The sequence below is a fragment of the Caballeronia concitans genome (genome assembly GCF_001544615.1).
GTDB classification, from domain to species: Bacteria; Pseudomonadota; Gammaproteobacteria; order Burkholderiales; family Burkholderiaceae; genus Caballeronia; species Caballeronia concitans.
Genome location: NZ_FCNV02000001.1, coordinates 230,687 through 343,162 on the forward strand (window position 1 = coordinate 230,687; position 112,476 = coordinate 343,162).

General features: G+C 63.8%; 110 protein-coding genes and 3 tRNA genes (2 of these 113 only partly in view). 65 read left to right on the forward strand and 48 right to left on the reverse strand.

Features of this window, described 5'->3' with window-relative positions; translation table 11 throughout:
* Positions 1-321, forward strand: the 3' end of a protein-coding gene (locus AWB72_RS01045) for a DHA2 family efflux MFS transporter permease subunit (protein ID WP_040052791.1). 1,251 nt of this gene lie to the left of the window's left edge; only the last 321 of its 1,572 coding nucleotides appear in the window; the start codon falls outside the window, past its left edge; it ends in the stop codon at positions 319-321.
* 23 nt (positions 322-344) lie between these two features.
* Here the strand turns inward: AWB72_RS01045 and AWB72_RS01050 are convergent, their stop codons facing one another.
* The 12 genes from AWB72_RS01050 to AWB72_RS01105 form a co-directional block, all read right to left on the reverse strand.
* Positions 345-860, reverse strand: coding sequence for a hypothetical protein (locus tag AWB72_RS01050; protein WP_040052882.1), 516 nt, complete (start codon positions 858-860; stop codon positions 345-347).
* 156 nt (positions 861-1,016) lie between these two features.
* Entirely contained in the window at positions 1,017-2,636 is a 1,620-nt protein-coding gene (gene gshA / locus AWB72_RS01055; RefSeq protein WP_040052790.1) for a glutamate--cysteine ligase, read from the reverse strand.
* A gap of 210 nt (positions 2,637-2,846) precedes the next feature.
* Positions 2,847-3,932, reverse strand: a complete 1,086-nt coding sequence (gene ada / locus AWB72_RS01060; RefSeq protein WP_040052789.1) for a bifunctional DNA-binding transcriptional regulator/O6-methylguanine-DNA methyltransferase Ada — start codon at positions 3,930-3,932, stop codon at positions 2,847-2,849.
* A gap of 343 nt (positions 3,933-4,275) precedes the next feature.
* The gene (gene hslU, locus AWB72_RS01065) at positions 4,276-5,613 is read right to left on the reverse strand and encodes an ATP-dependent protease ATPase subunit HslU (RefSeq protein ID WP_040052788.1); all 1,338 of its coding nucleotides are present in this window, start codon (positions 5,611-5,613) and stop codon (positions 4,276-4,278) included.
* Between the two features lie 12 nt (positions 5,614-5,625).
* The gene (gene hslV / locus AWB72_RS01070; protein ID WP_040052787.1) at positions 5,626-6,162 is read right to left on the reverse strand and encodes an ATP-dependent protease subunit HslV; all 537 of its coding nucleotides are present in this window, start codon (positions 6,160-6,162) and stop codon (positions 5,626-5,628) included.
* 365 nt (positions 6,163-6,527) lie between these two features.
* Positions 6,528-6,944: an RNA polymerase-binding protein DksA gene (gene dksA / locus AWB72_RS01075; RefSeq protein ID WP_035962045.1), complete on the reverse strand. Its 417-nt coding sequence runs from the start codon at positions 6,942-6,944 to the stop codon at positions 6,528-6,530.
* 557 nt (positions 6,945-7,501) lie between these two features.
* On the reverse strand, positions 7,502-8,566 hold the full coding sequence (locus tag AWB72_RS01080) for a CobW family GTP-binding protein (protein ID WP_040052786.1): 1,065 nt from the start codon (positions 8,564-8,566) through the stop codon (positions 7,502-7,504).
* Positions 8,567-8,673: 107 nt separating this feature from the next.
* Positions 8,674-9,873: a class I SAM-dependent rRNA methyltransferase gene (locus AWB72_RS01085; RefSeq protein WP_040052785.1), complete on the reverse strand. Its 1,200-nt coding sequence runs from the start codon at positions 9,871-9,873 to the stop codon at positions 8,674-8,676.
* Between the two features lie 34 nt (positions 9,874-9,907).
* Entirely contained in the window at positions 9,908-10,834 is a 927-nt protein-coding gene (gene xerC / locus AWB72_RS01090) for a tyrosine recombinase XerC (protein ID WP_040052784.1), read from the reverse strand.
* Positions 10,835-10,845: 11 nt separating this feature from the next.
* A complete protein-coding gene (locus AWB72_RS01095) occupies positions 10,846-11,556 on the reverse strand; it encodes a DUF484 family protein (RefSeq protein WP_040052881.1) in 711 nt (236 codons plus the stop codon).
* A 33-nt stretch (positions 11,557-11,589) separates the two neighbouring features.
* The gene (dapF, locus tag AWB72_RS01100) at positions 11,590-12,462 is read right to left on the reverse strand and encodes a diaminopimelate epimerase (protein WP_040052783.1); all 873 of its coding nucleotides are present in this window, start codon (positions 12,460-12,462) and stop codon (positions 11,590-11,592) included.
* Positions 12,463-12,523: 61 nt separating this feature from the next.
* Positions 12,524-13,408: a lipid A biosynthesis lauroyl acyltransferase gene (locus AWB72_RS01105; protein ID WP_040052782.1), complete on the reverse strand. Its 885-nt coding sequence runs from the start codon at positions 13,406-13,408 to the stop codon at positions 12,524-12,526.
* Between the two features lie 272 nt (positions 13,409-13,680).
* Between AWB72_RS01105 and metK the strand changes: the two genes are divergently transcribed.
* Complete coding sequence (metK, locus tag AWB72_RS01110) at positions 13,681-14,868, forward strand: methionine adenosyltransferase (protein ID WP_040052781.1); 1,188 nt, start codon at positions 13,681-13,683, stop codon at positions 14,866-14,868.
* 85 nt (positions 14,869-14,953) lie between these two features.
* On the opposite strand, the gene AWB72_RS01115 is transcribed toward metK, so the two are convergent.
* Positions 14,954-15,304 (reverse strand): hypothetical protein, encoded by a 351-nt coding sequence (locus tag AWB72_RS01115; RefSeq protein WP_208863099.1) that lies wholly within the window; start codon positions 15,302-15,304, stop codon positions 14,954-14,956.
* A gap of 316 nt (positions 15,305-15,620) precedes the next feature.
* Between AWB72_RS01115 and AWB72_RS01120 the strand changes: the two genes are divergently transcribed.
* A complete protein-coding gene (locus AWB72_RS01120) occupies positions 15,621-16,397 on the forward strand; it encodes a phytanoyl-CoA dioxygenase family protein (RefSeq protein WP_040052780.1) in 777 nt (258 codons plus the stop codon).
* Positions 16,398-16,407: 10 nt separating this feature from the next.
* On the opposite strand, the gene AWB72_RS01125 is transcribed toward AWB72_RS01120, so the two are convergent.
* Both AWB72_RS01125 and AWB72_RS01130 read right to left on the reverse strand, forming a co-directional pair.
* Positions 16,408-16,611: a DUF3185 family protein gene (locus tag AWB72_RS01125; RefSeq protein ID WP_040052779.1), complete on the reverse strand. Its 204-nt coding sequence runs from the start codon at positions 16,609-16,611 to the stop codon at positions 16,408-16,410.
* A gap of 73 nt (positions 16,612-16,684) precedes the next feature.
* Positions 16,685-17,479, reverse strand: a complete 795-nt coding sequence (locus AWB72_RS01130; RefSeq protein WP_040052778.1) for a mechanosensitive ion channel family protein — start codon at positions 17,477-17,479, stop codon at positions 16,685-16,687.
* 212 nt (positions 17,480-17,691) lie between these two features.
* Between AWB72_RS01130 and mgrA the strand changes: the two genes are divergently transcribed.
* The 12 genes from mgrA to AWB72_RS01190 all read left to right on the forward strand — a co-directional run bounded on the left by mgrA (position 17,692) and on the right by AWB72_RS01190 (position 30,941).
* A complete protein-coding gene (gene mgrA, locus AWB72_RS01135; protein ID WP_040052777.1) occupies positions 17,692-18,735 on the forward strand; it encodes an L-glyceraldehyde 3-phosphate reductase in 1,044 nt (347 codons plus the stop codon).
* Between the two features lie 359 nt (positions 18,736-19,094).
* Positions 19,095-19,865, forward strand: a complete 771-nt coding sequence (locus tag AWB72_RS01140; RefSeq protein WP_040052776.1) for a ferredoxin--NADP reductase — start codon at positions 19,095-19,097, stop codon at positions 19,863-19,865.
* Between the two features lie 319 nt (positions 19,866-20,184).
* The gene (locus AWB72_RS01145; protein WP_040052775.1) at positions 20,185-21,021 is read left to right on the forward strand and encodes a sensor histidine kinase; all 837 of its coding nucleotides are present in this window, start codon (positions 20,185-20,187) and stop codon (positions 21,019-21,021) included.
* A gap of 9 nt (positions 21,022-21,030) precedes the next feature.
* A complete protein-coding gene (gene rqpR, locus AWB72_RS01150; protein ID WP_040052774.1) occupies positions 21,031-21,687 on the forward strand; it encodes a response regulator transcription factor RqpR in 657 nt (218 codons plus the stop codon).
* A gap of 149 nt (positions 21,688-21,836) precedes the next feature.
* Positions 21,837-23,270, forward strand: coding sequence for a branched-chain amino acid transporter BcaP (gene bcaP, locus AWB72_RS01155; RefSeq protein WP_040052773.1), 1,434 nt, complete (start codon positions 21,837-21,839; stop codon positions 23,268-23,270).
* Positions 23,271-23,571: 301 nt separating this feature from the next.
* Positions 23,572-24,048: a (2Fe-2S)-binding protein gene (locus tag AWB72_RS01160; protein ID WP_040052772.1), complete on the forward strand. Its 477-nt coding sequence runs from the start codon at positions 23,572-23,574 to the stop codon at positions 24,046-24,048.
* Positions 24,049-24,103: 55 nt separating this feature from the next.
* Entirely contained in the window at positions 24,104-26,485 is a 2,382-nt protein-coding gene (locus tag AWB72_RS01165; protein WP_040052771.1) for a xanthine dehydrogenase family protein molybdopterin-binding subunit, read from the forward strand.
* A gap of 11 nt (positions 26,486-26,496) precedes the next feature.
* Complete coding sequence (locus AWB72_RS01170; protein WP_040052879.1) at positions 26,497-27,303, forward strand: FAD binding domain-containing protein; 807 nt, start codon at positions 26,497-26,499, stop codon at positions 27,301-27,303.
* Positions 27,303-28,202, forward strand: coding sequence for an AAA family ATPase (locus AWB72_RS01175; protein ID WP_087127776.1), 900 nt, complete (start codon positions 27,303-27,305; stop codon positions 28,200-28,202). The genes AWB72_RS01170 and AWB72_RS01175 overlap by 1 nt, the downstream gene beginning before the upstream one ends.
* On the forward strand, positions 28,175-29,398 hold the full coding sequence (locus AWB72_RS01180; protein WP_087127778.1) for a vWA domain-containing protein: 1,224 nt from the start codon (positions 28,175-28,177) through the stop codon (positions 29,396-29,398). Before AWB72_RS01175 ends, AWB72_RS01180 begins: the two co-directional genes overlap by 28 nt.
* Positions 29,389-29,949: an SRPBCC family protein gene (locus AWB72_RS01185; protein WP_040052768.1), complete on the forward strand. Its 561-nt coding sequence runs from the start codon at positions 29,389-29,391 to the stop codon at positions 29,947-29,949. The genes AWB72_RS01180 and AWB72_RS01185 overlap by 10 nt, the downstream gene beginning before the upstream one ends.
* Entirely contained in the window at positions 29,922-30,941 is a 1,020-nt protein-coding gene (locus tag AWB72_RS01190) for an XdhC family protein (protein WP_040052767.1), read from the forward strand. The genes AWB72_RS01185 and AWB72_RS01190 overlap by 28 nt, the downstream gene beginning before the upstream one ends.
* Positions 30,942-31,000: 59 nt before the next feature.
* Here AWB72_RS01190 and AWB72_RS01195 read toward each other — a convergent pair whose 3' ends face one another.
* The 3 genes from AWB72_RS01195 to AWB72_RS01205 all read right to left on the reverse strand — a co-directional run bounded on the left by AWB72_RS01195 (position 31,001) and on the right by AWB72_RS01205 (position 33,183).
* A complete protein-coding gene (locus AWB72_RS01195) occupies positions 31,001-31,723 on the reverse strand; it encodes a PepSY-associated TM helix domain-containing protein (protein ID WP_040052766.1) in 723 nt (240 codons plus the stop codon).
* A gap of 163 nt (positions 31,724-31,886) precedes the next feature.
* The gene (locus AWB72_RS01200) at positions 31,887-32,918 is read right to left on the reverse strand and encodes a serine/threonine protein kinase (RefSeq protein WP_040052765.1); all 1,032 of its coding nucleotides are present in this window, start codon (positions 32,916-32,918) and stop codon (positions 31,887-31,889) included.
* A 52-nt stretch (positions 32,919-32,970) separates the two neighbouring features.
* Complete coding sequence (locus AWB72_RS01205; protein ID WP_008352308.1) at positions 32,971-33,183, reverse strand: hypothetical protein; 213 nt, start codon at positions 33,181-33,183, stop codon at positions 32,971-32,973.
* Between the two features lie 333 nt (positions 33,184-33,516).
* On the opposite strand from AWB72_RS01205, the gene AWB72_RS01210 reads away from it, so the two are divergent.
* Both AWB72_RS01210 and AWB72_RS01215 read left to right on the forward strand, forming a co-directional pair.
* On the forward strand, positions 33,517-34,773 hold the full coding sequence (locus AWB72_RS01210) for an MFS transporter (RefSeq protein WP_040052764.1): 1,257 nt from the start codon (positions 33,517-33,519) through the stop codon (positions 34,771-34,773).
* 208 nt (positions 34,774-34,981) lie between these two features.
* The gene (locus AWB72_RS01215; RefSeq protein WP_035968518.1) at positions 34,982-35,164 is read left to right on the forward strand and encodes a hypothetical protein; all 183 of its coding nucleotides are present in this window, start codon (positions 34,982-34,984) and stop codon (positions 35,162-35,164) included.
* Positions 35,165-35,222: 58 nt separating this feature from the next.
* On the opposite strand, the gene AWB72_RS01220 is transcribed toward AWB72_RS01215, so the two are convergent.
* Positions 35,223-35,927: a dienelactone hydrolase family protein gene (locus AWB72_RS01220; RefSeq protein WP_040052763.1), complete on the reverse strand. Its 705-nt coding sequence runs from the start codon at positions 35,925-35,927 to the stop codon at positions 35,223-35,225.
* A gap of 560 nt (positions 35,928-36,487) precedes the next feature.
* Here AWB72_RS01220 and AWB72_RS01225 point away from each other — a divergent pair.
* Positions 36,488-37,633 carry a branched-chain amino acid ABC transporter substrate-binding protein gene (locus AWB72_RS01225; RefSeq protein WP_040052762.1) on the forward strand — a complete coding sequence of 382 codons (1,146 nt, stop codon included), beginning with the start codon at positions 36,488-36,490 and terminating at the stop codon, positions 37,631-37,633.
* Between the two features lie 56 nt (positions 37,634-37,689).
* Here the strand turns inward: AWB72_RS01225 and AWB72_RS01230 are convergent, their stop codons facing one another.
* Positions 37,690-38,913, reverse strand: a complete 1,224-nt coding sequence (locus AWB72_RS01230; RefSeq protein WP_052450099.1) for an MFS transporter — start codon at positions 38,911-38,913, stop codon at positions 37,690-37,692.
* Between the two features lie 163 nt (positions 38,914-39,076).
* Between AWB72_RS01230 and AWB72_RS01235 the strand changes: the two genes are divergently transcribed.
* The 3 genes from AWB72_RS01235 (at position 39,077) to AWB72_RS01245 (ending at position 41,788) form a co-directional block, all read left to right on the forward strand.
* On the forward strand, positions 39,077-39,742 hold the full coding sequence (locus AWB72_RS01235; protein WP_040052760.1) for a HugZ family pyridoxamine 5'-phosphate oxidase: 666 nt from the start codon (positions 39,077-39,079) through the stop codon (positions 39,740-39,742).
* 349 nt (positions 39,743-40,091) lie between these two features.
* Positions 40,092-40,397, forward strand: a complete 306-nt coding sequence (locus AWB72_RS01240; protein WP_040052759.1) for an H-NS histone family protein — start codon at positions 40,092-40,094, stop codon at positions 40,395-40,397.
* A gap of 212 nt (positions 40,398-40,609) precedes the next feature.
* The gene (locus AWB72_RS01245) at positions 40,610-41,788 is read left to right on the forward strand and encodes a cation diffusion facilitator family transporter (protein WP_040052758.1); all 1,179 of its coding nucleotides are present in this window, start codon (positions 40,610-40,612) and stop codon (positions 41,786-41,788) included.
* 25 nt (positions 41,789-41,813) lie between these two features.
* Here the strand turns inward: AWB72_RS01245 and AWB72_RS01250 are convergent, their stop codons facing one another.
* From AWB72_RS01250 to AWB72_RS01260, 3 genes are all read right to left on the reverse strand, one after another.
* Entirely contained in the window at positions 41,814-42,272 is a 459-nt protein-coding gene (locus AWB72_RS01250; protein WP_040052757.1) for an Lrp/AsnC family transcriptional regulator, read from the reverse strand.
* Between the two features lie 117 nt (positions 42,273-42,389).
* Positions 42,390-43,016: a 3'-5' exonuclease family protein gene (locus AWB72_RS01255; protein WP_040052756.1), complete on the reverse strand. Its 627-nt coding sequence runs from the start codon at positions 43,014-43,016 to the stop codon at positions 42,390-42,392.
* On the reverse strand, positions 43,013-43,657 hold the full coding sequence (locus AWB72_RS01260) for an MBL fold metallo-hydrolase (protein ID WP_040052755.1): 645 nt from the start codon (positions 43,655-43,657) through the stop codon (positions 43,013-43,015). Before AWB72_RS01260 ends, AWB72_RS01255 begins: the two co-directional genes overlap by 4 nt.
* Before the next feature lie 667 nt (positions 43,658-44,324).
* Here AWB72_RS01260 and AWB72_RS01270 point away from each other — a divergent pair.
* Complete coding sequence (locus tag AWB72_RS01270) at positions 44,325-44,945, forward strand: septal ring lytic transglycosylase RlpA family protein (RefSeq protein WP_040052754.1); 621 nt, start codon at positions 44,325-44,327, stop codon at positions 44,943-44,945.
* 56 nt (positions 44,946-45,001) lie between these two features.
* On the opposite strand, the gene rsmI is transcribed toward AWB72_RS01270, so the two are convergent.
* Positions 45,002-45,886, reverse strand: a complete 885-nt coding sequence (gene rsmI / locus AWB72_RS01275; RefSeq protein ID WP_040052753.1) for a 16S rRNA (cytidine(1402)-2'-O)-methyltransferase — start codon at positions 45,884-45,886, stop codon at positions 45,002-45,004.
* Between the two features lie 69 nt (positions 45,887-45,955).
* Here rsmI and AWB72_RS01280 point away from each other — a divergent pair, with 69 nt between their 5' ends.
* The 5 genes from AWB72_RS01280 to AWB72_RS01300 all read left to right on the forward strand — a co-directional run bounded on the left by AWB72_RS01280 (position 45,956) and on the right by AWB72_RS01300 (position 48,345).
* Positions 45,956-46,309 (forward strand): YraN family protein, encoded by a 354-nt coding sequence (locus AWB72_RS01280; protein ID WP_040052752.1) that lies wholly within the window; start codon positions 45,956-45,958, stop codon positions 46,307-46,309.
* A gap of 120 nt (positions 46,310-46,429) precedes the next feature.
* Complete coding sequence (locus tag AWB72_RS01285; protein WP_040052751.1) at positions 46,430-47,017, forward strand: phosphoheptose isomerase; 588 nt, start codon at positions 46,430-46,432, stop codon at positions 47,015-47,017.
* Between the two features lie 24 nt (positions 47,018-47,041).
* Positions 47,042-47,833, forward strand: coding sequence for a BON domain-containing protein (locus AWB72_RS01290; protein ID WP_040052750.1), 792 nt, complete (start codon positions 47,042-47,044; stop codon positions 47,831-47,833).
* A gap of 9 nt (positions 47,834-47,842) precedes the next feature.
* Entirely contained in the window at positions 47,843-48,202 is a 360-nt protein-coding gene (locus AWB72_RS01295) for a c-type cytochrome (protein ID WP_167550936.1), read from the forward strand.
* Positions 48,203-48,269: 67 nt separating this feature from the next.
* Positions 48,270-48,345: transfer RNA gene (locus AWB72_RS01300), tRNA-Ala, on the forward strand.
* A gap of 92 nt (positions 48,346-48,437) precedes the next feature.
* Here AWB72_RS01300 and AWB72_RS01305 read toward each other — a convergent pair.
* Both AWB72_RS01305 and sap1 read right to left on the reverse strand, forming a co-directional pair.
* On the reverse strand, positions 48,438-48,989 hold the full coding sequence (locus AWB72_RS01305; protein WP_040053234.1) for a YaeQ family protein: 552 nt from the start codon (positions 48,987-48,989) through the stop codon (positions 48,438-48,440).
* Positions 48,990-49,206: 217 nt separating this feature from the next.
* Positions 49,207-49,551 (reverse strand): surface attachment protein Sap1, encoded by a 345-nt coding sequence (gene sap1, locus AWB72_RS01310; RefSeq protein ID WP_040053233.1) that lies wholly within the window; start codon positions 49,549-49,551, stop codon positions 49,207-49,209.
* A 420-nt stretch (positions 49,552-49,971) separates the two neighbouring features.
* Here sap1 and AWB72_RS01315 point away from each other — a divergent pair, with 420 nt between their 5' ends.
* On the forward strand, positions 49,972-50,598 hold the full coding sequence (locus AWB72_RS01315; RefSeq protein WP_040053232.1) for a LysE family translocator: 627 nt from the start codon (positions 49,972-49,974) through the stop codon (positions 50,596-50,598).
* A complete protein-coding gene (locus AWB72_RS01320) occupies positions 50,595-51,065 on the forward strand; it encodes an SgcJ/EcaC family oxidoreductase (protein ID WP_040053231.1) in 471 nt (156 codons plus the stop codon). The genes AWB72_RS01315 and AWB72_RS01320 overlap by 4 nt, the downstream gene beginning before the upstream one ends.
* Here AWB72_RS01320 and mnmE read toward each other — a convergent pair whose 3' ends face one another.
* The gene (mnmE, locus tag AWB72_RS01325) at positions 51,066-52,454 is read right to left on the reverse strand and encodes a tRNA uridine-5-carboxymethylaminomethyl(34) synthesis GTPase MnmE (RefSeq protein ID WP_087127779.1); all 1,389 of its coding nucleotides are present in this window, start codon (positions 52,452-52,454) and stop codon (positions 51,066-51,068) included.
* A 300-nt stretch (positions 52,455-52,754) separates the two neighbouring features.
* Between mnmE and AWB72_RS01330 the strand changes: the two genes are divergently transcribed.
* Positions 52,755-53,171: a transcriptional regulator gene (locus AWB72_RS01330; RefSeq protein WP_040053229.1), complete on the forward strand. Its 417-nt coding sequence runs from the start codon at positions 52,755-52,757 to the stop codon at positions 53,169-53,171.
* 81 nt (positions 53,172-53,252) lie between these two features.
* Here AWB72_RS01330 and yidC read toward each other — a convergent pair whose 3' ends face one another.
* From yidC to rpmH, 4 genes are all read right to left on the reverse strand, one after another.
* On the reverse strand, positions 53,253-54,920 hold the full coding sequence (yidC, locus tag AWB72_RS01335) for a membrane protein insertase YidC (RefSeq protein WP_040053228.1): 1,668 nt from the start codon (positions 54,918-54,920) through the stop codon (positions 53,253-53,255).
* 30 nt (positions 54,921-54,950) lie between these two features.
* Positions 54,951-55,277 carry a membrane protein insertion efficiency factor YidD gene (yidD, locus tag AWB72_RS01340; RefSeq protein ID WP_084593129.1) on the reverse strand — a complete coding sequence of 109 codons (327 nt, stop codon included), beginning with the start codon at positions 55,275-55,277 and terminating at the stop codon, positions 54,951-54,953.
* A gap of 58 nt (positions 55,278-55,335) precedes the next feature.
* On the reverse strand, positions 55,336-55,812 hold the full coding sequence (gene rnpA / locus AWB72_RS01345; protein ID WP_084593125.1) for a ribonuclease P protein component: 477 nt from the start codon (positions 55,810-55,812) through the stop codon (positions 55,336-55,338).
* Positions 55,813-55,876: 64 nt separating this feature from the next.
* Positions 55,877-56,011 (reverse strand): 50S ribosomal protein L34, encoded by a 135-nt coding sequence (rpmH, locus tag AWB72_RS01350; protein ID WP_006998755.1) that lies wholly within the window; start codon positions 56,009-56,011, stop codon positions 55,877-55,879.
* A gap of 406 nt (positions 56,012-56,417) precedes the next feature.
* Here rpmH and dnaA point away from each other — a divergent pair, with 406 nt between their 5' ends.
* The 6 genes from dnaA to dbpA all read left to right on the forward strand — a co-directional run bounded on the left by dnaA (position 56,418) and on the right by dbpA (position 64,610).
* Positions 56,418-57,995 carry a chromosomal replication initiator protein DnaA gene (dnaA, locus tag AWB72_RS01355; protein WP_040053226.1) on the forward strand — a complete coding sequence of 526 codons (1,578 nt, stop codon included), beginning with the start codon at positions 56,418-56,420 and terminating at the stop codon, positions 57,993-57,995.
* A gap of 284 nt (positions 57,996-58,279) precedes the next feature.
* The gene (dnaN, locus tag AWB72_RS01360) at positions 58,280-59,386 is read left to right on the forward strand and encodes a DNA polymerase III subunit beta (RefSeq protein ID WP_040053225.1); all 1,107 of its coding nucleotides are present in this window, start codon (positions 58,280-58,282) and stop codon (positions 59,384-59,386) included.
* A 113-nt stretch (positions 59,387-59,499) separates the two neighbouring features.
* The gene (gyrB, locus tag AWB72_RS01365) at positions 59,500-61,971 is read left to right on the forward strand and encodes a DNA topoisomerase (ATP-hydrolyzing) subunit B (protein WP_040053288.1); all 2,472 of its coding nucleotides are present in this window, start codon (positions 59,500-59,502) and stop codon (positions 61,969-61,971) included.
* A gap of 74 nt (positions 61,972-62,045) precedes the next feature.
* The gene (locus tag AWB72_RS01370; RefSeq protein WP_040053224.1) at positions 62,046-62,957 is read left to right on the forward strand and encodes a phosphorothioated DNA-binding restriction endonuclease; all 912 of its coding nucleotides are present in this window, start codon (positions 62,046-62,048) and stop codon (positions 62,955-62,957) included.
* A gap of 73 nt (positions 62,958-63,030) precedes the next feature.
* Positions 63,031-63,225: a hypothetical protein gene (locus AWB72_RS01375; RefSeq protein WP_040053223.1), complete on the forward strand. Its 195-nt coding sequence runs from the start codon at positions 63,031-63,033 to the stop codon at positions 63,223-63,225.
* A 2-nt stretch (positions 63,226-63,227) separates the two neighbouring features.
* Positions 63,228-64,610, forward strand: coding sequence for an ATP-dependent RNA helicase DbpA (gene dbpA, locus AWB72_RS01380; RefSeq protein ID WP_040053222.1), 1,383 nt, complete (start codon positions 63,228-63,230; stop codon positions 64,608-64,610).
* Between the two features lie 254 nt (positions 64,611-64,864).
* Here the strand turns inward: dbpA and AWB72_RS01385 are convergent, their stop codons facing one another.
* Positions 64,865-66,229 (reverse strand): MFS transporter, encoded by a 1,365-nt coding sequence (locus tag AWB72_RS01385; protein ID WP_040053287.1) that lies wholly within the window; start codon positions 66,227-66,229, stop codon positions 64,865-64,867.
* Between the two features lie 197 nt (positions 66,230-66,426).
* On the opposite strand from AWB72_RS01385, the gene AWB72_RS01390 reads away from it, so the two are divergent.
* Positions 66,427-66,813 carry a DUF488 domain-containing protein gene (locus tag AWB72_RS01390; protein WP_040053221.1) on the forward strand — a complete coding sequence of 129 codons (387 nt, stop codon included), beginning with the start codon at positions 66,427-66,429 and terminating at the stop codon, positions 66,811-66,813.
* Between the two features lie 74 nt (positions 66,814-66,887).
* Here the strand turns inward: AWB72_RS01390 and AWB72_RS01395 are convergent.
* A tRNA-Lys gene (locus tag AWB72_RS01395) sits at positions 66,888-66,963 on the reverse strand.
* Between the two features lie 158 nt (positions 66,964-67,121).
* On the opposite strand from AWB72_RS01395, the gene AWB72_RS01400 reads away from it, so the two are divergent.
* The 3 genes from AWB72_RS01400 to AWB72_RS01410 are packed head-to-tail and all read left to right on the forward strand — an operon-like array spanning position 67,122 to position 68,886.
* Positions 67,122-67,529 carry a PaaI family thioesterase gene (locus AWB72_RS01400; protein WP_040053220.1) on the forward strand — a complete coding sequence of 136 codons (408 nt, stop codon included), beginning with the start codon at positions 67,122-67,124 and terminating at the stop codon, positions 67,527-67,529.
* On the forward strand, positions 67,530-68,399 hold the full coding sequence (locus AWB72_RS01405) for a patatin-like phospholipase family protein (protein WP_040053219.1): 870 nt from the start codon (positions 67,530-67,532) through the stop codon (positions 68,397-68,399).
* Between the two features lie 10 nt (positions 68,400-68,409).
* A complete protein-coding gene (locus tag AWB72_RS01410; protein WP_040053218.1) occupies positions 68,410-68,886 on the forward strand; it encodes an OsmC family protein in 477 nt (158 codons plus the stop codon).
* Between the two features lie 3 nt (positions 68,887-68,889).
* Here AWB72_RS01410 and AWB72_RS01415 read toward each other — a convergent pair whose 3' ends face one another.
* A complete protein-coding gene (locus tag AWB72_RS01415) occupies positions 68,890-69,906 on the reverse strand; it encodes a D-2-hydroxyacid dehydrogenase family protein (protein WP_040053217.1) in 1,017 nt (338 codons plus the stop codon).
* 498 nt (positions 69,907-70,404) lie between these two features.
* On the opposite strand from AWB72_RS01415, the gene AWB72_RS01420 reads away from it, so the two are divergent.
* Together AWB72_RS01420 and gvmR are read left to right on the forward strand one after the other, a co-directional pair.
* A complete protein-coding gene (locus AWB72_RS01420; RefSeq protein ID WP_040053216.1) occupies positions 70,405-72,276 on the forward strand; it encodes a phosphoenolpyruvate carboxykinase (GTP) in 1,872 nt (623 codons plus the stop codon).
* Positions 72,277-72,496: 220 nt separating this feature from the next.
* A complete protein-coding gene (gvmR, locus tag AWB72_RS01425; protein WP_040053215.1) occupies positions 72,497-73,591 on the forward strand; it encodes a transcriptional regulator GvmR in 1,095 nt (364 codons plus the stop codon).
* Between the two features lie 142 nt (positions 73,592-73,733).
* On the opposite strand, the gene AWB72_RS01430 is transcribed toward gvmR, so the two are convergent.
* The 3 genes from AWB72_RS01430 to dprA all read right to left on the reverse strand — a co-directional run bounded on the left by AWB72_RS01430 (position 73,734) and on the right by dprA (position 78,260).
* On the reverse strand, positions 73,734-76,391 hold the full coding sequence (locus AWB72_RS01430) for a DNA topoisomerase III (RefSeq protein WP_040053214.1): 2,658 nt from the start codon (positions 76,389-76,391) through the stop codon (positions 73,734-73,736).
* 160 nt (positions 76,392-76,551) lie between these two features.
* A complete protein-coding gene (locus AWB72_RS01435) occupies positions 76,552-76,929 on the reverse strand; it encodes a thioredoxin family protein (protein WP_040053213.1) in 378 nt (125 codons plus the stop codon).
* Positions 76,930-77,000: 71 nt separating this feature from the next.
* Positions 77,001-78,260 (reverse strand): DNA-processing protein DprA, encoded by a 1,260-nt coding sequence (dprA, locus tag AWB72_RS01440; RefSeq protein WP_087127781.1) that lies wholly within the window; start codon positions 78,258-78,260, stop codon positions 77,001-77,003.
* Positions 78,261-78,460: 200 nt separating this feature from the next.
* On the opposite strand from dprA, the gene def reads away from it, so the two are divergent.
* The 14 genes from def (at position 78,461) to AWB72_RS01510 (ending at position 91,110) form a co-directional block, all read left to right on the forward strand.
* Complete coding sequence (gene def, locus AWB72_RS01445) at positions 78,461-78,964, forward strand: peptide deformylase (protein ID WP_040053212.1); 504 nt, start codon at positions 78,461-78,463, stop codon at positions 78,962-78,964.
* Positions 78,965-79,003: 39 nt separating this feature from the next.
* The gene (gene fmt, locus AWB72_RS01450; RefSeq protein WP_040053211.1) at positions 79,004-80,005 is read left to right on the forward strand and encodes a methionyl-tRNA formyltransferase; all 1,002 of its coding nucleotides are present in this window, start codon (positions 79,004-79,006) and stop codon (positions 80,003-80,005) included.
* 35 nt (positions 80,006-80,040) lie between these two features.
* Complete coding sequence (locus tag AWB72_RS01455; RefSeq protein ID WP_040053210.1) at positions 80,041-80,679, forward strand: LysE family translocator; 639 nt, start codon at positions 80,041-80,043, stop codon at positions 80,677-80,679.
* Between the two features lie 116 nt (positions 80,680-80,795).
* Positions 80,796-81,650 (forward strand): zinc metalloprotease HtpX, encoded by an 855-nt coding sequence (htpX, locus tag AWB72_RS01460; protein ID WP_040053209.1) that lies wholly within the window; start codon positions 80,796-80,798, stop codon positions 81,648-81,650.
* Positions 81,651-81,820: 170 nt separating this feature from the next.
* On the forward strand, positions 81,821-83,293 hold the full coding sequence (gene rsmB, locus AWB72_RS01465) for a 16S rRNA (cytosine(967)-C(5))-methyltransferase RsmB (protein ID WP_040053285.1): 1,473 nt from the start codon (positions 81,821-81,823) through the stop codon (positions 83,291-83,293).
* On the forward strand, positions 83,290-83,886 hold the full coding sequence (locus AWB72_RS01470; RefSeq protein WP_040053208.1) for a DUF4390 domain-containing protein: 597 nt from the start codon (positions 83,290-83,292) through the stop codon (positions 83,884-83,886). The genes rsmB and AWB72_RS01470 overlap by 4 nt, the downstream gene beginning before the upstream one ends.
* Before the next feature lie 22 nt (positions 83,887-83,908).
* A complete protein-coding gene (locus tag AWB72_RS01475) occupies positions 83,909-86,335 on the forward strand; it encodes a sensor histidine kinase (RefSeq protein ID WP_040053207.1) in 2,427 nt (808 codons plus the stop codon).
* Positions 86,336-87,052 carry a response regulator transcription factor EsaR gene (gene esaR / locus AWB72_RS01480; RefSeq protein WP_040053206.1) on the forward strand — a complete coding sequence of 239 codons (717 nt, stop codon included), beginning with the start codon at positions 86,336-86,338 and terminating at the stop codon, positions 87,050-87,052. It begins immediately after the preceding gene.
* A gap of 95 nt (positions 87,053-87,147) precedes the next feature.
* Positions 87,148-87,223 (forward strand) — tRNA-Phe (locus AWB72_RS01485).
* Positions 87,224-87,619: 396 nt separating this feature from the next.
* Positions 87,620-88,354, forward strand: a complete 735-nt coding sequence (gene queC, locus AWB72_RS01490; protein ID WP_040053205.1) for a 7-cyano-7-deazaguanine synthase QueC — start codon at positions 87,620-87,622, stop codon at positions 88,352-88,354.
* 31 nt (positions 88,355-88,385) lie between these two features.
* Positions 88,386-89,018: a 7-carboxy-7-deazaguanine synthase gene (queE, locus tag AWB72_RS01495; RefSeq protein ID WP_040053204.1), complete on the forward strand. Its 633-nt coding sequence runs from the start codon at positions 88,386-88,388 to the stop codon at positions 89,016-89,018.
* Positions 89,019-89,035: 17 nt separating this feature from the next.
* Complete coding sequence (queD, locus tag AWB72_RS01500; protein ID WP_040053203.1) at positions 89,036-89,482, forward strand: 6-carboxytetrahydropterin synthase QueD; 447 nt, start codon at positions 89,036-89,038, stop codon at positions 89,480-89,482.
* A gap of 162 nt (positions 89,483-89,644) precedes the next feature.
* Entirely contained in the window at positions 89,645-90,427 is a 783-nt protein-coding gene (locus AWB72_RS01505; RefSeq protein WP_040053202.1) for an HpcH/HpaI aldolase family protein, read from the forward strand.
* A complete protein-coding gene (locus AWB72_RS01510) occupies positions 90,424-91,110 on the forward strand; it encodes a tetratricopeptide repeat protein (RefSeq protein ID WP_040053201.1) in 687 nt (228 codons plus the stop codon). Before AWB72_RS01505 ends, AWB72_RS01510 begins: the two co-directional genes overlap by 4 nt.
* Positions 91,111-91,174: 64 nt before the next feature.
* On the opposite strand, the gene rodA is transcribed toward AWB72_RS01510, so the two are convergent.
* From rodA to AWB72_RS01535, 5 genes are all read right to left on the reverse strand, one after another.
* Positions 91,175-92,323 (reverse strand): rod shape-determining protein RodA, encoded by a 1,149-nt coding sequence (gene rodA / locus AWB72_RS01515; protein WP_040053284.1) that lies wholly within the window; start codon positions 92,321-92,323, stop codon positions 91,175-91,177.
* 22 nt (positions 92,324-92,345) lie between these two features.
* Positions 92,346-94,643, reverse strand: coding sequence for a penicillin-binding protein 2 (gene mrdA, locus AWB72_RS01520; RefSeq protein WP_040053200.1), 2,298 nt, complete (start codon positions 94,641-94,643; stop codon positions 92,346-92,348).
* A gap of 89 nt (positions 94,644-94,732) precedes the next feature.
* Complete coding sequence (mreD, locus tag AWB72_RS01525; protein ID WP_040053199.1) at positions 94,733-95,245, reverse strand: rod shape-determining protein MreD; 513 nt, start codon at positions 95,243-95,245, stop codon at positions 94,733-94,735.
* Positions 95,242-96,357: a rod shape-determining protein MreC gene (gene mreC / locus AWB72_RS01530; RefSeq protein ID WP_040053198.1), complete on the reverse strand. Its 1,116-nt coding sequence runs from the start codon at positions 96,355-96,357 to the stop codon at positions 95,242-95,244. The genes mreD and mreC overlap by 4 nt, the downstream gene beginning before the upstream one ends.
* 185 nt (positions 96,358-96,542) lie before the next feature.
* On the reverse strand, positions 96,543-97,586 hold the full coding sequence (locus tag AWB72_RS01535) for a rod shape-determining protein (RefSeq protein WP_004189550.1): 1,044 nt from the start codon (positions 97,584-97,586) through the stop codon (positions 96,543-96,545).
* Between the two features lie 377 nt (positions 97,587-97,963).
* On the opposite strand from AWB72_RS01535, the gene gatC reads away from it, so the two are divergent.
* The 5 genes from gatC to AWB72_RS01560 all read left to right on the forward strand — a co-directional run bounded on the left by gatC (position 97,964) and on the right by AWB72_RS01560 (position 103,076).
* Complete coding sequence (gene gatC, locus AWB72_RS01540) at positions 97,964-98,263, forward strand: Asp-tRNA(Asn)/Glu-tRNA(Gln) amidotransferase subunit GatC (protein ID WP_040053197.1); 300 nt, start codon at positions 97,964-97,966, stop codon at positions 98,261-98,263.
* Between the two features lie 74 nt (positions 98,264-98,337).
* Positions 98,338-99,837, forward strand: a complete 1,500-nt coding sequence (gatA, locus tag AWB72_RS01545) for an Asp-tRNA(Asn)/Glu-tRNA(Gln) amidotransferase subunit GatA (RefSeq protein WP_040053196.1) — start codon at positions 98,338-98,340, stop codon at positions 99,835-99,837.
* 2 nt (positions 99,838-99,839) lie between these two features.
* Complete coding sequence (gatB, locus tag AWB72_RS01550; protein ID WP_374728846.1) at positions 99,840-101,309, forward strand: Asp-tRNA(Asn)/Glu-tRNA(Gln) amidotransferase subunit GatB; 1,470 nt, start codon at positions 99,840-99,842, stop codon at positions 101,307-101,309.
* Positions 101,310-101,432: 123 nt separating this feature from the next.
* On the forward strand, positions 101,433-102,272 hold the full coding sequence (locus tag AWB72_RS01555; protein WP_040053194.1) for a PPK2 family polyphosphate kinase: 840 nt from the start codon (positions 101,433-101,435) through the stop codon (positions 102,270-102,272).
* Between the two features lie 21 nt (positions 102,273-102,293).
* Complete coding sequence (locus AWB72_RS01560; protein WP_040053193.1) at positions 102,294-103,076, forward strand: exodeoxyribonuclease III; 783 nt, start codon at positions 102,294-102,296, stop codon at positions 103,074-103,076.
* A gap of 21 nt (positions 103,077-103,097) precedes the next feature.
* On the opposite strand, the gene AWB72_RS01565 is transcribed toward AWB72_RS01560, so the two are convergent.
* The 6 genes from AWB72_RS01565 to argB all read right to left on the reverse strand — a co-directional run bounded on the left by AWB72_RS01565 (position 103,098) and on the right by argB (position 109,095).
* Complete coding sequence (locus tag AWB72_RS01565) at positions 103,098-104,024, reverse strand: M48 family metallopeptidase (RefSeq protein WP_040053192.1); 927 nt, start codon at positions 104,022-104,024, stop codon at positions 103,098-103,100.
* Positions 104,021-105,307 carry an AmpG family muropeptide MFS transporter gene (locus AWB72_RS01570; protein ID WP_040053191.1) on the reverse strand — a complete coding sequence of 429 codons (1,287 nt, stop codon included), beginning with the start codon at positions 105,305-105,307 and terminating at the stop codon, positions 104,021-104,023. The genes AWB72_RS01565 and AWB72_RS01570 overlap by 4 nt, the downstream gene beginning before the upstream one ends.
* Positions 105,308-105,352: 45 nt before the next feature.
* On the reverse strand, positions 105,353-105,961 hold the full coding sequence (gene metW, locus AWB72_RS01575) for a methionine biosynthesis protein MetW (RefSeq protein WP_040053190.1): 609 nt from the start codon (positions 105,959-105,961) through the stop codon (positions 105,353-105,355).
* Complete coding sequence (metX, locus tag AWB72_RS01580) at positions 105,958-107,103, reverse strand: homoserine O-succinyltransferase MetX (protein WP_040053189.1); 1,146 nt, start codon at positions 107,101-107,103, stop codon at positions 105,958-105,960. Before metX ends, metW begins: the two co-directional genes overlap by 4 nt.
* Positions 107,104-107,378: 275 nt before the next feature.
* Positions 107,379-108,146 (reverse strand): pyrimidine 5'-nucleotidase, encoded by a 768-nt coding sequence (locus AWB72_RS01585; protein ID WP_040053188.1) that lies wholly within the window; start codon positions 108,144-108,146, stop codon positions 107,379-107,381.
* A gap of 49 nt (positions 108,147-108,195) precedes the next feature.
* Entirely contained in the window at positions 108,196-109,095 is a 900-nt protein-coding gene (gene argB, locus AWB72_RS01590; protein WP_040053187.1) for an acetylglutamate kinase, read from the reverse strand.
* Positions 109,096-109,261: 166 nt separating this feature from the next.
* Here argB and AWB72_RS01595 point away from each other — a divergent pair, with 166 nt between their 5' ends.
* The 4 genes from AWB72_RS01595 to AWB72_RS01610 all read left to right on the forward strand — a co-directional run.
* Positions 109,262-109,480, forward strand: coding sequence for a cysteine-rich CWC family protein (locus tag AWB72_RS01595; protein ID WP_244285503.1), 219 nt, complete (start codon positions 109,262-109,264; stop codon positions 109,478-109,480).
* A gap of 134 nt (positions 109,481-109,614) precedes the next feature.
* Positions 109,615-110,913, forward strand: a complete 1,299-nt coding sequence (locus AWB72_RS01600) for an ATP-binding protein (RefSeq protein ID WP_040053185.1) — start codon at positions 109,615-109,617, stop codon at positions 110,911-110,913.
* 80 nt (positions 110,914-110,993) lie between these two features.
* Positions 110,994-111,536 (forward strand): response regulator transcription factor, encoded by a 543-nt coding sequence (locus AWB72_RS01605; protein ID WP_040053283.1) that lies wholly within the window; start codon positions 110,994-110,996, stop codon positions 111,534-111,536.
* Positions 111,537-112,088: 552 nt separating this feature from the next.
* Positions 112,089-112,476 carry the start of a solute carrier family 23 protein gene (locus AWB72_RS01610; RefSeq protein WP_040053184.1) on the forward strand. 914 nt of this gene lie beyond the right edge of the window, so 388 of the gene's 1,302 nt are visible here — the first part of the coding sequence; it begins with the start codon at positions 112,089-112,091; its stop codon lies off the right edge, out of view.

Here is a 112,476-nt window from a genome sequence, read left to right on the forward strand (position 1 = left end):
CTGCGGACGCTTTCGGGCGCAATCGGCACGGCCGTCAGCACGACGTTCTGGGAAAACGACATGATCCGCCATCACGCGGTACTGACCGAATCGGTCACGGCGTACTCGCCGGCGACGACGGATTATTCGAGCACGCTGTCCGGCATCGGCCTGTCGGGGCAGGCGCTCACGGCGCAACTGGAACGCGTGGTGACGGCGCAGGCGTACATGATGTCGACGAACGACTTCTTCCGCATTTCCTTCTATGCGTTCCTGGTGCTCGCCGCGATGGTCTGGCTGACGCGTCCGAAAAAAGGCGCGTCAGCGTCGATGGGACACTGAGACGAATCGCCGATCCGCCCGCGTCACTGCGGCGCGAGCGGCGTGACCGACTGCGCGGGCTGGCTCTCGAGATTGAGCGGCACCGGCTGCGGCGGCGGCGGAGCCTGCACCGCTTGCGGCGTCGCATTGGCGGGCCGCGGTGCGCCGTTGCGCACGAACTGCTTGAAGTCCGCGCCGGCCGCCCACGGATTCGGCTCGCAGCCGAGCGGGTTCTCGCAGTGCGCGGCGAATCCGATCGTCGCCGTGCCTTCGTTGCTCGGCGTCTTGGTGATCTGATACGCGAGCGCGCGCTTGCCGCTCGATGGTCCGGCGGTCTGGATGATCGAATCCGTGATGGCCTGCAGCTTGTACTCGGAGTGATTCGTGACCCAGACTTGCGCGCGCGCCCACCACGCGTCGCATTCGAGCTTGCTCATGCACGTGAGCGGCGCGGTGGCCTGTTCCATCGTCTGGCTGCTCACCTGTGTTTCCGCTGCGCAGCCGGCGAGCAAGGCGAGCGACGCAGCCGCGCTTATCACGCTTGTTAGTTTGTGGTTCATCGCATCCCTCATTGCTTCATCGTTGGCGTCGCCGGTTGATCAAGAGCCAATTTTCGACCCTCCATCGACGATGATGTTCGGTGCGTTTCCCTCTGTTGCAAAACGAGTAATTCTTTCCTCAGACGCAACGGGCGCGGCAAGAAAAACCTGCAGCGTTCACGCGCCGACGCGATCGAGCTTGTAGTCGCGATAAGCCATCACGAACGAATCGAACGATTCGGTTTCGCTGCGCTCGATGGCGGCCTGCTCTTCCAGCGACTTCGCCGCGAGCGCTTCCATGTCACGTTCCTCGCCGGCCGGCAGCGGATTAGCGCGATAGTGCTGCGCGTGCCGAAGGCTCAGATCGAGCGCGAACGCGGCGAAAGATTGCTGCTTGTCGCGCATGGTCTCGAGCACCCGCGCGGAGGGCGTGAGCGACGCATCCGCGATGCGCGGGCGAAGCGCGTTCAGCGCGCGCACGTGATCGTCGGTGCCGATGAGCGCATCCAGCGTGCGCGCGACCGGCTCGATGGCATCGAACAGTTCGTTCGCCCATTGCTGCATGGGTACCGGCGCGCCGTCGCGATGAAGCATGAGCCCCGGCTTGCGCCCTTGCTTGGCGATTGCGCTGAAGTTGTCGTTCGCTTCCACGCTCGCTTCGCGCGGCAAAAGCGGACTGTCTTCGAGCGCGCAATAGAGCAGATAGGCATCGAGAAAGCGCGCGGTTTCCAGCGAAATGCCGGCCGGCGCGAACGGGTCGATGTCCAGACAGCGGACTTCGATGTACTGCACGCCGCGCTCGGACAGCGCATGCAACGGCCGCTCGCCGGATCGCGCGATGCGCTTCGGACGGATCGTCGAGTAGAACTCGTTTTCAATCTGCAGCACGTTGGTGTTGATCTGCACCCACTCGCCGTCGCGCTGCGTGCCGATGGCCTCATAAGGCGCGTACGGCTGGCTCACGGCTTTGGCGAGCACGCCGAGATACGCGTCGAGGTCGTCGTAGCTCGGCAAAAGGTCCGCCTGCGCGGGGTTGTTCGTGTAGCCGAGATCGCTCATGCGCAGGCTGGTCGCGTGCGGGAGATAGAACGTGTCGGCATCGAAGGTTTCGAGCGAATGCGTCTTGCCTTCGACAAAACGCTTGTCCAGCGCCGGCGACGCGCCGAATAGATACATCAGCAGCCAGCTCGTGCGCCGGAAGTTGCGGATCAGCGCGAAATAGCGCTCGGAGCGGAAATCCTGCTCGGACAGCGTGTTCGCCGGATCGAGCGCCTGCCATGCGCGCCAGACTTGATCGTCGAGCGAATAGTTATAGTGAATGCCCGCGATGCATTGCATCGTGCGGCCATAGCGCAGCGAAAGTCCTTGCCGATACACATGCTTCAGCTTGCCGATGTTCGACGTGCCGTAACGGCCGATCGGAATCTGATCGTCGGGCGGCAGCGCGTTGGGCATGGAGTTGTTCCACAACAGCTCGTCGCCGAGATGCGCGTACGTGAAGCGATGAATCGCGTCGAGACGGTCGATGGCATGCGCCGCATCGGACTCGGCGGGCGTGATGAGTTCGACGAGCGCTTCGGAATAATCGGTCGTGATGAGCGGATGCGTCAGCGCCGAGCCGAGCGCGCGCGGATGCGGCGTCATGGCGAGCTTGCCGTCGGGCGTCACGCGCAGGCTTTCTTTTTCGATGCCGCGCAAGCCTTGGCGCAGGGCATCGGCATTCGGACCGGATGCGAGCGCGGCAAGCCTGCGCTGATAGGCGCCGGCTGCGGGGTGAGCGGGATTCTTGTTTGCCATTGAAGCGGTCTGCGAAGAGCGCGAGCGGCTCGCGCCCGGTCATATTTTCGGGTAGCGGGCACTTTAACATCTCGATGTTTCGCGTGCTTGAGGCGACGTCAGGCAAGGATTTGCGCGATTTGGCGGCCATCGCGCAGGCAAGATGACGGAGACAAAAACGCCCGCGCGTCTTTCGACGGCGGGCGCTTCCTTGCTTCGATTTCCCTTCGTTCAGGCGACCTTGCCGGCTTCGTCGTGCGCGCGCTCGGTGTCGAGCAGCTTCTCCTTGCGCGCCATTCCCCAGCGATACCCCGCGATCGCGCCGTCCTTGCCGATCACGCGATGACACGGAATGGCGAGCGCCACCGGATTCGACGCGCACGCGTTCGCCACCGCCCGCACCGCGCCCGGCGATCCGACCGACGCGGCGATCTCCGTGTAGCTGCGCGTCTGTCCGTACGGGATTTGCCGCAGCGCGTCCCACACGCGACGCTGAAACGCGGTCGCGCCGATGTCGAGCGGCAGGTCGAATCGCTCGCGCGTGCCTTGCAGATACGCGCGAACCTGTTCGACGAACGGCGCGAGATGCGCGGCATCCTCGATGCGCTCGGCCAGTGCGAAATCCGCCGCGAGCTGGTTCGCGAGCGCGTCGCGGTCGTCGCCGAAAGCGATCTTGCAGACGCCCTTTTCCGTCGCGGCGATCAGCACGATGCCGAGCGGCGTGTCCGCGATGGAATAGCGCACCGTCAGCCCCGCGCCCTTGCGCCGATACGCCGATGGCGTCATGCCCAACTCCGCCGCCGCCGATTCGTACATGCGCGACGGCGAACCGAAACCGGCGTCGTGCGTGGCGCGGGTCACGTCGCGGCCGCGCTGCAACGCGTCGCGCAGGACGTCCGCGCGTTGCGCGGCCTGATACTGCCGCGGCGAAATGCCGACGATCCGCGAAAACAGCCGCTGCAAATGGAACGGGCTGACGTGGACGGCATCGCTCAGTTGCGCGAGCGTGATGCGCTGCTGCGGATCGGCGTCGAGCACCTTGCACGCGCGCTCGACGATCGCGAGTTCGCGCGGCAGGCTCGTCGGCCGGCAGCGCTTGCACGGGCGATATCCAGCGGCGGCGGCTTCGTCCGTCGTCGCGAAGAAAGACACGTTCTCGCGACGTGGCGCCCGCGACGCGCACGATGGCCGGCAGAAGACGCCGGTCGTGCGGACGGCGAAGAAGAACGCGCCGTCGGCGCGGGCGTCGCGCTCGGCGACGGCTTGCCAGCGGCTTTCGTCGGACTGATATTGGGGATCGATGCGAACGGTATTCATGATGACCTCGCGGGCTTCAGGGTACGCGTCCACTGTAGAGCCGCGCCGACGAGGTTACGCGCCGTTTCTTGCGCTGTCATTGGCCGGTTCGTCCAGCGCTGACACAAAAAGTGACGCACAGATACCACACATCGACGCCATAGGGGTTTTTACTAAAAAAACTATTGCGTCGCATCAACCCGCTGTGTATGATTGGAACTGTCTCCTCCATGTCTCCTCCTGATATGGATTCAGCCCGCCAACTAGGCGGGCTTTTTTTCGTCCGTACGTTCCGTGCGTATTTCGTGCGATGGACGAAAAAAACCGGGCGCGCGGCCCGGTTTTTCGCTGACGACGCTGCCGCTTACAGCACGTAGCGCGACAGATCCTCGTCCTGCGCCACGTCGCCGAGCGCGCGATCCACATACGCCGCGTCGATCTTCACCGGCTGGCCGGCGTGATTCCCCGCCGCGAACGACACCTCTTCCAGCAGCTTCTCGATGACCGTATAAAGCCGCCGCGCGCCGATGTTCTCCGTTTTCTCGTTGACCGAATATGCGATCTCGGCGAGCCGGCGGATGCCGTCGTCGGCGAAATCGAGTTCGACGCCTTCGGTGGCGAGCAGCGCCTTGTATTGCTTGACGAGGCTCGCGTCGGTCGAATTCAGGATGGATTCGAAGTCTTGCACCGAGAGCGAATCCAGTTCGACGCGAATCGGAAAGCGGCCCTGCAGTTCGGGAATCAGATCGCTCGGCTTCGCGAGATGAAACGCGCCGCTCGCGATGAACAGAATGTGATCCGTCTTGATCATCCCGTACTTCGTGTTGATCGTCGTCCCTTCGACGAGCGGCAGCAGATCGCGCTGCACGCCCGCGCGCGACACTTCGGCCCCGCCGACTTCACTGCGCGACGCGATCTTGTCGATTTCGTCCAGAAACACGATGCCGTTCTGCTCGACGTTCTGCACCGCGCGGCTCTTGACCTCTTCGTCGTTGAGCATCTTGCCGGCTTCTTCGTCGGTCAGAAGCTTGAGCGCTTCCTTGACCTTCACCTTGCGGCGCGTTTTCTTGCCGCCGCCGATGTTCGCGAACATCGAACGAATCTGCTCGGTCATGTCTTCCATGCCCGGCGGCCCCATGATGTCCATGCCGACCTGCGGCATTTCGACATCCAGCTCGATTTCCTTGTCGTCGAGCGAGCCTTCGCGCAGACGCTTGCGGAAGGTCTGGCGCGTGGCGTTGTCGCCTTCGCCGCTGGTTTCGGCCGCGCCGAAACCGACCGGGCGCGCGCTCGGCAGCAGAATATCGAGGATGCGGTCTTCGGCGCGATCCTCGGCCTTCGTGCGCACCTTCTTCATCTCGGATTCGCGCGTCTGCTTGACCGAAATCTCGATCAGATCGCGCACGATGCTGTCCACATCGCGGCCCACGTAGCCGACTTCGGTGAACTTCGTCGCTTCGATCTTGATGAACGGCGCATCCGCGAGTTTGGCGAGACGCCGCGCGATTTCCGTCTTGCCGACGCCCGTCGGCCCGATCATCAGAATGTTCTTCGGCGTGATTTCCTGGCGCAGCGGCTCGGCGACCTGCTGACGACGCCAGCGGTTGCGCAGCGCGACGGCGACGGCTTTCTTCGCGCGTCCCTGACCGATGATGTGCTTATCGAGTTCGGAGACGATTTCGGAGGGAGTCATGGTGGTCATCGCTTGGGTCCTTTATTCGATCGTCTCGATGACGCGATTGTGATTGGTGTAGATGCACATGTCGCCGGCGATGGTCAGCGCCTTTTCGACGATATCGCGCGGCGAAAGCTCGGTGTTCTCCGCGAGCGCCTGCGCGGCGGCTTGCGCGTACGCGCCACCGGAGCCGATCGCGCAGATGCCGTTTTCGGGATCGAGCACGTCGCCGTTGCCGGTGATGACGAGCGTCGCGTCCTTGTCGGCGGTGATCAGCATGGCTTCGAGCCGGCGCAGCATGCGGTCGGTGCGCCAGTCCTTCGCCAGTTCGACGGCGGCGCGCGTCAGATTGCCCTGATGCTTTTCGAGCTTGGCTTCGAAACGGTCGAGGAGCGAGAACGCGTCGGCGGTGCCGCCGGCGAATCCGACCAGCACCTTGCCGCCATAAATGCGCCGCACCTTCTTGGCGCCGCCTTTCATGACGATGTTGCCGAGCGTCACCTGACCATCGCCGCCCAGTGCGACCTTGCCGCCGCGTCGCACGGAGACGATGGTCGTGCCGTGAAATTGTTCCATGTGCGTTCCTTAAGAAAACGGAAGAACGCGGGCGGCTGAGCGTTGAGTGACGAGCCGCCACGCAGTCGAGAATTCGATGGAGAGCACGGCGCGGGGTTCCGCCGGCCGGATGAGGCCCGAGGCGAACGGCGCCGCGCGCGCGCCTTCGTGTGAGCGGGCGCGTTCTGCTTATCTTAGGGCGCGGCGGGAGATATCAAGTGCGCGGTTGCAGCTCGGTCCCGGCGCGTTTTGGCGATGGAAAAAACAAAAAGGCACACGTCGAATCGTGTGCCTTTTTCATTGCGCCGCGGACGGCGAAGCCATTTCTCGCGGCGGCGTGTTCCCCGTTGCGGGCGGTCCCGCGACGTCGCCTCGCGGCTGGCGCTTCAGTCGCCGAAGAGCTTCTGACGCAGCTCGCGGCGTTCCTGCGCTTCGAGCGAGAGCGTGGCGGTCGGACGCGCGATCAGACGCGGAATGCCGATCGGCTCGCCCGTTTCTTCGCACCAGCCGTAATCGCCGGACTCGATGCGCGCGAGCGATTGCTGCACCTTCTTCAGGAGCTTGCGTTCGCGATCACGCGTGCGCAGTTCCAGTGCGTGCTCTTCCTCGATGGTCGCGCGATCCGCCGGGTCCGGCACGATCACCGTTTCCCGCAGATTTTCGGTCGTCTGCCCGGCATTCTTGAGAATGTCCGCTTGCAACTGCTCGAGCCGGTTCTTGAAGAAGGCGAGTTGTTCCTCGTTCATGTAGTCCTTCTCGCTCATCTTCAGGATTTCGGCTTCGGTCAAGAGTTTCGTTGTCATCTGCTTGCTTCTTCAATGTAGGGCGATGTCTTCGCAACGCCCGCACTTGCGTTACCCGCATGCCTGCAGCGTTTTGGCATCACGCGACACTCGATGCGGGGCCGAACTCCTCTGGAACCGATACTGGATGCTGCTCCGAAACGGCCACGCGGCTTCCGTTCCGGCCCGGGCGCGCTGCTCTGACCGTCTCTCCCCGGCCAGCCGAGACATCGTCCCGTGAGGCATCCTTTCTAGTGACATCCGCCGGGAAACGTCGATCGACGCGCGCCGTACGGGTCTGCCCTTCTCCAGTGGGGCTGTATTGTAACTGAACCGCAATTTCCGACGATAACGAGGAAAACCCTGTCAAAAACTGTCGGAATTTCAAAAATATAACGCGTGAACGTACAAAAAGCGATGTCGCTTCGTGGGCGCGATTACACATATCGAGCGAAATGCTCCACGAAAAACGCCGCACGCGAAAATCGCGGCGGCGTGGGTCGGCATCGCCCGAAGCGCCATGCAGCGCAACGGCATGCGCAAGCGAGATGCGTGCCGGATGCGCGTGGCGCGGCGTCTTACTTCACGAGACAGGCGTCGAGGCCGTCGATGATCAGATCCTTCGGCAGCTCGATCCCGATGAACACCATCTTGCTGTTCTTCTTTTCGATCGGCAGCCACTTGCCCGCGAGGTCGCTGCCCATCATCTGATGCACGCCCTGGAACACGACCTTGCGGTCCACGCCCTTCATATAGAGCACGCCCTTGTAGCGCAGCAGCCGCTCGCCGTAGATCTGCAGGATGCCGCCGAGGAAGTCTTCGAGGCGGTTCGGATCGAACGGCTTGTCGCTGCGATACACGAACGACTTGATCTTGTCGTCGTGATGCGCGTGATGATGGTGGTGGTGATGCTCGTGATCGTGGCTGTGGTCGTGACCGCACGTCGAGTGGTCATGATCGTCATCATGAGCGTGGTCGTGCGCGTGATCGTCTTCCGCGAGGAAGTCCGGATCGATCTCCAGCTTCGAATTCAGATTGAAGCCGCGCAGGTCGAAGATTTCCTTGATGTCCGCTTCGCCGAAATTGACGACCTTGATCGCCGCGCGCGGATTCATGTGCAGCAGGCGATGCTTCAGCGCTTCGAGTTCGTCGGCGGAAACGAGATCGGACTTCGTGACGAACAGGCGATCCGCGAAACCGACCTGGCGCTGCACCACTTCCTGCTGATCGAGCTGCGTGTTCGCGTGCTTCGCGTCGACGAGCGTGATGATCGCGTCGAGCAGGAATTCGTCGGCGACGGTGTTATCCATGAAGAACGTCTGCGCGACCGGACCCGGATTCGCGAGACCGGTCGTTTCGATCACCACGCGGTCGAAATCGAGCGTGCCGGCTTTCTTGCGGTTCGCCAGATCTTCGAGCGCGCGCGCCAGATCGCCGCGAATCGTGCAGCAGATGCAGCCGTTGCTCATCTGAATGATCTGCTCGTTCGTGTCCTGCACGAGAATTTCGTTGTCGATGTTCTCTTCGCCGAACTCGTTCTCGATCACGGCGATCTTCATGCCGTGCTTCTCGTTCAGGATGCGCTTGAGCAGCGTGGTTTTGCCGCTGCCCAGAAAGCCGGTCAGGATGGTTACGGGAATCATGGTGTCGCCTGTTTCCTTGTCAGTGTTCGGGGATCGCGTCGAATCGCTTATTGGAACATATTCGACAAGCCGACGCTTCGCCGGCCATCGCGCGTAAGTGAGGCCGCTCAGGCGATTTGCAACAGCAGCCCTTTCAGGTACTCGCCCTCGGGAAACGCGGTCAGAAGCGGATGATCGACGCCCGCGCCGAGCCGCTTGAGAATGCGCGCATCGACGCGCGCATCGGCGGCCGCGCCCGCGACGATCTTCTGGAACAGGTCCGAATCGATCGCGCCGGAGCACGAATACGTGAAGAGCAGCCCGCCCGGACGCAGCAGTTTGAAGCCGCTCAGGTTGATGTCCTTGTACGCGCGCGCGGCGCGATCGACGGTTTCGCGCGACGGCGCGAACTTCGGCGGATCGAGCACGATCAGGTCGAAGCGCCGGCCTTCGTCGTGGAGACGGCGCAGCGTCTTGAACGCGTCGGCGTCGAGCCATTCGGCTTTTTCCGCGTCGAAGCCGTTCGCCTTCACGTTTTCGCGCGCGAGCGCGAGCGCTTCGCCGGACGAATCGACCGACACCACGCGCGTCGCTCCGCCCTTCAGCGCCGCGAGCGAAAAGCCGCCCGTGTAGCAGAAGCAGTTCAGCACTTCGCGGCCCTGCGCGTTCTGCTGCACGAGCACGCGGTTGTCGCGCTGATCGACATAGAAGCCCGTCTTGTGACCGTTGCGCACGTCGACGTGGTACCGCACGCCGCATTCGTTCGTGATGAGCGTCTCGGGCGGCGCGTCGCCGGCCAGCACGCCGGTGATCTGTTCGAGGCCTTCCTTCTGCCGGATCGACACGTCCGAGCGTTCGTAGACGTTCGGGCAGCTGGTCGCGGCGACGAGCGCCTGCACGATCGGCTCCTTCCACGCTTCGACGCCGGTCGCCATGAACTGGCAGACGAGCTGCGAATGCGCTTCGCGGTCCGCGACGTAGTAATCGACGATCAGCCCCGGCAAGCCGTCCGCTTCGCCGAAGACGAGGCGCGTCGCGCCGGTATCGCGAACCATCGCCTGCCGATGCGCGACCGCGCGCTGCACGCGTCGTTTGAAGAAAGCGTGATCGACGGGCTCGGCTTCGTCGAACGTCCAGACGCGCGCGCGAATCTGCGAATGCGGGCTATACGATGCCCGCGCAAGGAAGCGGCCGTCGGCGGCGCGCACGGTGACGGTCGCGCCGGGCGCGGGATTGCCGTCGATGCGCGCGATGGCGTTCGCGTAAATCCACGGGTGGCGGCGGACGAGCGACTTGTCCTTCGCCGGTTTGAGCGTGATGGTGTTCATTGCGTAGATCGAGGCGCGCAAGCCGCGCGCCGGGTTAGTCGCGCTTTTTCGCGCGCGGATGCGCCGAGTCGTAGACGCGGGCCAGATGTTGAAAGTCGAGCGACGTATAAACCTGGGTCGCGGTGATGCTCGCATGGCCGAGCAGTTCCTGTACCGCGCGCAGGTCGCCGCTCGATTGCAGAACGTGCGTGGCGAAGGAATGGCGCAGCACGTGCGGATGAACGTTCGTCGGAATGCCGGCCAAAAGCGCCATGCGCTTGACGCGCTCGCGCACCACGCCCGGCGACATGCGATTGCCGCGCACCGAAAGAAAAAGCGCGTGCGGATCGAGCTTGACGAACTGATCGCGGACGTCGATCCACGCGCGCAATGCGTCGATCGCCTTGCGGCCGACCGGCACCGAGCGTCGCCGGCCGCCTTTGCCGAGCACGGTCACTTCTTCCTGCGCGAGATCGAGCCAGCTGACGGACGTTTCGACGTAGCGAACGTCGAGGCTCACTAATTCCGCGAGCCGCAGCCCCGACGAGTAGAAGAGTTCGAGCATCGCGTGATCGCGCAGCGCTTCGGGCGTGCCGGACTGCGGCGCGTCCATCAGCGTCATGGCGTCGTCGACGGAAAGCGCCTTCGGCAGCGTCTTCTCGCGCTTCGGCGCACGCACGGTCGCGACGGGATTCGCGGGCATCGGGACGCGTTCGGCGAGCCATCGATAGAACGCGCGCCACGCCGACAACCGATGCGCAATCGATCGCGCCGACAGCCCAGCCGAGTGCGCGCGCACGACCGCGCCGCGCATGTCCGCTGCCGTCAGCGTTTCGAGCGCGCGGCCCTTGGCGAGCGCGCGCAGTTCGCTCAGTTCGTGCGTATAGCCGCGCAGCGTATGTTCCGAGAGACGCCGCTCGTGTTCGAGCATCGCCAGATAAGCGGCGATGGGGTCCTTCAACGTGTCGCTGGCGGCGCTCATGCGTGATCGGCTCAGTTGGGCAGCAGACGGCTCAGCGCCGCGCTCGCCAGCACGCCGATCTGCCTGAGGAAATCGGTGGCCATGCCTTCGTGGAAGCGGCGCGGATCGGGCGATCCCATCACGAGCAGGCCGAACGCGGGCGCATCGGGACCGCCTTGCGGATCGCGCAATGCGAGCAGCGCCACCGACTCGATGCCGCGCTCAGCCGATGCGCCGGCATCGCTCGTCGCGGATGCCGAATTCGCCGCGCCCAGCCATTGCGCCGCCGCGAAGCCGCTATTTGCGCCGCAGTACGGCGCGTCGAGACTATGCGCGAAGATGCGCACTTCTTCGCCGACATGACGCGCGAAATCCGCCTGGCGATACGCTTCGTCGACATCCCACACGCGCAGCGCGGCGTGCGGCACGTCGAACACGTCGCACAGGCCGCGGCTGATGGTGGCGGGCAGCGCGTACGGATCGCGCTGGCCGGTCACGCGCACGGTCCAGCGGTTGAATTTCGTGGAGATGCTGTCGTTTTCGTGGCCGTATCGCAGCAGTTCGGCCAAGCGCCGTTCGAGCTGCTTGTTCTTGTCGCGCAGCATTTCCATCTGGCGTTCCTGCAGCGACACGGCGGCCTTGCCGTGCGGATTCGATAGCCGGATGGTGCCGAGCAGTTCGGCGTGCTCGACGAAGAAATCGGGGTTGTCGAGCAGATAGTCGGCGACTTCGCGTGGATTCATGTTTGCCTGATACATAGGAATGCGTGGTCCGGCTCAGCCGATGCCGGGAAACTCGATCTCACCTTCGAAGACCGTCGTGGCGGGGCCGGCCATGAATAGCGCGGCGGATTCGTCGCGCGCGCCGTCCCAGCGGATGGTCAGCGTGCCGCCGTGCGTTTGCACGCGGACCGGCGAATCGAGCAGGCCGCGCCGGATGCCCGCCGCCACCGCCGCGCACGCGCCCGTGCCGCACGCGAGCGTTTCGCCCGCGCCGCGCTCGTAGACGCGCAACTTAACCGAATGACGATCGACGATCTGCATGAAGCCCGCGTTCACGCGCTTCGGAAAGCGTGCGTGGCGCTCGATCAGCGGGCCTTCGGTCAGCACGGGATACGCTTCGGCGTCGTCCACGATCTGCACCGCATGCGGATTGCCCATCGACACGACGGAAATCCAGCGCGTGTGCCCATCCACGTCGAGCGGCCAGAGCGTGTCGTTGCCTTCGCGGCGGCCTTCCAGACCGTTGGCGTCGAACGGCACCTGAGGCGGATCGAAGACCGGCGTGCTCATATCGACGACGACTTCGCCGTTCTCCTGCATCGTCAGCGTGATGACGCCTTTTTGCACCTGCACGCGGATGGTCGCAGCGTCCGTCAGCCCGCGGTGGCGCACGAACTTCACGAAGCACCGCGCGCCGTTGCCGCAATGTTCGACTTCGCCGCCATCGCAATTGAAGATGCGGTATTTGAAATCGACGCCGTCGATCGTCGGCTTTTCGACGAGCAGCAACTGATCAGCGCCCACGCCGAAATGTCGATCCGCGAGCGCGCGCACTTGCGCCGGACTCGGATCGAGCGCCTGCGAGTAGCCGTCGAGCACGACGAAGTCGTTGCCCGCGCCCTGCATTTTGGTGAACTTGAGTTTCATGGCCGCTATTGTATGTGAGCGGTGCGGCGGCGTTTCGCGCCGCTTTCGGCTGACGTTTCGCTTAATAAAAACCGGGCTCGCCGGGCGGCCGCGTCTTGAAGCGCTTGTGGACCCAGTAATACTGCTCCGGAATGCGCGGAATCTGCTCTTCGAGGAACTCGTTCATGCGGCGGGCGTCGGCTTCGTCGTCGCCGGTCGGGTAGTTCTGCCACGGCTCGAAAACCTTCAGCCGATAACCTTTGTAATTCGGCAGCACTTCGCCGATGAACGGCACCACTTGCGCCTTGCCCGTCTTCGCGAGCCGGCCGACCGCCGTCAGCGTGCACGTCGGAATGCCGAAGAATGGCACGAACGTCGAATTGCGCATGCCGTAATCCATGTCCGCGCCGAGCATCACGGGCTTGCGGTCGCGCAGCCAGCGCAGCACGATGCGCGCGCTGTCCGCGCGGCTCGCCATGTCCGCGCCGAAACGGGCGCGCTGTCTTTTCGCGACTTCTTCGATCTGCGGATTCGAAAACGGCTGATAAAGCGATCCGCATTGCCGATGCAGCGAGTAATTGAGAAAGATAGATCCCGCTTCGATGCCGACGAAATGCAGCCCGAGAAACAGCGTGGGCGGCAGGTCGGGATCGGTGAGATCGACCGCGCTGTCGACTTCGATCAGCTTTTCGAGCTTCTTCGCCGAGCCGAACCATTGCACGCTGCGCTCCACGTAGCTGCGGATTGCGTGGCGAAAATGCATCTGCGCGACTTCCTCGCGGCGCTCGGGCGTCCACTCGGGAAAGCAGAGTTTCAGATTCGTATGCACGATGCGCTTGCGCCGGCTCGGAATCTGATAAAGCAGCCAGCCTAAGCCGTCGCCGAAACGGGCCGTGACGCCATAAGGGATGACAGCCAGAAACTTGAGAAAGCCAATGGCGAGCGAGACTCCGAGGCGCCCTAGCATGACGTGCCCCAGCGAACAGACGGGCCGCTGCGACGGGCGAAATATTGACGCGGGACGAATGACAACAAGCGTTCGGCTCTGTAAAAAAACGGGAAACCGGTATAATAAGACCTTCGCCGAGTTAATGGACAACTTGCGGGGCGAAGCCGGCTGAAGCCTGATGAATATCGGGTGGAGGCCGGAGAAAGGACATCCGCTAAAGCGTCGCCGCTTCAGACTCCAAACGAAGCCGGCTACGTGAATCTCAACCGTACTCAATTGGAGTCTGAAGCGTGTCACACGACTATCTCTTTACTTCCGAATCCGTTTCCGAAGGCCACCCGGACAAGGTCGCCGACCAAATCTCCGACGCCATCCTCGACGCCATCCTGTCGCAGGACAAATACTCGCGCGTCGCAGCGGAAACGCTCTGTAATACCGGTCTCGTCGTGCTCGCGGGCGAAATCACCACCACCGCGAACGTCGATTACATCCAGATCGCGCGCGACACCATCAAGCGCATCGGTTACGACAACACCGATTACGGCATCGACTATCGCGGCTGCGCGGTGCTCGTCGCGTACGACAAGCAATCGCCGGACATCGCGCAAGGCGTGAACAAGGCGCACGACGACAACCTCGATCAAGGCGCCGGCGACCAGGGCCTCATGTTCGGCTACGCGTGCGACGAAACGCCCGAACTCATGCCGCTGCCCATCCACTTGTCGCACCGTCTGGTCGAGCGTCAGGCGAACCTGCGTCGCGACGGCCGTCTGCCGTGGCTGCGTCCGGACGCGAAGTCGCAAGTCACCGTGCGCTATGTCGACGGCAAGCCGCACTCCATCGATACCGTCGTGCTGTCCACGCAGCATTCGCCGGACATCGACCTGCCGCAACTGCGCGAAGCGGTCATCGAAGAAGTCATCAAGCCGACGCTGCCGAAGGAACTCATCAAGGGCGACATCAAGTTCCTGGTGAACCCGACCGGCCGGTTCGTGATCGGCGGTCCGCAAGGCGATTGCGGTCTGACGGGCCGCAAGATCATCGTCGATACGTACGGCGGCGCGGCTCCGCACGGCGGCGGCGCGTTCTCGGGCAAGGACCCGTCGAAGGTCGACCGCTCGGCCGCTTACGCGGGCCGTTATGTCGCGAAGAACATCGTCGCGGCGGGCCTGGCATCGCGCGCGCTGATCCAGGTTTCGTATGCAATCGGCGTCGCGCGTCCGACTTCGGTGATGGTCAACACGTTCGGCACGGGCCGCGTGTCGGATGCGGAAATCACGAAGCTCGTGCTCGAGCACTTCGACCTGCGTCCGAAGGGCATCATCCAGATGCTCGACCTGCTGCGCCCGATCTACGAAAAGACGGCGGCATACGGCCACTTTGGCCGCGAAGAGCCTGAATTCTCGTGGGAATCGGCGGACAAGGCGCTCGTGCTCGCCGAAGCAGCCGGCACGGAACCGGTCGCTCGCGTGGCGTAAGCCGGCGCGGCTCGCAAAAGAAAAAACCGGCAGGCTTCACGCCTGCCGGTTTTTTTATGGCCGTTCGTTTAAGCGATTCCGGTAGTCAGCGCACCGCGAAGTCGTACCAGCCCGCGCTGCTCGCCGATACGCGACGCGGCCGGCGGCTCGTCAGCTTCGCGCTCTTCGGCTTGGATGCCGGCGCGCGCAGTTGCATCGGACGGCGCAGCAGCGTTCTCAACGACACGCTGCGCGAAGCCGCGCGCACGCGGATGTTGAAGAAGAATCCGCGAAACCAGGAGCGGATGCCGTCGACCGGATGCACGTTCCTGATTTGCTCGGCGAGCGCCTGCGTGCGTGCCGAATGATGACGCAGCGCGCGGATCACGCCGCGCCGGGCGGGCCGCGCCGCGCTCGATGCCGCGCGTCGAAGGCCTGTGGCGATTCTTTGGGTCATGTCGGCAAAAGGTCCGTTTGCGTGAAGGCAAACCTGACGATAGTCCTCTCAAAATTAGCGTTCAACGCTTCGATTCAACCTCGTGTTCGAAAGTTGCACCGAAACGATGCAGTCAATGTACAAGAGCTTTATTACTGCGTTAAGTCCGCGTTTTCCCTGCCGATCGTTGAAGCAAACGCTTCATGCAATCGCCGGAACGTCAGGCTGCACGGCCTCTCGCGGCACGTCCGACTTACAATGAACGTATTCGCCCCAATTTCGGGTATTGCGCTGGCTGCATGAGGCGATATGAACGCCGCGCCGAGGCTGAACGAACATGTCTGATCACACGTTGCTTAAATCGAAGAAAGAGCAAGTGCAGGAGTTGCGCGAGACGGGCTTCGTCATCGTAAGCGGGCTGGTGCCCGAAGTGCGATGCGACGCCATGCGCGAAATTGCGCAGCTGCAACTGGCCGAAGCCGCCGCGCCGGTGGAATACGAAGCCGATCTGCAATATCCCGGCGCGCCGCAATCGAGGCACGCGCCTGGCGGACAAACCGTGCGGCGCCTGCTCGACGCCTACGCGCGCCATCCGCTGTTCGCGGAATTCGCGACATCGCCGGAAGTGCGCGGCTGGATGGAACTGTACTTCGGCGAAACGCCGTATCTCTCGCGCGCGCATCACAACTGCGTGATGACGAAGCATCCGGCGTACGGCAGTTTGACCGGCTGGCATCGCGATGTGCGCTACTGGGCGTTCGAGCGCGACGATCTCGTGTCCGCGTGGGTCGCGCTCGGCGACGAAACCGTCGATAACGGCGCGCTGTGGTTCGTGCCGCGTTCGCATCGGCTGGCGTTCACGTCGGATCGTTTCGACGAAGCGAAGTTTTTCCGCTCGGACCTGCCGGAAAACACCGCGCTCATCCGCACGGCATTTTCACCGGCGCTCAAGAAGGGCGATGTCGTGTTCTTCCACTGCAACACGCTGCATTCCGCCGGCAAGAATCTGACCGATCACGTGAAGTTCTCGCTCGTCTACACGTATCGCGGCGCGAGCAACGCGGCGCTGCCGGGCACGCGGTCGGCGTCGAAGCCGGAAGTGGCACTAGTCTGAAGCTGCGGCCTTAGCGCTTGGAAGGCAGCGCGAGGCCGATCAACCCGGCAAGACTCGCGACGATGCCGCCCGCGATCAGCCAGATCGTCTTGTTTGTCGGCGACCCCGTGAAGAATCGCGATACGTCGTTGCTGAGCGAGTGAAACGACTGGCCGCCGAAATAAAGCAGCACGACGCCGCCGACTAGCAACGCAACAGAAATCGCCCGGGTCATGGGTGTCCTCGTTCATTTCAAGATAGGGCGCGCCAGCTTACAAGGCGCACGAATGCGCGTCCAGCGCGCCCGGTCAGGCGACGACGGGCACGCGCGTGAGCGGCTGAATCTGGCGCAGCAGATCGGCTTGCACGTCGGCGTGATCGCTCGCGCGCGTCCACACGCCGACGTTGAACTTGACGCCGGTATCGGTGTAATCGGTGACGGCGATCCACGGCGCCGACGCCCCGTCCTGAACGATCCGCGCATCCTGCGCAACCATGCGCCGCAGTTCGGCCAGCACGCGCTCGACGTCCTGTCCGTGCTGAGCGAGAAAATTGAGCACCACGCGCCGGCGCTCGTTCGCGCTGTAGTTCGTCACCGGATTCGCCCAGATGATGCTGTTCGGCACGTACATGACGATGCCATCGGCTTTCGTGAGGCGCGTCGTGAAAAGGCCGATCTCGTTGACGGTGCCCGCCGTCACGCCGATACCCTCGATGTAATCGCCGACGCGAAACGGCCGCAGCAGCAAGAGCATCAGTCCCGCCGCGATATTCTGCAGCGTGCCCTGCAGCGCCAGCCCGATGGCGAGTCCCGCCGCGCCGAGCACGGTGAGAATGCTGGCCGCCGCGATGCCGAATTTGCCGAGCGCGGCGACAATGGCAACCACGCGGATCGCCCACATCGCGACGCTGGCGAGCACGGGCGTGAGCGTCGCATCGACATTGGTGCGCGCGAGCGTGCGCCGCAGCGCGTTCGACACGAGATTCGAAATCCACCAGCCGACGGCGACGATCAGTATCGCCATCAGGATGTTGACGCCGTAGGTCAGCCCGAGCGTGAGCATGAAATCGTAGGCGGGGCGCAGTCTGTCGATTGAATCCATGTGTTTACTCCTTTGTTCGGATGGATGTTCGGCAAGGCGGCGAGGCTCCTGCATAGCGGCACGGCCCGTGCGCAACGCTCGCGCTGACGCCGATTGCCTTACCATTAACGGTTTTCGACCGGAGGCGCGAGCGTATCGCAGCTATCCGGATGATCGACCGGTCACGCTTGTCAAAGTTAGTCCAATTCCGCAACCCGCAAAGGAAATCCGTCATGGCTTACGAAGCAGCTTCCGAGCGCTACACGCAGATGCAATACCGCACGTGCGGCAAGAGCGGGCTGAAACTGCCGGCGCTGTCGCTGGGCCTGTGGCACAACTTCGGCGATACCACGCCGCTCTCCACGCAGCGCGAGATTCTGCGCACCGCATTCGATCTGGGCATCACGCATTTCGATCTGGCGAACAACTACGGCCCGCCGTACGGCAGCGCGGAAAGCAACTTCGGGCGTCTTTTCAAGGACGATTTCCGGCCGTATCGCGATGAGTTGCTCATTTCGTCGAAGGCCGGCTGGGACATGTGGCCCGGCCCGTACGGCCAGGGCGGCGGATCGCGCAAGTACGTGCTCGCGAGCCTCGATCAGAGCCTGAAGCGCATGGGCCTCGATTACGTCGATATCTTCTACTCGCATCGTTTCGACGCCGACACGCCGCTCGAAGAAACCGCGGGCGCGCTCGCCACCGCCGTGCATTCGGGCAAGGCGCTGTATGTCGGCATTTCGTCGTATTCGGCGGCCAAGACGCGCGAAATGGCGAAGCTGCTGGCCGAGCACAAGGTGCCGCTCCTGATCCATCAGCCTTCGTACAACATGCTGAACCGCTGGATCGAACACGAACTGCTCGACACGCTCGACGATATCGGCGCGGGCAGCATCGCGTTCACGCCGCTCGCGCAGGGCCTGTTGACGAGCAAGTACCTGAACGGCGTGCCGCAGGACGCGCGCGTCAACAAGCCGGGCGGCGGGTCGCTGAAGCAGGAGCATTTGAGCGATGCCAACCTCGCGCACGTGCGCAAGCTGAACGAACTGGCCGAGCGGCGCGGCCAGAGCCTCGCGCAGATGGCGCTCGCGTGGGCGCTGCGCGGCGGGCGCGTGACCTCGGTGCTGATCGGCGCGAGCCGCGCGGAGCAGGTGGCGGAGAACGTCGGCGCGTTGAAGAACCTCGAGTTCAGCCCGGAAGAACTCGCGGAAATCGACCAGCACGCGCAGGAAGGCGGCATCAATCTGTGGGAGAAGCCGTCGACGGATCAGCGCATCTAAACGACGCGCTGCGGCCTTTCGCCAGCAGGGTATTTCTGAATAGGCACGGCGGCGGTTGTTATCATGCGGGTCGCAGGCTACTCATTGCTTTTCGGCAATATATAGCCCTGCGGCCCGGCCGCCAGCGGTCCATGAGCCGAAGGAGCCACTGGCGCCGCCTCGGGACGCTTCGGTACGCCAAACGGCTATCGGGTAAAATATCCGATTGCGCTGCGGCACAGGCGCGGCCATCGAATGAAAAACGCGCGGGATACGTGGACATCGAGCTCATCGAATCGTCCTTTCGCGCAGCGTCGAGCGTAGCGCCCTTCTGACGTCCAGCCCGTGAGCGTCACCGTTTTCGCCTAGTCCAAGAAGCCATGAGCAACCTTAACTCTCAAACCGTTCTGAGCGTCCATCACTGGACCGACACGCTTTTCAGTTTCACCTGCACCCGCGACAGCTCGTTCCGCTTTGAGAACGGCCAGTTCACGATGGTGGGCCTCGAAGTCGACGGCAAGCCGCTCCTGCGCGCCTACAGCCTCGCGAGCGCGAACTATGAAGAGCATCTCGAATTCCTGAGCATCAAGGTGCCGGACGGCCCGCTGACGTCGCGTCTGCAGCATCTGAAGGTGGGCGATTCCGTGCTGATCGGCAAGAAGCCGACGGGCACGCTCGTCGCGGACAACCTGCTGCCCGGCAAGACGCTGTGGCTGCTCTCGACGGGTACGGGCCTCGCGCCGTTCATGTCGATCATCAAGGACCCGGACGTCTACGACCGCTTCGACAAGATCGTGCTGACGCATACGTGCCGCTTTGTCGACGAGCTCGCGTACAAGGATTTCATCACCGAGCACTTGCCGGCGCACGAGCATATCGGCGAAATCGTGTCGGAAAAGCTCGTGTATTACCCGACGGTGACGCGCGAAGAATTCGCGAACCGCGGCCGCATCACGGATCTGATCGAGACGAAGAAGCTGTTCGCCGATATCGGCGTGGAGCCGTTCTCGATCGAAAACGACCGCGTGATGCTCTGCGGCAGCCCGCACATGCTGCGCGACACGCGTCAATTGCTCGACTCGATGGGCTTCCAGGAAGGCAGCAACAACCATCCGGGGCATTATGTCGTGGAGAAGGCGTTCGTCGGCTGATCGGCGGGACGTCTGAACACCAGAAATCGGAGCTTCGTGCTCCGGTTTTTTTTCGCCCGCACGCGGCGTTCTGTTACAGATCACGTAGGCGTTCTTCCTACGCATTCGTCGCGCCGATGTTGCTAACCAACTTGAACTTCGTGCGCGAAACCGTTGTCGTCCAATCGATTCGTCATAATTTTGAGATATGATGCCAACGGTTGGATTGAGCGCCGAAAGCGCTTCGTCCGTCTGCGATGTTACAGAGTGTAAATTTAGTTACGCCCGCTCGTGAGTTCGCCGAGGACGTAACTCCCGTTGCGCTCAAAGCGAGGAAACAATGAACACGTCGGCTCTGGCCGCGCTCGACGAGCGCACCACGCTCCGCGCGAACCTGCGCGGCGTCTCGTCATCGACGATGGAGGCGCCGGGTTCGCCTCTTTCCGCGCTCATCGACGCCAAGCTGCGCGGCGATCGCGAGCTTCAGCGCCTGAATGCGCGCGTGCGCGAGTTGACCGCTCAACTCGCCGCCGCCGATGAGCGGGCCCGCCGCAGCATCGCCGGCGATCTGCACGACGAAACCGGCGCCCTCTTCACCGCCGCGAATCTCGCGATCGGCCGCGCGGCGTTTTTCCTTCCGCCCGATGCACCCGCCGCTTGCGTCGAAGCGCTGCGTCAGGCGCGCGAATGTCTCGTCGAAGCCGCCGACGCGAGCCATCGAATTGTCGAAGGCTTGCATGCGCCTGCTTTCAACTCCGCATTCGCCGATGTGCTCGCGGACTGGATCGACAGATTCGGCGCGCGTTCGGCCCTTCGCATAAATTTATCTTGTTCAGTTGAAATTCACGTGCCGGACGACGTGGCGCTCGCGCTCTTTCGCGTCGCACAGGAAGCGCTCGGCAACGTCGCGCGACACGCGGGCGCGGAGCACGCGACCGTCACCGTTACCGCCGATGCGCACGGCGTGTCGCTCGTCGTCGAGGACGATGGCGTCGGCATCACGCCGGCCGCGCGCCGCAAAACCGGGCGATTCGGACTCGCGGGCATGCGGGCGCGCTGCGAGGCGTTCGGCGGCAGCTTGCGCGTGGCGGCATCGAAAGCGGGCGGCACATTGGTGCGTGCGCGCCTGCCCTGGACTGCCGCGCCGCGCACGATGCTGCGTGCCGTCAACGCCTGAGGCGTGCCGATGACGCTCAAAGTCCTGCTCGCCGACGATCACGCCATCGTGCGCCGGGGCGTCGCGCAATTGCTGATGGAGCGCGGCGTTGCATCGGACGTGGAAGAAGCGGAAACCGGCGCAGATGCGCTCGCGCTGGCGGCGCGCGGCGCATACGACATCGTGCTGCTCGACATCTCGCTGCCGGACATCAACGGTCTCGACGTGCTCAAGCGTTTGAAGCGCGACACGCCTAACGTGCCAGTGCTGATGTTCTCGATGTATCGCGAAGACCAGTACGCGGTTCGCGCGCTGAAGGCCGGCGCGTCGGGCTATCTGTCCAAAACCGCCGATCCCGCGCTCATGATTCGCGCGGTCCAGCAAGTTGCCGCCGGCCGCAAATATGTGAGCCCCGAAATGGCCGAGGCGCTCGCCAACTACGTCTCGCTCGACGCCGAGCGGATGCCGCACGAAAAGCTCTCGGACCGCGAATTCCAGACGCTGTGCATGCTCGCGTCGGGCAAGCGGCTGACGGACATCGCGCATGCGCTGTCGCTGTCGGTGAAGACGGTGAGCGTCTATCGCACGCGCCTGCTCGAGAAAATGAAGCTCGCGAACAACGCCGAACTCACGTTTTATGTGATGAGCAACCGTCTCGTCGATATGAATCCGGCTATCGCGGGATAACGACGATTTATCCTGTTCAGGATAAAATGTAAAACGTCGTACCTAAAACACGCATGTTGCCCCATTCGTGGGCATTCTCCTTTACTCCGCTAAAATGTCGGGTTTTCCCGAGGGAAGGCGCACCGCGCGCTGAAAGGAGACTTACCGTAATGTCGTTGTTCCGCAAGAAAAACATCGAGCACATGCTTGCCGGCGCGCAAAGCACGTCTCTCAAGAAAACGCTTGGCGCGCTGGATCTGACTTTTCTGGGCATCGGGGCGATCATCGGCACCGGCATCTTCGTGCTGACCGGCACGGGCGCCGTGCAGGCCGGCCCGGCGCTCATGGTGTCGTTTCTCGTCGCGGCAATCGCGTGCTGCTTCGCCGCCCTTGCCTACGCCGAATTCTCATCGACGATTCCCGTCGCCGGCTCCATCTACACCTATTCCTACGCGACGCTCGGCGAACTGGCCGCGTGGATCATCGGCTGGGACTTGATGCTCGAATACGGGCTCGCGACGTCGGCCGTGTCGGTCGGATGGTCGGGCTATCTGCAATCGCTGCTTTCGGGCTTCGGCATCAGCCTGCCGACCGCGTTGTCGGCCGCGCCGGGCGCACTGCCCGGCCACGTCACCTACTTCAACCTGCCCGCCTTCCTCGTGATGATGGTCATCACGTGGCTGCTGTCGATCGGCGTGAAGGAATCGACGCGCATCAACAACATCATGGTCGCGATCAAGGTCACGGTCGTGCTGATGGTGATCGCGGTCGGCGTGTTCCATGTGACGCCCGCGAACTGGCATCCGTTCATGCCGCACGGCTGGTCCGGCGTGTTCGGCGCGGCGGCGGTGATGTTCTTCGCGTTCATCGGCTTCGATTCGGTGTCGTCGGCGGCGGAAGAAGTGAAGAATCCGAAGCGCGATCTGCCCATCGGCATCATCTCGTCGCTCGCCGTGTGCGCGGTGCTGTACGTGGCGGTCGCGGCGGTCGTGACCGGCATCGTGCCGGCGGCGCAATTCGCGAACATCTCGCATCCGGTGTCGTACGCGCTGCAAGTGGCCGGACAAAACTGGGTCGCGGGCTTCATCGATCTCGGCGCGGTGCTCGGCATGCTCACCGTGATTCTCGTGATGAGCTACGGCCAGACGCGCATCATCTACGCGATGTCGCGTGACGGCCTCTTGCCCGCGAAGCTCTCGAGCGTGCATCCGCGCTACGCGACGCCGTTCTTCACGACGTGGCTCGTCGGCATTTTCTTCGGGCTGATCGGCGCGCTCGTGCCGCTCAACGTGCTGGCCGAACTCATCAACATCGGCACGCTCGCTGCGTTCTCGATGGTCTCCATCGCCGTGCTGATCCTGCGCCGCACGCATCCGGAACTGCCGCGCGCGTTCCGTTGCCCGGGCGTGCCGGTGGTGCCGATTCTCGCGGTGGCGTCGTGCCTGTTCCTCATGGTGAACCTGGCGAAGACGACGTGGATCGCGTTCGTCGTGTGGCTCGTGATCGGCCTCGCGATTTACTTCGTGTACTCGCGTCATCACTCGAAACTCGGCCGCACGGTCAGCCGCGCGGCGAGCCCGGAGCGCGAAGCCGTGACGCGCTGAACGGCCACGCATCCAGCGAAAACGACGCCGCCCCTCGGGGCGGCGTTTTGCATTTCGGGCCATCGGCGCGCGTCGAATTCGACGACGGCACGGGCGTGCGCCTAATAGCGACGCCCGTCGATTTGTGTTTTACTCGCCGTGACACACGACACGAATTCCCCAGCCGGACGCTTAGCCCAAGCCAGGTTCAGGACGTGATGTAGTGCAGGCGCGAGCGGCGTGAGGCGGGTCCATCCCGGCAATATCGTGCAAGGACCGGAAAGGCGCATGAAAGCGCCGCTCCGGCCTCAAGGAGACAGTAATGCCGCTCAGCATCAGCCTGACGGTCAACGGGAAACCGGTGACCGCGAACGTCGAACCGCATCTTCTGCTTGTCCAGTTTCTCCGCGAACAACTCAGACTCACCGGCACGCATATCGGCTGCGACACCGCGCAGTGCGGCGCGTGCACCGTTCATCTCGATGGCCGCGCGATCAAGTCGTGCAACATCCTCGCGGCGCAAGCCGATGGCATGGAAGTGACGACCATCGAAGGCATGAGCCGCGACGGCGAGCTTCATCCGATGCAGGCGGCGTTCAGGGAATGCCACGGCCTGCAATGCGGCTTCTGCACGCCGGGCATGGTGATGGCCGCGTCCGCGCTCGCCGCCGAATCGCCCGATCTCTCCGAAGAAGAAGTGCGCGAGCAGCTCGACGGCAATCTGTGCCGCTGCACCGGCTATCACAACATCGTGAAAGCGGTTCTCCAGGGCGCCGAAAACATGAAGGCGCGCGCCTGACGCGAAGCCATCTCTGACAGATGTAATCGCGCCTAATGTCGACAGGAGAACCGCGATGAACGCACCTGAACAACAGAAACTGGTCGGCGCCGGCGTCAAGCGCAAGGAAGACTATCGCTTCCTGACGGGCGCGGGCCAATACACCGACGACGTCGTCATGCCGCAGCAAAGCTACGGCGTCTTCCTTCGATCGCCGCACGCGCACGCGCGCATCCGCTCGATCGATATCGAAGCCGCGATGGCGTCGCCGGGCGTGATCGCCATTTTCACGGGCAAGGATCTCGCGGGCGAGAACGTCGGCGGATTGCCGTGCGGATGGCTCATCCACAGCACCGATGGCTCGCCGATGCACGAGCCGCCGCATCCCGTCATCGCGCACGAGAAGGTGCTGCACGTGGGCGATCAGGTCGCGCTCGTCGTGGCCGAATCGCTGAAGGAAGCGAAGGACGCGGCCGAGCTGATCGCCGTGGACTACGAAGAACTGCCTGCGGTCGTCGATACGGCGAGCGCGTCGGATGCCGGCAAGCCGCTCGTTCACGACAGCGTGCCGAACAACGTCTGCTACAACTGGGGCCACGGCGACAAGGCGCGCACCGACGCCGCCTTCGCGCAGGCCGCGCACGTGACGACGCTCGATATCGTCAACCAGCGCCTCGTGCCGAACGCGATCGAGCCGCGCGCCGTCAACGCGAGCTACTCGAAGCACGACGACAGCTACACCGTCTACGTCTCGAACCAGAATCCGCACGTCGAGCGCTTGTTGATGGCGGCGTTCGTGCTGTCGCTGCCGGAATCGAAGCTGCGCGTGATCGCGCCGGATGTCGGCGGCGGCTTCGGCTCGAAGATCTTTCTGTATCCCGAGGATGTCGCGCTGACGTGGGCATCGAAGAAAGTGGGGCGTCCCATCAAGTGGGCCGCCGAGCGCTCCGAAGCCTTTCTGTCCGACGCCCACGGCCGCGATCACGTCACGAAAGCCGAACTCGCGCTCGACAACGACGGCAAGTTCCTCGCCATGCGCGTGCACACGACCGCGAACATGGGCGCGTACCTGTCGACGTTCGCATCGTCCATTCCGACGATTCTCTACGCGACGCTGCTCGCCGGCCAGTACGCGACGCCCGCGATCTACGCCGAAGTGAAGGCGGTCTTCACGAACACCGTTCCCGTCGATGCCTACCGTGGCGCGGGCCGCCCCGAAGCGACGTACGTGGTCGAGCGGCTCGTGGAAACGGCGGCGCGCGAGTTGAACATCGATCCGGTGGAACTGCGCCGCCGCAACTTCATCCGCGAGTTTCCATACGCGACGCCCGTCGGCCTCACGTACGACACCGGCGATTACGACGCCATTCTCGACCGCGCGATCGAACTCGCGGATGTCGCGGGTTTCGAAAGGCGCCGCGAGGAATCGAAGCAGAAGGGCAAGCTGCGCGGCATCGGTTACTCGTGCTACATCGAGGCGTGCGGGCTCGCGCCGTCGAACGTGGCGGGCGCGTTGGGCGCGCGCGCGGGTCTCTTCGAAGCGGGCGAAGTGCGCGTGCATCCGACCGGCTCCGTCACCGTGTTCACCGGCTCGCACAGCCACGGACAAGGGCACGAAACGACCTTCGCGCAAGTGGTCGCGGACCGGCTCGGCGTGGCGATCGAAAACGTCGAAATCATTCATGGCGATACGGGCCGCATTCCGTTCGGCATGGGCACGTATGGATCGCGGTCGATTTCGGTCGGCGGATCGGCCATCGTGAAGGCGCTCGACAAGATCGAAACCAAGGCGAAGAAGATCGCCGCGCATCTGCTCGAAGCATCGCCGCAGGACATCGAGTTCAGCAACGGCGTGTTCCGCGTCGCGGGCACGGACCGGACCAAGACGTTCGCGGACGTATCGCTCGCGGCGTACGTGCCGCACAACTTCCCGCTGGAGACGCTGGAGCCGGGTCTCAACGAAAACGCGTTCTACGACCCGACCAACTTCACGTATCCGTCCGGCGCGTATGTGTGCGAAGTCGAAGTGGATCGCGATACCGGCGAGACGCGCGTCGAGAAATTCACCGCCGTCGACGACTTCGGCAACGTGATCAATCCGATGATCGTCGAAGGGCAAGTGCATGGCGGGCTGGGGCAGGGCATCGGCCAGGCGATGCTCGAACGCTGCGTGTATGACAAGGACAGCGGCCAGTTGCTGTCCGGCTCGTTCATGGATTACGCGATGCCGCACGCGAGCGACCTGCCGAGCTTCAACGTGGAGACCGCGAAGGGCACGCCGTGCACGCACAATCCGCTCGGCGTGAAGGGCTGCGGCGAAGCGGGCGCGATCGGCTCGCCGCCCGCCGTCATCAACGCGATCATCGATGCGCTCAGCCCGCTCGGCGTGAAGGACCTGCAGATGCCGGCGACGCCGCATCGTGTATGGACCGCGATGCACGCCGCTCAACACGCCTGACGGAGACCGCCATGTACACATTCGACTATCAACGCCCGGACGAGGCGCAAGCGGCGGTGGCCGCGCTCTCCGCCAACGGCGACGCCAAATTTCTCGCAGGCGGACAAAGCCTGCTGCCGACCATGCGCCTGCGGCTCGCGCAGCCTTCGGCGCTCGTCGACGTGACGCGCATCGCGTCGATGAAAACGATCACGCTCGATGGCGGCAAGCTGACCATCGGCGGGGCGATGTGCCACGCGCAGGTCGCATCGAACGCGGATGTGAAGCGCGCGCTGCCCGGACTCGCGGATTTGGCGAGCCGCATCGGCGACAGACAGGTGCGCGAGCGCGGGACCATCGGCGGTTCGCTCGCCAACGACGATCCCGCCGCGTGTTATCCCGCTGCCGTGCTCGCGCTGAACGCGACCATCGTGACGGACCGGCGGCGTATCGCGGCCGATGACTTTTTCATCGGCATGTACGAGACCGCGCTCGAACCCGACGAGCTGATCACCGCCGTCGAGTTTCCGCTGACCGAGCGCGCGGGCTACGAGAAGTTTCGCAATCCCGCGTCGCACTTCGCGCTCGTCGGCGTGTTCGTCGCGAAGCTCGCGGATGGCGTGCGCGTCGGCGTGACGGGCGCGGCGCCTTCCGTTTTCCGTCCGAAGGAGCTGGAGGCGGCGTTGTCGAAGGACTTTTCGGTGGCGTCGGCGCGCAGCGTGACGATTTCCGCCGACGACCTCAACGACGACATGCACGCGAGCGCCGAATATCGCGCGCATCTGATCCCGGTGCTCGCGGGCCGCGCGATCGAGCGCGCGATGTCGTTTTCGGCGTGATGCAGAGCGAGCCCGATTCGATCGACGACACGCTCGCCCGCCTGCGCGAGCATCAGTACTTCGCGAGCCGCGAGCTGGCGACGGCGCTCTTTCTCGCGCTGAAAATGCAGCGGCCGCTTTTTCTCGAAGGCGAGCCGGGCGTCGGCAAGACGGAACTCGCGAAGGCGGCGGCGGGGCTGTGCGGCACGACGCTGCTTAGGCTGCAGTGCTACGAGGGCCTCGATACCGCGAGCGCGCTGTACGAATGGGACTATCCGCGCCAGATCATGGCGCTGCGGCTCGCGGAGGCATCGGGCGAAACGCCGTCGAACGATTCGCTGTATCGCGGGGAGTTTTTGTTGAAGCGTCCGCTGCTTCAGGCGCTCTTGCCCGATCCCGACAACGCCGCCGCGCGCCGCGTATTGCTGATCGATGAAATCGATCGCGCCGACGAGCCGTTCGAAGCGTTCCTGCTCGAACTGCTGTCGGACTTTCAGGTGTCGATTCCCGAGTACGGCACGGTGCGCGCGGCGCGGCCGCCGCTCGTCGTGATGACGTCGAACCGCACGCGCGAAGTCCACGACGCGCTCAAGCGCCGCTGTCTGTATCAGTGGATCGGGTATCCGGAACGCGATGTCGAACTCGCGATCGTCGCGGCGCGCGCGCCCGAAGCGAGTCGCGCGTTGCAGGCGCGGGCGGTCGCGTTCGTCCACGAATTGCGCACGATGGAGCTGTTCAAGGCGCCGGGCGTGGCTGAAACCATCGACTGGTGCCGGGCGCTGGCGGCGCTGTCGGTGTCGGAACTGGATCCGCAATCGGTGCAGAACACGCTAGGCGTGCTGCTCAAGTATCAGGACGATCTCGCGCGCATGGATGCCTCGACGCTCGCGCAATGTTTGTCGAAGGCGGCCAAGGCGTGACGATGGAACCGTTCGCGCGCAACGTCGTTCATTTCGTGCGCCTGTTGCGGGGTGCGGGGCTTGGCATGTCGCCGGCGCACGCGGTCGATGCGCTCGACGCGCTGCGTTTCATCGACCTTCGCCGCCGCGACGATGTCCGCGCGACGCTCGCGTGTCTGCTCGTTCACGCCGCCGACGAGCGCGATATCTTCGATTCCGCGTTCGATCTCTTCTGGCGCGATCCCGACTGGGAAGGCAAGCTGCGCGCGCTCTTGCTGCCGAAAGTCGAAAGCGGTGCGCCGCCGCCTAAGCGCAACAACCGTCTCGCCGATGCCTTGGCCTCGCGCTCCGGCCAGAAGACGGCGCCCGCGCCCGAATCGAAGCCCGAACAGACTTACGCGCGCATGAGCTTCAGCGCGCAAGAGCGCCTGAGTCATCGCGATTTCGACACGCTCACCGCCGACGAATGGCGCGCGCTGCGGCATCAGATTCGCGCGCATCGCCTGCCGCTCGCCACGGAGCCGACGCGCAGGCTCAAGGCGGCATCGCACGGCACGCACGCCGATCTGCGCGCGAGCGCGCGTCAGGCCGTGCGCGCGGGCGGCGACTGGACCGTGTGGAAGTATCGCGCGGTGGTGGAGCGCCGGCCGCCGCTCGTCTTGCTGCTCGACATTTCCGGTTCGATGAGCGCGTATTCGCGCGCCGTGCTGTACTTCTGCCATGCGCTGCTGCAATCGCGCGAGCGCCTGCAAGTGTTCCTTTTCGGTACGCGTCTGACGAACGCGACGCGGACGCTGCGCGAGCGCGATCCCGATGTCGCGATCACCGCGCTCGGCGAACAGGTGGCGGACTGGTCGGGCGGCACGCGCATCGGGGCGGCGCTCGCGGAATTCAATCGACGATGGGCGCGCCGCGTGCTTGCCGGCCGGGCGACGGTGCTGCTCGTCACCGATGGACTGGATCACGAAGCCATCGACGTGCTCGATGCCGAAATGGCGCGGCTCAAGCGCTTTGCGCATCGGCTCGTCTGGCTGAACCCGCTTTTGCGATACCCCGGCTTCACGCCCCGCGCGCGCGGCGTGCGCGCGATCCTGCCGCACGTCGATGCGATGCTCGCGGCTCACAACCTCGACAGCCTGGCCGCTGTCGGGCGGGAACTCGCGGCGCTCCCGGCGCGCGGTGCCCGCACGCATGGAGGAGATACGCGATGGAACTGACCGAAACGCATACGCTGCCCGTCCCGCAGGCGCGCGCATGGGAAGCACTCAACGACACAGCGATCCTGAAGGCGTGCATTCCCGGCTGCGACAGCATCGAGGCGGACGGTGAAAATGCCTATGCCATCGGGATGACTGCCGCCGTCGGCCCGGTCAAGGCACGCTTCAAGGGAAGGATGGAACTGACGGACATCGACGCGCCGCACACGTACACGATCGTCTTCGAAGGTCAGGGCGGCGCGGCCGGTTTCAGCAAGGGCAGCGCGAAGGTGAACCTGGAGCCGGGCGACGACGCCGACACCACGAAGCTCAGCTACAGCGCGAATGCGCAGGTGGGCGGCAAGCTCGCGCAAATCGGCTCGCGCCTCGTGGATGGCGCAGCGCGTAAGATTGCAGCTGAGTTCTTCAAGCGATTCGGCGCGCAGTTGCAGGGCGGGCAAGAGCCGAACGAAGCGCAGGAGTCGCAGGACATTCCCGCCGACGATCAATCCGGGGGCGAAAAGGAAGAGAAAGGAAAGAAATCATGGACAGCGTGGATCTCGAAGTCCTGAAACACAGCGCGCAATGGCTCGAAGAGGGCAAGCGCGTGTTGCTGGTCACGGTGGTGAAGACGTGGGGATCGTCGCCGCGGCCCGAGGGCGCGATGCTCGCGGTGCGCGGCGATGGACACGTGGTCGGTTCCGTGTCGGGCGGCTGCATCGAGGACGATCTGATCGATCGCGTGCGGCAGCGGGGCATCGAGCAGACGAAGCCCGAAGCGGTGAAGTACGGCATCAGCGCGGAAGAGGCGCACCGGTTCGGCTTGCCGTGCGGCGGCACCATCCAGCTCGTGCTGGAGCCGCTCACGCGCGAGAGCGGCATCGCTGAACTGTGCGCGGCGGTGGAAAGCGGGCGGCTCGTCGCGCGCACGCTCGACATGGCGACGGGCGCGGCGCATCTCGGACCCGCGCAAGCGACGGATGGCGTCGTCTTCGACGGCGCGACGCTGCTCACCATCCACGGTCCGCGTTATCGCATGCTCGTGATCGGCGCGGGTCAGTTGTCGCGATATCTGTGCAGCATCGCGGTGGGGCTGGATTATCACGTCACGGTTTGCGACCCGCGTGTCGAATACACGGACGAATGGAACGTGCCGGGAACGACGATCGTGCGCACCATGCCCGACGACACCGTAATGGACATGAAACTCGACGAGCGCTGCGCCGTCATCGCGCTGACGCACGATCCCAAACTCGACGATCTCGCGCTGATGGAAGCGTTGAAGACGCCCGCGTTCTATGTCGGCGCGCTGGGTTCGCGTCGAAATAATGCGGCGCGGCGGGAGCGCCTGAAGGAATTCGATTTGAGCGATGCCGAACTCGCGCGGCTGCACGGGCCGGTGGGAATTTTCATCGGCAGCAGAACGCCGCCGGAAATCGCCGTGTCGATTCTCGCGGAAGTCACCGCCGCGAAGAACGGCGTTTCGCTGCCCGAACTGTTGCGCGTGGAAGGCGCGAAGGCGGCGCGCGAAGTGGCGGGCAGCAGCGAAGCGTGCGGCGTTTGATTACACGGCATCACCCGCGCGAGGGAAAGCGGACCGCTTGAGGAAGCAGCCCGCGCGCATCACATCAGGCCGCAGACGATCATCGCGACGAGCGACACCGTCACGATGGCCGCGCCCACCGTCTTGCGCTTGTTCAGCTCGGTCCACAGCAAGACGCCCGTCAGCGAAAGCAGAATCAGGCTGCCCGCGAGCGTGTCGATGAGAAGCACCCAGCCGACGCCCAATCCGACGCCCTTGTGCAGATTCGTCATCATCGCGAGGAAGGTGTTCTCGGTGCGCTTCACCGAGACGAAGTTGTTGCCCACCCAGTATTCCGCCATCACGCTGCTGCCGGGCGTCGAGATCATCGTGGACCATTGCTCGGGCTGCATCGTGCTCTTGTCGCCCCAGCCGACGGGATGCGCCGGCTCGCGACGCGTGCGGCCCAGATTGCCGTCGATCTTCAGTTCGCGTTTGAGCCACGCGCCCATGTCGCGCGGCGACTCGAAGCCGCCCGCGGGCAGCGCAAGCTGCATCTGCGAAACCTGCGGCTCGCCGGTGGAAATGCGCATCGGCGGCGCGCGATGGTTGAGGAGAAAGCCCGTCATGCCGAACAGCAGGCCGAGAATCGCGCCCCACAGTCCGACCCAGCCGTGCACCTTGCGCAGCCACTTGAGGAACGTGGAACGACGCGAGCGGTTCTTGCGGACGATCTGCTCGGCGTCGTCGATCAGGCGTCCATGCGGGCGATATTGAGCGGAGCCGCTCGTCGGCTGAGGCTTGAAGGTGTCAGGCGCGTTCACGCGTCTCTCCGGAGTCGGGGCGTTCTTGGACAAAGCCGCGCCCCGATCGCATCAGACGTGGCAATCGAAGAGCGGCAAAATGAGAATTGTTATCATTACATGCGCGATTGCGGAATACAATCCATTGCGATTGCCTGACAGTCCGCGTGTGTGACGAAAAATTTCAGACGGGCCAGAGCGGGCCTTCCTGCATGGCCCCGACCTGCTCGCGCAACTCGAGAATGCGGTCTTCCCAGTAACGCTGCGTGTTGAACCACGGGAACGCGACGGGGAAAGCCGGATCGTTCCAGCGGCGCGCGAGCCACGCGGCGTAGTGAATGAGGCGCAGCGTCCGAAGCGCCTCGACGAGATGCAGCTCGCGTTGATCGAACTCGCGGAAGTCTTCGTAGCCGGCGAGCAGGTCGGCAAGCGCCCGCGATGCTTCCGCGCGACCGGCGGGAAGCAGCAGCCATAAATCCTGAATCGCGGGACCCATGCGGCTGTCGTCGAAATCGACGAAATGCGGGCCTGCGTCGGTCCAGAGCACGTTGCTCGGATGGCAATCGCCGTGCAGCCGAAGCCGGGCGACATCGCCCGCGCGCTCGAAACATTGCGCGACGCCTTCGAGCGCCATCTCCACGACGCGCTCGTATGCCTCGCGAACGTCGTCCGGCACGAAGCGATGCGTCAGCAGGAATTCGCGCGGCTCATAGCCGAACGTCTGGATATCGAGCGTCGGCCGCTCGCGATACGGCTCGATCGCGCCGACCGCGTGAATGCGCCCGATGAATCGCCCGAGCCATTCGAGCGTGTCGCGGCGATCGAGGTCCGGGGCGCGCCCGCCGCGCCGTTCGAAGACGGAGAAGCGAAAGCCGTCGAATTCGTGGAGCGTCGTGCCTTCGAACGCGCGCGCCGGCACGGCCGGAATCTCACGCGCGACGAGGCTCGCGACGAACGCGTGCTCTTCGAGAATCGCTTCGTTCGACCACCGTTTCGGTCGATAAAACTTCGCGATCACCGGCGGGCCGTCTTCCACGCCGACCTGATACACGCGGTTCTCGTAGCTGTTGAGCGGCAGCAGGCGACCGTCGGTGCGCGCGCCTGCTGGCATCAGGAGACCGTCGACGGCATCGAGCACGCGCTCGGGCGTGAGGCCGGCGAAGGGCGGGGCGTCGTCGTCGGACGCGCCGGTGGAATCGGGATGATGTGCGTTCATCCCGACATTGTGCCCCGCCTTCAGGCGGCCGGCACGACGGCGAAATCGCCGCTCAATGGACGACCGTGTTCGACGGACGCACGACGTCGCCCGTATCGATCAGGTCTTCGAGAAAGAACGGCTCGGTATTGAGCAGCTTGGTCACGCCGGGCTCGCCCGCGTACCAGGCGACCATGGCCATGTCGCCGAGAATGCGCATGACGATGCCGCGTGCGCCCTGAGGCACGGCAATATGCACGGAGCGGACAATCGAACCGATTTGCATGATGAATCCCCGTTTGCATGCCGGCGATCAACTGAATGATACGCCGGGCAAGTGTTGCACCCCGCACAGGCTTTTTCACGGCTCGTGCACCGACAATCGCCGCGTCTTTGTTACGCAAAGCGCGACACGCGCGGCTTTCATGAACGATTGTGCGCTTACTTTAGCGCACGGCGGCGCGCGAACGCGATGCCGAAAGCCGTGAATTGTTGCCTAGCGCAGACATCGCAAGCGCCAGACCTGTGTTGCGGCATGCAGAATGCGCGCTGCATCAGGCAAAACCCTTAGGAACGGCGTATCGTTACGGGTTTCCCGTTTTAAGCGGAGACTTCATTCGTGAACGCTTCACCGGCGCCGCAGCGTCCCTCAACCGACGATTCCACCGTCTATCTCGAACGCGGCTCGCGCGCGTACTGGCGCGCGTCGCTCGCGCTGCTGTTCGCCGGATACGCCACGTTCTCGCTGCTCTACTGCGTGCAGCCGCTGCTTCCCGAGTTCACGCGATCCTTCGGCGTGAGTCCCGCGGTGAGCGCGCTTGCGGTCTCGGTGAGCACGGCGGCGCTGGCTATCGCGATCTTCATCGCGGGATTCGTCTCGGAAAGCTGGAGCCGGCATCGGCTGATGACGCTGTCGCTGCTCGCGTCGTCCGTGCTGACGGTGATCGTGGCGCTGTTGCCGGACTGGCACGCGCTGCTCGTCGTGCGCGCGCTCGAAGGCTTCGCGCTCGGCGGCGTGCCCGCCGTCGCGATGGCGTATCTCGCGGAAGAAGTGCATCCCGAAGGGCTCGGTCTCGCGATGGGGCTTTACGTCGGCGGAACCGCGATCGGCGGCATGGCGGGGCGCGTGATCAGCGGCGTGCTCGCGGATTTTTTCGGCTGGCGCGTGGCGATCGGCGGAATCGGTCTGCTCGGTCTGCTCGCGACGTTCGCGTTCCGCTCGCTCCTGCCGCCTTCGCGACGCTTCAAGCCGCGGCGCGGCGTCGGCTTCGCGCATCATCGGAACTCGCTCGCGGGGCATCTGCGGCATCGCGGATTGCCGTTTCTGTTCCTTATCGGCTTCGTGCTGATGGGCGGCTTCGTCACGCTCTACAACTATGCGGGCTATCGGCTGCTCGGCGCGCCGTTCAGCCTGAATCAGACGGAGATCGGCGCGATTTTCACCGTCTATCTGACGGGCGTGGTCGCGTCTCCGTGGTCCGGCAAGATGGCCGATGTCTTCGGACGCGGACGCGTGCTCATGGCGAGCGTGCTGCTGATGATGATCGGCGTGGCGCTGACGCTGTCGATGTCGCTGCCGGTGATCATCGGCGGGATCGCGTGCGTGACGTTCGGCTTTTTCGCCGGGCATTCGGTGGCGAGCGGCTGGGTCGGACGGCTCGCCGCGCAAGCGAAGGGACAGGCCGCCGCGCTCTACCTGCTCGCGTATTACCTCGGGTCGAGCCTGATCGGATCGTACGGCGGGCATTTCTGGACCGCGTTCGGATGGCCGGGCGTTGCGGGGCTGATCGCGGCGTTGCTGGTGGTCGGCTTCGCGTCGGCGGCTTATCTGAACGTGCGTGAACGCGCGGCGGCACATCAGACGAAAGCCGAATGAAATACGACGAAACCTAGGGTTTACCGCGTCCGCTTAAAAAAACTCCCGCGCGCGCCTTATGCCACAAGGGCGTTCGCGGCGAGGTCGCTTTTCGGCCGTCCATTGTCCGGCAACACGCGTTTGCATGGGGCCTATACTCGAATCGTCGATGCGGCGCGTTTAATGCGTGTGCATCGAGAACGAAAAGCAGGACGATGGGAGACGCACCATGACGTATTTCACGATCGGCGACTTCATTCTTGTCATCCCGATGGCGCTCGCTGGCGCGCTGTTTCTCGGCGCCATTCCATGCGCGTCGCACTTCAAGAACAACGTACTCAGGGCATTCGGCGCGCTCGTCGGCGTGCTCGTCGCGTTTCTGCTCGTGGAAGGATTGCCTGCGCTGATATGACGCCGCCACAGCGACGTCATGAAAAGGCGCGCGACATCCACCGCGCGCCTCCTGCTTCTTACAGATGTTCGCCGAGGAACGCCAGCGTGCGTCCGTGCGCGAACGCGGATGCCTTCGCGTTGTACGACGCGCGCTCGCCGCAGTTGAAGCCGTGATCGGCGCCGGGATACACATATAGCTCGGCGTTTGCGCGGCCCGCGAAGCGCTGACGAACGGCGTCGACGGCATCGGCGGGAATGTGGGCGTCGAGTTCGCCGTAGTGGAATTGAATCGGCGCTTTCACTTGATCGGCCTTGTCGAGCTGATTCTGGATGCCGCCGCCGTAGTACGCGACGGCCACGTCCACCGTGCCTTGCGCCGCCGCCAGATACGCGAGCCGGCCGCCGAAGCAATAGCCGATCGCGGCGACCTTTCCGTTCACTTCGGGCAACGCGCGCAGCGCCTTCGCTGCCGCGCCGACATCGGCGACGGCCGTATCCAGGTCAGTTTTTTGCAGCAGTTCCATCGCCTTTTCACGATCCGCGCCTTCGTAGCTCAGTTCGACGCGCGGCTGCGTGCGCCAGAAAACGTCGGGCGCAAGCGCGATATAGCCATCGGCGGCATATTGATCCGCGACGCTGCGGATATGCGAATTCACGCCGAAGATTTCCTGCAGGATGATGACCGCAGGCCCGGTCCCCGACTTGGGCAGCGCGAGATAACCCTGGAAGCTGCCGCCGTCGGCGGGGATGTCGATCCATCGGGAAGTCACGGAAACGGTCACGTCGATACTCCTTGCTTGTTGAATATGAGATGCAGGCGAGTGAGTGTGCCAGCTTTCCCTTTCAGTCGCCTGAGCGCGGACGCGTCGTCCGCGCGGCGCGCTGGCACGCCGTTTGACGAAGCAGGCGATTTTTAGAGGTCCATGTCTAAACGCAGCGTAAAAGCGGGCTTATAAAACAGGCTAATGAAGATAGGACGGCGGATTATCGGCAGCGTCGCGAGGAAGTTGAAGAACGCGCGAAGCAGGTACCCGCCGATGCCCTCGAAACCCGCATGGGCAGTGCGTTCGCGTCGAATCGCCACCACAAAGTCGCGGGCTTCTCAACTGGCCGTTAATCGGTAGTCGCACCAGTATCTTAAAAAACTTCCCTAAATTAATTTGACAACCCTACACTTGCGCGCAGTGCGGATGGCGGCCGCCACGAACGGCCGCCGGAAGGACTTCCCAAGTGCATGACGATGCATCCGGCGTGGTCGTCCACGGGACTGAGCGATCGTGATGAAAGACGGGGCACAGGGCGATTACGTTGTCGTTGTTTTGGACCGAAACTGGAGACTTACATGAACACCAAGCTTCACAAAGTGTTGCCGATCAGCGCTGCAGCCGTGCTGTTCGCTACGTTGGCAACGTCCGCAGCAGCCGACCAGGTCGTCAAGATCGGTCACGTCGCACCGCTGACCGGCGGTATCGCTCACCTGGGCAAGGACAACGAAAACGGCGCGCGGCTCGCAGTCGAAGAGATCAACGCGAAGGGTCTCACCATCGGCGGCGAGAAGATCACCCTTCAACTGGACCCGCAAGACGATGCAGCCGACCCGCGTACCGCTACGCAAGTCGCGCAGAAGCTCGTCGATGACAAGGTCGTCGCGGTCGTCGGTCACCTGAACTCCGGCACGTCCATTCCGGCATCGAAGATTTATAGCGACGCGGGCATCGTTCAGATCTCGCCGTCGGCAACGAACCCGGCCTACACGCAGCAAGGCTTCAAGACGACGTACCGCGTCGTCGCGACCGATGCGCAGCAAGGCCCGGCGCTCGCCAACTACGCGGCGAAGAGCCTGAAGGTGAAGACCGTCGCGGTCGTCGACGACTCCACCGCTTACGGCCAGGGTCTCGCGAACGAGTTCGAGAAGACCGCCAAGTCGCTCGGCCTGAAGGTCGTTTCGCATGACGCGACCAACGACAAGGCCGTGGACTTCCGCGCGATTCTGACGAAGATCAAGGGCGAAAACCCCGACGCCGTGATGTACGGCGGCATGGACGCGACCGGCGGCCCGTTCGCGAAGCAGGCGAAGCAGCTCGGCCTGCGCGCGAAGGTGCTGGCAGGCGACGGCGTCTGCACGGAAAAGCTGGCTGACTTGGCCGGCGACGCGACCGACAACGTCGTGTGCTCGGAAGCGGGCATGGCGCTCGAGAAGATGGAAGGCGGCGCGGCGTTCGGCGCGAAGTTCCAGAAGCGCTTCGGTCAGCCGATCCAGATCTACGCACCGTTCACGTATGACGCGGTGTACATCATCGTCGACGCGATGAAGCGTGCGAACTCGGTCGATCCGGCCAAGATCCTCGCCGCGATGCCGAATACGGACTACAAGGGCGTGATCGGCCAGACGAGCTTCGACTCGAAGGGCGACCTGAAGCACGGCGTGATCTCGCTGTACGACTACAAGAAGGGCAAGAAGACGCTGCTCGACGTCGTGAAGATGTAACGTCGTCGGACATTCGTCCTGAAAGACGCGCGGACCGCGAAGGTCCGCGCGTTTTTTTATATCTTCAGCCGCTTGAGGATGCGTGGACCGATCAGCGTGATCGCCGCGCAGCATGCCGCGACGACGCATAGTCCGACCGGCAGCGAACTCACCTGCGCCACGCCGCCGATCAGCACCGGCCCGAGCAGCAAGCCGAAATACGCGAGGCCCGCGACCTGCGCGAGACCTTCGGCCGCCGTCACGCCTTCGACGCGCGCAGCCGCCGCGAAGAGCACCGGCATCATGTTCGCGAGACCGAGGCCCATCAGCGTGAAGCCGGTCATCGTGACGAGCGCGTTCGGGAAGACGAGCGCCATCAACATGCCGATGAACGCGAGCCCCGCGCTGCCGAACACGAGCTGAGGCGCGCCGAACCGCGCGCGCACCGCATCGCCGCCGAAGCGTCCAGCCGCCATGCCGCCCGAGAAGGCGGCGTACGCGGCGCTGGAGAGCGAGTGCGAGGCGAGCACGACGTCGCGCATATAGACGGTGGCCCAGTCGTACATCGCGCCTTCCGCGATCAACGCGACGAGCGCGAGGCCGCCGAGCGCCCACAGCGCGCCCGAGCGCCAGCGGTTCGACGACGACGCCTTCGCGTGCGCTTCGTGATGCGGCACGTGAGGCAGCACCGAGGGCATCGACGCGAGCAGCACGACGACGCTCGCCCCCGACGCCAGCGCCAGATGCAATGCCGGCGCGAGTCCGTGCGCGATGAGCGCCCCGCCGATCGCGGCGCCCGCCATCCCGCCGATGCTGAACATGCCGTGCAGCGACGACATGATCGGCCGCCCGAGCGCTTCTTCGACGGCGCTGGCTTCGGCGTTCATCGCGACATCGAGCGTCGCCATGCCGCAGCCGAACACCGCGAGCACGATCAGGAGCAGCCAGAAGCTCGGCACGACGAGGATCAGCGCGCCGCAGACGGTCATCGTGATGCCGCCCGCAATGCATGCGGTGCGCGTCCCGGCGCGCGCGATCCACGACGCGGTGGTGAGCATCGCGAAGATGGAGCCGCCCGCGACGGCGAAGAGCGCGAGCGACAGCATGCCGGGGCTGAGCGCGAATTTGTCGCGCACGGTCGGCACGTGCACGCCCCACGAGGCGTACATCATGCCGGCGATGAAGAAGACGGCCATCGTCGCGTAGCGGGCGCGCTGGCGGGTCGCGTGAGGGAGGCTGCGATGCAGTGCGAGCGTCGGATTGGACTCGCAGGCGGAGGAGGCGGTAGTCGAGTCGGACACGGAGAAACCGTCGAAAAGAGTGGCGCGATGCGGGCGGTGCGCCTGAGAGACGCAGGACAACCGGACAGCATGCCATCCGGCGCTTTCGATTCTATCGAACGGCCAGGAGACACGCTCGCAGGCGGTGCATTACCATTTTCAGAACACATTCTGGACTAACGGCATGAACATTCCGCCGCAGGCGCCGCTGCATCTCATTCATCGCATGTCCGTCGGCACGCTCGCCACGCATTCGCGCGAGCCCGCCGGCTTTCCTTATCCGACCGCGCTGCCTTTCGCGCCGACCGCCCGCCATGCGCCGATGCTGCTCATCAGCCGCTTGGCCGAGCACACACGCAATCTCGAGTCCGATGCGCGCGCCGGCTTTCTTGTCGCGCACGCGGCGGGCGGCCAGGTGCTCGAAGGCCAGCGGCTCACGCTGCTCGGAAGCTTCGCGCCGGCGGCGGAAAACGAGCTCGCTGAACTGGCGCGGCGCTATTTGCGGTATCACCCCGACGCGGAGCGTTATCTGCAATTAGGAGATTTCGCATTCTGGGTAATGAAGCCGGAACGGATGCGGTTTATCGGCGGATTCGGCGCGATGGGCTGGCTCGGCGGCGAAGACATCGATTCGTTGGAACCGCTCGCCGCCACGGACGAATCGTCGCTATGCGAATTCTTCGATGCTTATGCGGGCCGTCCCACAAATGTGGAGTTATTGGGGATTGATCGCTATGGCTGCGATTTGATCACTGACGGAACTCGCAATCGTTTTACATTCGATAACCCCAAGCTCACAAGGGACGCTTTGAAAGCGGCGGTTATCGACTGTTTAGAGCGGCAAGCATGAGCACGAGGCCGCGATAAGTGGATCGATTCCTAAAATTGCCCTTCGCGAATGAGCCTTGGCTAAGAAGTTCCCATCGCATGGAAGTTTTCGTAGGACTGCGCGCAGTGCTTTCATTTCATGCTATCGCAACGTGCACGACGTTTTCGCTTAATTTCGACGAACAGCGACAACTTTGAAAAGTGCCGCATTGTCGGCAAATGTTACGAGCCAATAGCGTTATTCAGTTAATGACAACGGAGCATGCCGCCATAATCGGTTTTGTGTTAATCTGCGGTCCAGTCCGAGGCTATACTCATAACCGATAGAGCGGGCATCGACTCGCAGAACAGCACACTACCAAGGAATTGCCATGCCTTCATACAAGGAACTGCTCGCGCAGCGCGAGTCTCTCGAACGTCAGATCGAAGAAGCGAAGTCGCGCGAATACGCCGAAGTGCTTAATGAGATCAAGCAGAAGATGGCCGATTATGGCATCACGCTTCAGGAATTGGCCGGTGGCCGTGGCGGCAAATCCGCGAAGGCATCGTCGCGTGGCCGTTCTGGCGTTGCGCCGAAATATCGCGACCCGGAAAGCGGCAGCACTTGGTCGGGTCGCGGCAAGCCGCCGAAGTGGATTGCGGGCCAGGACCGTGACAGCTTCCTGATCGGCAAATAAGCAGCGCCGAATCAGCAGCAAGCAGCACCGAATTAGAAGAAGCACGAAAGCCGCGCCTTTTGCGCGGCTTTTTCTTTGCCGATGCGAATCTCCTGGCGGGCCGACTGAAGCTTCATAGGCCATTGATTCATAAGCGCTTCGTCGATGACGGCGGTGCGCCGGCATTACGCCGCGCTGTTAAAATAAGTCGTTGAGAACACGAGATAAATTACATGTCACTTTCAGGGACGGACGCAGCGGAGAAACAGGCGGTCGCCGTCCGCACGACGTGGACGAGTATTGCGCTAAATAGTGGGCTGACGGTTGCGCAACTGGTCGTCGGAATAATCGCGCACTCCCAGGCTTTGATTGCGGACGGCGTTCACTCGCTGGCGGACCTCGTGTCGGATTTTGTCGTATTGATCGCGAACAAAAAGGCCGCTGCCGTTCCGGATATCGATCACAACTACGGTCACAGCCGGTATGAGACCGTCGCGTCCTTATTCCTCGGCGGATTGTTGATCGCCGTGGGCGCGGGAATGTTATGGCGCGCGGGAACGCGCATCATGCATCTTCAGGATATTCCCGCCGTGCACGCGAGCGCGCTGGCTGTCGCGATAATCGTCCTGGTTTCGAAGGAAGCGCTTTTTCGATATATGCTGCGGGCCGCCGAACGCGTGCGCTCCGCAATGCTCGTCGCGAATGCGTGGCATGCGCGGTCGGATGCGGCTTCTTCGCTCGTCGTCGCGCTCGGTATCGTGGGAAGTCTCGCGGGTTTTCGCATTCTCGATCCGATTGCCGCCGCGCTCGTCGGTTTCATGATCGGAAAAATGGGATGGAGCTTCGCGTGGGATGCGCTTCAAGATCTTTCTGATCGCGCACTGGACGAAGCGACCACCGCCGATTTACGCGACATTTTGCTGCGCACGCCGGGCGTGCGGGATGTCGATGAACTGCGCACGCGCAAAATGGGCGACCTCGCGATTGTCGACGCCCATATCCTCGTCGATCCGCTGATTACCGTTTCCGAAGGCCATTTCATTGCGGAATCCGCGCGGGCGCATATGCTCGCGGATTCGCGCGTGATCGACGCGCTTATTCATGTCGATCCGGAAAGCGATTCCGCCAATCCGCTGCCGGGCAATTACCCGCTGCGCTCGACGGTCACGGAAGCCGTGCGCCGCGCGCTCGCGGAGCAGGGCTTAGCCGCCGATGCGCTCAATCTGCATTATCTGAAGCGCGGTTTCGACGTGGAGATCGTCCTGCCGCACGTCGCCGAAGGCGAGACCGCGTCGCGGCTCGCGAGCATCGACCTGGACGCGCTCAGGCGCATGCTCGGCGCGCGCGAGATTCGCGTGTCGCAGAAGATGAAACACGCCGCGCTCGAACCGGCGAAGCACGCGGCACGCTAGCGCAGCGAATGCAGCGCGCGCCGTTTCACAGCGGCAATTGCGTATCGAACTTGATTTCCCGAAGCACGACGCTCGTGCGAACCTGCGCGACCGCCGGAATCTTGAAGATGCGGTCATGCAGGAAGGCGTCGTACGCCTTGATGTCGGGCGCGACGATCTTGAGAATGTAATCGGATTCGCCCGTGGTGCTGTAGCACTCGGTGACTTCCGCGCACGTGGCGATCTCGCGTTCGAACTGCTCGACGCCGCCTTCGGTGTGCCGCGTCAGGTGAATATGCGCGAGCGCGCAAACATGCAGGCCGAGCTTTTCGCGGTCCAGCAGCGCGGTGTAGCGCTGGATGACGCCGGACTGCTCCATGTCCTTGATGCGCCGCCAGCACGGCGTGCTGGAAAGCCCGACCTGATCGGAGATTTCCTGAACGGAACGGCGGGCGTCCAGTTGCAGAAGACGCAGGATTTTTTGTGAGAACGTATCGAGAGTCAACTGCGCCTCCGTTCGGTCGCGATTTGACTCTCATAGTAGAGGCGCCAGAAAAGAAAGGCAATGCAACGGCGGCGCGATGAGGTAGTTTCCCTAACTCCCCGGCTCGACGGCGCGTTTTTACCTTTCGGATGCGTCGCCGGCCAATGGCGTCGGATTTTCGACCGCTTTTGCCGCCGCTTCGTGCGTCGCCCGCAGTTCCGCGAGCATGTTGCAGAACAGCGCGCCTTGCTCGATGGCATCGTCCAGCGCGACGTGCGTATGCGGCAGTTCATCGAACCAGTGCTTCGGCAGACGCGGCTTGATGGCCTTGCGATACGGCAGGCCGGTCATCGCGAAGGCGAGCGTCTTGATGTCGAGCGCGGACCACGAGAACGGGCAGCGCCCCGCGAAGCGCATCATGTACCAGAACATGTGCGTGAAGTCGAAGCCCGCCGGATAGGCGACGAACACCGGCTTGCCCGGCAGCGCCTCGACCCACTCCACATACTGCACGAGCGCGATTTCCGGCTTCTGCAGATCCGTACGGCACGCGGCCCACGCTTCGGGCTGCGTCTTCCACCATGCGGCCTGCACCGGGTGCGGCGCGGCGCCTTCGAGCGTTTCGAGATTCGCGGAGAACGTGCTGATGAGCTGCTTGTCCGCCGTGTACGCCGCCGACGCGAAGCTCAGCATCGAATGCGGACCGGGAATCGGGCCGTCGGCTTCGACATCGGTGCTGACGTAGATTTCGGGGATCGCGTTCATGCTGCAACTCCATCGCGCACGAACGGATTGGTGCGTCGCTCTTCGCCGAATGTCGATGCGGGACCGTGGCCGGGAACGAACGTGACGTCGTCGCCGAGCGGCCAGAGCTTCTCGCGGATCGACTGGATGAGCTGCGCGTGATTGCCGCGCGGGAAGTCGGTGCGTCCGATGGAGCCTGCGAACAGCACGTCGCCCACAAAAGCCAGCCGATGCGCGCGGCTGAAGAACACCACATGCCCCGGCGTGTGGCCGGGACAGAAATAGACTTCCATGCTTTCGTCGCCGAAGCGGACCGTGTCGCCGTCTTCCAGCCAGCGCTCGGGCGTGAACGCCTCGGCGTTCGAGAAGCCGAAGCGCTGAGTCTGCGCGGGCAACTGGTCGATCCAGAACGCGTCTTCCTTGTGCGGACCTTCAATGGGCACGGCGTAATGGTCCGCCAGCGCCTTTGCGCCGCCGCAGTGATCGAGATGGCCATGCGTCAGCAGGATCTTCTCGACGGTCGCGCCGTTTCGCTCGACTTCCGCGATGATCCGTTCGATGTCGCCGCCCGGATCGACGACAGCCGCGCGCTGCGTCGCCTCGCAAATGACGATGGAGCAGTTTTGCTGGAAGGGCGTCACGGGAACAAGGATGACTTTCATGGGTCTGTCTAAAGTGCCGACGCGCGTGTAAAAACGTTCATTGTACCGGGGGCTGCCGGCGACGATGGAGCGCGCGGCGACGCGCCAGATCGCTCAAAAAAGCGGCAATTCTTACGGTCATAGCGAGAATCAATGACGATTCTCGCAGTCCGCGCAGCCGGACCCCGATTTTTTTGTATAATGCCTTCACTTGTGCATTGGTTTCACCATGCCGTCAACGGGTGATCGTTGAACGCCAGAGCGTTTTTTACAATCACCATCAGTACGCTGTTAGGGGCCAAAAGCCTCGCAACTGCAACTCAAAGCACCTTCTCGTAGGTGCACACGTCTTGTCCAGCCGGGCGCCGCGCGTCCGTTCGATGGCCTTAGCCGCCGTCACGCTGGATGGGGCCTACGCCGCCGTTCCTGCGTCGTCTCGTGGTCGAGGCGAGCACGAGCGTGATGCCACGTTCGATGGCGGCATGTGGGGTCTGGTCAGGCTGCCGGGGACAGGTTGCGCCAGACGTGAACGATAACCGGGCGTTTGCGGCACACGTACGCCGCATCCGGGCATCAGTCCGCCGTTCGCACGATCGAACGGCGCGCTGCTTTGCGCGGAAAAGCCTATGGCTGCCTTCGCGCGCTTAACGGCGCGGCGCGGCGGCCCTTTTACCGTTGGTACACGTCTATGGATGTTCGATTCATTCGACATATCGCAAGCTTGCTAGCCGTTGGGGTGCTGGCCGGTTGCGCGGCGCCGGGTTCGGGCGACGTTGCTTCCGTACCGCCTGCATCGTCTTATCATCAGACGGCAAATACTGTCAGCACGCCGAGTGCCCGCTCCGATGCGCCGCTCGCTTTTGACTCGAAGCTGAATTCGCTGCCGTCGCAGGACGCGGACAAAGGCCAGTCGCTCGCGAACGCCGAACCGATCACGTCCGGTCCGGATATCGGCAACTTCGAGCAGAAGGGCAAGGCATCGTGGTACGGCCGCCTGTTCCACGGGCGCAAGACCGCGAGCGGCGAGAAGTTCAACATGAACGCGATGACCGCCGCGCACCGTACGCTGCCGCTGGCTTCGTGGGTGCGCGTGACGAACGAGTCGAATCACAAGACCGTCGTCGTGAAGATCAACGATCGCGGTCCTTACGTGGGCAATCGCGTGATCGATCTGTCGTACGCGGCTGCGTCGGCGCTCGGCATGCGCGGCGTGGGCACGCAGAAGGTGAAGATCGAAGGTCTCACGCAGCAGGAAGCGCGTGCGGCTCGCGAACAGTCGCAATCGCTCGCCGACGACAACGTGAACTGAACGTTCATCGCGCGTTCGATATACGAAGGGCCGTCGATCGACGGCCCTTTGCTTTTCTACTCTTCTTCCTGCCGCTTGCCGAGCCGCAGCGCGCGCTCGTAAAGCGTATTGCGCGACGCGCCTGTCAACGTCGCAGCGATGCGCGCGGCGCTCTTCACCGACAACTCTTCCAGCAGCGTGGAAAGCAGCGCGTCGTGCGCGTCTTCCGCTTCCTCCGCCTCCGGCGCGCCTTGAACCACCAGCACGAATTCGCCGCGCTGACGGTTGGCATCGCCTTCGAGCCACGTTGGCCCTTCGGCCAGGGTGCAGCGATGCAGGCTCTCGTGTAACTTCGTCAACTCGCGTGCAATGAGCAGTTGCCGGTCGCCGCCGAACGCATCGAGGAGCGCGCGCGTGGTCTCGACAATGCGATGCGGCGCTTCGTAGAACACGAGCGCCATCGGATGCTTGGCCAGCGTGCGAAGCTGCGACGCGCGCTGCTTCGCTTTGGCCGGCAGAAAGCCGACGAACGTGAAGCCGTTCACCCACGCGCCCGCCGCGCTCAGCGCGGTGATGACGGCGCTCGCGCCCGGCAGCGGAACGACCGGCAGGCCGGCTTCGCGCACGGCATCGACGAGACGCGCGCCCGGGTCCGAAATGCCGGGCGTGCCGGCATCCGACACGCACGCGATGCGCTCGCCATTGCGCAGATGCTCGATCACGCGTTCGGCGGCGCTGCGCTCGTTGTGTTCGTGAACGGGGATCGAGGGCTTCGAGATGCCGTAGCGCGCGAGCAGTTGCGCGGTGTTGCGCGTGTCTTCGGCGGCGATGCGATCCGCGAGCGCGAGCACATGCAGCGCGCGCACGGTGATGTCGGCGGCATTGCCGATGGGCGTCGCGACCACATAGAGCGCGCCTGTCGGATAGTGCTGCCCGTCGGCCAATTCGGAGATTTGAAGCATGTGCGCGGGCGTGCAGGGAAAGGACGATATTTTGCCACGCGCACGGTCGACAACTTTAGCGAGACGCTCATGTCCAAAACGCTCGGCGATGCCTTCGAAGCGCGCGCGCTCGATTATCTGCAGCGGCAGCGCATGCGCCTCGTCGCGCGCAACGTGCGGTGCCGGGGCGGCGAGATCGATCTCGTGATGACCGACGAACGCGGCGCGCTCGTGTTCGTCGAAGTACGTGCGCGCAGCAGCCGGCGTTTCGCGGATGCGGCGGCTAGCGTCGGCGCGGCGAAGCGCGGGCGGATCGTGCGCGCGGCGCAGCACTATCTGACGACGTGGCGCGGCGCGTTGCCGGCGTGCCGTTTCGATGTGATCGCTTTCGATGCGGGCCGCATCCGCTGGATTCCGGATGCGTTTCGCGCCGACGAGTCCTGAGCGCACGGTTAAGCGCATGACGCATGCGGTAAACTGCGCAGACTCAACACGGGACGCGCGCCTCGCGCTGCCATCACATGCAACGAACGCCGCATCGTCGCGGCCGATAACCGAGAGTCGATGTCAGTCGAACGCATTCAACAGCAATTCCGCGACAGCGCCGCGCTCCAACTCGAAGCACTCGATTCGCTCGCGGTCCCGATCGCGGCCGCCGTCGACACGCTCTTCAGCGCGCTCGCCAACGGCTCGAAGATTCTCGTATGCGGCAACGGTGGATCGGCCGCTGAAGCGCAACGCTTCGCCGCGCTCTTGATCGGCCGCTTCGAGCGCGAGCGTCCGGGCTTGCCGGCCGTGGCGCTGACCACGGATTCATCGATACTGACCGCCATCGGCAACGACTATGCGTTCGAGCAGATCTTCTCGAACCAGGTGCGCGCGCTCGGCCAGGCGGGCGACGTGTTGCTCGCCATCAGCACATCGGGCAATTCGGTCAACGTGCTCGCGGCGGTTCAGGAGGCGCACGAGCGCGAGATGATCGTGATTGCGCTGACCGGCAACGGCGGCGGCGTGATGTCCGAAGTGCTCGTCGATACCGACATCCATATCTGCGTGCCGTCCGAGCGGACCGCGCGCATCCAGGAAATCCATCTGCTGACCATCCATTGCCTGTGCGACGGCATCGACGCGATGCTGCTGGGCGAAGACTGAACTTCAATAAGGGGAACGGATTTGATGAAGAAGACACGCGTCAAGGCGGCGCTGGCGAACGCCACGCTGATGGTGAGCCTGTTGTCCGGCGTCGCGCTGACATTGCAGGGATGCGCGCTCGCCGTGGTCGGCGCGGCTGCGGGCGGCACGCTGATCGCCACGGATCGCCGCACGCTCGGCGCGCAGACCGAAGACCGCGAGATTCAGGTGAAGGCGCTCTCGCGCATCAAGGACAACGTGTCCGATCAGGCGCATGTCAACGTGACCGTGTTCAACCGGCGCGTGCTGCTGACGGGCGAAGTGCCCGACGATGCGTCGAAGCAGCGCGCCGAAGCCGTCGTCCGCGAGATCAACAACGTGGGGAGCATCGTCAACGAACTGGCGGTGCAGCCGGCGAGCTCGTATTCGTCGCGCGCCAACGATTCGTATCTCGAAGGCCGCGTGAAGACCGCGATGGTCGGCGAGAAGGATCTGTCCGCGAATTACTACAAGGTGGTTTGCGAGCGGAGCATCGTTTATTTGATGGGCCTCGTCACGCAGGATGAGGGCGCGCATGGCGCGGACGTCACGGCGCGCGTGCCGGGCGTGGAGCAGGTCGTGAAGGTCTTCCAGTACATCAAGCCGGACGAGGCGAAGGCGCTGGAAGCGGCGGCGGCATCGGGCGCGAGCGCGCCGGCAGCGAGTGCGCCCGCAACGGATGCGACGGTCGGCGCGGTGCCGGATTCATCGGTGACGTCGCGGCCGCTGGATCAGCAGTCGCCCGCGCCGGTCAAGAACTCGGACGTGCATCCGGGCGGTTCCACTTCGGGTAAGTGACAGGTGTCGATGATGTTCGAAGCAAGGGTGGTTGCCGCGTTGGTTGCGGTGGTGTCGTGCGCGTTCGTGTCGATGTCGGCGGTCGCGGCGGATCAGCCGGTATCGACGGCAAATGCAATCGCCATCGCGCGCAGCAATGCGTGCATGGGCTGTCATGCGGTGGATCGCAAGCTGGTCGGGCCTTCTTTCCAGCAGGTCGCCGCGAAGTACAAGGGCGATGCGCAGGCGCCCGCGAAGCTCGCGAAGAAGGTGAAGGATGGCGGCGCGGGCGTGTGGGGATCGATCCCGATGCCCTCGCACCCGGCGATGAACGATGGCGATATCAAGACCGTCGTCGCATGGGTGCTGGCCGGCGCGCCGCAGAAATAGCGCGACGGTTCGACGATCCTTCGGCTTGCTTTTCGCCTTAGGTGCTGTGGTAGAATCTTCATTCGTTGGGGGGGTAGCTCAGCTGGGAGAGCGTCGCGTTCGCAATGCGAAGGTCGGGAGTTCGATCCTCCTCCTCTCCACCACGATTTCAAAAGGGCTTGGCATTACGCCAAGCCCTTTTCCTTTTCTGCGCTTCAAATCGCCGATCGCAACGAGGCGGGACGCAAATGCAAACTCACTCCACCGCCCCCTTCAGCACATTCCACCGAATGGCAACCGGATCGACCGTCGCGCTCCCCAGCGATGCCTCGCCGTCCTGCACCATCAATTGAAGCCGCATGGTCCGTTCGGCCAGCTTGCCGAGCGCCTCCGCGACGCCATCCGCGAGCGACCACACCGTCACGTTACGCAGGCGTTCGACCTTGCCCTTCACGCCATGCCACCAGATATCCGCCGTCTTGCCCGCATACGCGATGATCACCACGCGATCCGAGCGCCCGCTCGCCTTCGCGATGCGTCGTTCATCCGGCTGACCCGCTTCGATCCACAGTTCGATCTGACCAGTGAGATCCTTCTGCCAAAGGTCGGGCTCGTCCGTATCGGATAGTCCTTTGCAGAACTCGAGCCGCTCGCTCGCGAACAGGCCGAACGCCGCAACGCGCACCATCATGCGTTCATCAGTCTCGGACGGATGCCGCGCGATGGTCAGGGAATGATCGCCGTAGTAGTGGCGATCCATGTCGGCGATCTGGAGATCGGCCTTGTAGATGGTGGATTTGAGAGCCATGCAGCAATGAGCGCCGGCGCGGTCGCCTGGCGAATGAGTTGGAGGGGAGCGGCATGGCGGGACTGAGCACCGCACATCGGACGCAAACGAGTCCGATATTGTGCGGCGAATTGATGCAGAAATGGAAGCCCGGATGCGCGCGCATCGGGCGCGGTGAAACTCGGCGGCGAAGTCTCAAACCGCGCCGGCAAGCCGGAGTTTCGAATAATCGGAGCGCTTATTGATCGATGAATCGATCCGCGGTCCACATGCCTTGCGTGTCGTTATTCGCGGCGTTCACGAATTCGACGTCATGACCGACGACGCGCAATACCCGAAAATGCGATTCGACCGGTGTCGATATGCATTCGTAGCCTTCGAAAAACTGCTGCATTTGCTGCTGCTCGCCGGCTTTCGCGTGTTTATCGGCGGAATCGAATTTATCTTTCGACAAACAGCCGTATGAATTGGGCCGGAATTTGAATGTCTGCTGAGGCTGGACGGCGTTGTCCTGGGCCTGCGCGGCCGATACGACGGCAAACAAACCCATCGCGACGAAGAGAGCACTGGCGCGTTTCTTCATGTACTAGGCCTCCAAACGATACGTTTCGGCATTAGCTACATATTTAAAAACTAGGCACTGCAAGACTGATGCTAGATGAGTGCCCGAAAGTTGCAAGCATATGTTGTGTGCGATCGCAACAAGACAGAATGTCGCAGGTCTGCATCGACTATTAACGTCTGTGCTATTTCATCTTGCAAGGCCGAAAACTGGTCGAAAGGCGAAAAATAATCGGCGCGCAATGTCGTTTCTCGCGACGATTTATCTCGGATGCCGATTTGTGCGGCGCATGAACGCCCGGTGAGCGGCATCCGACGATGCGGCCGGTGCGGCCAGCACAAGCGGTACAGCACAAAAAGCTGGCCGCACGGACTATTGCCATGCGCCGCCGTTCGTGGATTAATCGACTCTTCCCACAGGAGACCTTCAGGAGAAAGAAGAATGACTCTCGCACAATGGCTGCCGTTCGCCATCGCATCGGCAATTCTGGTCGCGATTCCCGGGCCGACCGTGCTGCTCGTGGTGTCGTACGCGCTCGGCCACGGTCGCAAGTACGCGCTCGCGACCACACTTGGCGTCGCGCTCGGCGATTTCACCGCGATGACCGCTTCGATGCTCGGCCTCGGCGTGCTGCTCGCGGCATCGGCCGAGCTGTTCATGGTGGTGAAATGGATCGGCGCGGCGTACTTGTTCTATCTGGGCGTGAAGCTGTGGCGCGCGCCCGTCGTCGATACGGATGCCGTCGTGCCCAGCAACGACTTGCGCACGGGTCGCATCATGGCGCATGCGTACGCCGTCACCACGCTCAATCCGAAGAGCATCATTTTCTTCGTCGCGTTCGTGCCGCAATTCGTCGATCCGCACGCGGCCAGCGTCTCCCAGATCGCCATTCTCGAAGCGACGTTCATCGGTCTCGCGGCCGCCAACGCGTTCGCTTACGCGCTGCTCGCATCGGGCGCGCGGCGGGCCATCCGCAAGCCAAGCGTCCAGCGCGCGGTGAACCGCACCGGCGGCGCGCTGCTAATGGGCGCGGGCGTGTTCGCGGCGGCGTGGAAGAAGGCAGCATGAGCCAGCCCGACGATTGGGCCTCGAGCGCGCGGCACGTCTATGACGCGTTGCTCGGCGACTGGAACCGCCAGGACGCCGCCGCCATGGCCGCGCGCTTCACCGAGCGCGGCAGCCTCGTCGGCTTCGACGGCAGCACAATCGATGGGCGCGCCCGCATAGAGGCGCATCTGGAGCCGATCTTCGCGCATCATCCGACGCCGCTCTTCGTCGCGAAGGTGCGCGAGGTAAGGCGTCTTGCTGGTGAGCAGACGCTGTTGCTGCGCGCCGTCGCGGGAATGTGGCCGCGTGGGGCTACCGCGCTCGACGAGCGGCTCAACGCCATTCAGACGCTCGTGCTGTCGCTGTGCGATGGCGTGTATCGAATCGAGATGTTCCAGAACACGCCGGCCGCATTTCATGGGCGGCCCGACGAGGTCGAGCGGCTTAGCGCGGAATTGCGCGAGCTCGGGCGGCCGGAAGGCGCGTAATCACTTCCCGATGCAGAACCGGCTGAAAATCACGCCCAGCAGATCATCCGACGTGAATTCGCCGGTAATCGCGTTGAGGCTGTCCTGCGCGAGCCGCAGTTCTTCGGCGAACAAATCCAATACCTGCGACTGCTGATTCGCGTGATCGGCGGCGAACGCGAGATGATCGCGCGCCTCGCGCAGCGCGATCAAATGCCGCTCGCGCGCGAGATACACGCTTTCTGCGCCCGCCTGCCATCCGGCGATTTTGAGCAGTTCGCCGCGTAGTAACTCGATGCCATCGCCCGTTTTCGCGGAAAGATTCACTTCGCGCGCATGGTCGTCGCCCTCGTGCACGGCCGCGGGCGTCCCTGCGAGGTCCGTTTTGTTCAACACCCGCACGACCGGCACGCCCTGTGGAAACCGCGCGGCGATCGCTGCGTCTTCGGACGTCGTCGCGGCGCGCGCATCGAGCAGATGGAGCACGACGTCGGCGCGTTCGATTTCGCCCCACGTCCGCTCGATGCCGATGCGCTCCACTTCATCCTCGGTCTCGCGCAAGCCTGCGGTATCGATGATATGCAGCGGAATGCCTTCCACCTGAATCGTCTGCGCGACCTTGTCGCGCGTGGTGCCGGCAATCGGCGTGACGATCGCCAGTTCGGCGCCCGCGAGCGCGTTCAACAGCGACGACTTGCCGACATTCGGCTGCCCCGCCAGCACCACCGACATCCCTTCGCGCAGCAACGCGCCCTGACGCGCGTCGGCGAGCACCGTGTCCAGGCGCTGGCGAATGCGCGCGAGCTTGCCGCGTGCGTCGGCGGCTTCGAGGAAGTCGACTTCTTCCTCGGGGAAATCGAGCGTCGCCTCGACCAGCATCCGCAGCGTGATGACGTCTTCCACGAGCGCGTGAATTTCGCGCGAGAACGCGCCTTCGAGCGAACGGCCGGCCGATCGCGCGGCGGCTTCCGTGCTCGCTTCGATCAAATCGGCGACGGCTTCGGCTTGTGCGAGATCCAGCTTGTCGTTGAGAAAGGCGCGGCGCGTGAACTCGCCAGGTTCCGCGAGGCGAATCCCGAAGCCTCGGCCCGCTTCGATCGCCCGTTGCAGTACGAGCTGCAGCACGATCGGGCCTCCGTGGCCCTGCAATTCCAGCACGTGTTCGCCGGTGTACGAATGCGGCGCGGGAAAGTACAGCGCGATGCCGCGGTCGAGCGCTTCCCCGTTACCGTCGATGAACGGCACGTAGCTCGCGTGGCGCGGCGCGAGCGGCTGGCCGCATAGCGCGCGCATCGCTTCTAGGGCAGCAGCTTCGCCCGCGCGCCCGAACGACAGCCGCACGACGCCGATCCCGCCACGCCCAGGCGCGGTGGCAATGGCGACGATCGGATCGGTGTCGTTAGTCAACATGATGATGGCGTGTCAGTGTGAAAGCAGATGTGCCGGCATTGTATCGCGCGGGTCCTACCGCCCAGCGTTAGGATGATTCTTGCATTATCTTAAATAAGATAGGGCTTTGATTCGAAGGGTCGCGGCTTTCGTACCGAAAAACCGCGCTAAGTGCCCGTCAGAGCTGGATCAGCGCGGCCGATTGGTTGCCTCAAAGCAGCAATAGATTAAGCCTGGGAAAGATAAAAGCGCTCCGAATTCAGTCAGATATCGCCCGGCTGGTTGACTACTAGGCAATGATTGCCTTGCACAATCGAAAGCATGCCGACACCCCAAGAAAAAGCCGATTTCTCGGAACGCCTCAAATTTTCGATGACCCGCTCGCCCGAGAGGATGCGCGGCGCCACCGACCTCGCGAATAAATTCAACCTGCGCTTTCAGGGCGAACCGGTGTCCGCTCAAACGGCGCACAAATGGCTCACGGGACGCTCGATTCCAACCGTCGATAAACTGGAATTGCTCGCCGAGTGGCTGAAGGTGGATTTGCACTGGCTGCACTACGGTCCGCCGCCGAGCGGCAGTTCGCAGACCACGCCGAAGCCGCTCGCGCGCGACGAAAAGTACCCGGCATCGGAGGAGACGCTGGAACTGGCGTCGAAGATCGAGGCGTTGTCGCCGCATCATCGCTATCTGCTCGAAGAACTCATCGATCAGTTTTATGGGGCGATGAAGCGCTGATTCCCAAAATCCGCAGGCACCAATAAAAAACGCCCGGCCAAAGCCGGGCGTTTCCACTTCAAACCAACCTAGAAGCGAGCCTCAAGCCGCTTTCTTCCGGCCCTTGCCCATCATCCGCGTGATGTAGTACTGCTGCGCGATCGACAGCACGTTGTTCACCACGTAGTACAGCACGAGACCCGCCGGGAAGAAGAAGAACATGACCGAGAACGCGATCGGCATGAACATCATCATCTTGGCTTGCACCGGGTCCGGCGGCGTCGGGTTCAGCTTCGTCTGCAGGAACATCGAGACGGCCATCAGCACCGGCAGGATGAAGTACGGGTCCTGCTGCGACAGATCGTGAATCCAGCCGATCCACGGCGCGCCGCGCATTTCCACCGACGACAGCAGCACCCAGTACAGCGAGATGAACACCGGAATCTGCACGACCACCGGCAGACAGCCGCCGAACGGATTCACTTTCTCGGTCTTGTACAGCTCCATCAGCTGCGCGTTCATCTTCTGCGGATCGCTCTTGAAGCGCTCGCGAATCTGCTGCATGCGCGGCGTGATTTCCTTCATGCGCGCCATCGACTTGTAGCTCGCCGCCGACAGCGGGAAGAACACCGCCTTGATCAGCAGCGTGAGCAGCACGATCGCCCAGCCCCAGTTGCCGACGAAGCCATGAATCTTCTCGAGCAGCCAGAAAAGCGGCTTGGCGATGATCGTCACCATGCCGTAGTCCTTCACCAGCTCCAGTCCCGGCGCGATGCCTTCCAGCATGCGCTCTTCTTCCGGACCGGCGAAGAGGCGCGCATCGACATTCACGCTTTGTCCCGGCGCGATCGTCGGCACCGCCTGCTGCACGCCGACGCGATACAGCACCGGATCGATCTTCTGCACGTAGATGTCGCGCGGCGTGCCTTCTTTCGGAATCCAGGCGGACGCGAAGTAATGCTGCACCATCGCGATCCAGCCGTTGTTCGCGGACGGCACGAACGTGGCCTTGTTCTTGTCGATGTCGGAGAAATCGATCTTCTGGAAGTGCTTCGCTTCGGTATAGACAGCCGGCCCGATGAACGTGTGAGAGAAGCGCGGCGTTTCCACCGGCGTGTTGTCGCGCACGAGTTCCATGTAGAGCTTCGGCGTGACCGGCGCGGTGCCGACGTTCTCGATCTTCGTATCGACGTTGATCACGTAGCTGCCGCGCGTGAACGTGTACGTCTTCACGACCTTCACGCCACCCTTCACCGGCGATTCGAACGCGAGCGTCAGCGTCTTCGCATCGCCCGACAGCGAAGTCTGGCCGGGCACCGGCGTGAAGACATCGTTGTGATTCGGAAAGTCGCCGCCGAGCAGGCCCGTGCGCGCGAGGTACGTATGGTTCGCGGTGTGATCGAACAGCGTGATGTAGAGGTCGGGCTGCTTGCCGTCGCCTTCTTTCAGGAGCGACAGCTTCGAGAGCGTGCCGCCGCGCGTGTCGATCTCACCGGAATACACATCCGTCGTGAACTTGACCAGTTGCGATGCCGCCGTGGCGGGTGGCGTCGCGGTGCCGGGCGCCGTGCCGGCCGGCGCGTTGGGCAGTTCGGACGGCTGCGTACCCGGCGTCGCCGAGCCAGGTGCCGGATTGCTGGCGGTCTTGGCCGGCTGCGTCGCGCTCGGGAAGAACATCGACGGGCGCCCGTGGTCGCGCTGCCAGTTGTCGAACAGCATGACAACTGACACGAAGAAGATGACCCATAGGACGGTGCGTTTGATATCCATGCGTTGTCTCAGTGTCGATCGATAAGCGCCTTAGGCGCCGTTTAGTGGTGAATGCTTTTTTTGAGCGGCTTGCGCTGCCGGTTCTTCTTCGAGAAGGCCGGCAACTCGCGGATCGAGCGTGTCGGGAACATCAGCGCGCCCGGCGGGCGGCGGCACGAGATCGATCCCGCCCGCCGAAAAAGGATGGCAGCGGCAAAGCCTTCTCGCGGCCAGATACGTGCCACGCGCGGCGCCATGATACTGGATTGCCTCGCGCGCGTAGTCGGAACAGGAAGGGTAAAAGCGGCACCGGTTGCCGAGCAGCGGGCTCACGGCAACCTTGTAGAAGCGCAACAACGCGATGAGTGCCGTTTGCATAAGCTTCGCGCCGCGCGTCACGTCCGCCGCGAGGGCCGGACCTGACGAAGCCTGCGCTTCATGACCCCGAAGGGCCGGATGAATCGTCGACGGCGGGCGCGCTCGGCGGCGCCGTCACGGGTTCGGCCGCGCGGCGCGCAACTTCGCGCACGGCACGATCGAGCAATGTTTCCAGTTCGTCCCGGCACAACGCAAGGAGCGGCGGCGAACTGGCACTCGGCATGGCTTTGCGGTCGATCTTCGCGTGCAATCGCACGAGAATGTCGAATCCGCGCAGCTTGTCGCGCCGCAGACGAAACGCCTCGCGCGCGAGCCGCTTGATCAGATTGCGTGTGACCGCGCGCGGCGCCTGCTTCTTGCCGATGACGAGACCCAGCCGCGCCCCGCCGCCCGTGGGCTTGCCGTACAGAACGAAGTGCGGCGAGCGTCGCCAGGGGCGCAAACGAAAAACGGATGAGAACTCATCCGTTTTCAGCAGCCTTGCGGCCTTGGGGAACGCGGCGTGCGCCGGCAACTGAACGATGTCCTGTTTCAAGACTTCTGTGCGGTGCAGAGCACGCGCCCGTTACCGCCGTTACCGAGCAGCAACCGGGCGGTCTTTAGACTGCCAGGCGCTTGCGGCCCTTCGCGCGGCGAGCGTTGATGACCTTGCGGCCGCCAGCGGTCTTCATGCGAACGCGAAAGCCGTGGGTGCGCTTGCGACGGGTAACGGAAGGTTGGTAAGTACGTTTCATGGTGCTCTCACTTGAGTTGATTGACCGCGCGGGCTAAGGCTCCAGTGTGGTCACTGCAAGCGCGATGGCCGGAGGTTCAGGAATTCTGTTTTCGCGGAACCCGCTATTTAAACCGTTTTCCTATTGACCGTCAATAGTTTAGCGCTTACGGGCGATACATCGGCTGTTTCGCGGCACCGATCCTCGCGCTGATTTGACCCTGTGGATAACTCGCGCGTCCTGCTGGTTTGGCGTTAGAATCTCGCCTTACTCCCAAATATCCGCCCGCTGCTTCGGCCCGCCGTTCGCCCGCAAACCCTTGCGGCGTAAGCCTCCGGAGCATACCTGCATGGCCGTGCCGGGACTTGCCCGTCATTCTGGCAAGCATGGCCGCAGGTGCGCGCAGCAACCATAACGACCGCATTCGATGAACGATTTCTGGGAACACTGTTCCGCATTGCTGGAGCGCGAGCTCACGCCCCAGCAGTACGTCACGTGGATCAAGCCGCTGACCCCGGTCGACTTCGATGCCGACGCAAGCACCTTGCGCATCGCCGCCCCGAATCGCTTCAAGCTCGACTGGGTGAAGAGCCAGTTCTCCGGACGCATCGCCGACGTGGCGCGGGAGTTCTTCAGCGCGCCGATCGACGTGCAATTCGTTCTCGATCCGAAAGCCACCGCGCGCAACGCGATCGGCGGCGGGCCGAATGCGGCGCCGCGCCCGAGCGTGACCGCGCCGCGTCCGCCGGCGCCGTCGGCGCCATCGCCCGCGCAACAGGCGCCGACCGTCGTCGCGCACGCGAACGCCGCCGCGCACATCAACGCGCTCGCGGCCGAAGCCGCCCAGCAGGCGCAGGCGATGCAGGAAGACCAGGCCGATCTCGATCTCCCGAGCCTCGACGCCAATGAAGCCGCCGCAGGCCGGCGCACGTGGCGTCCGGGCGGCGCGCCTTCGGCCGGCGGTGAAAACGATTCCGCGTTCGAACGTTCGAAGCTCAATCCGGTGCTCACGTTCGACAACTTCGTGACCGGTAAGGCGAACCAGCTCGCGCGCGCGGCGGCCATTCAGGTCGCCGACAATCCGGGCATCTCGTACAACCCGCTCTTTCTGTACGGCGGCGTGGGCCTCGGCAAGACGCACCTGATTCACGCCATCGGCAATCAATTGTTGATGGACAAGGCCGGCGCGCGCATCCGCTACATCCACGCGGAGCAGTACGTGTCCGACGTGGTGAAGGCGTACCAGCGCAAGGCGTTCGACGACTTCAAGCGCTACTATCACTCGCTCGACCTGCTGCTCATCGACGATATTCAGTTCTTCTCCGGCAAGTCGCGCACGCAGGAAGAGTTCTTCTACGCGTTCGAGGCGCTCGTCGCGAACAAGGCGCAGGTCATCATCACGAGCGACACGTATCCGAAGGAAATCTCGGGCATCGACGATCGCCTGATCTCGCGATTCGACTCGGGGCTGACGGTCGCCATCGAGCCGCCCGAGCTGGAAATGCGCGTCGCCATTCTGATGCGCAAGGCGTTCTCCGAAGGCGTGAGCCTGTCGGAAGACGTCGCGTTCTTCGTCGCGAAGCATCTGCGCTCGAACGTGCGCGAACTCGAAGGCGCGCTGCGCAAGATCCTCGCGTATTCGAAGTTCCACGGGCGCGAGATCACCATCGAACTGACGCGCGAAGCGCTGAAAGACCTGCTGACGGTGCAGAACCGGCAGATTTCGGTCGAGAACATTCAGAAGACCGTCGCCGATTTTTACAACATCAAGGTCGCCGACATGTATTCGAAGAAGCGGCCGGCCAATATCGCGCGCCCGCGCCAGATCGCGATGTATCTGGCGAAGGAACTGACGCAGAAGAGCCTGCCGGAGATCGGGGAATTGTTCGGCGGACGCGACCACACGACCGTGCTGCACGCGGTGCGCAAAATCGCCGCGGAGCGCGGCAACGACGCGCAACTGAACCACGAACTGCACGTGCTCGAGCAGACGCTCAAGGGCTGAGCCCGCGCGATGCGTGACTGAAGAACGCACGCCTCGAAAAGCGCATGCCGCAGGCCTGTTTATTGGCGAAAACGCCCCTATTTTTAGGGAGTGGTTCCGTTTTGAGGCACAATACAGGTTTGCCGTCCGTTGGCCTGGGCGGTTCTTAGCGCAAGCATTCGCGAGTGACCGGCGGGGGGCCGGCAACGCGTGTTACGAGGTTGTCCGGCGGGGTAGCGCAAAGCAGCGGTGGAGAACCGGTTCGCGAGCCTCTGGACAGGCCGTCACATCAATGAAGGAACTCTATGCAACTGGTCAAGACCGAACGAGATAATCTTCTAAGGCCGCTGCAAACCGTGAGCGGTATCGTAGAACGCCGCCATACGTTGCCTATCCTCGCGAATCTGCTCATCACCAAGAACGGCGCGGACGTGTCGTTCCTTTCGACGGACCTCGAACTGCAGATCACCACCCGCGCGGATTTCGGCGTCGGCGGCGATCAGGTCGCGACCACCGTCGCCGCGCGCAAGCTGCTCGACATCCTGCGCGCCATGCCCTCCGGCGAAGTCGCGCTCGACCTGTCCGACAAGCGCCTCACCGTGCGTTCGGGCAAGAGCCGCTTCGCGCTCCAGACGCTCGCCGCAGACGAATTTCCCACGGTCAACCAGGCTACTGACTTCGGCGCGAGCCTGTCGGTTCCGCAAAAGACGTTCCGCCAACTGCTCGGCATGGTGTATTTCGCGATGGCGCAGCAGGACATCCGTTACTACCTGAACGGCATGCTGCTCGTGGTGGACGGCGACCAGTTGATGGCCGTCGCAACGGATGGCCACCGTCTCGCGTTTTCGTCGATGAAAATCGACGGCGGCGCGTTCCCGCGTCAGGAAGTCATCATTCCGCGCAAGACCATTCTGGAACTTCAGCGCTTGCTGGAAGACATCGACGACACGCTGAAGATCGACATCGCCGCCACGCAGGTGAAGTTCACGTTCGGTCAGGTGGAATTGGTGTCGAAGCTCGTGGAAGGCAAGTTCCCCGACTTCCAGCGCGTGATTCCGAAGTCGCACAAGAACACGTTCGAAATCGGCCGCGAGGAATTGCAGCGCTCGCTGCAGCGCGCGGCCATTCTGACTTCCGACAAGTTCAAGGGCGTGCGCTGCCTGATTGAGCCGGGCCAGTTGAAGATCATGTCGACCAACGCGGATCAGGAAGAGGCGCAGGAAGAACTCGAGATCGCGTATCAGGGCGATACCGTCGATATCGGATTCAACGTCACGTATCTGCTCGACGTGCTCGCGAATCTGAAGGTCGACACGCTGCAAGTCGCGCTGGGCGACGCCAATTCGAGCGCGCTCATTACAATTCCCGAGAACGAGGAATTCAAATACGTGGTGATGCCGATGCGCATCTGATGCGCGCGATACCGATGACACTCCAAGGGGCGGCGCGCCCCTTTGGCGTTTTTAAGGTGTTTTGAAAAGTTCGAGCAGTAACCGAAGCAGTGACGCAGAACCGGAAGAAATCCATGACTGAAAACACAAATTCGCAACCCGACAACAGCTACGGCGCATCGTCCATTCAGATCCTCGAAGGTCTGGAGGCGGTGCGCAAGCGCCCGGGCATGTATATCGGCGATACGTCGGATGGCACCGGTCTGCATCACCTCGTATTCGAAGTGCTGGACAACTCCATCGACGAAGCGCTCGCGGGCTATTGCGACGACATCCACGTGACCATTCACGCGGACAACTCCATCTCCGTGACCGACAACGGCCGCGGCGTGCCCACGGGCCTGAAGCGCGACGACAAGCACGACCCGAAGCGCAGCGCCGCCGAAATCGTGATGACCGAGCTGCACGCGGGCGGCAAGTTCGACCAGAACAGCTACAAGGTGTCGGGCGGGCTGCACGGCGTGGGCGTCTCGTGCGTGAACGCGCTGTCCGAATGGCTGCGCCTCACCGTGCGCCGCGACGGCAAGAAGCACTTCATGGAATTCGCGCGCGGCGTGGTGCAGAACCGCGAGATCGTCGAGGAAGACGGCGTGCAGTATTCGCCGATGCCCGTCGTCGGTGACACGGAAAATCGCGGCACCGAAGTGCACTTCCTGGCGGACGCGACCATCTTCGGCAATGTCGAATTTCACTACGACATTCTCGCCAAGCGCATGCGCGAGCTTTCGTTCCTGAACAACGGCGTGCGTATCCGGCTGACGGATCTGCGTACCGGCAAGGAAGACGATTTCGCGTTCGCGGGCGGCGTGAAGGGCTTCGTCGAATACATCAACAAGCAGAAGCAGGTGCTGCATCCGACCGTGTTCCACGCGATCGGCGAGCGCGAGAACGTGACCGTCGAAGTGGCGATGCAGTGGAACGACAGCTTCAACGAAAGCGTGCTCTGCTTCACGAACAACATCCCGCAGCGCGACGGCGGCACGCACTTGACCGGCCTGCGCGCCGCGATGACGCGCGTCATCAACAAGTACATCGTCGATAACGAGATCGCGAAGAAGGCGAAGGTCGAGACGACCGGCGACGATATGCGCGAAGGTCTTTCGTGCGTGCTCTCGGTGAAGGTGCCGGAGCCGAAGTTCAGCTCGCAGACGAAGGACAAGCTGGTGTCGTCGGAAGTGCGCGCGCCGGTCGAGGAAATCGTCGCGAAGGCGCTGGAAGATTATCTGCAGGAAACGCCGAACGACGCGAAGATCATCACGAGCAAGATCGTCGATGCCGCGCGTGCGCGTGACGCCGCGCGCAAGGCGCGTGAGATGACGCGTCGCAAGGGCGTGCTCGATGGCATCGGCTTGCCGGGCAAGCTCGCGGATTGCCAGGAGAAGGACCCGGCGAAGTCGGAGATTTATATCGTCGAGGGCGACTCGGCGGGTGGATCGGCGAAGCAGGGGCGCGACCGCAAGTTCCAGGCTATCTTGCCGCTGCGCGGCAAGGTGCTGAACGTGGAGAAGGCGCGCTTCGACAAGCTGATTTCGTCCGAGCAGATCGTGACGCTCGTGACGGCGCTGGGCTGCGGTATCGGCAAGGACGACTACAACCTCGACAAGCTGCGCTATCACCGCATCATCATCATGACCGATGCGGACGTGGACGGCGCGCACATCCGTACGCTCCTGCTGACGTTCTTCTACCGGCAGATGCCGGAGATCGTGGAGCGCGGGTATATCTACATCGCGCAGCCGCCGCTGTACAAGATCAAGGCGGGCAAGGACGAGCGGTACATGAAGGACGCGCACGAGCTGAACCAGCACATGCTGAAGCTCGCGCTGCACGGCTCCGAGTTGATTCCGAGCGAAGGCGCGGAAGCCATTTCCGGCGATGCGCTCGGCGAACTCGCGCGTGCGTATCTGCTGGCGCAGGCGGTGGTGGATCGTATCAGCCGTATTTACGATGCCGCCGCGCTCGAAGCGGTGATGGACGGCGTGGTGATCGATCTGTCGTCGCAGGAACAGGCGGAGGCATCGGCGAAGCGGCTGGAAGAGCGTTTGCGCGCCGATCCGCTGAAGCCGGAAGTGTCGGTCGAAGCGGCTTACGATCAGGTGCGCGAGGTAAGGTCGCTGCATATCAAGCGGCGTCATCATGGCAACGTCAAGGTTTCCGTGTTCGACGAAGACCTGCAATTGACCGCTGACTACAAGCAGCTCGTGTCGACGGCGGATACGTTCAAGGGCCTGATCGGCGAAGGCGCGCTGATCAAGCGCGGCGAGCGGTCGATGGCCGTGTCGGACTTCAAGAACGCGATGAAGTGGCTGATCGCGGATGCGGAGCGCAACGTTTCGAAGCAGCGGTACAAGGGCTTGGGCGAAATGAATCCCGAGCAGCTTTGGGAAACGACGATGGATCCGAACGTGCGGCGTCTGCTGCGCGTGCAGATCGAGGACGCGATTGCTGCCGATGGCATCTTCACGACGCTCATGGGCGATGACGTCGAGCCGCGCCGCGCGTTTATCGAGACCAATGCGCTGCGGGCGGGGAATATTGACGTTTGAGGGTTAAGCAGGTGCGTAGGGATCGAAGATCCCTACGCGACCGCCTCGCCTGAAGTTCATCGACATCAAACCGCATGAAAGCCTCGCATCCGCCGGACATCCTTCAACGTTTCGATGCGTTGAAGGTCTGGCAGCGCGGCGACGAACGCGCGCCGCACAAGCCTTTGCTCGCGCTGCTGGCGCTGGGTTTATACCGTCGCGGCATCCACACCGTTCCGTTCGTTCAGTACGAAAGCAAGCTCAACGAACTGCTGCGCGAGTTCGGTCCTTCGCGCCGGACGCTATACCCTGAAATGCCCTTTCTGCGCCTGCAAAGCGACGACGTGTGGCAAGTCCAGACAGGCGACGCGACGAACCGCATCGCGTCGAACGCTGATCTCAGCAAGACGCAGTTGCGCCGCATCGACGCCGTCGGCCGGTTCTCCGATGACGTGCAGCGTGTTTTCGACACTCATCCGCAGGCCATCGGCAAAGTCGCGCGCACGCTGCTCAACGCGCACTTCGCCGATAGCATGCACGAGGACATTCTCGCGGCAGTCGGCCTGTCGGTCGATGCAGCGTTCGACGAAGCACCCGAGAGCGGCAAGACGCGCCGCGATCCGGAATTCCGCGACAACGTCCTGCGTGCGTATCAGTACCGCTGCGCGCTGTGCAATCTGGACATGCGAATCTGCAACCGCACGATCGGCCTCGAAGCCGCGCATATCAAGTGGTTCCAGTATCGCGGCCCGGATGTGGTCGAAAACGGCATCGCGTTGTGCTGCCTGCACCACAAGCTCTTCGACATGGGCGCTTTCACCCTCGGCGACGACCGGCGCGTGCTGGTCTCCGAAGACGCCCACGGCACGGAGCAGTTCGAACAAATCTTGCTGAGACATCACGGCGGCCAACTGAATGCGCCCGTGCGGATCGAGCATCATCCGTCTCACTCGTTCGTCTCGTGGCATCGCGCGCAAGTATTCAGGGGACGTGCGCGCCCGTTCTGAATCGCACGCCCCCCGCCGCCGACCCGCGTACACTCTCGCCTTTGAACCCATCGATCGCGTCAGCGACCCCACCATGTTCACCTGCCGAAACCAGTCCTGCGGCGCCGACTGGCAACTCTCCGACGTCGTCATCCACAACGAAGGCCAAGGCCTGCTCTTTCGCTGCCCGATGTGCGGCGCGCGCAATTACGTGACGCGCCAGAAAGACGCACAAGGCGAGGTCAGCTACGAGCAAGTCAAGGACGTTCCGCCCTACGGAAAGCACTAACCATGACGACCGACACCTCCTTCGCCAGCCTGCCGCTCTCGCCCGCGATGCAGGCGAACCTGCAACAACTCGGCTACTCGTCGATGACGCCGATCCAGGCCGCCAGCCTGCCGCACGCGCTCGCGGGTCACGATCTCATCGCGCAGGCGAAAACAGGCAGCGGCAAAACCGCCGCCTTCACTCTGCCGGTGCTCGCCCGGCTCGATGCCGGCCAGTTCGCCGTACAAGCGCTCGTGCTCTGCCCGACGCGCGAACTCGCCGATCAGGTCACGCAGGAAATCCGCCGCCTCGCGCGCGCCGAGGAAAACATCAAGGTGCTGACGCTGTGCGGCGGCACGCCGATGCGTCCGCAGATCGCGAGTCTCGAACACGGCGCGCATATCGTCGTCGGGACGCCGGGGCGGATCATGGATCACCTACAGCGCGAGACGCTTTCGCTCGATGCCGTCCGCACGCTCGTCCTCGACGAAGCCGATCGCATGCTCGACATGGGCTTCTTCGACGATATCGCGTCGGTGGCGCGGCAGTGTCCGAAGGATCGGCAGACGCTGTTGTTCTCGGCGACGTATCCGGAAGGCATCGCGAAACTGAGCCAGCAATTCCTGCGCAATCCGCGGGAAATCAAGCTCACCGAGCAGCACAGCAACGCGAAGATCAAGCAGCGCTTCTATCAGGTGGAAGACCACGAGCGGCTGCACGCGGTCGGCTTGCTGCTCGATCACTATCGCCCGGTCAGCACGCTCGCGTTCTGCAACACGAAGCAGCAATGCCGCGATCTGCTCGACGTGTTGCTCGCGCAAGGTTTCGAGGCGCTGACGCTGCATGGCGAACTCGAGCAGCGCGAGCGCGATCAGGTGCTCGTGCAGTTCGCCAATCGCAGTTGCTCGGTGCTCGTCGCCACCGATGTCGCCGCGCGCGGGCTCGACATTTCCCAACTCGAAGCGGTCATCAACGTCGATGTGACGCCCGATCCCGAAGTGCACGTGCATCGCATCGGACGGACGGGGCGCGCGGGCGAAGAGGGCTGGGCGCTGTCGCTCGCGAGCATGGACGAGATGGGACGCGTCGGCGCGATCGAAGAGGCGCAGCGCGCGGAAGTGGAGTGGCATCCGATCTCGGAACTGACGTCGGCGGAACCGGGGCATCTGAAGCCGCCGATGGCGACGCTGCAGATTCTTGGCGGCCGCAAGGACAAGATCCGCCCCGGTGATGTGCTCGGCGCGCTCACCGGCGAAGCGGGCTTCAAGGGCGAGCAGATCGGCAAGATCAACGTGATGGATATGGTGACTTACGTCGCCGTGGAGCGGGGCGTCGCGGACGATGCGGTGCGTAAGCTGAGCGTCGGCAAGCTCAAGGGGCGCAAGGTCAAGGTTCGGCGGATGTGAGGGCGTGTCTGCTCGCGTCGTGTTTGCAGCGCTTTATAGGGCGACGCTGCGTGGCGGCGCGTCGTTGTGGATGAAGCCGCCGTGATCGCGCGGTACTCGCACCGACTTCTATTCGGCGACGCGGCGGATCAAAGCGTTTCTCGCATGAACGCACGTTGCTTGCCGCGTCCCTGGAACACGCGGCGAGCGGCGGCGTTTCAATTCGCGCGCCCTCGACCTCATCGCGCGACGATCCCTTGTCAGCCGCGCGCCACTCACTCCCGCGCCATCTCCACCGCCTGCTCGCCGCGATCCCGCGTCACCAGCCGCAAGCCGCTCGCGACACTCGCCGCGCCCGCGAATCCCGCGCCCAGCGAAAGCGCGAGTCCCGGCCCGTGCTTGCCCGCGATCCCGAAGCACAGCGCCACGAGCGCCGCGCCGACCGCCTGCCCGATGAGCCGCGCCGTCGCGACTACGCCGCTTGCGCCTCCGCTGCGCTCACGGGGCGCGCTCGCTATGAACGCCTTCAGATTCGGCGATTGGAAGAAGCCGAAGCCCGCTCCGCAAATCGCCATGCGGATGCAGATATCCAGCGCATGCGGATTCGCCGGCAACGCCGCCAGCGACACCATGCCCGCGCACAGCGTCGCCAGCCCGATGCCGCCGAGCAGACCCGGCGGATATCGATCCGACAGCCGCCCCGCGACCGGCGCCATCAACGCGACGAGCGCCGACCACGGCGTCATCAGAAAGCCGGTTTCGACCTGCGTGCGGCCGAGCACGCTTTCGAAATAGAACGGCAGCGACACGAACGCGAGCCCTTGCGCGGCGAACGAGCAGACGGCGGTCATCGTCGAGAGCGCGAACATCGGGCGTCGAAAGAGATCGACGGGCAACATAGGGGCAGGATGGCCGCGCTCGCGACGCAGCATCAGCGCGCCCGCGACGAGCGCCACGCCGAACGATGCGATCACGGTCCCCGACGGCGCGCGCTGCGCCGCTTCGCCCAGCGCGAAAATCAGCGACGCGAACGTGACGACGTTGAGCGCCGCCGCGACGCGATCGAAGCCGTGTGTGCTGCGCTTCGTCTGCGGCAACGCGGGCCACGCGATCGTGAACGCAAGCACGCCGACCGGCAGATTTACGGCGAAGAGCCACGGCCAGGTCCCGAGCGAGAGCACGATCGACGCGACAGTCGGCCCCACGGCGAACGCGATGCCGACCACGAGCGCATTCAGCCCCACGCCGCGCCCGAGCCGATGCAGCGGGAAGATGGCGCTGATGAGCGCGGTGTTGACGCTCATGATCGCGCTCGCGCCGAGCCCTTGCAGCAGGCGCGCGGCGACGAGCGTCGGCAGCGACCACGAGAACGCGCATACCGCCGATGCGATCGTGAACAGGACGAGCCCGCTCAGATAAACGCGCCGATGCCCGACTATCCCGCCAAGCGCGGCGAGCGGCAACAGCGTGGCGACCATCGCGAGCTGGTATGCATTGATGATCCAGACGGACGCGGCGGGCGTGGCGTGCAGATCGGCGGCGATGGCGGGCAGCGCCGTGTTGGCGATGGCGGTATCGAGTGTCGCGAGCGCGACGGCGAGCAGCATCGCGGCCATGCCGCGGCGCTCGAGCGAGGTCATCGGCGCGTCGGGGTCGCGGGGCGTGGTTTGCGGGGTATCGGCGGACACGTCGGTGAAGTTTCCGGATCTAAGCGGATAGAGAATAATTCGACACGATACGGGAAGCCGGCGCATTACGCTCGCCCATGCCGCGCGAGCTTTCATCGACATATCGGCGACGGCTATGCTGTGCCGATCATCATTCAAGGAGACAGGAAATGGCCATTCGAATCGTGCGGCTCGGCTCACCGCGCGCGGAAAACGAAGGCTTGCGCATTGGCACGGTTCGCCGTCCGCCGCGCGGCGTGCCGAAGTCCGAGTTCGCGAGCCGCGATTTCTACGACGTGTGGTATCCGAATCTGTCGCCGCCGCCGGAACTGGTGACCGAGGCGCTGCACGCGGAAACGGACAAGGACTGGCGCGACTTCGTGAAGAAGTTCAAGGCGCAAATGGCGGAGAGCGATGCGAGCAAGTCGCTCGATCTGCTGGCGGCGCTGTCGCATACGACGAATTTATCGGTCGGGTGTTATTGCGAGAATGAGGCGCGGTGCCATCGGTCTGTGCTGCGGGAGTTGCTGGTGAAGAGAGGCGCGGAGGTGGTTTAGGTGCGTTGACGGCAGACCGACGCGCAAAAGCAAAAGGCCGGTCAGCTTTCGCTAGACCGGCCTTTCAAATCTGGTGGTGGGGCGTGAGTGACTCGAACACTCGACCTACGGATTAAGAGTCCGCTGCTCTACCAACTGAGCTAACGCCCCAACAGAAGCGAAATTATAGCGGGAGAAATTCGAAAAGCGCAAGCCCTTCGAACAGGAATTTTTGCTCCGCGTGAAGAGGCCGTTCAGCCAAGTCAGCCGCATCGAGAACCCACCCGGTATCATGACGCCTCCCCAACCGCATTGAACCGCGAAGAAAAATGGACGAAGCCGCCATCCGCGCGTTGCTGGACAACATTCTCGCGCCGTGGGTGCGCGAGTTGTCGCTGGAACCCGAATCTATCGGCGATGACTGCGTCACCTTGCGTCTGCCGTATTCGGATCATCTGCGGCACGCGGGCGGCGTCATCTGCGGTCAGGTCTTCATGGCCGCCGCCGATACCGCGATGGTCGTCGCCATCTCCCACGTCATGGGCGGCTTCTCGCCGATGACCACCGTCTCGCTCAACACCACGTTCATGCGGCCGGTGAAGTCAGGCAACGTGCTCGTCACCGCGCGCGTCATGCGTCGCGGACGCAATCTCGTGTTCGGCGAAATCGACATGCACGACGCCAACGGCGAACTCGCCGCCCACGCCACGACAACCTACGCGCTCATCAGCAAATAAATGTTCGATCAGGTCGTATTCGCCGGCGGCGGCAACCGCTGCTGGTGGCAAGCCGGTTTCTGGGACGTCATCCGGCCGGAACTCGAGCTCAGGCCGCGCATCATCGCGGGCATCTCGGCGGGCGCGGCCACCGCGTGCATGCTCTACACCAACGACGCGCGCTGGGTCATGGACTACTACGCGCAAGCCCTGCGCGGCAACACGAAGAACGCGTACTGGGGCAACCTGCTGCGCGGACAATCGGTGTTTCCGCATTACCGGATCTATCGGCAGGCGCTGCTCGACATCTTCGCCGACCGCTTCACCGAACTCGCTTCGGCGCCGGAGATTCGCATCGGCGTCTCGCATCTGCCGCGCTGGCTCGGCGCACGCAGCGCCGTCGCGGCCGGGCTGATCGCGTATAACATCGAAAAGTACGTGCGCAAGACGCTGCATCCGACGCTCGGCCAGGCACTCGGCTTTCATCCCGAGTTCGTGACGGCGCAGGAGTGCGCGAGCATCGAAGATCTCGCGGATCTGATCCTGCAATCGTCGAGCACGCCGCCTTTCACGCCGATCCTTCGCCGCAACGGCCGCCCCGTGCTCGACGGCGGGATGGTCGACAACGTGCCCGTCTCCGCGCTCGATGCATCGCCGGGAACGGTGCTCGTGATGGTCACGCGGCTGTATCCGCGTGAGCGCATGTTCGTCGTGCCGCACGGCGACCAGCGGCGTCTCTACGTGCAGCCGTCGCGCAAGGTGCCGATATCGAGCTGGGACTACACGAGTCCTTCGCAAATGCAGCACGCCTACGACCTGGGCCGCGTGGACGGCGAGGACTTTCTCGAACGCCTTCCGCGTCTTCTGGAAACCGCATCGCACGTCGCTTGAGGAGCCAGTCATGGCGAAACAGCACATCTACGAACTCACCGTCGCGTGGACGGGCAATCGCGGCTCGGGCACGTCCGCCTACGATGCCTACTCGCGCGATCACGTCGTGCGCGTCGGGAGCAAGCCCGCCATCGACGCATCCAGCGATCCCGCGTTTCGCGGCGACGCCGCGCGCCACAATCCGGAGGAGTTGTTCGTGGCCTCGCTGTCGTCGTGTCACATGCTGTGGTATCTGCACCTGTGCGCGGTCAACGGAATCGTCGTGACCGGCTATGTCGATCAAGCCATCGGCCAGATGCAGGAAGACGCGAACGGAAGCGGCCGCTTCACCGATGTGCTGCTGCGCCCGGCCGTGAGCATCGGCGCGGGCGCGGATGCCGGGCTCGCGGCGCGCCTGCACGAAGAGGCGCACCGCTTTTGTTTCATCGCGAACTCGGTGAATTTTCCGGTGCGATGCGAGCCTTCCATCCAGATCGAGACGCTCTGAACGTCACCGGCGGCGCGCGTGCTGAAGCGCTTCGGGATTCGCGACGCTCGACGTATCGCCGGCATCGAACGCGAGGATGTTCTTGAACGCCGCGCTGAAGTACAGCTCGTAGCTCTCGCGCTCCACATAGCCGATATGCGGCGTGCAGATCACGTTCTCCATGCGCAACAGGCTGTAGCCTTGCAGGATCGGCTCGCTTTCGAAGACATCGACGGCGACCATCCCCGGCCGATTGTGATGCAGCGAGTTCAGCAGCGCGTTCTCTTCGAGCAGTTCCGCGCGGCTCGTGTTGACGAAGAGCGCGGTCGGCTTCATGCGCATTAAGTCATCCGTCCGCACGATGCCGCGCGTTTCGTCGTTCAGCCGAAGATGCAGCGTGAGGACGTCGCTTTGCTCGAAGAACGCCTCGCGGCTTTCCGCGACGGCAAAGCCATCTTTGCGCGCCGCTTCGAGCGAATGTTCGCGGCCATGCACGAGCACGTTCATGCCGAACGCCTTGCCGTAGCCCGCCACCATCTGGCCGATCTTGCCGTAGCCCCAGATGCCGAGCGTCTGGCCGCGCAGCACTTGTCCGAGACCGAAGTTCGGCGGCAGCGCGGACGTCTTTAGCCCCGACTGCTGCCACGCGCCCTGCTTCAGATTCGCGACGTACTGCGGAATGCGCCGCTGCGCCGCCATGATGAGCGCCCACGTCAGCTCGGCCGGCGCAACCGGCGAACCCGTGCCCTCGAGCACGGCGATGCCGCGTTCCGTACACGCGTCGATATCGATATGGCCGCCGCCCGCGCGCCCGGTCTGGCTGATCATGCGCAATTTCGGGCATTTATCGAGAAGCTGCGAGCTGATTCGCGTGCGTTCGCGGATCAGCACCAGCGCATCCACTTCCGACAGTCTGCTAGCCAACTGTCCGAGTCCACGCACCGTGTTATTAAAGACCTTTACCTCGTGGTCATCGAGTAAATGGAAGCAGTCGAGCTTCCGAACGGCGTCCTGGTAGTCGTCGAGAATGGCGATTTTCATGGGCATTGTTGATTGGCTTTGAGTAGGCATTAAACCTGCTGCGCGGTCCTATTGGCTCGCAGAAATGGAGCGATTAACTTCGGGTAATTACCGACATATTCGCTCTTTGGTCGCGTGAACGAGTCTTCACTGCGGAGTATCAAAGGCAGCGCTGCTCTGCGGTGCTATGCTTGATTCCCCTTTTTGGAGTGCAATGGCCACTGTGAAAATGCCTCAAAAGCAGGACCGCGAAAGCAAAACGCGGCGCCATTGCGGAAAACACGGTAATCCTCAAAGGGACAGGCCGCTTAGTATCTCTTTTTAACAGTTTGTTCCTTCGCGATGCAAGCCGCCTCACGGCGGAGTCGCAGGGATCAGGCCCGATGACGCAGCAACGGCCATGGAAACCGCCTTTCGTGCGACAAATATCTCCCGAAAAGCATGGCGGTTCCAGTTGCAACGCCTCTCGCATGCAGCGTCCGGGCCCAAGGTTTTCATTGCAGACACGGAGACAGCTCGATGAACCAGCCCGCAGTAGTCGAAGAAAACAAAAACAACGTCGTCGACGTAGAGGCGCCGGCCTATGTCCGGCACCGACGATTGATCGAATGGGTTCAACGCGTTGCATCGCTGACCAAGCCGGATCGCGTCGTATGGTGCGACGGCACGCAAGCCGAGTACGACCGGCTCTGCGAACAGATGGTCGCCGCCGGCACGATGAAGAAGCTCAACCCCGCCAAACGCCCCAATTCCTTCCTGGCCTGTTCCGATCCCTCGGATGTCGCGCGCGTCGAAGACAGAACGTTCATCTGCTCGGAACGTCGCGAAGACGCGGGCCCGACGAACAACTGGATCGACCCGAAGGAAATGCGCTCGACGCTCGACGGTCTCTTCGACGGCTCGATGCGCGGCCGCACGATGTACGTCGTGCCGTTCTCGATGGGCCCGCTCGGCTCGCCCATCGCCCATATCGGCGTGGAGTTGTCGGATAGCCCGTACGTCGCCACGAATATGCGCATCATGACGCGCATGGGCCGCGAAGTGTTCGATGTGCTCGGCGAAGACGGCGAGTTCGTGCCGTGCGTGCATTCGGTCGGGGCGCCGCTCGCGGATGGCCGCAAGGACGTGCCGTGGCCGTGCAACGACACGAAATACATCGTGCATTTCCCCGAATCGCGCGAAATCTGGAGCTTCGGCTCGGGCTACGGCGGCAACGCGCTGCTCGGCAAGAAGTGCTTCGCGCTGCGCATTGCATCGACGATGGGCCGCGACGAAGGCTGGCTCGCCGAACACATGCTGATTCTCGGCGTCACGTCGCCCGAGGGTCGCAAGCATCACGTCGCGGCGGCGTTCCCGTCCGCGTGCGGCAAGACCAACTTCGCGATGCTGATTCCGCCGCAAGACCTGAACGGCTGGAAGGTGACGACCATCGGTGACGACATCGCCTGGATCAAGCCCGGCAAGGACGGCCGCCTCTACGCGATCAACCCGGAAGCTGGCTACTTCGGCGTCGCGCCCGGCACGAGCGAAAAGACCAACTTCAACGCCATGGCGACGCTGAAGGAAAACGTGATTTTCACGAACGTCGCGCTGACCGACGACGGTGACGTCTGGTGGGAGGGCATGACCGACACGCCGCCCGCACACCTCATCGACTGGCAAGGCCGCGACTGGACGCCGGAACTCGCGAAGGAAACGGGCGCGAAGGCCGCGCATCCGAATGCGCGCTTCACGGCGCCGGCGTCGCAGTGTCCGTCGATCGATCCGGATTGGGAGAATCCGGCGGGCGTGCCCATCGACGCGTTCATCTTCGGCGGGCGCCGTTCGACCACGGTGCCGCTCGTGACCGAGGCGCGCGACTGGAAGGAAGGCGTCTACATGGCGGCCACGATGGGCTCCGAAACCACGGCCGCCGCCGCGGGCCAGCAGGGCGTCGTGCGCCGCGATCCGTTCGCGATGCTGCCGTTCTGCGGCTACAACATGAGCGATTACTTCGGCCACTGGCTGAAGATCGGCGAACGCCTGGAAGCGCTCGACGCGAAAGCGCCGAAGTTCTTCTGCGTCAACTGGTTCCGCAAAGGCGACGACGGCAAGTTCGTGTGGCCGGGCTTCGGCGAAAACATGCGCGTGCTGAACTGGATGGTCGGCCGCATCGAAGGCACGGCGAGCGGCGAGGAGCACGCGTTCGGCATTTCGCCGCGTTACGAGGACATCGACTGGGGCGGACTGGATTTCACGCGCGACCAGTTCGAGCAAGTCATCTCGGTCAATGACGCCGCCTGGCGCGATGAACTCGCGCTCCACGACGAGCTGTTCAGCAAGCTGCAGAGCGGACTTCCGCAGGCGCTGCCGGAAGCCAAGGCCGGCATGGAAAAGCGGCTCGCGGCCTGATTTTCCGTAGCGTTTTGCCGCCCGGCGATCGCGGTCGCCGGGCGCGTGTCAGTTTCGCGTTGGCGGCGGGTCATCTTTCGCTGCCGAACGCGATTCTTCAACGGTTTTTTTCGATAAGGCGACGCCCGCCCGCAACTTCTGCACGATTTCGCTAGTCCTAGGATAATTCTGAATTGCCTTGCAGCAGAATTTATAGCCGCCTGGCGGCAGGAGTTGTCCCATGGATCATTTGCAGTCGATGAGAGTGTTCGTCCGCGTGGCCGATCTCGGCAGTTTTGCCAGAGCCGCGAACGCGATGGACATCTCGAACGCGGTCGCGACGCGGCACGTCGCGGACCTCGAGAGCCGTCTCGGCACGCGCCTGCTCAACCGCACCACGCGCAGTCTTTCGCTCACGGAATCCGGTCAGGTTTATCTGGAGCGTGCGCGCCAAATTCTCGATGAACTCGAAGACGTCGAACAGATGGTCGTCGCGCGCAATCACGAGCCGCTCGGCTCGCTGCGCATCGTCGCGCCCGTCGTGTTCGGCCTGCACAATCTCGCGCCGGTGCTGCAGACGTACGCGCAGCGCTATCCGAAAGTCATCCCCGATGTGACGCTGGTGGACCGCCAGGTGGATCTGGTGGAGGAAGGATTCGATGTCGGCATCGTCATTGCGCGGCAGGTGAAGAGCGCGAGCGTCGTCACGCGGCGGCTGACGACCGGCTGCATGACCGTGTGCGCGACGCCCGCGTATCTCGAAAAGCACGGCACGCCGACGCGCCCCGAGCATTTGCTGGAGCATCCGTGTCTCAGTCTGCCGTCGGAGTATTGGGGCGACGAACGCGTGTTCACTGGCCCGGAAGGCGAAGTGCGCGTGCGGCCGTCGAACGTGATCATCGCGAATAACACGGAAATGCTGCGCCAGTTCGCGCTGCTCGGCATGGGCATCGCGATTCTGCCGAGCTACTTGATCGGCAACGATACGACGCGCGGCCAGCTCGTGCGCCTCCTGAGCGATTATCAGTTGCCGCAGGTCGAGATCAACGTGGCGTATCCGAGCCGGCGGCATTTGCCGGCGAAGGTGCGGACGTTCATCGATCACCTCGTCGAGCATTTCAGCCAGACGCCGAATCATCAACTCGGCGAACAGTGGATTCGCGACGGCAAGGGCAAGCCGGCGCCCACCAGCGTGCAGCCGCATTACGAACAGGCCGACGAACCGCAAGCGCCGCCGCCCGCGCCGCGCCCGCGTTCGATGGACGGCGAACTGGGGCCGAAGTTGTCCAAGCCTTCGAGGACGCGAGGGCGTGTGCCGGCGGCGTCGCCGTTTTAATTCTCGAAGTTCTGTTCTGAAGGCCCGCGAGTGTCGTCTCTCGCGGGCTTTTTTGCCTTTTCAGCGGGCGTAAAAAAGCCCGCGAATCGCTTCGCGGGCTTCGTGCTTCATGGCGATGGCGTTCCGCGCAATCGCGCCCGGATCACCCCGCCTTCCGCGCCGCAGTCTTCTTCGCCGCGGCCTTCTTTGCCGGCGCTTTCTTCGCCGCGACGGTCTTGGTCGCGGCCTTCGCGCGCGTCGTTTTTGCGGCTACGGCGACATCGCTATCGCCTTCGTCGGCGGCATCGTTCTGCGGCTCGGTCGCCGCACCGCGCTTCGCAGCCGTTTTCGCGCCCGGCTTCGCTTCCTTCTTCTCGAATTCGAAGCCGATCTTGCCGTCCGGCTGCTTGACGAGGAACGCCTTGAAGTTGCGCCCGGTCCGCGACGATTTGAAGTTCGTCAGCAAGTCCGTGCGGCCTTCGTTCAGCAGCTTTTCCATCTGCTCACGCGCGATTTCCTGTTGCAGGATCACCTTGCCGGAGCGGAAATCGCAGGTTTTCGGATTCGCGACGGAGTTTTCGCAGACGTAGCTCATGCCATGCTCGAACACGCGCGACTGACACTTCGGGCACGCGCCGACCGGCGTCTGCTCGGAGAAATCGGGCGGCTCGCCGTCTTCGCCGCCGGTGTCCTGGCCGAAGTCGAACTCCAGCTTGAAGTTCTTGATCTCGTCGTCGAACGCGAGCTTCAGAATGGCCGAGAACGGACGGCCCATCTTGCTGCGGAAACCCGACAGCGGCCCGATGGTTTTCTCGCGCAGTAATTCCTCGACTTCCGGAATCTCGAACTGGCGTCCGCCCGGAATCTTCGAAATCGAGAACTCGCACTTCGTGCACGCAAACCGGCGATAGTTCTCCTTCACCTGCGCGCCACAGTTCGGGCACGGCGTTTCGAGCGTCGCGTAGTCGCCGGGAATGGTGTCGGAGTCGTACTCCTTCGCGCGCTTCACGATGGTCTGCGTCATGCGGGCGATTTCCTGCATGAACGCATCGCGATGCAGGTTGCCGCGCTCCATCTGCGAGAGCTTGTGTTCCCACTGGCCGGTCAGTTCGGGCGCGGTGAGTTCCTCGACGCCCAGGCCGCGCAGCAGCGTCATCAACTGGAACGCCTTGGCCGTCGGAATCAGCTCGCGGCCTTCGCGCACCATGTACTTCTCGCCAAGCAACCCTTCGATGATCGCCGCACGCGTGGCCGGCGTGCCGAGACCTTTCGCGGCCATCGCGTCGCGCAGCTCTTCGTCTTCGACGAGCTTGCCCGCGCCTTCCATCGCCGAAAGCAGCGACGCTTCGTTGTAGCGCGCCGGCGGCTTCGTCACGAGACCTTGAGCGGCGATCTTGTCGACATCGACCTTCTCGTCCTTTTGCACCGGCACGAGATTGCCTTCCTCGCCTGCAGCCTCGCGGCCGTAGACCTGCAGCCAGCCCGGCTCGACGAGCACCTTGCCTTCCGTCTTGAAGTGATGCCCCACGACTTCCGTGATGCGCGTCGTCACCAGATATTCGGCCGCCGGGAAGAACACGGACAGGAAGCGCTTGACGACGAGGTCGTACAGCTTCTGCTCCGGCTCCGACAGCGATTTCGGCGCCTGCAGCGTCGGGATGATGGCGAAGTGATCGCTGATCTTCGAGTTGTCGAAAATGCGCTTGTTCGGCTTCACCCAGCCCTTGTCGAGCACCTGCTTGGCGAACGGCAGATAGTTGTTGCTCTCCTTCAGCATGGTCAGCGTTTCCTTGACCGTGCCGAGATAGTCTTCCGGCAGCGCGCGCGAATCGGTACGCGGGTACGTCAGCACCTTGTGCTTTTCGTACAGCGCCTGCGCGAGGCCGAGCGTGTTCTTCGCGGAGAAACCGAAACGGCTGTTCGCTTCGCGCTGAAGGCTCGTCAGATCGAAGAGCAGCGGCGACATTTGCGTCGACGGTTTCGATTCTTCGGTGACGGTGCCGGTCTTGCCGCGACACGCCGCCACCACCGATTCCGCCGCCGCGAGACTCCACAGGCGCGAGTCGCGCTGTTCGGGATCGTTTTCGACGCGCTTGAACTTCGGATCGAACCAGCGGCCTTCGTAGATGCCCTTCGCCGCGACGAATTCGGCGCGTACTTCCCAGTAGTCGCGCGGCACGAAACGGCGGATTTTCTCTTCGCGTTCGACGACGATAGACAACGTTGGCGTCTGAACACGACCGACGGTCGTCAGGAAGAACCCGCCGCCCTTGCTGTTGAACGCGGTCATCGCGCGCGTGCCGTTGATGCCGACGAGCCAGTCCGCTTCGGAACGGCAGCGGGCGGCGTCGGCGAGCGGCTGCATGTCGGCGTCGCTGCGCAGATTCGCGAAGCCTTCGCGGATGGCGGCGGGCGTCATCGACTGAAGCCAGAGGCGCTGCACGGGCTGCTTGGCCTTCGCGTGCTGCGCGATGAGGCGGAAAATCAGCTCGCCTTCGCGCCCCGCGTCGCATGCGTTGATGAGCCGGTCGATGTCCTTGCGTTTCAACAGTTTCGTCAGAACTTTCAGGCGCGACTCGCTCTTCGCGATCGGGTTCAGATCGAAATGCGGCGGGATGACGGGCAGGTTCGCGAAGCTCCATTTACCGCGCTTGACGTCGTATTCTTCCGGCGCGGCGATTTCGAGCAGGTGGCCGACCGCGGACGAGAGCACGTAATCGTCGCTCTCGTAGTACTCGTCATGCTTCGTGAAGCCGCCCAGCGCGCGCGCGATGTCGTTCGCGACGGAAGGCTTCTCGGCGATGATCAGGGCTTTGGACATGACTCAATATGGTTGGGGTCTGGCAGCGGCCCCGTTTGGACCGCTTTAACGACCGCTTTATAGCACAGGCTTTGTGCGATGCGCGTCGCGGCTTCGATAACGACGCGCGCTGAACCGGTGTGCCGCATTCGTTTCGGCCGCCGCAATGCAGCGGTTTTGTCTATGCCGTAGCAAGCGCCGGGCGCAGCTTCGGGGCGCCCGCCATGTTCGGCAGCGCGGTCAGGTCGGTGAGCATCCGCTCGACGATCGACACCTGCGGCAGCACCGTGCCGAAGAACCGCGTGGTGACCGAATCTTCGATCAGAATGGTCGGGAAATTCTCGACATCGAGGTCGTCGAAACGGTCCGCGTGATTCTCGATGTCGATCCACGCGAAGCAGACGTCCGGATGCGCGTCGGCGAGCTTGTCGAAGCCTTCGCGATATTCGCGGCAGGTCCCGCACCACTCCGCGCACAGGCACGCGACGAACAGCGTGCCGGGTTCGGCGATGCGCTCGGCGATTTGATCGGCGTCGGTGTCGAGATTGAACGCGGACATGGCGTTGGCGGAATCCTTACTGGGGCGGTGCGTGACAGCGTGATTTTCCGCGAATGTAGCACGAGCCGAGTTCACGAGCGTTCGAGCGGGGCGTAGCGGCCGCCCGGCAGCGCGGTCACGACGCCCGCGAGTTCGAGCTGAAGCAGCGCGCCTTGAAGCGCGGCTCCGTCGAGATCGGTGCGGGTGGCGAGAATTTCAAGCGTCGCGGGCGCGTGACCGAGCGCGGCGAGCACGCGTTCGGCGTCCGCCGATGGCGCCGCGTCCGGCAAGCGCGCCGACGCCCACGACGCGCTCGTCGGGCGCGGTTTCTCGCGTGCCGTGCGGCCACGCTTCTGTGCAGCGGGAAAGCCGAACTCTTCGAGCACGTCTTCCGGCGTTTCGACGAGCTTCGCGCCCTGCTTGATGATCCGATGACAACCCTGCGACAGCGGTGCGTGGATCGATCCGGGAATCGCGAAGACATCGCGCCCCATTTCGTTGGCGAGCCGCGCGGTGATGAGCGATCCGGACCGCATCGCCGCTTCCACGATCAGCACGCCGCCCGAGACGCCCGCGATCAGGCGGTTGCGCTGCGGGAAGTTCGCCGATCGCGCGGGCGTGCCGAGCGGCCACTCCGAGAGGATGATGCCGCCGCGAACGATCTCGTGCGCGAGCGTATGGTTTTGCGCCGGGTAGACGAGATCCGCCCCCGTGCCGATGACTGCGATCGTTCCGGCGCGCCCGTCGAGCGCTCCGCGATGCGCGGCGGCGTCGATGCCGACCGCGAGCCCCGACACCACGGCGAGCCCGGCATCGGACAGCGTGCGGGCGAAACGGCGCGCATCCTCCGCGCCTTGCGGCGACGCGTGCCGGCTGCCGACAATCGCCACCGCGCGCGCCTGCAGCACGTCGAGCCGGCCTTTCGCGTAGAGCAGCGGCGGCGGATCGGGCATCGTCAGCAGGGCTTGCGGATACTGCGCGTCGGCGAGCGTCAGGATGTGGTTGTCCGGTTCGGACGCCCATCCGCGAGCGTGCTCAATATAGTCATCGAACGGAACGCCTTCGATATCGCCGGGCAGCGCGACGACGGCTTTCGCCGCGTTGTCGTCGGCGGCTCGGGCGAGCGCGGCGAAGCTTTCCGACAGCACTTCCAGCGGCCCGCCGAACGCGCCGAGCAGCGTGCGCAGCGGGAGCGGGCGCAAGCCCTTCGCGTGCGCGAGGCGCAACCAGGCGCGCAGTTCGTCGGCAGGGGCGTCGGCTGGGGCGTCGGCTGGGGCGTCGGCAGGGGCGTCGAACGGCGGCGCGAGGGCTTCGGAAGCGGCGGTATCGGTCGGCAGGGTGGCGGTCGTCATGTTAAGATTTTTGATCCCGTACATATTAGAAATGTCGCCCGGCCGCGCTCAACGGCTCGTAGCGACGCTGTCTGGCCGCTTGCCGGCGGCGTTGAATCCAGTGGGTTCACCCGCATATCTTCGGCATGCCGCCACTCACCCGCAACCTGGCCGAATGGCCGACTTCACACGCGTCGCGGCGCGCGTAGATAATCCGAATCATGGCTCTGCTCAACATACTCAACTACCCGGACAAGCGGCTGAACAAGGTGGCGAAGCCCGTCGCCGTGGTGGACGACCGCATCCGCAAGCTCGTCGCGGACATGGCCGAGACCATGTACGCCGCGCCCGGCGTCGGTCTCGCGGCGACGCAGGTGGACGTGCACGAGCGCGTGATCGTCATCGACGTGTCGGACACGCACGACCAGCTGATGGTCTTCATCAATCCGGAAATCGTCTGGGCGAGCGAAGTCAAGAAAGAGTGGGAAGAGGGCTGCCTTTCGGTGCCGGGCATTTACGACTTCGTCGAGCGGCCCGACAAGGTGCGCGTCAAGGCGCTGAACGAAAAGGGCGAAACGTTCGAGCTCGACTGCGACGGCTTGCTCGCGGTCTGCATCCAGCACGAAATGGATCATCTGGCGGGACACGTGTTCGTCGAATATTTGTCGCCGCTCAAGCAGACCCGCATTCGCGGCAAGATGAAAAAGCTCGAAAAAGCGCTGTAAAGGCGCACCGGAATCCGTTTTTGCAGGTAGGTTTCATCGATGACTCAATCGCTGCGCGTCGTTTTCGCCGGTACGCCTGAATTTGCCGCCACCGCGCTCGCGGCGATTCACGCGGCGGGTTTCCACGTTCCGCTCGTTCTCACGCAACCCGACCGGCCCGCCGGACGCGGCATGAAACTGACCGCGAGCCCGGTCAAACGCTTCGCGCTGGAACATGACCTCGCGGTCGCGCAGCCCACGTCGCTGCGGCGCGCGGGGAAGTATCCGCAGGAAGCGGCGGACGCCATCGAGTTGCTGCGCGCCACGCCGCACGACGTCATGGTGGTGGCCGCCTATGGCCTCATTCTTCCGCAGGAAGTGCTCGACATTCCGCGTCACGGCGCGATCAACATCCACGCTTCGTTGCTGCCGCGCTGGCGCGGCGCCGCGCCGATCCATCGCGCGATTGAAGCGGGCGACGCCGAAACCGGCATCACGCTGATGCAAATGGACGCGGGCCTCGACACCGGCGCGATGATCCGCGAGGCGCGCACGCCCATCGCTTCCGACGACACCACCGCCACGCTGCACGACCGTCTCGCGGCAATGGGCGCGGAGTTGATCGTCGGCGCATTGCGGGATCTCGAACGCGACGGCTCGCTTCCGTCGAAACCGCAGCCCGAGGAAGGCACGACCTACGCCGAGAAGATTGCCAAGCACGAAGCGGCGCTCGACTGGCGGCGGCCGGCGGAGGAACTCGCGCGGCAAGTGCGGGCGTTCGATCCGTTCCCCGGCGCTGTCGGAACCGTCGATCACGCGGCGATCAAGATCTGGGCGGCGCAGCCCGTGAGCGGCGTAACAGGCAAATCCGGCGAACCGGGCGTGATCGCGGAAGTATCGGCGGACGGCATCGTCGTGACGTGCGGCAGCGGCGCGCTCAAGCTCACGCAACTGCAAAAGCCCGGCGGCAAGCGTCTGCCGGTGCGCGAATTCCTCGCGGGCGCGTCGTTGTCGAAAGGCCAGCGCTTCGCCGTTCAGGGTGACGAGCGCGGCCTAGAGTAAAAAGCATCGCCCATAAAGCCGTCTGGAGGCTTCACATGCTCGGCATCACCGGATTCGCGTTCTTCCTCGTTGCCGTCTTTCTGCTCAACGTCACGCCGGGGCCGGATACCGCGTACATCGTCGGGCGCAGCGTCGCGCAGGGGCGGGGCGCGGGCATCGTCTCGGCGCTCGGCATTTCGGCGGGCTGCGTGGTGCATACGCTCGCGTGCGCGTTCGGCCTGACCGCGATTCTCGCGGCATCCGCCACCGCGTTCACCGTGGTCAAGATCGCGGGCGCAATCTACCTGATCTATCTCGGCGTGCGGCTCATCTTCACGAAAGACGCGCCGCCGAGCGACGCGCAGGCCAGCGCCAAATCCGCGCCGAAGTCGCTTCGGCAGCTTTTCACGCAGGGTTTCGTCACGAACGTGCTGAATCCGAAAGTGGTGCTGTTCTTTGTCTCGTTCTTCCCGCAATTCGTCGCAGCCGACAGCCAGCACAAAACGCTCGCGTTTCTCACGCTCGGCCTCGTGTTCATCGCGATGAGCACCGTCTGGAACAGCTTTGTCGCGTGGATCGCGGGCAGCGTCACCGCGCGGTTCTCCGGCAAGCCTGGCGTCAAGCGGTGGCTGGATCGCGGTGTCGGCGGCGCGTTCGTCGGGCTCGGCATCAAACTGGCGACATCGCACAGATAGTTGAATTATTCGCGGATGCCCTTATCTAACATTTTGCTTACAATGTCCATCCTGACCACGTAGGCCAGGATTACCGCGCAAGTTGCGCAACGTTTTAGGGAGAAGGAGTTCCGCATATGTTCAACTGGGTCAAAACCGCGATGCTGATGGCAGCGATCACGGCCCTCTTCGTCGTGATCGGCGGCATGATCGGCGGGTCGAAGGGCATGATGCTCGCGCTGATCGTCGCGCTCGGCATGAATTTCTTCTCGTACTGGTTCTCGGACAAGATGGTTCTGCGCATGTACAACGCGCAGGAAGTCGACGAAACCACCGCGCCGCAGTTCTATCGCATGGTGCGCGAACTCGCCACGCGCGCTCAATTGCCGATGCCGCGCGTCTATCTCATCAACGAAGACGCGCCGAACGCGTTCGCCACGGGCCGCAATCCGGAGCACGCGGCGGTGGCGGCGACCACGGGCATTCTGCGCGTGCTGTCCGAGCGCGAAATGCGCGGCGTGATGGCGCACGAACTCGCGCACGTGAAGCATCGCGACATTCTCATCTCGACTATTTCCGCGACGATGGCCGGCGCGATCTCCGCGCTCGCGAACTTTGCGATGTTCTTCGGCGGACGCGATGAAGAAGGCCGCCCGGCTAATCCGATTGCAAGCATCGCGGTGGCGATTCTCGCGCCGATCGCGGGCGCGATGATCCAGATGGCGATTTCGCGGGCGCGTGAATTCGAAGCCGACCGCGGCGGCGCGCAGATTTCTGGCGATCCGCAGGCGCTCGCGAGCGCGCTGGAGAAGATTCACGCGTACGCGTCGGGCGTGCCGTTCCCGGCGGCGGAAGCGCATCCGGCGACCGCGCAGATGATGATCATGAATCCGTTGTCGGGCGGGAGCATCGCGAACTGGTTCTCCACGCACCCGGCGACGGAAGAGCGCGTCGCACGTTTGATGGAGATGGCGCGCACCGGGCGGATGTAAGCGCTCGGTGTTCCGCGAGAAGCCGCCCCGAGCGATCGGGGCGGCTTTTTTTTCGCTGGCACTCGATGCCGTCGCGGCGCACGCCGCTTCATGGCGAGGCACCGTTTCGTCGCACGTTACAATCCTCGTTTGTGCAAGCCAAACGCTTGCCGCCGACCGATCCCATCCAAATGAACGACAAGCCTTCACGCCGGCACGCCGCCGCGCATCAGCCGTCGCGCGGGCCGTCCCGCATGAGCGCGCTCCATCTCGCGCCGGATTCGCTCGCGTTCGCGCTCGATGGCGCCGCGCAAGCCGTCGGCGCCGTGCGCGCGGGCTCGGCGTTGCCCGCCGCGATCCAGACGGTCGTGGCCTCGGGCAAGCACGCGTCGGCGCGCGGCGCGATTCAGGACATCGCGTATCGCGCGATGCGCCGGCTCGGCATCGCCGATGCGCTCCTGCACAAGCTCGTGCGCAAGGTCCCGCCGCCGCATGTCGCCAACGTGCTCGCGTGCGCGTTCGCGCTCCTCACCGACGACGAAGCGCACGCCGCCTACGCGCCGTTCACGGTCGTCGATCAGGCCGTGAACGCGATTGCCGCGCGGCGCGAATTTGCCTTCGCGAAGGGACTCGTGAACGCGGTGCTGCGCAACTTCCTGCGTGAACGCGACGCGCTCATCGCGGAAGCCGCGACAAGCCCCGTTGCGCGATGGAACTATCCGCAATGGTGGATCGACGCGGTCCAGCGCGCGCAGCCGCAAGCCTGGGAGCGCATTCTGGAAGCGGGCAACGCGCAAGGCCCGCTCACGCTGCGCGTGAACGCGCGCCATACGAATGTCGCGGCTTACGTGGATCGCCTGAAAGCCGAGCATATCGAGGCCGATGCCGCCGGCCTGCACGCGGTGCGTCTCAGAACGCCGATGCCCGTCGATCGCATTCCTGGTTTCGCGGAAGGCGAAGTCTCGGTGCAGGACGCGGGCGCGCAACTCGCGGCGCAATGGCTCGGCGCGCGCGACGGCATGCGCGTGCTCGATGCGTGCGCCGCGCCCGGCGGCAAGACGGGGCACATTCTCGAACTCGCGGACGTGCATCTCGTCGCGCTCGAAAGCGATGCCGACCGCGCGGGCCGCATCGGTCAGAATCTCGAGCGCCTGAAACTTGCAGCGGACGTGCGCGTCGGCGATGCCGGCGATCCGTCGCCCTGGTTCGACGGCGCGCCCTTCGACCGCATTCTCGCGGACGTGCCGTGCTCGGCGTCGGGCATCGTGCGGCGCCATCCGGACATTCGCTGGCTGCGCCGGCCATCGGATATCGCGGCGCTCGTCGTCGAACAAAGACGCATTCTTGAGGCGCTGTGGCCGCTCGTCGCGAAGGGCGGCGAATTGCTCTACGTGACGTGCTCGATCTTTCCGGAAGAGGGCGAAGAGCAGGCCCGCTGGTTTGGAGCGGCGCATGAAGATGCGGTACGATTGGACGCGCCGGGGCAACTGCTGCCGACGGCGCCGCGCGCGAGCGCGAGTGCGGTGCAAGAGTCACCGGACGGTACAAATATCGAAGGCCACGGTCCGGACAGTGCTGAGGGCGCGAGCCCGGCATCGAACCGGAACGCGGACTACATCGCGGACCACGACGGATTCTTCTACGCGCGCTTTCAGAAACGGTGACGATAAAACGCATTCTTCCGCTTCGGCTCGCGGCCGTCATCTGGACTGCGCTGGCGCTCTGGCTGAGTTTCGCCGCGGCCCAACCTGCGCTCGCCGAGACGATCTCCGTGCAGCGCGCGTCGTTGCAGGCGGACAATAACGGCTGGAGCCTCGATGCGCACTTCGACTTCGATCTGAACAGCAGTCTCGAAGAAGCCGTGAACCGCAGCGTGCCGCTCTACTTCACCATCGACTTTGCGCTGTCGCGGCCGCGCTGGTATTGGTTCGACGAAGAGCCGGTCAACGTGTCGCAAAGTATCCGCCTCTCGTATCAACCGCTCACGAATGAATACCGCGTATCGACGGGCGGCCTGCAGTTGCGTTTTGCATCGCTGAACGAAGCACTTTCCGTCATCAAGCACGTGGCGTCGTGGCATGTCATCGACCGGAATCAGGTGCATGGCGGAGAAACGTACAACGCATCGGTGCGCATGCAGCTCGACATCGCGCTGATGCCCAAGCCGTTCCAGATCGACGCGGTCAACAACCGCGACTGGAACCTTTCATCGGATTGGAAGCGGTTCACTTTTACGGCGGCGGAACGTGCGAAATAGATTTCGGCGCGGCCGTACGGACATGAAGAGTTTTGTCGTTCGGCTGCTGGTTACGACGGTTGCCATCACGGCGGCGGTGCTGCTCGTGATGCTCGCGCTCGCGAGCGCGAATACCGAGTTCTTCGACCGCTACTACGGCTGGCTGTATGCCGCGAACGTGGCGGTGGCGATCGTCTTCATGCTGATCGTGATCAGCCTCACGCTGATCATCGTGTCGCGCGTGAGGCAGGGGCGCTTCGGCACGCGGCTATTGGCCAAGCTCGCGCTCATCTTCGCGCTCGTCGGCGTGCTGCCGGGCGCGATCATCTACGTGGTGTCGTATCAGTTCGTGTCGCGCAGCATCGAATCCTGGTTCGATGTGAACGTCGAAACCGCGCTCACGTCGGGCCTGACGCTCGGGCGCGGCATGCTCGAAACATCGCTCGCCGACTTCAAGAATCGCGGCCGCCAGATGAGCGACCAGCTCGCGAGCGCCGATCCGTCGAGCCTCACGTTGACGCTGCTGCGTCTGCGGGATCAATACGGCGTGCAGGATGCCGTCGTGTTCGAGCGTCCGCGCGATCAGTACAACCGCGAGGACCTGAACGCGGGCGGCGGGTCGCTGCGCGTGCCGGGCTTGCGGACCGTCGCGCAGGCATCGGGGAATATCTACGCGCTGCTGCCGACCAACGAGCCTTCCAGCGCGATGCTGAAGGCCGCGCAGGATCGTCCGTTCGGCGCGATAGAAGGCGAGATAGACGGCGATCCGGCATCGAAAGGGCCGAAGGGCGCGCTGCGGCTTCGCGTCATCACGAAGATTCCCGACCCGACCACGACCACCGAATTCCAGCACGTCGACCGCTTCTTGCAGATCGAGCAGCCCGTGAGTCAGGAACTCGCGCGCAACGCGGACGCCGTGCAGCGCGCGTATCGCGAGTATCAGGAAAAGCGGCTCGGGCGCACGGGCTTGCGCAAGATGTATATCGGCACGCTGACGCTCGCGCTCTTCCTCGCGACGTTCATCGCGATGATGCTGGCGCTCGCGCTTGGCAATCAGCTCGCGCGGCCGCTCTTTCTGCTCGCGCAGGGCACGAAGGAAGTGGCCGAAGGCGACTACACGCCCAAGCGCGAGATCAATTCGCGCGATGAACTCGGCTTCCTCACGCAGTCCTTCAACGCCATGACGCGGCAGCTATCGGAGGCGCGCGCGGCGGTGGAGAACAACCGCATCGCGCTGGAGCATTCGAAGGCGTATCTCGAAAGCATCCTCGCGAATCTGACGGCGGGCGTGTTCGTGTTCGATCGTCAATTTCGCCTGACGACGGCGAATCGCGGCGCGGCGCGCATCTTCCGCCAGCCGTTCGACGCGCTCGTCAATCAGCCGCTGGACAGCATCGACGTGCTCGCGGAGTTCGGCGCGATGGTCAGGAAAGCGTTCGCCGAGCGCGACGCGGCGGCGGTCGGGAGCGGCCATCCGGCGGGCGATCGCGGGCACTGGCAGCAACAGGTCGCGGTCACGGTGCCGGGCGAGAACGACCCGCTGACCTTGCTCGTGCGCGGCACGCAATTGCTGACCGGCGTCGAAAGCGATACTGAAGACACCGAAACGACCGGCTATGTCGTCGTGTTCGACGATATCTCCGACGTGATCTCTGCGCAGCGCTCCGTCGCGTGGGGCGAAGTGGCGCGGCGTCTCGCGCACGAGATCAAGAATCCGCTCACGCCCATTCAGCTTTCCGCCGAGCGCCTGCAGATGAAGCTCGCGGACAAGCTCGCGCCGCAGGACGCCGACGTGCTCAAGCGCGCATCGACGACCATCGTGAATCAGGTGCAGGCGATGAAGCGCATGGTCGACGATTTCCGCGAATATGCGCGCACGCCGCCCGCGGTGCTCGGGAATCTTCAGTTGAACGATCTCGTCGGCGAGGTGCTGACGCTGTACGGCATCGAAGAGGGCAAAAGTCCGATCAAGGTCGATCTCGCGAAGCTGCCCGTGATTCGCGGCGACGCGACGCAGATCCGCCAGGTCATCCACAACCTGCTGCAGAACGCGCAGGATGCCGTCGCGGATGTGGCCGAGCCGCGCGTCCTGCTCGAAACGAGGACAGTAGAATATGGCGAGCCGGACGCGTCGGGGCACGCACGCGTCGCGGTGCGGCTCACGGTTTCCGATAACGGCGCGGGCTTTCCGGCGCGCATTCTGTCGCGCGCTTTCGAGCCTTACGTGACCACGAAGGCGAAAGGCACGGGTCTGGGACTTGCAACGGTGAAGAAGATCGTCGACGAGCACGGTGCGCGCATCGACATTCGCAACCGCTCAAGAACGGCGGACGTCGTGGAAGGCGCGCAAATCTCGATTCTGTTTCTTCAACTCGCGGAAGACGCCGCCGCCGATGGCGCGACGCCGTCAGCCGCGCCGGCCGCGAAACACGGAACGACAAAAGCAACAGTGCAGACAAGGGCAGCTTAAATGGCAACCATCCTGGTGGTAGACGATGAAATGGGGATCCGGGAACTGCTCTCCGAGATCCTGAGCGACGAGGGACACGTGGTGGACGTGGCGGAGAACGCGCAGCACGCGCGCGATTACCGCTTGCAGCAGACGCCCGATCTCGTCCTGCTCGACATCTGGATGCCGGACACCGATGGCGTCACGCTTCTGAAGGAGTGGGCGGCGCAGGGCAAGCTCACGATGCCGGTGATCATGATGTCGGGGCACGCGACCATCGACACGGCGGTCGAGGCGACGAAGATCGGCGCACTCAACTTCCTCGAAAAGCCGATCGCGCTGCAGAAGCTGCTGAAGGCGGTCGAGCAGGGGCTCGCGCACGGCACGGCGGCGCCGGCTGTCGTCGCGGCGACGAAGCCTTCGGGGAACGCGGGCGCATCGGGCGTGCCGATCGCGGCTGCGCTGCCGACGGCTTCCGCGCTGAACGCATCGTCCGGCGATGCGGGCGCGGGCGGCGCGGCGGCGGGCCAGGCGGCGCAGACGGCATCGATTTCATTCGACATTCCGCTGCGCGATGCCCGCGATGCGTTCGAGCGCGCGTACTTCGAATATCACCTCGCGCGCGAGAACGGCAGCATGACGCGCGTCGCGGAGAAGACGGGGCTGGAGCGCACGCATTTGTATCGCAAGCTCAAGCAGCTGGGCGTCGATCTCGGAAAGAACAAGAACGAGGTTTGAGCCGCGGTCGCAGTGCATCAGCGATGAAAGCGATAAAAATCCGCAAAAAGGCTTGAGCACCGCACATCGCTCTGCTATAGTTTCACCTCTTCGTTGGCCCGGTAGCTCAGTTGGTAGAGCAGCGGATTGAAAATCCGCGTGTCGATGGTTCGATTCCGTCCCAGGCCACCAGAATGCAGAAAGCCCGAGAGTTCATCGCTCTCGGGCTTTTTCATTTCGGGCGCGGGAAATTCGTTTCGCCGGGAGCGTGGCGTGATCGCGTGCTGGGCCGCGCATTCGACGCCCGCCGGCAGCTCGGCGCACAACGCCCCGACATGCTAAAATTCGCGCCGAATTAAGGACTTGCCTCGTCCTCGGACCGCAAGTCCTTTTCTTTTCGATGCTCCGAATCGCGCCCGAACGTCGCTCGAACCGATCGGCGAACGGTACGCCGGTCCGCTATCGGGGACATAAAGGGCGCGCGCGTCCGAGGAAAGCTCGCCGGCCTATACTGGATCGCACATCGCCGCGCCGGTCGCTCCGACCATCCGCGCGGCGCGCGACCCTTTTCATACACGGAGTTTTACGGTGACTCGGATAGACGCGAAGGACAGCGCCCTCGTGCTGTTTTCCGGCGGCCAGGACTCGGCCACGTGCCTCGCATGGGCGCTCGAACGCTACAAGACGGTCGAGACGCTGGGCTTCGATTACGGCCAGCGACATCGCGTCGAACTGGAATGCCGCAGCGGTTTCCGCTCGGAAGTGGCGAGCAAGTTTCCGCAGTGGGCAGGCCGCCTCGGCGACGATCACATGATCGACTTGTCCGTGCTCGGCGCGATCAGCGATACCGCGATGACCCGCGACATCGAAATCCAGGCGACGGCGAACGGCTTGCCGAACACGTTCGTGCCGGGCCGCAATCTGCTGTTCATGACGATCGCGGCGGCGGTCGCGTATCGGCGTGGGCTGAAGGTGCTCGTCGGCGGCATGTGCGAAACGGACTTTTCCGGGTATCCCGATTGCCGCGACGACACCATGAAGGCGCTGCAAGTCGCGCTGAATCTCGGCATGGAAACGCGCTATGCGCTCGAAACGCCGCTCATGTGGCTCGACAAGGCCGACACGTGGCGTCTCGCGGAAACGCTGGGCGGCGAGACGCTCGTCGAACTGATTCGCGTCGAAACGCATACGTGCTATGTCGGCGAGCGCTCCGAACTGCACGAATGGGGCTACGGCTGCGGCCAGTGCCCGGCATGCAAACTGCGCAAGCGTGGATACGAGGCGTATCGCGCGGGCGAGCAAGTCACCACCGAACCGGTCTGATCCGGCATCAACATAGAGTCACAGAGCAGTCATGACGTACGCGGTAAAGGAAATCTTCTACACGTTGCAGGGCGAGGGCGCGAACGCCGGGCGCCCGGCCGTGTTCTGCCGCTTCGCCGGCTGCAACCTCTGGTCGGGACGCGAGGAAGACCGCGCGGACGCGGTGTGCCGCTTTTGCGATACGGATTTCGTCGGCACCGACGGCGAGAACGGCGGCAAGTACAAAACGCCTGCGGAACTCGTTGCGAAGATCGCATCGCTGTGGCCGGAAGGCGCGGCGCACAAGTTCGTCGTCTGCACGGGCGGCGAGCCGATGCTCCAGATCGATCAGCCTTTCGTCGACGCGCTGCACGAGGCGGGCTTCGAAATGGCGATCGAAACGAACGGTTCGATGCCGGTGCTCGAGAGCATCGACTGGATTTGCGTGAGCCCGAAGGCGGACGCGCCGCTCGTCGTCACGAAGGGCAACGAGCTGAAAGTGGTCGTGCCACAGGACAACCAGCGCCTGGCCGAGTACGAAAAGCTCGACTTCGAGTACTTCCTCGTGCAGCCGATGGACGGCCCGTCGCGCGACATCAACACGAAGCTCGCGATCGACTGGTGCAAGCGGCATCCGAAGTGGCGCCTGTCGATGCAGACGCACAAATACCTGAATATCCCCTGAAAGACGATCGAGCCGACGTGCAGACGATTACCCGAAAACTCGAATTCGATGCGGGCCACCGCATCCCCGATCACCGCAGCCAGTGCCGCAACCTGCACGGGCATCGTTACGTGCTCGAGATCACGCTGCAAGGCGACCTCGTCGATACGGAAGGCGCGCCGGATCGCGGCATGGTCATGGACTTCGCCGACGTGAAGTCGCTGGCGATGGAGCATCTCGTCAACAAGTGGGATCACGCGTTCATCGTCTATGAAGGCGATGCCAAAGTGCGCGAATTCCTCGCGTCGCTCGCGGATCACAAGACCGTGGTCTTCGACCGCATTCCGACCGTGGAAAACATGGCGGCGGTCGCGTTCCGCATTCTCGCCGACGTCTACGACGCGCATTACGGCGTGAATCTCAAGCTCAAGCGCCTGCGTCTCTACGAAACGCCGAACTGCTGGGCCGACGTCGAGCGCGAATAAGCACGCGAACACGGTATGATCGCCCGGTGAGTCGCCTGTTCGGGCGGCCGCATCCTCTTGCATGAGACCAACTTCGGTCGACAAGAAACGGAGCGCGAGCATGCCGTCATCCTTCACGTCGTTCCTCGCATCGCGCGCACGTCCTTTTCAGGGAGCCGCGCGATGAGCACCTTCACCAATACCCTCAAGCAGCGCTTTCGCGAACCCGGTCCGCTCTTCGGACTGTGGCTTTCGCTATGCAGCGCCGATGCCGCCGAAGCGCTCGCGCACGCGGGCTTCGACTGGCTGTGCATCGACATGGAGCACTCGCCGAACGATAGCCGCGATGTCGTCGAGCAGCTTCGCGCGATCGCGGCGGCGCATTTGCCGACCGAGCCGATCGTGCGCGTGCCGTTCGCCGAAGGCTGGCTCGTCAAGCGCGTGCTCGATGCAGGCGCGCGCACGCTGATGTTTCCGAACGTGCAATCGGCGGAAGACGCCGCGCGCGTCGTACGGCTCACGCAGTATCCGACCGAGGCGCAACTCGACGGACTGCGCGGCGTCGCGGGCGCGGTGCGCGCGGCGGCATACGGTATGCGGCGCGATTACGTGTCGGGCGCGAACGCGCAGGTCGCGACGATCGTTCAGATCGAATCGGTCGCCGCGCTCGAAGCCGTCGATGAAATCGCCGCGACGCCGGGCGTCGATTGCCTGTTCATCGGCCCGGCGGATCTCGCCGCGAGTCTCGGCCATCTCGGCGACGCGAAGCATCCCGACGTCAACGCGGCCATCCAGAAAATCGCGGATGCGGCCGAGCGCGCGGGCATCGCGAGCGGCATTTTCGCGCTCGATGTCGCCAGCGCGCGGCAGTACGCGCAGGCGGGCATCAAGCTCGTGTCGATCGCGGCCGATGTGATGTGGCTGCTGAAGGCGACGCGGCAGGCGTTGCAGGAGGCGAGAGCATGAAAAGCGCATGGCGTGGCGGCGCGGTGGCGGTAACGGCCGCGCTGTGTTTCCTGGGCGGCGGCGCGTACGCACAGGGCGCGCTCAAGGCCACGGATCTGGCGACGCAAAACGCCGTCGCCGATTACAACGCGGGCAACTTCGTCGCCGCGCGCTCGGAGTTTCGTCGTGCGGCGGAAAAGGGCAGCCGGCTCGCCGAGTTCAATTACGCGATGATGCTGCTCAACGGCGAAGGCGGCGCGGCGGACGTCGACGAAGGCAAGAAATGGCTGCGCCGCGCCGCCGACGCCAACATGACGCACGCGCAGTACGTCTACGGCAAGATGTATGACGACGGCCAGTTCGTGGAGAAGGACCCGGCGGAGGCGCATCGATGGTTCCTGCGCGCGGCCAGTCAAGGACACGTGCAGGCGGAACTGGCGCTCGCGAATCAGTTTCTCGATGGTCGCGGCACCGCGCGCGACAATACGCAGGCGTTCGCCTGGTACAAGAAAGCCGCGCAGGGCGGCGACATGACGGCGCAATACGTCGCGGGATCGTTCTACGAGCGCGGCGGCGATGGCGTCGAACGCAATCTCAACGTGGCGCGCGCGTATTACGCAGCCGCCGCCGCTCAGGGCGATCCGGCCGCGAAGCTGAAATACCAGCAATTGAGCGCGGAACTGGAGCGGCAAAAACCGCAATAAGCGGCATCGGAATAAAAAAACCGCGGTCGAGGCCGCGGTTCTTTTTTGGTGGCTGCGAGAAACGTCAACTCTGCATCAGACGCTTCTGCCGCGCGACGCTCATGATGAGGCCGACCGCGACGCCGAGCGTCGTGAGCGCGGTGCCACCGTAGCTCATGAACGGCAGCGGGACGCCGACGACCGGCAAAATCCCGCTCACCATGCCGATGTTCACGAACGCGTAGGTGAAGAACGCGAGCGTGAGCGATCCGGCCAATAATCGCCCGAAGAAGGTTGCGCCGTTCGCCGCGATATACAGCCCGCGCGCGATCAGCGCCATGTAGAGGAAGAGCAGCACGAGTCCGCCCGCGAGCCCGAATTCCTCGGAGAACACGGCGAAGATGAAGTCCGTGTGCTTCTCGGGGATGAATTCGAGGTGCGCCTGCGTGCCCTTGAGCCAGCCCTTGCCGAGCGTGCCGCCGGAGCCGATCGCGATCACCGCCTGAATGGTATGGAAGCCTTTGCCGAGCGGATCGGACGTCGGGTCCAGCAGCGTGCAGATGCGATGCTTTTGGTAATCGTGCATCAGCGGCCAGTTCACTTCCGGCTGGCAGATGCGGTCCTGGAACACGGCGACGCTCGCCACCACGATCACCGCTGCCGCGAGCACCGGCACGATCAGCTTGAAACTCAGGCCCGCGAAATAAATGACGAACACGCCCGCCGCGAACACGAGCACCGCCGTGCCCAGGTCCGGCTGCTTCGCGATCAAGGCGACGGGCAGCATCAGAATCACGAAGCCGACGACGTAATCCCACCAGCGAATGTTGCCCTCGCGCCGCTGGTAGTACCACGCGAGCATCAGCGGCATGGCGATCTTCATGATCTCCGAAGGCTGAATCACCACGCCGACGTTCAGCCAGCGTTTCGCGCCCTTGCGCGTCAGCCCGAACGCGGCGACGGCCACGAGCAGCGCGACGCCCACGGTGTAGAGCGGCACCGCGAAGCGCATCAGCGTCTGCGGCGGAATGTTCGCGAGCACCCACATCAGGCCGAACGTTAGCATGATGTTGCGCAACTGGTCCTCCACGCGGCCCGGCATGTCGAGACTCGCGCTGTACAGCGTGACGATACCCACGCACAGCAGCAGAAAAACGATCAGCGCGAGCGGGCGATCGAAGCCCGCGAACATGCGCTTCGCGCGCTCGATCCAGGCGTGCTTGTCGAATTGCAAATGCAGTTGCATGCCGATTTCCTTATTCGTCGATGCCGCCGGTCGGCACGAAAGTGCGTACGCCGTCGTTGCCGGGGCCGCGCGCCATCGTGGGCGAAGGCTCGGCCGGCGCGTTCTTCTGACCGCGCTTGCGGGCGGGCGCGGGCGTGGCCGACGACGCAGGCAGCGCAGCAGACGGCGCGGACGCCGCTTTCGGCTTCGCACCCGCCGATCCCGCCGCCGCCGCCGACGACGCCGGAACGGGAGGCGCTGAAGCCGCCTTCGCGACCGCCGGGTTCGAAGCGGCCGAAGGCGAGAACGCCGCCGACTGATTCGCAACCGATGCCGGCAGCGCCGCCGCAGCGGGCGATTGCGTGCCGCCGATCACGGGCAGTCCGGCGTCTTCGGTGGCGGACGCGGCGGCTGCGACGGCGGCCGCTTCAGCGCCCGGCTTCATGCGATCCACGAGGTAGTAATCGAGCACCTTGCGCGCGATCGGCCCGGCCGATTCCGCGCCCCAGCCGCCGTTTTCGACGATCAGCGCAAGCGCGATCTTCGGCTGCTCCGCCGGCGCGAACGCGATGAACAGCGCGTGATCGCGCAGATGCTCGGCGGTTGCGTGCCCGCGATAGTTCGCGCCCTGCAGCGAATAAACCTGCGCCGTACCAGTCTTGCCCGCCGCGAGATATTGCGCGCCGGCAAACACCTTGGCCGCCGTGCCGTTCGTGATGACGCCTTCCATCGCGCGCTTGATGAAATCGACGTCCTGCTGGCGCACCGGAATCTTGTCGCTCGGATCGCGCACCACGGTGCGTTCAGCCTTGGTGATCGGATTTTCGATATCGCGCACGAGGTGCGGCTTCATCACGACGCCGTTGTTCGCGAGCGTCGCCGTGGCGTGCGCGAGCTGCAGGATGGTGAACGAGTTGTACCCCTGCCCGATGCCCAGACTGATGGTTTCGCCTTCGTACCAGCGCTGTTGTTCGGGCTTGCGATACGCCTTGCGCTTCCATTCCGTCGACGGAAGAATGCCGCGCGCCTCGCCCGCGATATCGATGCCGGTAATCTGCCCGAAGCCCCACGGCTTCATGAAGCCGGCCATCGCATTGACGCCGAGATCGTGCGCGAGCATGTAGAAGTACGTGTCGTTGGATACGACGATCGCGCGGTTCATGTCCACCCAGCCCTGACCGGAACGCACGTCGTTGCGGAACGTGTGACCGCCGAACGTGTACGAACCGGGATCCTGGAAGCCCCAGCCCGGCGTGCGCTTGTGCAGCGTGAGCGCGGCGAGCGCCATGAACGGCTTGTAGGTCGAGCCCGGCGGATACGTGCCGTGCAACGGACGATTCAAGAGCGGATGATCCGGCGAATTGTTGAGCGCGTCCCACGTCTGCTGGTCGATGCCGTCGACGAAGGAGTTCGGATCGAAGCTCGGCGCGGACACGAACGCGAGGACATCGCCCGTGGAAGGCTCGATTGCGACGAGCGCGCCGCGCTTGCCCGCGAACGCCTGCTCGGCCACCTGCTGCAAACCGATATCCAGCGACAGCACGAGATTGTTGCCGGGCGTCGCCTGCGTGCGCGACATCGTGCGCACGGGCCGGCCGCCCGCCGTGACTTCGACTTCCTCGAAACCGGTCACGCCGTGCAGCTCCGTCTCGTAACTCTGCTCGACGCCGATCTTGCCGACGTAATCCGTGCCCTTGTAGTTGTTCGCGTCCAGACGCGGATCGTAGTGATCGGAATTCGCGTCGTTGGCGTCGCTCGCATCGTCGATGCGTTCCTGGTCGCGCTGCGAAATGCGCCCGATGTAGCCGATCACGTGCGCGGCCGTCGTGCCGAGCGGATATTGGCGGAACAGGCGCGCGCGCACTTCGACGCCGGGAAAGCGGAAGCGCTGCGCCGTGAACTTGGCGACTTCTTCGTCGGTGAGGCGCGTGCGGATCGGCAGGCTCTCGAAATTCTTCGAATCCTCGAGCAGCTTCTTGAAACGCCGGCGATCCCGCGCATCGACGGGAATGACCTGCGAAATGTTGTCGATGACTTCGTCGAGCGTGCCGTTGATCTTCGACGGCGTGATTTCGAGCGTGTACGCGGAATAGTTCTTCGCGAGCACCACGCCGTTGCGGTCGGTGATGATGCCGCGGTTCGGCACGATCGGCGCAACGGAGATGCGGTTTTCGTTCGCTTGCAGCGAGTATTTGCTGAAGTGCCAGACCTGCAGATAGAGAAAGCGCAGGCCGATCAGCCCGAAGCAGACGAACACGAACAGTCCCGCCGCCGCGACGCGCAAGCGGAACTTCGACAACTGTTGCTCGGTGTTCTTGATTTCGGTCATGCAGGTTTCGCGAGTTTTCGCGATCTATCGCGATTCAAGTGTAGTCCGCGCGCGGGCGTTCATACGCCCTTCGATGCGCGCGGCGGCGCTCAGATGGGGCGCGTGTCGTCGGGATCGGCTGCGCGCCGTTGCGGCATGAGCAGCAGGAAACTCGCGACGGGCCAAAGCAGCGCTTCGACGAATCCGTTCACGAGATAGCTCCAGCCGGGAAACGCGGCGCCCGTCATCAGGCGGATCACGAACGGCACGAGATGCGCGCCGATCAAAAGCGGTGCGACGACGAACATCTGCACGGGCAGCGACATCCACAGCACCCGCCGATGAATGGTGATCGCGCCATAGGACAACAGCGTGTACGCGAGCGCGTGTTCGCCGAGCAGGTTTGCATTGTGGACGTCCATCAGGAGCCCGAGCAGAAACGCGATGCCCATGCCGACCTTGCGCGGCTGCTGCACGTTCCAGAACAACAGCACGAGCGCGACGAAATCCGGCACGCCGACGAGCCGGCCCCAGGGCACCAGATTCAGCAGAAACGCGGCGGCGAGGCTGAACGTGATGAAGTAGGGATTGACCGGCTGAAGAATGTACTGCGGGCGGTTCATCGCGCGGCTCCCGATGATGCGGGCTTCGGCACGTGCGCCTTGCGAGTGTGTTTTGCCGCCGCCGCGCCGGATGCCGCCTTGGGCGCTGCAGGTTTCGCCGCGGGCGTTGCAGCCGCCGCCGCGCTTGCCGGAGCCGGAGCCGATGCACCCGCAGGCGCCGATGCACCGCTCGCGCCAGCCGCCGCAGCCGCCTTGGGCGCGGACTTCTTCTTGCCCTTGTTTTCCTTCGCTTCCTTGGCCGCAGCGGCCGCTTCGACTTCGATAGGATTCGGCGGCACGTTCACGTTGTAATGCAGCACGAGGAGTTGACGCGCGCCGCGCACCGCCGCGATCGGCACGCACACGACGCGCGCGAAAGCCGTATCCGCCTGCTTGTCCACGCGCAGCACCTTCGCGACCGCGAGCCCCGGCGGATAGACGCCGTCGAGCCCGCTCGTGACGAGCTGATCGCCCACTTGCACGTCCGCGCTGATCGGCACGAAACGAAGATCGAGCGTGTCGCCCTTCGGCGTGCCGTAGATGACGCTGCGCAGCCCCGTTCGCGCGATCTGCACGGGAATGGCCTGATCCTTGTCGCTCAGAAGCGTGACTTCGGATTGCATCGGGAACACGCGCGTCACCTGGCCGATCACGCCTTCTTCGTCGACGACCGGCGCGCCGTCCTGGATGCCTTGCTGCGAACCCTTGCCGATCACGACCTTCTGCGTGAACGGGTCACGCGTGTCGTACTGGATTTCGGCAGGCGTGGTCTGCGTTGTCGCGCGCGACTGCAGATTCAGCAGCGCTCGCAAATGCGCGTTTTCGATCGCAAGTTGCGCGGCATCGCCCGCCTTCAGGGACAGTTCGAGATTCTTGTCCGCGAGCTTGCGGTTTTCGCTGCGCAGGCTCGCGCTGGTCACGGCCAGATCCGCCGCGCCCATGAAGATGTCGCGCGGCACGAGCGCCGCGCGCTGCAACGGATAAAGCCCCGCGCCTAAGATTCCGCGCACGATTTCGAGCGTATTGAAGCGAGCATCCGAGACGAGCAGTGCAATGGCGAGCACCACGAAAAAGATCAGGCGCGCAAGCGCGGAAGGGCCTTGCTTGAAAAGTGGCGGCGGACTGTATTCCATGGTCGGCGCCGAGGGCGTGAGCGGGGTGGATCGATGCTGCAGGCTTTGTCGCTTTTGGCGGAACCTGCCCTACGCTATTTCGACAACGGCCCGGGCTGATGCCGGGCCGTGCGCGCGTCGCGTTACGCGGATGCTTTTAGTGTTGCGCCGGCGTCATGTCGATTCAAGGACGCCGTATGCAAGGATCACTCGTACGAGAAGATGCTGCCGAGCTTGTCCATGCGCTCGAGCGCCATGCCCGAGCCACGCACCACGCACGTCAGCGGATCTTCGGCGACGAGCACCGGCAGGCCGGTTTCTTCCGCGAGCAGACGGTCCAGATCGCGCAGGAGCGCGCCGCCGCCGGTCAGCATCATGCCGCGTTCCGCGATGTCCGCGCCGAGTTCCGGCGGCGTCTGTTCCAGCGCGATCTTCACCGACGACACGATCTGATTCAGCGGATCGGTCAGCGCTTCGAGGATTTCGTTGCTGGAGATGGTGAAGCTGCGCGGAATGCCTTCGGACAGATTGCGGCCCTTGACTTCCATTTCCTTCACTTCGGAGCCCGGGAACGCGGAACCGATTTCTTTCTTGATGGCTTCGGCCGTCTGCTCGCCGATCAACATGCCGTAGTTGCGGCGGATGTAGTTGACGATGGCTTCGTCGAACTTGTCGCCGCCGACGCGCACCGAGCCCTTGTACACGATGCCGCCGAGCGAGATGACGCCGACTTCCGTCGTGCCGCCGCCGATGTCGACGACCATGGAGCCCGTGGCTTCCGAAACCGGCAGACCCGCGCCGATTGCGGCGGCCATGGGTTCTTCGATCAGATAGACCTGCGATGCGCCCGCGCCGTGCGCCGCTTCCTTGATGGCGCGGCGCTCGACCTGCGTGGAGCCGCACGGCACGCAAATGATGATGCGCGGCGACGGCGAGAACATGCGGGATTCGTGGGCAGTCTTGATGAACTGCTTGATCATCTGCTCGGTGACGGTGAAGTCGGCGATGACGCCGTCTTTCATCGGGCGGATGGCTTCGATGTTGCCCGGCACCTTGCCGAGCATCTGCTTTGCTTCCTTGCCGACAGCCTGAATGGTCTTCTTGCCGTTCGGGCCGCCTTCCTGGCGGATGGAGACGACTGACGGCTCGTCGAGGACGATGCCCTTGCCGCGCATGTAGATCAGCGTGTTGGCGGTTCCGAGGTCAATCGCCAGGTCGTTGGAAAAATAGCTGCGCAAAAAGCCGAACATTCAAAAATCCTGTCTCGCTGGGTAGCCGTGCCTCGCTAAGAGCGCCGGGGACGGCAGCGGAAAAAATAACGGTTTGCCGGGACGGCGATAAGCCCGCCGTGAGTGCAAATCCGAGCAGAAATCTACCGCGGAATTGAACGTGCCACGCAAACGTTTCTCGCAAAGCATGGAAGCAAGGAGAAAGCCGCTGACAGGTCGATCCGGATGTGAGTCGAACGTGTAATGATACCTTATAATTTGGGGGTTTCTATAGGAAAAGGACGGCACTTTTTGCCATCCACTGCCCCGCTTCGACGGCTTTCCGCCAGGATCGTAACTGTCTGTTGCAGCGAACCTTTTTGGCGTGCGAGTTGTTCATGTTTTTCTCCGGTGATCCCATGTCTCTGACCCTGACCGACGTTAAACGCATCGCGCATCTGGCGCGGCTCGAATTGCCCGACGACGAGGCCGAACCGACGCTCGCGCGGCTCAACGATTTCTTCGGTCTCGTCGAGCAGATGCAGGCTGTCGATACGGCCGGCATCGAGCCGCTCGCGCATCCCATCGACGCGATCGAGGAAGTCGCGCTGCGACTGCGCGACGACGCAGTCTCAGAGCCGGTCGAACGCGAAGAGTTCCAGCGTTCGGCGCCCGCCGTGCAGGATGGGCTCTATCTGGTGCCAAAAGTGATCGAATAAGGATCGCCCGGACGCGCGTCGAAACAACGATATTGCGCGCGGCTCGAAGCCGCCGCGCTCATCAGGGAACTGCAATGCATCAGAAAAGCTTGACCGAACTGCGCGCCGCGCTCGACTCGAAGGAAATCTCCGCCGTCGAGCTGGCCCAGTCGTATCTGCAACGCATCGAGGCCGCGAAGGACCTCAATGCCTTCATCGGCGTCGACCGCGAGCTCACGCTCGAACAGGCGCGCGCCGCCGACGCGGCGATCGCCCAAGGAAGCGCGGGCGCGCTGACCGGCCTGCCGATCGCGCACAAGGACGTCTTCGTCACGCGCGGCTGGACGTCGACGGCCGGCTCCCACATGCTGGAAAACTACGCGAGCCCGTTCGATGCGACCGTCGTCGATCGTCTGAAGCGCGCCGGCATGGTCTGCCTCGGCAAGACGAACATGGACGAATTCGCGATGGGCTCGTCCAACGAGAATTCGTACTTCGGCGCGGTGAAGAATCCGTGGGACACGAAGGCCGTGCCGGGCGGCTCGTCGGGCGGATCGGCGGCGGCGGTGGCCGCGCGTCTCGCGCCCGCCGCGACCGGCACGGACACGGGCGGTTCCATCCGCCAGCCCGCGTCGTTCACCGGCATCACGGGCATCAAGCCCACGTACGGCCGCGTGTCGCGCTACGGGATGATCGCGTTCGCGTCGTCGCTGGATCAGGGCGGCCCGATGGCGCAAAGCGCCGCCGACTGCGCGCTCCTGCTCAACGCAATGGGCGGCTTCGACGAGCGCGACTCCACGAGCCTGCAACGCGAAAACGAAGACTACACGCGCTATCTCGGCAAGACGTGGAACGGCGGCGATGCCGCCAAGCCGCTCGCGGGCCTGCGCATCGGCATGCCGAAGGAATACTTCGGCGCGGGCCTGGCCGACGACGTGCGCGCTTCCATCCAAGCGGCGCTGAAGGCGTACGAAACGCTCGGCGCCACGCTCGTGGAAGTTTCGCTGCCGAAGACCGAGCTTTCGATTCCCGTGTACTACATCATCGCGCCGGCGGAGGCATCGTCGAATCTGTCGCGTTTCGATGGCGTGCGCTACGGGCATCGCGCGGCGCAGTACAAAGACTTGCTCGACATGTACAAGAAGTCGCGCGCGGAAGGCTTCGGGCCGGAAGTGAAGCGGCGGATTCTCGTCGGCACGTATGTGCTCTCGCACGGCTACTACGACGCGTACTACCTGCAGGCGCAGAAGATTCGCCGCATCATCGCACGCGACTTCCAGGAAGCGTTCAAGCAGTGCGACGTCATCATGGGACCGGTCGCGCCGTCGGTGGCGTGGAATCTCGGCGAAAAGACCGACGATCCCGTGCAGATGTATCTAGCTGACATCTACACGCTGTCGGTCAGCCTCGCGGGCCTGCCCGGCATGAGCGTGCCGTGCGGCTTCGGCGCGGGCGCTAACGCGAATCGCCCGGTCGGATTGCAGATCATCGGAAACTATTTCAACGAAGCCCGGATGCTCCAGGTCGCCGACGCGTTCCAGCGCGCGACCGACTGGCACCGCAAGGCACCATCGGCATCGGCATCGGGAGTGTGAACATGCAGTGGGAAGTCGTCATCGGTCTGGAAACGCACGCGCAGTTATCCACCGTCTCCAAGATTTTCTCGGGCGCGCCGACGCAATTCGGCGCGGCGCCGAACACGCAGGCCTGTCCCGTCGATCTCGCGCTGCCCGGCGTGCTGCCGGTGATGAACCGCGGCGCCGTCGAGCGCGCGATCCGCTTCGGGCTGGCCATCGGCGCGCACATCGCACCGCGCAGCATCTTCGCGCGCAAGAACTACTTCTATCCTGATCTGCCGAAGGGCTATCAGATCAGCCAGTACGAGATTCCGGTCGTGCAGGGCGGTCAGATCACGATCCAGGTTCCGGCGAACGAAAAGGCCGGCAAGGAAGCGTACGAGAAGACCGTCAACCTGACGCGCGCGCATCTGGAAGAAGACGCCGGCAAGTCGCTGCACGAAGACTTCGCGGGCATGACGGGCATCGACCTGAACCGCGCGGGCACGCCGCTGCTCGAAATCGTCACGGAGCCGGAAATGCGCAGCGCGGCGGAAGCGGTCGCGTATGCGAAGGCGCTGCATGGCCTCGTCGTGTGGCTCGGCATCTGCGACGGCAACATGCAGGAAGGCTCGTTCCGTTGCGATGCGAACGTGTCGGTGCGGCCGGTCGGCCAGAAGGAATTCGGCACGCGCGCCGAAATCAAGAACCTGAACTCGTTCCGTTTCCTCGAAGAAGCCATTCAGTACGAAGTGCGCCGTCAGATCGAGTTGATCGAAGACGGCGGCACGGTGGTGCAGGAAACGCGTCTGTACGATCCGGACAAGCGCGAAACGCGCTCCATGCGCAGCAAGGAAGACGCGCACGATTACCGCTATTTCCCCGATCCGGACCTGATGCCGCTCGTGATCGATCCGTCGTGGATCGAGCGCGTGCAGGGCGACATGCCCGAGCTTCCCGCCGGCATGCAGAAGCGCTTCGTCGAGACCTACGGCCTCACGCCGTACGACGCGGGCGTGCTGACTTCGTCGAAGGCGATGGCCGCGTATTTCGAGGCGGTCGTCGCGAAGGCGGGCGCGGCTCAGGCGAAGATCGCGGCGAACTGGCTCATGGGCGATGTCTCCGCGCAACTGAATCGCGAATCGCTGGAGATCGGCGAGTCGCCGGTGTCGGCGGCGCAGCTCGCGCTGATTCTGCAACGCATCGCGGACGGCACCATCTCGAACAAGATCGCGAAGGACATCTTCCAGTCGATCTGGGAAGAGAAGGCGACGGACGAGGGCGCGGCGGACCGCATCATCGAGGCGAAGGGGCTGAAGCAGATTTCGGATACGGGCGCGCTCGAAGCGATCATCGACGAAGTGCTCGCCGCGAATCAGAAGTCCGTGGACGAATTCCGCGCAGGCAAGGAGAAGGCGTTCAACGCGCTGATCGGCCAGGCGATGAAGGCGACCAAGGGCAAGGCGAATCCGCAGCAGGTCAATGAATTGCTCAAGAAGAAGCTGGGTTGAGGGCGAGTCGGGGAACGTCATCGCCGCGCGCGGACATGACCTTATCCTGAACGCCTGATACAAACGGGCTGTTGCCGGCAAAGCCTGGCAGCAGCCCTTTTTCATTCGAACGGCGAAAAAGACATGGCAAAGAACCCCGATCTGGACGACTTTCGCGTACCTTTTTTCAACGACGGCAAGAAGCTCAAGTCATTCGACCTAAGCTCGATCGATCCCGCCGCAAAGCCATTCTCGACCGGCTCGAAAGACAGCGACCGCGCGCGCCTCGCCGAAATCGGCGCGCAACTCGACGACTTGCAAGAGCGCCTGCACGCGCAGCGGCATCGGCGGGTGCTGCTCGTGCTGCAAGGCATGGACACGAGCGGCAAGGACGGCACCGTGCGCGCCGTGTTTCACGATGTCGATCCGCTCGGCTTGCGCATCGTGCCGTTTCGCGCGCCGTCCGAGCGCGAGGCCGCGCACGACTTTCTCTGGCGCGTCCACGCGCAAGCGCCGATGGCCGGCGAGTTCGCCATCTTCAATCGCAGCCACTACGAAGACGTGCTCGTGCCGCGCGTGATGAAGCAGATCGACGACGACGAATGCGAGCGCCGGTATCGTCATATTCGCGAATTCGAGTCGCTGCTGGCCGATACGGGCACGACCATCGTCAAATGCTTCCTGCACATTTCGAAGGACACGCAGCGCGAACGCCTGCAGGCGCGCATCGACGATCCCACGAAGCACTGGAAATTTGATGTCTCCGATCTCGACGCCCGCAAGCTGTGGGACGACTATCAGCGGGCGTATGCCGCGGCGCTCGGATCGACGTCGACGGAATACGCGCCGTGGTACATCATTCCCGGCGATTCGAAGACGCATCGCAACGTGATGGTCGCCGAACTGCTCTTGCGCACGTTGCAGGGCATGAAGCTCGAATTTCCGCCCGCGAAGGAATCGCTGAAGGGCATCAAGGTCGAGTAAAACTCAAACAAAAGGAAGCATATGTTTCGCGTCATCACCGCCAACCTGAACGGCATTCGTTCGGCCGCCAAGAAAGGCTTCTTCGACTGGTTCGGCGAGCAGCAATCCGACGTCGTCTGCGTGCAGGAAATCAAATGCTCGCAGGACGACCTCACGCCCGAATTTCTCGCGCCGCACGGCTTTAAAGGCTACTTCCAGCACGCGGTCAAGAAGGGCTACAGCGGCGCGGGCGTCTACACGCGACACGAACCGGACGATGTCATCATCGGCTTCGGCAGCGAAGAGTTCGATCCCGAAGGACGCTACGTGGAAGCGCGTTTCGGCAAGCTCTCGGTGGTGTCGGTGTACGTGCCGTCGGGATCGAGCGGCGATGAGCGCCAGCAGGCGAAGTATCGCTTCATGGACGAGTTCATGCCGCATCTCACGCAGCTCGCGGCGGAGCGCGAAGTGATCGTGTGCGGCGACGTTAACATCGTCCACAAGGAAATCGACATCAAGAACTGGAAGAGCAACCAGAAGAATTCGGGCTGCCTGCCGGAAGAGCGCGCGTGGCTCACGAAACTGTTCGATGACGTCGGCTACGTCGATGTCTTTCGCACGCTCGACACGCGCGCCGAGCAGTACACGTGGTGGAGCAATCGCGGGCAGGCGTATGCGAAGAACGTCGGGTGGCGGATCGACTATCAGATCGCGACGCAGGAAGTCGCCGCGACCGCGAAGCAGACGTCTATTTTCCGCGACATCAAGTTCAGCGACCACGCGCCGCTGACGATCGATTACGACTGGAAACTCGGCAAGAAATAACGCAAGCGGGCCGCGCGTTAGTTAGCGGCCCGTCTTCTTGTACCGCCCCATGCCCGCGTAATTCGGCAACTGATCGATGCTCTTGCCGACCGCCTTTGCATAGAGCGGCATCATGTCGGGCATGCGCTTCTCCAGATCCTGCCGGCGATCCGTGCCATATGGATGCATCCACACGAAGCCGTTGTCCGCGCGGCGCGTGGCCGTATCGATCTTGTTCCACAGCGTGACGGCGGCGCGCGGATCGTAGCCCGCGCGCGATGCGATCTCGCTGCCGATCACATCGGCTTCGGTCTCGTCGGCGGGCGAGTAGCGCATGGCGAGCAGTTGATCGCCGATACCGAGCGGCGTCGAGCCGACATCGGCGAAACCGAAAAGCTGCGGCATGGTGCCGGCGGTGAGTTGCGCGGCCTGCTGGCGTCCGAGCCGCTCGCGCGCATGTTCGCGCAGCGCGTGCGCGATCTCGTGGCCGATCATCATGCCGATTTCGTTGTCGTTGAGCTTCAGCTTTTCTATCAGCCCGCTATACACGACGATCTTTCCGCCCGGCAGACAGTACATGCGAATCTCGTTCGACCTGACGACATTCGTCTCCCATTTCCACGCCTTCGAGCGATCGTTCCACTTGAGCGCGAACGGCACCTCGTGATTCACGATCGCGCGCACGCGCTTGACGAGCGCGTTGTCGTTATCGAGCAGACGCTTGTTGCGCTCGGCTTCGTGAATGATCTGCGCGTATTCGTCGGCGGACTGCTGCTCCAGCGTCGCGGGCGGAATGAGATTGCGAAAGAGCGCCGTGTTGCCGAAGCGGACCTGGCTGTTCGGCGCGGTGTACGGCGGCGGTGCGCGGTCGTCGTCCTGCGCACGCGCGGCATGCGGCATGAACGACGCGAAAGACGCCAGCGCCAGCACGCCGGCCAGCGCGCGATTGGGAAACATCCGCACCGTCATTGTTTCGATCTCCAGGGCGCGATCAACGGCAACAGTAACATGCCCGGAATCGAGAGCGCGACGCAGACGAGGAAGTACTCGAACCAGCCCGTCTGCGCGACGATGAACCCGCTCGCCGACGCCGCCACCGTGCGCGGCACCGCCGCGAGGCTCGTGAAGAGCGCGAACTGCGTCGCGGTGTAGCGCGGGTCGGTCGTGCTCGCGATGTACGCGGTGAACGTGGCGAGCGTGAGACCCGTGGCGAACGTCTCGAAGCCGTACAGCACGCCGAGCGCGAGCGGCGACGGCCCGATCTTCGCGAGCCACGCGAAGCCGATGGTCGCGACGATCTGCAGCGCGCCGAACACCCACAGCCCGCGCGCAATGCCGATCTTCACCAGAAACACGCCGCCGATGATCCCGCCCGCGATGCTCGTCCAGAATGCGACCGTCTTCGCAATCACGCCGATCTGCGTCATCGTGAAGCCGATATCGAGGAAGAACTTGGTGGCGAGCGCGGTGGCCATCGTGTCGCCGAGCTTGTAGAGGAAGATGAAGCCGAGCACGAGGAGCGCCGCGCGCCAGCCGTCGCGCGTGACGAATTCGTGAAACGGTTCGATGACCGCGTCGCGCAGATTCTTCGGCGGCGTGCCGTGAATCGCCGGCTCCTTGACCACGAGCGTCGTGATGATGCCCGGCAGCATGAAGAGCGCGGTCACGATGAACACCGTCTTCCACGGCAAAAAGCCCGCGAGAATCAGCGCGAGCGAGCCGGGCACGAGACCCGCGACCTTGTACGCGTTGACGTGCACGGCGTTGCCGAGCCCTTGCTCCGTATCGGCGAGCAATTCACGCCGATAGGCGTCGATCACGATGTCCTGGCTCGCGCTGAAAATGGCGAGCAGCAGCGCGATGCACGCGACCGTCCAGATATTCTGCGCGGGCGAAAAGAAGCCGAACGCGCCGATCGCGAGCGCCACGAGCACTTGCGTGAGCAGCATCCAGCCGCGCCGCCTGCCGGGCCGCCAGAACGGCAGATGCGGAACGTAGCGGTCCATCAGCGGCGCCCACACGAACTTCCACGTATAGGGAAGCCCGAGCAGCGCGAAGAGTCCGATTTGCTTGACGTTGATGTGCTCGGTCGTGAGCCACGCCTGAATCAGGCTGACGAGCGTGAAAAGCGGCAGACCGGAAGTGAAGCCGAGAAACACGCAAATCAGAATGCGCGCGTTCAGGAACGCGCGCCAGCCGGGATGATCTTCGTGAGCAGCAAGAGCGGGCGCCTCGTGTGGCGTGTCGGGCATGTCGATGATGGAAAAGCGTTGTCGATGCGATGAAGCCGGGACGGATCACCTGCGCTTCACGCGATAGACCGCAAGACTACCACGCCAGTTCGCGCCCCAACGGATGGCCTGCCCACCGTGCAGCACCACGCGATCCAGAATCTCGATGCCCACTTCCGGCGCGAGCGCCTCGAAGTCCTTGATGGTCAGAACGCGCACGTTCGGCGTGTTGTGCCACTGATAAGGCAGCGATTTCGACACCGGCATGCGCCCCTGAATGACCGCGAGCCGATGCGGCCAATACCCGAAGTTCGGAAACGACACGATGCATTCGCGCCCCACGCGCACCGTCTCGCGCAGGATCGCGGCGGTCTGGTGAATGGTCTGCAGCGTCTGCGAGAGGATCGCGAAATCGAAGCTGTCGTCTTCGAAGAGGCGCAGGCCGTCTTCGAGATTCTGCTGGATCACGTTCACGCCTTTCTGCGCGCACGCGAGCACGCCGGCATCGTTGATTTCGATGCCGTAGCCGTTCACTTCCAGTTCCTCGCCGAGCAGCGAGAGCAGCGATCCGTCGCCGCAGCCGAGATCGAGCACGGTCGCGCGCGGTTCCACCCAGCGCGCGATGGCGCGGAAGTCCGATCGCAGCGCGAGAGAATCGAGAGTGTTCTGGTTCATGCGCCGATCTCCGTGGCAATGCGTTCGTAATAAGCGCGCATCAGGTTGTGATAGCGGGCGTCGTCGAGCAGGAAGGCGTCGTGGCCGTGCGGCGCGTCGATTTCGGCGTAGCTCACGGTGCGCTTGTTGTCGAGCAGCGCCTTCACGATTTCGCGCGATCGCGCCGGCGCGAAACGCCAGTCGGTCGTGAAGCTCGCGATCAGATACTTCGCCTTCGTGCTGGCGAGCGTCTTCGTCAGATCGCCGTCGAAGGCTTTGGCGGGATCGAAGTAATCGAGTGCGCGCGTGATGAGCAAGTACGTGTTCGCATCGAAGTATTCGGCGAACTTGGCGGCCTGATAGCGCAGATACGACTCCACTTCGAATTCCACGTCGAAGTTGAAGTTGTACGCGTCGAGCGCGCCTTCGGCACGGCGCAGCGCGCGGCCGAACTTGACGGCCATGTCGTCATCGGAGAGATACGTGATGTGGCCGATCATCCGCGCGACGCGCAAGCCCCGGCGCGGCTTCACGCCGTGCGCGTAGTAATCGCCGCCGTGGAAATCGGGATCGGAGAGGATTGCCGAGCGCGCCGTTTCGTTGAACGCGATGTTCTGCGCGGACAGCTTCGGCGTCGATGCAATCACGATGCAATGCCCGAGCCGCTCCGGGTACATGATGCTCCACGCGAGCGCCTGCATGCCGCCGAGGCTGCCGCCCATCACCGCGGCGAACCGTTCGATGCCAAAGCGGTCCGCCACGCGCGCCTGCGCGTGCACCCAGTCCTCGACCGTCACCACGGGAAAGCTCGCGCCGTAGGGCTTGCCGGTTGCGCGATCGATGCTCATCGGTCCGGTCGAGCCGAAGCACGAGCCGAAGTTGTTCACGCCGATCACGAAGAAGCGATCGGTATCGAGCGGCTTGCCCGGGCCGACCATGTTGTCCCACCAGCCGACGTTCTTCGGATCGTCCGCATAGACGCCCGCGACGTGATGCGACGCGTTCAGCGCGTGGCACACGAGCACGGCGTTCGAGCGCGCGGCGTTGAGTTCGCCGTACGTTTCGACGACGAGTTCGTAATCGCCGAGCGAACTGCCGCTCTGCAAGACGAGCGGTTCCTGGAAGTGCAAGGTTTGGGGACTGACGATGCCGATCGATTCCATTCATTCCGCCTTTGACGAAAGCGGCTAAACGGTGTCGGCTGGGCGCGGAGCATGGGCGCGGCTGACGACCTCTTTAGCCGCATTTATAGTGAACCGCGGGGCATTGCCCTGGGTTCGCGCGCCCGCAATCGAGTCAGCAAATCGGCGCGTGTTTGAATTCAGTTGAGCGATGAAGTATAGCGGAAAACGTCATAAGGCCGTCAATCGACGATGCCCGACGCTAATTCCGATGCCGCCCCGTTCGGACCGCGAAGCGATCTTTCGCGCGTTCGCGTTCAGGATCGCGCGGCGGGCCGCCCAAGCGCCCGGCCGCGCATGCCGAGCGAAAGTGCGCGCAGCGATTTCACCGTGCGATCCACGTAATGCGGCCGCCCCGCGCCCGCCATGCGCACCGACACCGCGCCGCTCGACGTGCGCGCGACCGGCAGATGCCCGACGATCCACACGGTGCGAATGCCGAGTCGCCGATACCGCTTCAGATGCCCGCGCGTGTCTTCCACGAGAATCGCGTCTTCGAGGCGCACGTGCGCGCGGCGCATCGCGCGGCGAAGCATCGGCGCATCGGGTTTGGCGCGCCAGCGATCGCCTTCGCGCATGTCCTCGATGGCGATCACACGCTCGAAAAGCCGCTCGATGCCCAGTTCCGCCAGCACCGCGCGCGCATACACCGACGGCCCGTTGGTCAACACGATCTTGCGCCCCGGCAGCGCGCGCAGCATGCGTCCGATGCCGCGTTCGGCGCGCAGCATCGACGGAAGATCGGAGAACGTATGAACGACGTGAAGGAAGTCGGCGGCATCGACGCCATGATGCTTCACGAGCCCGAGCAGCGCCGCGCCGTAACGCAGCGTATAGCCGACGCGCAGCCGGTTCGCCTCGTCGATGTCCACGCCGAGCCGGTCGATGATGTACTGCGTCATCGCGCGATTGATGGCCGGGAAGACCTGATGCGACGCGTGATGCAGCGTGTTGTCGAGGTCGAAGAGCCAGACGGGGCCGCGCGCTTTGGCGAGGCGTCGGCGGGACGGGCGATGCGCGGTCATATGAGAAAACGCCCGCGTCGGGGCGGGCGTTGGACAAGCGGGAGAAGGCTCAATGCGAGCGGATCATCGTGCCGAACGGCTGCTCGGTCAGGATTTCGAGCAGCACCGAATGCTCGATGCGCCCGTCGATGATATGCACCGAGCGCACGCCGCTCTTCGCGGCATCCAGCGCCGACGAGATCTTCGGCAGCATGCCGCCGGAGATAGTGCCGTCGGCGAAGAGCGCGTCGATTTCGCGCGCGGAAAGGTCCGTCAGCAGGTTGCCTTCCTTGTCCATCACGCCGGGGATGTTCGTCATCATGACGAGCTTTTCCGCGTTCAGCACCACGGCCAGCTTGCCCGCGACCAGATCCGCGTTGATGTTGTACGACAGCCCGTCTTCACCGAAGCCGATAGGCGAGATGACGGGAATGAACGCGTCGTCCTGCAACGCCTTCACGACGGCCGGATTGATGGATTCCACTTCGCCCACTTGCCCGATGTCGATGAACTCGCCGGGGTTGTCGCGGTCCGGCATCATCAGCTTGCGCGCGTGGATGAGGCCGCCGTCCTTGCCGGTCAACCCGACCGCATGACCGCCGAAATGATTGATGAGCGTGACGATGTCCTGCTGCACTTCGCCGCCGAGCACCCATTCGACGACTTCCATCGTCTCTTCGTCGGTGACGCGCATGCCCTGAATGAACGTGCCCTGCTTGCCGATCTTCTTCAGCGCCTGGTCGATCTGCGGGCCGCCGCCGTGGACGATCACCGGATTGATGCCGACCAGTTTCAGCAGGATCACGTCGCGCGCGAAGCCTTGCTTCAGGCGCTCCTCGGTCATTGCGTTGCCGCCGTATTTGATCACGACCGTCTTGCCGTGATACTGACGAATATAAGGCAGCGCCTCGGCCAAAATTTCAGCCTTCAGGGTAGGCGCGATCTGCGTGAGGTCGGGAAGGTCGGACATGGCGGCAGTTGAGGCGAAGAGCGTTTAAACACGCCGAATTGTACAGGACTGACGCAACGCAACAGATTCGTTTTCCCGCGACGTCGGCACGTTTTCCGGCGGTGCCGCCGGCGTGCGATCATCGCTCATATCTGCCTGTTGTCATGAATACGTCACGACGATGAACATGGAATCCGCTCGCGAACCGCAGACCACGGACGGCGCGCTCGTCTGCGTGCGCTGCGGTGCGCCTTTTCGATGCGGCTCGCTCGCCGGCGACGACGCGTGCTGGTGCGCCGCGCTGCCCGCGCTGCCGCTCGATCGCTTGCGGCCCGGCGAATCGTGCCTGTGCCGCGCGTGCCTCGCGGCGGAGATCGAAAAGACGCGCGATTCAGAATCCGATTAGCAGAGCGTGTGCCGCGCAAGGTGCGACAAATCGCGCCATCGGCGGTTCTGCGGTGCGCGCAAGCGGGATAATGCCGCATGGAACACCAACGCCGGCACACGCGCCCGAGCGGCCCGGCACGCAATCGACGGAACATGCATCGCATAACCAACACCGGACGCGTCAACCTGGGCCATCTCTTCTGGCTTCGCTCGCTCGCGATCATCGGCCAGTTGTCGACCATCGCGGTCGTGCAGATTTTCTATGGCGCAAAGCTCCCGTTGCCGGCCATGCTGCTCGTCATCGCGCTCGAAATGGTCTTCAACGGGCTGACGTGGCTGCGCGTCGCGCGGGCGCGGCCCGAGACGAATCTCGAACTCTTCGGTCAGATGTGCGTCGACTTAGGCGCGCTCTCCGCGTTGCTCTTTCTGTCAGGCGGCGCGACCAATCCGTTCGTGACGCTGTATCTGCCGTCGCTCGCCATTGCCGCGGCCATCCTGCCGTGGACGATGATGACCTGCCTCGCGCTCTTCGCCGTCGCCTGTTACGCGCTCCTCAGCTACAACTACGTGCCGCTCAATATCGAGAATCCGGCCAATCTTTTCGATTATTTTCGCACCGGCCTGTGGGTCAACTTCATGGTGAGCGTGGGGCTGATCGGCTGGTTCGTGGCGCGCATGTCGCGAGCGCTGCGCGTGCGCGACGCCGCGCTCGCCGATGCGCAGCAACGTCACCTGCGCGACGAACGCGCCGTCGCGCTCGGCGTTCAGGCGGCAACCGTCGCGCATGAGATGGGCACGCCGCTCTCGACCATCGCGATGCTGTCCGAAGAACTGCGCGATGCCGCCGCGCACGACCGCAACCTCGCGCCGTATTCCGCCGACTTCGAACTGCTCGAGCAGCAAATGGCGCTGTGCACGTCGGCGCTCGCGCGTCTGCGCAGCCGGGCGAGCGGGCCGTCGACCCGGCAGGCGCTCGACGAGTGGCTGGCGAGTTTCATCGAGCAATGGCGGCTGCGTCATCCGCAGGTGAAGTTCAGGCAGGTGGGCGACACGCCGGCGAGCGCGTCGATCGACGATGCCGTGGCCGTCGGACAGATTCTCACCATTCTGCTCGACAACGCCGCGCGCGCGAGCAGCGAGTTCGTGTCGCTGGAAGCGGCGGCGGAGAAGATCGACGGCGCGCGATACGTGCGCTTCGAAGTCCTCGATCGCGGGCCGGGCATTCCGCCTGCGCTGCGCGCGTCGCTGGGCGCGGGCCCGGTCGACAGCACGCAGGGCGGCCACGGCGTCGGGCTGTATCTGGCGTTCGCGGCGGCGGCGCGGCTCGGCGGGTCCATCGAATTGTTCGCGGGCGAGCCGCGCGGCACGCGCGCCGTACTGCGGGTGCCGGATCGCGGGGCGGTCGCGGCGTCGGTTCAGGCGGCGCGCACGGAATCGAGCGGCGCGGCGTGAAATCGAATGCGGCAGCCGAGTATTGCATGACACCGGACACGCGCCACGGCGCCGACTCCGGCAAAAAAGGAGAAACGAAAATGAGCGACACCAACTTTCTGATCATCGACGACGACGAAGTTTTCGCCGGCATTCTCGCGCGCGGACTGGTGCGGCGCGGCTACACCCCGCATCAGGCGCACAATGCCGACGAAGCGATCAAGCTCGCCAATCAGCACAAGTTCGGCCAGATCACGGTCGATCTGCATCTCGGCAACGATTCCGGCCTGCGCCTCGTCGCGCCGCTGCGCGATCTGCAGCCGGACGCCCGCATTCTCGTGCTGACGGGTTACGCGAGCATCGCGACGGCGGTGCAGGCGGTGAAGGACGGCGCGGACAATTACCTCGCGAAGCCGGCGAATGTCGAATCGATTCTTCTGGCGTTGCACGAAGAGGCGAGCGAACAGACCGCCGAGGAAGCGATCGAGAACCCGACGCTGCTGTCAGTGGCACGGCTCGAATGGGAGCACATTCAGCGCGCGCTCGCGGAAAACCACGGCAATATTTCGGCGACGGCGCGCGCGCTCAACATGCATCGGCGCACGTTGCAGCGGAAGCTGGCGAAGAAGCCCGTTCGGCAATAGGAAATTCGCGCGAGAAAGAGAAGAGCGTCTTGCGCGAAGCGGCTTGACGACCGCGCGGACGCGAAAAGGAGCGCAGAAAAAAAGAACCGCCCAGGCCGGGGAACGAGGGCGGTAATCGGAGAGTTGCAACGACTACGTGCATATACATGGAGATACGCACCCGGAAAGCATACGTTGCATGGTTGCGCCCTAATATACGATTAATCCTAAAGCTGGAGCGTCTCTCAGGTCCCTGCGTTTAGTCAGTCAAACGACGCGGAGTGCATCCTTATCCAGGCCATCGGCCTCGCGGTCGAACGCAAGGTGATGAAAAGGCGTCGCGCTGCCGGCGCCGAGCGCCAAGCGAGCGTGTTCCGACTCGCGAAACGATCCGTCGTCGCTCGATGACGGACCCGCGCGCCGACCCGCAACACGTGCCGCTACCACGCCGAATCAACCCGCAAAATCCCCCAACAAACCGCAAGCGACACGTAATTTCGCGTCGCTTGCCACGCTCCACCCCACTCCGTACACTCGCGCCTGTTCAAAGATCGCCAAGAAGGAGCGTCACCCATGTCCGATTCCTATTTCCCGCGCTGGCCCGTCCAGCCGGATGCGCAAGGCGGCCGCGTCGTCGCGCCCGACGAGCGGCTGCCCTGGCCGCAGATGATCGCGATGGGCGTGCAGCACGTCGTCGCGATGTTCGGTTCGACCGTGCTCGCTCCGCTGCTCATGGGCTTCGATCCGAACCTGTGCATCTTCATGTCGGGCATCGGCACGCTGCTGTTCTTCCTGCTGGTCGGCGGGCGCGTGCCGAGTTACCTCGGTTCGAGCTTCGCGTTCATCGGTCTCGTGATCGCGGTCACGGGCTACGGCGGTCACGGTCCGAACATGAACATTCCTGTCGCGCTCGGCGGGATCATCGCGTGCGGCGTGGCTTACGCGATCATCGGGCTGATCG

What these genes read in the sequence shown, in the direction of transcription:
- AWB72_RS01330 (WP_040053229.1), top strand. Translation starts at nt 52,755, where the DNA reads ATGCCGACACCCCAAGAAAAAGCCGATTTCTCGGAACGCCTCAAATTT.
- dapF (WP_040052783.1), bottom strand. Translation starts at nt 12,462, where the DNA reads ATGAAACTCAAGTTCACCAAAATGCAGGGCGCGGGCAACGACTTCGTC.
- AWB72_RS01185 (WP_040052768.1), top strand. Translation starts at nt 29,389, where the DNA reads ATGGAACTGACCGAAACGCATACGCTGCCCGTCCCGCAGGCGCGCGCA.
- AWB72_RS01595 (WP_244285503.1), top strand. Translation starts at nt 109,262, where the DNA reads ATGGAATCCGCTCGCGAACCGCAGACCACGGACGGCGCGCTCGTCTGC.
- AWB72_RS01085 (WP_040052785.1), bottom strand. Translation starts at nt 9,873, where the DNA reads ATGAACACCATCACGCTCAAACCGGCGAAGGACAAGTCGCTCGTCCGC.
- mnmE (WP_087127779.1), bottom strand. Translation starts at nt 52,454, where the DNA reads ATGTTGACTAACGACACCGATCCGATCGTCGCCATTGCCACCGCGCCT.
- hslU (WP_040052788.1), bottom strand. Translation starts at nt 5,613, where the DNA reads ATGACCACCATGACTCCCTCCGAAATCGTCTCCGAACTCGATAAGCAC.
- AWB72_RS01430 (WP_040053214.1), bottom strand. Translation starts at nt 76,391, where the DNA reads ATGTCCAAAGCCCTGATCATCGCCGAGAAGCCTTCCGTCGCGAACGAC.
- mgrA (WP_040052777.1), top strand. Translation starts at nt 17,692, where the DNA reads ATGGCTTACGAAGCAGCTTCCGAGCGCTACACGCAGATGCAATACCGC.
- dnaA (WP_040053226.1), top strand. Translation starts at nt 56,418, where the DNA reads ATGAACGATTTCTGGGAACACTGTTCCGCATTGCTGGAGCGCGAGCTC.
- AWB72_RS01190 (WP_040052767.1), top strand. Translation starts at nt 29,922, where the DNA reads ATGGACAGCGTGGATCTCGAAGTCCTGAAACACAGCGCGCAATGGCTC.
- sap1 (WP_040053233.1), bottom strand. Translation starts at nt 49,551, where the DNA reads ATGAAGAAACGCGCCAGTGCTCTCTTCGTCGCGATGGGTTTGTTTGCC.
- AWB72_RS01270 (WP_040052754.1), top strand. Translation starts at nt 44,325, where the DNA reads ATGGATGTTCGATTCATTCGACATATCGCAAGCTTGCTAGCCGTTGGG.
- rsmB (WP_040053285.1), top strand. Translation starts at nt 81,821, where the DNA reads ATGAACGACAAGCCTTCACGCCGGCACGCCGCCGCGCATCAGCCGTCG.
- AWB72_RS01605 (WP_040053283.1), top strand. Translation starts at nt 110,994, where the DNA reads ATGAGCGACACCAACTTTCTGATCATCGACGACGACGAAGTTTTCGCC.
- AWB72_RS01180 (WP_087127778.1), top strand. Translation starts at nt 28,175, where the DNA reads ATGTTTGTCGAAGGCGGCCAAGGCGTGACGATGGAACCGTTCGCGCGC.
- fmt (WP_040053211.1), top strand. Translation starts at nt 79,004, where the DNA reads ATGACTCAATCGCTGCGCGTCGTTTTCGCCGGTACGCCTGAATTTGCC.
- AWB72_RS01240 (WP_040052759.1), top strand. Translation starts at nt 40,092, where the DNA reads ATGCCTTCATACAAGGAACTGCTCGCGCAGCGCGAGTCTCTCGAACGT.
- argB (WP_040053187.1), bottom strand. Translation starts at nt 109,095, where the DNA reads ATGTCCGACCTTCCCGACCTCACGCAGATCGCGCCTACCCTGAAGGCT.
- dksA (WP_035962045.1), bottom strand. Translation starts at nt 6,944, where the DNA reads ATGACAACGAAACTCTTGACCGAAGCCGAAATCCTGAAGATGAGCGAG.
- AWB72_RS01130 (WP_040052778.1), bottom strand. Translation starts at nt 17,479, where the DNA reads ATGGATTCAATCGACAGACTGCGCCCCGCCTACGATTTCATGCTCACG.
- yidD (WP_084593129.1), bottom strand. Translation starts at nt 55,277, where the DNA reads ATGCAAACGGCACTCATCGCGTTGTTGCGCTTCTACAAGGTTGCCGTG.
- AWB72_RS01255 (WP_040052756.1), bottom strand. Translation starts at nt 43,016, where the DNA reads ATGAACGCGATCCCCGAAATCTACGTCAGCACCGATGTCGAAGCCGAC.
- mreC (WP_040053198.1), bottom strand. Translation starts at nt 96,357, where the DNA reads ATGGAATACAGTCCGCCGCCACTTTTCAAGCAAGGCCCTTCCGCGCTT.
- AWB72_RS01080 (WP_040052786.1), bottom strand. Translation starts at nt 8,566, where the DNA reads ATGATTCCCGTAACCATCCTGACCGGCTTTCTGGGCAGCGGCAAAACC.
- AWB72_RS01165 (WP_040052771.1), top strand. Translation starts at nt 24,104, where the DNA reads ATGAACGCACCTGAACAACAGAAACTGGTCGGCGCCGGCGTCAAGCGC.
- AWB72_RS01200 (WP_040052765.1), bottom strand. Translation starts at nt 32,918, where the DNA reads ATGAACGCACATCATCCCGATTCCACCGGCGCGTCCGACGACGACGCC.
- AWB72_RS01320 (WP_040053231.1), top strand. Translation starts at nt 50,595, where the DNA reads ATGAGCCAGCCCGACGATTGGGCCTCGAGCGCGCGGCACGTCTATGAC.
- AWB72_RS01245 (WP_040052758.1), top strand. Translation starts at nt 40,610, where the DNA reads ATGTCACTTTCAGGGACGGACGCAGCGGAGAAACAGGCGGTCGCCGTC.
- gvmR (WP_040053215.1), top strand. Translation starts at nt 72,497, where the DNA reads ATGGATCATTTGCAGTCGATGAGAGTGTTCGTCCGCGTGGCCGATCTC.
- AWB72_RS01305 (WP_040053234.1), bottom strand. Translation starts at nt 48,989, where the DNA reads ATGGCTCTCAAATCCACCATCTACAAGGCCGATCTCCAGATCGCCGAC.
- AWB72_RS01415 (WP_040053217.1), bottom strand. Translation starts at nt 69,906, where the DNA reads ATGAAAATCGCCATTCTCGACGACTACCAGGACGCCGTTCGGAAGCTC.
- queE (WP_040053204.1), top strand. Translation starts at nt 88,386, where the DNA reads ATGACGTACGCGGTAAAGGAAATCTTCTACACGTTGCAGGGCGAGGGC.
- AWB72_RS01400 (WP_040053220.1), top strand. Translation starts at nt 67,122, where the DNA reads ATGGACGAAGCCGCCATCCGCGCGTTGCTGGACAACATTCTCGCGCCG.
- AWB72_RS01145 (WP_040052775.1), top strand. Translation starts at nt 20,185, where the DNA reads ATGAACACGTCGGCTCTGGCCGCGCTCGACGAGCGCACCACGCTCCGC.
- mreD (WP_040053199.1), bottom strand. Translation starts at nt 95,245, where the DNA reads ATGAACCGCCCGCAGTACATTCTTCAGCCGGTCAATCCCTACTTCATC.
- dbpA (WP_040053222.1), top strand. Translation starts at nt 63,228, where the DNA reads ATGACGACCGACACCTCCTTCGCCAGCCTGCCGCTCTCGCCCGCGATG.
- AWB72_RS01570 (WP_040053191.1), bottom strand. Translation starts at nt 105,307, where the DNA reads ATGCCCGACACGCCACACGAGGCGCCCGCTCTTGCTGCTCACGAAGAT.
- AWB72_RS01120 (WP_040052780.1), top strand. Translation starts at nt 15,621, where the DNA reads ATGTCTGATCACACGTTGCTTAAATCGAAGAAAGAGCAAGTGCAGGAG.
- rsmI (WP_040052753.1), bottom strand. Translation starts at nt 45,886, where the DNA reads ATGCTTCAAATCTCCGAATTGGCCGACGGGCAGCACTATCCGACAGGC.
- AWB72_RS01290 (WP_040052750.1), top strand. Translation starts at nt 47,042, where the DNA reads ATGAAGAAGACACGCGTCAAGGCGGCGCTGGCGAACGCCACGCTGATG.
- esaR (WP_040053206.1), top strand. Translation starts at nt 86,336, where the DNA reads ATGGCAACCATCCTGGTGGTAGACGATGAAATGGGGATCCGGGAACTG.
- AWB72_RS01475 (WP_040053207.1), top strand. Translation starts at nt 83,909, where the DNA reads ATGAAGAGTTTTGTCGTTCGGCTGCTGGTTACGACGGTTGCCATCACG.
- gatB (WP_374728846.1), top strand. Translation starts at nt 99,840, where the DNA reads ATGCAGTGGGAAGTCGTCATCGGTCTGGAAACGCACGCGCAGTTATCC.
- htpX (WP_040053209.1), top strand. Translation starts at nt 80,796, where the DNA reads ATGTTCAACTGGGTCAAAACCGCGATGCTGATGGCAGCGATCACGGCC.
- AWB72_RS01565 (WP_040053192.1), bottom strand. Translation starts at nt 104,024, where the DNA reads ATGACGGTGCGGATGTTTCCCAATCGCGCGCTGGCCGGCGTGCTGGCG.
- AWB72_RS01410 (WP_040053218.1), top strand. Translation starts at nt 68,410, where the DNA reads ATGGCGAAACAGCACATCTACGAACTCACCGTCGCGTGGACGGGCAAT.
- mrdA (WP_040053200.1), bottom strand. Translation starts at nt 94,643, where the DNA reads ATGACCGAAATCAAGAACACCGAGCAACAGTTGTCGAAGTTCCGCTTG.
- AWB72_RS01170 (WP_040052879.1), top strand. Translation starts at nt 26,497, where the DNA reads ATGTACACATTCGACTATCAACGCCCGGACGAGGCGCAAGCGGCGGTG.
- ada (WP_040052789.1), bottom strand. Translation starts at nt 3,932, where the DNA reads ATGAATACCGTTCGCATCGATCCCCAATATCAGTCCGACGAAAGCCGC.
- AWB72_RS01405 (WP_040053219.1), top strand. Translation starts at nt 67,530, where the DNA reads ATGTTCGATCAGGTCGTATTCGCCGGCGGCGGCAACCGCTGCTGGTGG.
- AWB72_RS01105 (WP_040052782.1), bottom strand. Translation starts at nt 13,408, where the DNA reads ATGCTAGGGCGCCTCGGAGTCTCGCTCGCCATTGGCTTTCTCAAGTTT.
- AWB72_RS01370 (WP_040053224.1), top strand. Translation starts at nt 62,046, where the DNA reads ATGAAAGCCTCGCATCCGCCGGACATCCTTCAACGTTTCGATGCGTTG.
- AWB72_RS01535 (WP_004189550.1), bottom strand. Translation starts at nt 97,586, where the DNA reads ATGTTCGGCTTTTTGCGCAGCTATTTTTCCAACGACCTGGCGATTGAC.
- AWB72_RS01315 (WP_040053232.1), top strand. Translation starts at nt 49,972, where the DNA reads ATGACTCTCGCACAATGGCTGCCGTTCGCCATCGCATCGGCAATTCTG.
- AWB72_RS01175 (WP_087127776.1), top strand. Translation starts at nt 27,303, where the DNA reads ATGCAGAGCGAGCCCGATTCGATCGACGACACGCTCGCCCGCCTGCGC.
- AWB72_RS01140 (WP_040052776.1), top strand. Translation starts at nt 19,095, where the DNA reads ATGAGCAACCTTAACTCTCAAACCGTTCTGAGCGTCCATCACTGGACC.
- rqpR (WP_040052774.1), top strand. Translation starts at nt 21,031, where the DNA reads ATGACGCTCAAAGTCCTGCTCGCCGACGATCACGCCATCGTGCGCCGG.
- xerC (WP_040052784.1), bottom strand. Translation starts at nt 10,834, where the DNA reads ATGAGCGCCGCCAGCGACACGTTGAAGGACCCCATCGCCGCTTATCTG.
- AWB72_RS01115 (WP_208863099.1), bottom strand. Translation starts at nt 15,304, where the DNA reads ATGACCCAAAGAATCGCCACAGGCCTTCGACGCGCGGCATCGAGCGCG.
- AWB72_RS01095 (WP_040052881.1), bottom strand. Translation starts at nt 11,556, where the DNA reads ATGAATCCACGCGAAGTCGCCGACTATCTGCTCGACAACCCCGATTTC.
- rpmH (WP_006998755.1), bottom strand. Translation starts at nt 56,011, where the DNA reads ATGAAACGTACTTACCAACCTTCCGTTACCCGTCGCAAGCGCACCCAC.
- AWB72_RS01125 (WP_040052779.1), bottom strand. Translation starts at nt 16,611, where the DNA reads ATGACCCGGGCGATTTCTGTTGCGTTGCTAGTCGGCGGCGTCGTGCTG.
- AWB72_RS01285 (WP_040052751.1), top strand. Translation starts at nt 46,430, where the DNA reads ATGTCAGTCGAACGCATTCAACAGCAATTCCGCGACAGCGCCGCGCTC.
- dprA (WP_087127781.1), bottom strand. Translation starts at nt 78,260, where the DNA reads ATGACGACCGCCACCCTGCCGACCGATACCGCCGCTTCCGAAGCCCTC.
- hslV (WP_040052787.1), bottom strand. Translation starts at nt 6,162, where the DNA reads ATGGAACAATTTCACGGCACGACCATCGTCTCCGTGCGACGCGGCGGC.
- AWB72_RS01160 (WP_040052772.1), top strand. Translation starts at nt 23,572, where the DNA reads ATGCCGCTCAGCATCAGCCTGACGGTCAACGGGAAACCGGTGACCGCG.
- AWB72_RS01385 (WP_040053287.1), bottom strand. Translation starts at nt 66,229, where the DNA reads ATGACCTCGCTCGAGCGCCGCGGCATGGCCGCGATGCTGCTCGCCGTC.
- AWB72_RS01420 (WP_040053216.1), top strand. Translation starts at nt 70,405, where the DNA reads ATGAACCAGCCCGCAGTAGTCGAAGAAAACAAAAACAACGTCGTCGAC.
- AWB72_RS01215 (WP_035968518.1), top strand. Translation starts at nt 34,982, where the DNA reads ATGACGTATTTCACGATCGGCGACTTCATTCTTGTCATCCCGATGGCG.
- AWB72_RS01260 (WP_040052755.1), bottom strand. Translation starts at nt 43,657, where the DNA reads ATGAAAGTCATCCTTGTTCCCGTGACGCCCTTCCAGCAAAACTGCTCC.
- AWB72_RS01455 (WP_040053210.1), top strand. Translation starts at nt 80,041, where the DNA reads ATGCTCGGCATCACCGGATTCGCGTTCTTCCTCGTTGCCGTCTTTCTG.
- AWB72_RS01600 (WP_040053185.1), top strand. Translation starts at nt 109,615, where the DNA reads ATGCATCGCATAACCAACACCGGACGCGTCAACCTGGGCCATCTCTTC.
- metW (WP_040053190.1), bottom strand. Translation starts at nt 105,961, where the DNA reads ATGAACCAGAACACTCTCGATTCTCTCGCGCTGCGATCGGACTTCCGC.
- AWB72_RS01225 (WP_040052762.1), top strand. Translation starts at nt 36,488, where the DNA reads ATGAACACCAAGCTTCACAAAGTGTTGCCGATCAGCGCTGCAGCCGTG.
- AWB72_RS01235 (WP_040052760.1), top strand. Translation starts at nt 39,077, where the DNA reads ATGAACATTCCGCCGCAGGCGCCGCTGCATCTCATTCATCGCATGTCC.
- dnaN (WP_040053225.1), top strand. Translation starts at nt 58,280, where the DNA reads ATGCAACTGGTCAAGACCGAACGAGATAATCTTCTAAGGCCGCTGCAA.
- yidC (WP_040053228.1), bottom strand. Translation starts at nt 54,920, where the DNA reads ATGGATATCAAACGCACCGTCCTATGGGTCATCTTCTTCGTGTCAGTT.
- AWB72_RS01510 (WP_040053201.1), top strand. Translation starts at nt 90,424, where the DNA reads ATGAAAAGCGCATGGCGTGGCGGCGCGGTGGCGGTAACGGCCGCGCTG.
- AWB72_RS01205 (WP_008352308.1), bottom strand. Translation starts at nt 33,183, where the DNA reads ATGCAAATCGGTTCGATTGTCCGCTCCGTGCATATTGCCGTGCCTCAG.
- gyrB (WP_040053288.1), top strand. Translation starts at nt 59,500, where the DNA reads ATGACTGAAAACACAAATTCGCAACCCGACAACAGCTACGGCGCATCG.
- AWB72_RS01585 (WP_040053188.1), bottom strand. Translation starts at nt 108,146, where the DNA reads ATGACCGCGCATCGCCCGTCCCGCCGACGCCTCGCCAAAGCGCGCGGC.
- AWB72_RS01295 (WP_167550936.1), top strand. Translation starts at nt 47,843, where the DNA reads ATGATGTTCGAAGCAAGGGTGGTTGCCGCGTTGGTTGCGGTGGTGTCG.
- AWB72_RS01390 (WP_040053221.1), top strand. Translation starts at nt 66,427, where the DNA reads ATGGCCATTCGAATCGTGCGGCTCGGCTCACCGCGCGCGGAAAACGAA.
- AWB72_RS01560 (WP_040053193.1), top strand. Translation starts at nt 102,294, where the DNA reads ATGTTTCGCGTCATCACCGCCAACCTGAACGGCATTCGTTCGGCCGCC.
- AWB72_RS01375 (WP_040053223.1), top strand. Translation starts at nt 63,031, where the DNA reads ATGTTCACCTGCCGAAACCAGTCCTGCGGCGCCGACTGGCAACTCTCC.
- AWB72_RS01050 (WP_040052882.1), bottom strand. Translation starts at nt 860, where the DNA reads ATGAACCACAAACTAACAAGCGTGATAAGCGCGGCTGCGTCGCTCGCC.
- AWB72_RS01505 (WP_040053202.1), top strand. Translation starts at nt 89,645, where the DNA reads ATGAGCACCTTCACCAATACCCTCAAGCAGCGCTTTCGCGAACCCGGT.
- bcaP (WP_040052773.1), top strand. Translation starts at nt 21,837, where the DNA reads ATGTCGTTGTTCCGCAAGAAAAACATCGAGCACATGCTTGCCGGCGCG.
- AWB72_RS01555 (WP_040053194.1), top strand. Translation starts at nt 101,433, where the DNA reads ATGGCAAAGAACCCCGATCTGGACGACTTTCGCGTACCTTTTTTCAAC.
- gshA (WP_040052790.1), bottom strand. Translation starts at nt 2,636, where the DNA reads ATGGCAAACAAGAATCCCGCTCACCCCGCAGCCGGCGCCTATCAGCGC.
- def (WP_040053212.1), top strand. Translation starts at nt 78,461, where the DNA reads ATGGCTCTGCTCAACATACTCAACTACCCGGACAAGCGGCTGAACAAG.
- gatC (WP_040053197.1), top strand. Translation starts at nt 97,964, where the DNA reads ATGTCTCTGACCCTGACCGACGTTAAACGCATCGCGCATCTGGCGCGG.
- metX (WP_040053189.1), bottom strand. Translation starts at nt 107,103, where the DNA reads ATGGAATCGATCGGCATCGTCAGTCCCCAAACCTTGCACTTCCAGGAA.
- gatA (WP_040053196.1), top strand. Translation starts at nt 98,338, where the DNA reads ATGCATCAGAAAAGCTTGACCGAACTGCGCGCCGCGCTCGACTCGAAG.
- AWB72_RS01280 (WP_040052752.1), top strand. Translation starts at nt 45,956, where the DNA reads ATGTCCAAAACGCTCGGCGATGCCTTCGAAGCGCGCGCGCTCGATTAT.
- AWB72_RS01435 (WP_040053213.1), bottom strand. Translation starts at nt 76,929, where the DNA reads ATGTCCGCGTTCAATCTCGACACCGACGCCGATCAAATCGCCGAGCGC.